This window comes from Variovorax sp. ISS6, from assembly GCF_056523145.1.
Map to the genome: position 1 here is coordinate 1,495,047 of NZ_JAWRZC010000001.1, position 112,187 is coordinate 1,607,233.

General features: G+C 70.7%; 99 protein-coding genes and 1 pseudogene (2 of these 100 cut by a window edge). 59 read left to right on the forward strand and 41 right to left on the reverse strand.

Annotated elements, in window-relative coordinates; genetic code table 11:
• Together AC1HIL_RS06985 and AC1HIL_RS06990 are read left to right on the forward strand one after the other, a co-directional pair.
• Positions 1-657, forward strand: the final stretch of a protein-coding gene (locus AC1HIL_RS06985) for an ABC transporter substrate-binding protein (protein WP_479671456.1). It extends 975 nt beyond the left edge of the window; 657 of the gene's 1,632 nt are visible here — the last part of the coding sequence; the start codon falls outside the window, past its left edge; its stop codon occupies positions 655-657.
• Positions 658-696: 39 nt separating this feature from the next.
• On the forward strand, positions 697-1,443 hold the full coding sequence (locus tag AC1HIL_RS06990) for a 5'-methylthioadenosine/adenosylhomocysteine nucleosidase (RefSeq protein ID WP_479672471.1): 747 nt from the start codon (positions 697-699) through the stop codon (positions 1,441-1,443).
• Here AC1HIL_RS06990 and corA read toward each other — a convergent pair.
• Complete coding sequence (gene corA, locus AC1HIL_RS06995) at positions 1,436-2,422, reverse strand: magnesium/cobalt transporter CorA (protein ID WP_057593823.1); 987 nt, start codon at positions 2,420-2,422, stop codon at positions 1,436-1,438. The two genes, AC1HIL_RS06990 and corA, sit on opposite strands and share 8 nt — an antisense overlap.
• A 231-nt stretch (positions 2,423-2,653) precedes the next feature.
• Between corA and AC1HIL_RS07000 the strand changes: the two genes are divergently transcribed.
• The 4 genes from AC1HIL_RS07000 (at position 2,654) to hprK (ending at position 7,198) form a co-directional block, all read left to right on the forward strand.
• Positions 2,654-4,786 carry an ATP-dependent helicase gene (locus tag AC1HIL_RS07000; RefSeq protein ID WP_261217817.1) on the forward strand — a complete coding sequence of 711 codons (2,133 nt, stop codon included), beginning with the start codon at positions 2,654-2,656 and terminating at the stop codon, positions 4,784-4,786.
• 346 nt (positions 4,787-5,132) lie between these two features.
• Positions 5,133-5,462 (forward strand): ribosome hibernation-promoting factor, HPF/YfiA family, encoded by a 330-nt coding sequence (hpf, locus tag AC1HIL_RS07005; protein ID WP_057593826.1) that lies wholly within the window; start codon positions 5,133-5,135, stop codon positions 5,460-5,462.
• A 209-nt stretch (positions 5,463-5,671) separates the two neighbouring features.
• Positions 5,672-6,139, forward strand: a complete 468-nt coding sequence (locus tag AC1HIL_RS07010) for a PTS sugar transporter subunit IIA (protein WP_057593827.1) — start codon at positions 5,672-5,674, stop codon at positions 6,137-6,139.
• Between the two features lie 99 nt (positions 6,140-6,238).
• Complete coding sequence (gene hprK, locus AC1HIL_RS07015) at positions 6,239-7,198, forward strand: HPr(Ser) kinase/phosphatase (protein WP_057593828.1); 960 nt, start codon at positions 6,239-6,241, stop codon at positions 7,196-7,198.
• A 1-nt stretch (position 7,199) separates the two neighbouring features.
• On the opposite strand, the gene fur is transcribed toward hprK, so the two are convergent.
• Positions 7,200-7,619: a ferric iron uptake transcriptional regulator gene (gene fur / locus AC1HIL_RS07020; protein ID WP_057593829.1), complete on the reverse strand. Its 420-nt coding sequence runs from the start codon at positions 7,617-7,619 to the stop codon at positions 7,200-7,202.
• Positions 7,620-7,707: 88 nt separating this feature from the next.
• Between fur and AC1HIL_RS07025 the strand changes: the two genes are divergently transcribed.
• From AC1HIL_RS07025 to AC1HIL_RS07040, 4 genes are all read left to right on the forward strand, one after another.
• Positions 7,708-8,271 (forward strand): outer membrane protein assembly factor BamE, encoded by a 564-nt coding sequence (locus AC1HIL_RS07025; RefSeq protein WP_057593830.1) that lies wholly within the window; start codon positions 7,708-7,710, stop codon positions 8,269-8,271.
• Between the two features lie 124 nt (positions 8,272-8,395).
• Positions 8,396-9,214 carry a 4-hydroxy-tetrahydrodipicolinate reductase gene (dapB, locus tag AC1HIL_RS07030; protein WP_479672472.1) on the forward strand — a complete coding sequence of 273 codons (819 nt, stop codon included), beginning with the start codon at positions 8,396-8,398 and terminating at the stop codon, positions 9,212-9,214.
• 28 nt (positions 9,215-9,242) lie between these two features.
• A complete protein-coding gene (locus tag AC1HIL_RS07035) occupies positions 9,243-9,944 on the forward strand; it encodes a MotA/TolQ/ExbB proton channel family protein (RefSeq protein ID WP_479671457.1) in 702 nt (233 codons plus the stop codon).
• A gap of 11 nt (positions 9,945-9,955) precedes the next feature.
• Entirely contained in the window at positions 9,956-10,423 is a 468-nt protein-coding gene (locus tag AC1HIL_RS07040) for an ExbD/TolR family protein (RefSeq protein WP_479671458.1), read from the forward strand.
• Positions 10,424-10,441: 18 nt separating this feature from the next.
• Here AC1HIL_RS07040 and AC1HIL_RS07045 read toward each other — a convergent pair whose 3' ends face one another.
• The 6 genes and pseudogenes from AC1HIL_RS07045 to AC1HIL_RS07070 form a co-directional block, all read right to left on the reverse strand.
• The gene (locus tag AC1HIL_RS07045) at positions 10,442-12,925 is read right to left on the reverse strand and encodes a glycogen/starch/alpha-glucan phosphorylase (RefSeq protein WP_057593833.1); all 2,484 of its coding nucleotides are present in this window, start codon (positions 12,923-12,925) and stop codon (positions 10,442-10,444) included.
• Between the two features lie 46 nt (positions 12,926-12,971).
• Complete coding sequence (glgA, locus tag AC1HIL_RS07050; protein ID WP_479671459.1) at positions 12,972-14,471, reverse strand: glycogen synthase GlgA; 1,500 nt, start codon at positions 14,469-14,471, stop codon at positions 12,972-12,974.
• A gap of 8 nt (positions 14,472-14,479) precedes the next feature.
• Positions 14,480-15,808, reverse strand: a complete 1,329-nt coding sequence (gene glgC / locus AC1HIL_RS07055; RefSeq protein ID WP_057593834.1) for a glucose-1-phosphate adenylyltransferase — start codon at positions 15,806-15,808, stop codon at positions 14,480-14,482.
• A gap of 97 nt (positions 15,809-15,905) precedes the next feature.
• A complete protein-coding gene (glgX, locus tag AC1HIL_RS07060) occupies positions 15,906-18,032 on the reverse strand; it encodes a glycogen debranching protein GlgX (RefSeq protein WP_479671460.1) in 2,127 nt (708 codons plus the stop codon).
• A gap of 634 nt (positions 18,033-18,666) precedes the next feature.
• On the reverse strand, positions 18,667-20,838 hold the full coding sequence (glgB, locus tag AC1HIL_RS07065; RefSeq protein WP_422099760.1) for a 1,4-alpha-glucan branching protein GlgB: 2,172 nt from the start codon (positions 20,836-20,838) through the stop codon (positions 18,667-18,669).
• A 4-nt stretch (positions 20,839-20,842) separates the two neighbouring features.
• Positions 20,843-22,508 (reverse strand): annotated as a pseudogene (locus AC1HIL_RS07070) (alpha-amylase family glycosyl hydrolase).
• A 94-nt stretch (positions 22,509-22,602) separates the two neighbouring features.
• On the opposite strand from AC1HIL_RS07070, the gene AC1HIL_RS07075 reads away from it, so the two are divergent.
• The 7 genes from AC1HIL_RS07075 (at position 22,603) to AC1HIL_RS07105 (ending at position 33,295) form a co-directional block, all read left to right on the forward strand.
• Positions 22,603-24,111, forward strand: coding sequence for a SidA/IucD/PvdA family monooxygenase (locus AC1HIL_RS07075; protein ID WP_479671462.1), 1,509 nt, complete (start codon positions 22,603-22,605; stop codon positions 24,109-24,111).
• Between the two features lie 88 nt (positions 24,112-24,199).
• Positions 24,200-26,830, forward strand: coding sequence for a leucine--tRNA ligase (gene leuS / locus AC1HIL_RS07080; protein ID WP_479671463.1), 2,631 nt, complete (start codon positions 24,200-24,202; stop codon positions 26,828-26,830).
• An 11-nt stretch (positions 26,831-26,841) separates the two neighbouring features.
• Positions 26,842-27,360, forward strand: coding sequence for an LPS-assembly lipoprotein LptE (locus AC1HIL_RS07085; protein WP_057593840.1), 519 nt, complete (start codon positions 26,842-26,844; stop codon positions 27,358-27,360).
• Positions 27,361-27,375: 15 nt separating this feature from the next.
• Positions 27,376-28,452, forward strand: coding sequence for a DNA polymerase III subunit delta (gene holA / locus AC1HIL_RS07090; RefSeq protein WP_479671464.1), 1,077 nt, complete (start codon positions 27,376-27,378; stop codon positions 28,450-28,452).
• A 48-nt stretch (positions 28,453-28,500) separates the two neighbouring features.
• Positions 28,501-29,793: a glutamate-5-semialdehyde dehydrogenase gene (locus AC1HIL_RS07095; protein WP_413761651.1), complete on the forward strand. Its 1,293-nt coding sequence runs from the start codon at positions 28,501-28,503 to the stop codon at positions 29,791-29,793.
• 146 nt (positions 29,794-29,939) lie between these two features.
• Complete coding sequence (gene gshA / locus AC1HIL_RS07100) at positions 29,940-31,238, forward strand: glutamate--cysteine ligase (protein ID WP_057593842.1); 1,299 nt, start codon at positions 29,940-29,942, stop codon at positions 31,236-31,238.
• Positions 31,239-31,426: 188 nt separating this feature from the next.
• Positions 31,427-33,295, forward strand: a complete 1,869-nt coding sequence (locus AC1HIL_RS07105; protein ID WP_057593843.1) for a potassium transporter Kup — start codon at positions 31,427-31,429, stop codon at positions 33,293-33,295.
• Positions 33,296-33,368: 73 nt separating this feature from the next.
• On the opposite strand, the gene AC1HIL_RS07110 is transcribed toward AC1HIL_RS07105, so the two are convergent.
• A complete protein-coding gene (locus tag AC1HIL_RS07110) occupies positions 33,369-34,292 on the reverse strand; it encodes a polysaccharide deacetylase family protein (RefSeq protein ID WP_479671465.1) in 924 nt (307 codons plus the stop codon).
• 110 nt (positions 34,293-34,402) lie between these two features.
• Here AC1HIL_RS07110 and AC1HIL_RS07115 point away from each other — a divergent pair, with 110 nt between their 5' ends.
• The gene (locus AC1HIL_RS07115; protein WP_479671466.1) at positions 34,403-35,677 is read left to right on the forward strand and encodes a benzoate/H(+) symporter BenE family transporter; all 1,275 of its coding nucleotides are present in this window, start codon (positions 34,403-34,405) and stop codon (positions 35,675-35,677) included.
• Positions 35,677-36,633, forward strand: a complete 957-nt coding sequence (gene gshB, locus AC1HIL_RS07120; protein WP_261209465.1) for a glutathione synthase — start codon at positions 35,677-35,679, stop codon at positions 36,631-36,633. The genes AC1HIL_RS07115 and gshB overlap by 1 nt, the downstream gene beginning before the upstream one ends.
• A gap of 77 nt (positions 36,634-36,710) precedes the next feature.
• Here the strand turns inward: gshB and AC1HIL_RS07125 are convergent, their stop codons facing one another.
• The 4 genes from AC1HIL_RS07125 to AC1HIL_RS07140 all read right to left on the reverse strand — a co-directional run bounded on the left by AC1HIL_RS07125 (position 36,711) and on the right by AC1HIL_RS07140 (position 42,695).
• Positions 36,711-38,987 carry a TonB-dependent receptor gene (locus AC1HIL_RS07125; RefSeq protein WP_479671467.1) on the reverse strand — a complete coding sequence of 759 codons (2,277 nt, stop codon included), beginning with the start codon at positions 38,985-38,987 and terminating at the stop codon, positions 36,711-36,713.
• Between the two features lie 170 nt (positions 38,988-39,157).
• Positions 39,158-39,925: a class II glutamine amidotransferase gene (locus AC1HIL_RS07130; protein ID WP_057593847.1), complete on the reverse strand. Its 768-nt coding sequence runs from the start codon at positions 39,923-39,925 to the stop codon at positions 39,158-39,160.
• 53 nt (positions 39,926-39,978) lie between these two features.
• Positions 39,979-41,115, reverse strand: a complete 1,137-nt coding sequence (locus AC1HIL_RS07135) for an ABC transporter substrate-binding protein (RefSeq protein WP_422099766.1) — start codon at positions 41,113-41,115, stop codon at positions 39,979-39,981.
• 71 nt (positions 41,116-41,186) lie between these two features.
• On the reverse strand, positions 41,187-42,695 hold the full coding sequence (locus AC1HIL_RS07140; protein ID WP_479671468.1) for an MFS transporter: 1,509 nt from the start codon (positions 42,693-42,695) through the stop codon (positions 41,187-41,189).
• Between the two features lie 156 nt (positions 42,696-42,851).
• On the opposite strand from AC1HIL_RS07140, the gene AC1HIL_RS07145 reads away from it, so the two are divergent.
• Positions 42,852-44,222, forward strand: a complete 1,371-nt coding sequence (locus tag AC1HIL_RS07145) for a zinc-binding metallopeptidase family protein (protein WP_479671469.1) — start codon at positions 42,852-42,854, stop codon at positions 44,220-44,222.
• On the opposite strand, the gene AC1HIL_RS07150 is transcribed toward AC1HIL_RS07145, so the two are convergent.
• The 5 genes from AC1HIL_RS07150 to AC1HIL_RS07170 all read right to left on the reverse strand — a co-directional run bounded on the left by AC1HIL_RS07150 (position 44,210) and on the right by AC1HIL_RS07170 (position 47,458).
• On the reverse strand, positions 44,210-44,431 hold the full coding sequence (locus tag AC1HIL_RS07150) for a cysteine-rich CWC family protein (RefSeq protein WP_261209453.1): 222 nt from the start codon (positions 44,429-44,431) through the stop codon (positions 44,210-44,212). The two genes, AC1HIL_RS07145 and AC1HIL_RS07150, sit on opposite strands and share 13 nt — an antisense overlap.
• Positions 44,431-45,693: a 6-phosphofructokinase gene (locus tag AC1HIL_RS07155; protein WP_479671470.1), complete on the reverse strand. Its 1,263-nt coding sequence runs from the start codon at positions 45,691-45,693 to the stop codon at positions 44,431-44,433. The genes AC1HIL_RS07150 and AC1HIL_RS07155 overlap by 1 nt, the downstream gene beginning before the upstream one ends.
• A gap of 73 nt (positions 45,694-45,766) precedes the next feature.
• On the reverse strand, positions 45,767-46,114 hold the full coding sequence (locus tag AC1HIL_RS07160) for a nuclear transport factor 2 family protein (protein WP_479671471.1): 348 nt from the start codon (positions 46,112-46,114) through the stop codon (positions 45,767-45,769).
• A 49-nt stretch (positions 46,115-46,163) separates the two neighbouring features.
• Positions 46,164-46,988, reverse strand: coding sequence for an enoyl-CoA hydratase-related protein (locus AC1HIL_RS07165; protein WP_479671472.1), 825 nt, complete (start codon positions 46,986-46,988; stop codon positions 46,164-46,166).
• A 152-nt stretch (positions 46,989-47,140) separates the two neighbouring features.
• Positions 47,141-47,458 carry a DUF2917 domain-containing protein gene (locus tag AC1HIL_RS07170; protein ID WP_057595592.1) on the reverse strand — a complete coding sequence of 106 codons (318 nt, stop codon included), beginning with the start codon at positions 47,456-47,458 and terminating at the stop codon, positions 47,141-47,143.
• Positions 47,459-47,539: 81 nt separating this feature from the next.
• Between AC1HIL_RS07170 and AC1HIL_RS07175 the strand changes: the two genes are divergently transcribed.
• The gene (locus AC1HIL_RS07175; RefSeq protein WP_057595546.1) at positions 47,540-48,496 is read left to right on the forward strand and encodes a LysR substrate-binding domain-containing protein; all 957 of its coding nucleotides are present in this window, start codon (positions 47,540-47,542) and stop codon (positions 48,494-48,496) included.
• A gap of 21 nt (positions 48,497-48,517) precedes the next feature.
• On the opposite strand, the gene AC1HIL_RS07180 is transcribed toward AC1HIL_RS07175, so the two are convergent.
• Positions 48,518-49,027 (reverse strand): fasciclin domain-containing protein, encoded by a 510-nt coding sequence (locus tag AC1HIL_RS07180; RefSeq protein ID WP_479672473.1) that lies wholly within the window; start codon positions 49,025-49,027, stop codon positions 48,518-48,520.
• 507 nt (positions 49,028-49,534) lie between these two features.
• Here AC1HIL_RS07180 and AC1HIL_RS07185 point away from each other — a divergent pair.
• Together AC1HIL_RS07185 and AC1HIL_RS07190 are read left to right on the forward strand one after the other, a co-directional pair.
• Complete coding sequence (locus AC1HIL_RS07185; RefSeq protein WP_093350583.1) at positions 49,535-49,750, forward strand: hypothetical protein; 216 nt, start codon at positions 49,535-49,537, stop codon at positions 49,748-49,750.
• Between the two features lie 2 nt (positions 49,751-49,752).
• Positions 49,753-50,529: a hypothetical protein gene (locus AC1HIL_RS07190; RefSeq protein ID WP_422099771.1), complete on the forward strand. Its 777-nt coding sequence runs from the start codon at positions 49,753-49,755 to the stop codon at positions 50,527-50,529.
• A 3-nt stretch (positions 50,530-50,532) separates the two neighbouring features.
• Here the strand turns inward: AC1HIL_RS07190 and AC1HIL_RS07195 are convergent, their stop codons facing one another.
• Positions 50,533-51,771 carry an MFS transporter gene (locus tag AC1HIL_RS07195; RefSeq protein WP_479671473.1) on the reverse strand — a complete coding sequence of 413 codons (1,239 nt, stop codon included), beginning with the start codon at positions 51,769-51,771 and terminating at the stop codon, positions 50,533-50,535.
• 94 nt (positions 51,772-51,865) lie between these two features.
• Positions 51,866-54,040 (reverse strand): malate synthase G, encoded by a 2,175-nt coding sequence (locus tag AC1HIL_RS07200; RefSeq protein WP_479671474.1) that lies wholly within the window; start codon positions 54,038-54,040, stop codon positions 51,866-51,868.
• Positions 54,041-54,338: 298 nt separating this feature from the next.
• Here AC1HIL_RS07200 and hisC point away from each other — a divergent pair, with 298 nt between their 5' ends.
• Together hisC and AC1HIL_RS07210 are read left to right on the forward strand one after the other, a co-directional pair.
• Positions 54,339-55,328 (forward strand): histidinol-phosphate transaminase, encoded by a 990-nt coding sequence (gene hisC, locus AC1HIL_RS07205; protein WP_479671475.1) that lies wholly within the window; start codon positions 54,339-54,341, stop codon positions 55,326-55,328.
• 73 nt (positions 55,329-55,401) lie between these two features.
• Positions 55,402-56,370: a Bug family tripartite tricarboxylate transporter substrate binding protein gene (locus tag AC1HIL_RS07210; protein ID WP_479671476.1), complete on the forward strand. Its 969-nt coding sequence runs from the start codon at positions 55,402-55,404 to the stop codon at positions 56,368-56,370.
• Between the two features lie 9 nt (positions 56,371-56,379).
• Here AC1HIL_RS07210 and AC1HIL_RS07215 read toward each other — a convergent pair whose 3' ends face one another.
• Entirely contained in the window at positions 56,380-57,120 is a 741-nt protein-coding gene (locus tag AC1HIL_RS07215; RefSeq protein WP_422099774.1) for an IclR family transcriptional regulator, read from the reverse strand.
• A gap of 94 nt (positions 57,121-57,214) precedes the next feature.
• Here AC1HIL_RS07215 and AC1HIL_RS07220 point away from each other — a divergent pair, with 94 nt between their 5' ends.
• From AC1HIL_RS07220 to AC1HIL_RS07245, 6 genes are all read left to right on the forward strand, one after another.
• On the forward strand, positions 57,215-58,150 hold the full coding sequence (locus AC1HIL_RS07220; RefSeq protein ID WP_479671477.1) for a hydroxymethylglutaryl-CoA lyase: 936 nt from the start codon (positions 57,215-57,217) through the stop codon (positions 58,148-58,150).
• Positions 58,143-59,333, forward strand: coding sequence for a CaiB/BaiF CoA transferase family protein (locus tag AC1HIL_RS07225; RefSeq protein ID WP_413761637.1), 1,191 nt, complete (start codon positions 58,143-58,145; stop codon positions 59,331-59,333). The genes AC1HIL_RS07220 and AC1HIL_RS07225 overlap by 8 nt, the downstream gene beginning before the upstream one ends.
• Positions 59,334-59,337: 4 nt before the next feature.
• A complete protein-coding gene (locus AC1HIL_RS07230; protein WP_479671478.1) occupies positions 59,338-60,330 on the forward strand; it encodes a Bug family tripartite tricarboxylate transporter substrate binding protein in 993 nt (330 codons plus the stop codon).
• 64 nt (positions 60,331-60,394) lie between these two features.
• Positions 60,395-61,321, forward strand: a complete 927-nt coding sequence (locus AC1HIL_RS07235; protein WP_479671479.1) for a LysR family transcriptional regulator — start codon at positions 60,395-60,397, stop codon at positions 61,319-61,321.
• A gap of 70 nt (positions 61,322-61,391) precedes the next feature.
• The gene (locus AC1HIL_RS07240; protein ID WP_057595571.1) at positions 61,392-61,847 is read left to right on the forward strand and encodes a DUF2214 family protein; all 456 of its coding nucleotides are present in this window, start codon (positions 61,392-61,394) and stop codon (positions 61,845-61,847) included.
• 4 nt (positions 61,848-61,851) lie between these two features.
• Complete coding sequence (locus AC1HIL_RS07245; RefSeq protein WP_479671480.1) at positions 61,852-63,882, forward strand: spermidine synthase; 2,031 nt, start codon at positions 61,852-61,854, stop codon at positions 63,880-63,882.
• Positions 63,883-63,935: 53 nt separating this feature from the next.
• Here the strand turns inward: AC1HIL_RS07245 and AC1HIL_RS07250 are convergent, their stop codons facing one another.
• A complete protein-coding gene (locus tag AC1HIL_RS07250; protein ID WP_479671481.1) occupies positions 63,936-64,280 on the reverse strand; it encodes a hypothetical protein in 345 nt (114 codons plus the stop codon).
• Positions 64,281-64,411: 131 nt separating this feature from the next.
• Between AC1HIL_RS07250 and argS the strand changes: the two genes are divergently transcribed.
• The 7 genes from argS (at position 64,412) to AC1HIL_RS07285 (ending at position 72,636) form a co-directional block, all read left to right on the forward strand.
• Positions 64,412-66,097: an arginine--tRNA ligase gene (argS, locus tag AC1HIL_RS07255; protein WP_479671482.1), complete on the forward strand. Its 1,686-nt coding sequence runs from the start codon at positions 64,412-64,414 to the stop codon at positions 66,095-66,097.
• Between the two features lie 11 nt (positions 66,098-66,108).
• Positions 66,109-66,873 (forward strand): SPOR domain-containing protein, encoded by a 765-nt coding sequence (locus tag AC1HIL_RS07260; RefSeq protein ID WP_057595594.1) that lies wholly within the window; start codon positions 66,109-66,111, stop codon positions 66,871-66,873.
• Positions 66,874-67,061: 188 nt separating this feature from the next.
• Positions 67,062-67,709 (forward strand): thiol:disulfide interchange protein DsbA/DsbL, encoded by a 648-nt coding sequence (locus AC1HIL_RS07265; protein ID WP_057595578.1) that lies wholly within the window; start codon positions 67,062-67,064, stop codon positions 67,707-67,709.
• Positions 67,710-67,908: 199 nt separating this feature from the next.
• On the forward strand, positions 67,909-68,622 hold the full coding sequence (gene lptA, locus AC1HIL_RS07270) for a lipopolysaccharide transport periplasmic protein LptA (protein ID WP_057595580.1): 714 nt from the start codon (positions 67,909-67,911) through the stop codon (positions 68,620-68,622).
• Complete coding sequence (gene lptB, locus AC1HIL_RS07275) at positions 68,619-69,413, forward strand: LPS export ABC transporter ATP-binding protein (protein WP_057595581.1); 795 nt, start codon at positions 68,619-68,621, stop codon at positions 69,411-69,413. The genes lptA and lptB overlap by 4 nt, the downstream gene beginning before the upstream one ends.
• A 30-nt stretch (positions 69,414-69,443) precedes the next feature.
• A complete protein-coding gene (locus AC1HIL_RS07280) occupies positions 69,444-71,033 on the forward strand; it encodes an RNA polymerase factor sigma-54 (RefSeq protein WP_261209303.1) in 1,590 nt (529 codons plus the stop codon).
• 10 nt (positions 71,034-71,043) lie between these two features.
• Complete coding sequence (locus tag AC1HIL_RS07285) at positions 71,044-72,636, forward strand: phospholipase D family protein (RefSeq protein ID WP_479671483.1); 1,593 nt, start codon at positions 71,044-71,046, stop codon at positions 72,634-72,636.
• A 9-nt stretch (positions 72,637-72,645) separates the two neighbouring features.
• Here the strand turns inward: AC1HIL_RS07285 and AC1HIL_RS07290 are convergent, their stop codons facing one another.
• The 5 genes from AC1HIL_RS07290 to AC1HIL_RS07310 all read right to left on the reverse strand — a co-directional run bounded on the left by AC1HIL_RS07290 (position 72,646) and on the right by AC1HIL_RS07310 (position 77,064).
• Positions 72,646-73,290: a LysE family translocator gene (locus AC1HIL_RS07290; protein WP_413761630.1), complete on the reverse strand. Its 645-nt coding sequence runs from the start codon at positions 73,288-73,290 to the stop codon at positions 72,646-72,648.
• A 22-nt stretch (positions 73,291-73,312) separates the two neighbouring features.
• Positions 73,313-73,954, reverse strand: a complete 642-nt coding sequence (locus AC1HIL_RS07295; RefSeq protein WP_422099779.1) for a YceI family protein — start codon at positions 73,952-73,954, stop codon at positions 73,313-73,315.
• Positions 73,955-73,987: 33 nt separating this feature from the next.
• Positions 73,988-74,572, reverse strand: a complete 585-nt coding sequence (locus tag AC1HIL_RS07300) for a YceI family protein (protein WP_479671484.1) — start codon at positions 74,570-74,572, stop codon at positions 73,988-73,990.
• Entirely contained in the window at positions 74,569-75,180 is a 612-nt protein-coding gene (locus AC1HIL_RS07305) for a cytochrome b (RefSeq protein ID WP_057598366.1), read from the reverse strand. Before AC1HIL_RS07305 ends, AC1HIL_RS07300 begins: the two co-directional genes overlap by 4 nt.
• A 69-nt stretch (positions 75,181-75,249) precedes the next feature.
• The gene (locus AC1HIL_RS07310) at positions 75,250-77,064 is read right to left on the reverse strand and encodes an ATP-binding response regulator (protein ID WP_479671485.1); all 1,815 of its coding nucleotides are present in this window, start codon (positions 77,062-77,064) and stop codon (positions 75,250-75,252) included.
• Positions 77,065-77,144: 80 nt separating this feature from the next.
• On the opposite strand from AC1HIL_RS07310, the gene AC1HIL_RS07315 reads away from it, so the two are divergent.
• Positions 77,145-78,392 carry a THUMP domain-containing class I SAM-dependent RNA methyltransferase gene (locus AC1HIL_RS07315; protein WP_057595753.1) on the forward strand — a complete coding sequence of 416 codons (1,248 nt, stop codon included), beginning with the start codon at positions 77,145-77,147 and terminating at the stop codon, positions 78,390-78,392.
• Here AC1HIL_RS07315 and AC1HIL_RS07320 read toward each other — a convergent pair.
• On the reverse strand, positions 78,378-78,860 hold the full coding sequence (locus tag AC1HIL_RS07320; RefSeq protein ID WP_057595754.1) for a surface-adhesin E family protein: 483 nt from the start codon (positions 78,858-78,860) through the stop codon (positions 78,378-78,380). The two genes, AC1HIL_RS07315 and AC1HIL_RS07320, sit on opposite strands and share 15 nt — an antisense overlap.
• Before the next feature lie 83 nt (positions 78,861-78,943).
• Here AC1HIL_RS07320 and AC1HIL_RS07325 point away from each other — a divergent pair, with 83 nt between their 5' ends.
• From AC1HIL_RS07325 to AC1HIL_RS07395, 15 genes are all read left to right on the forward strand, one after another.
• Positions 78,944-79,408 carry a putative toxin-antitoxin system toxin component, PIN family gene (locus AC1HIL_RS07325; protein WP_479671486.1) on the forward strand — a complete coding sequence of 155 codons (465 nt, stop codon included), beginning with the start codon at positions 78,944-78,946 and terminating at the stop codon, positions 79,406-79,408.
• Between the two features lie 428 nt (positions 79,409-79,836).
• Positions 79,837-80,772, forward strand: a complete 936-nt coding sequence (locus tag AC1HIL_RS07330) for an AraC family transcriptional regulator (protein ID WP_057595780.1) — start codon at positions 79,837-79,839, stop codon at positions 80,770-80,772.
• Between the two features lie 177 nt (positions 80,773-80,949).
• Positions 80,950-81,255 carry a Flp family type IVb pilin gene (locus AC1HIL_RS07335; RefSeq protein ID WP_057595756.1) on the forward strand — a complete coding sequence of 102 codons (306 nt, stop codon included), beginning with the start codon at positions 80,950-80,952 and terminating at the stop codon, positions 81,253-81,255.
• Between the two features lie 40 nt (positions 81,256-81,295).
• The gene (locus tag AC1HIL_RS07340) at positions 81,296-83,179 is read left to right on the forward strand and encodes a Tad domain-containing protein (RefSeq protein ID WP_057595757.1); all 1,884 of its coding nucleotides are present in this window, start codon (positions 81,296-81,298) and stop codon (positions 83,177-83,179) included.
• Complete coding sequence (locus tag AC1HIL_RS07345) at positions 83,176-84,153, forward strand: hypothetical protein (protein ID WP_296735429.1); 978 nt, start codon at positions 83,176-83,178, stop codon at positions 84,151-84,153. Before AC1HIL_RS07340 ends, AC1HIL_RS07345 begins: the two co-directional genes overlap by 4 nt.
• 14 nt (positions 84,154-84,167) lie before the next feature.
• Positions 84,168-84,872: a hypothetical protein gene (locus AC1HIL_RS07350; RefSeq protein WP_479671487.1), complete on the forward strand. Its 705-nt coding sequence runs from the start codon at positions 84,168-84,170 to the stop codon at positions 84,870-84,872.
• Entirely contained in the window at positions 84,869-85,066 is a 198-nt protein-coding gene (locus AC1HIL_RS07355; RefSeq protein WP_057595760.1) for a hypothetical protein, read from the forward strand. Before AC1HIL_RS07350 ends, AC1HIL_RS07355 begins: the two co-directional genes overlap by 4 nt.
• 31 nt (positions 85,067-85,097) lie before the next feature.
• A complete protein-coding gene (gene cpaB / locus AC1HIL_RS07360; protein WP_057595761.1) occupies positions 85,098-86,066 on the forward strand; it encodes a Flp pilus assembly protein CpaB in 969 nt (322 codons plus the stop codon).
• Between the two features lie 73 nt (positions 86,067-86,139).
• Positions 86,140-87,837 (forward strand): type II and III secretion system protein family protein, encoded by a 1,698-nt coding sequence (locus tag AC1HIL_RS07365; protein ID WP_479671488.1) that lies wholly within the window; start codon positions 86,140-86,142, stop codon positions 87,835-87,837.
• A gap of 14 nt (positions 87,838-87,851) precedes the next feature.
• Positions 87,852-89,495 (forward strand): TadA family conjugal transfer-associated ATPase, encoded by a 1,644-nt coding sequence (locus AC1HIL_RS07370; protein WP_057595763.1) that lies wholly within the window; start codon positions 87,852-87,854, stop codon positions 89,493-89,495.
• Complete coding sequence (locus tag AC1HIL_RS07375) at positions 89,492-90,349, forward strand: type II secretion system F family protein (protein WP_479671489.1); 858 nt, start codon at positions 89,492-89,494, stop codon at positions 90,347-90,349. Before AC1HIL_RS07370 ends, AC1HIL_RS07375 begins: the two co-directional genes overlap by 4 nt.
• Positions 90,350-90,367: 18 nt before the next feature.
• Positions 90,368-91,255, forward strand: a complete 888-nt coding sequence (locus AC1HIL_RS07380; protein ID WP_057595765.1) for a type II secretion system F family protein — start codon at positions 90,368-90,370, stop codon at positions 91,253-91,255.
• Between the two features lie 9 nt (positions 91,256-91,264).
• Entirely contained in the window at positions 91,265-91,609 is a 345-nt protein-coding gene (locus tag AC1HIL_RS07385; protein ID WP_057595766.1) for a DUF192 domain-containing protein, read from the forward strand.
• 25 nt (positions 91,610-91,634) lie between these two features.
• On the forward strand, positions 91,635-92,843 hold the full coding sequence (locus AC1HIL_RS07390) for a TadE/TadG family type IV pilus assembly protein (RefSeq protein ID WP_261209242.1): 1,209 nt from the start codon (positions 91,635-91,637) through the stop codon (positions 92,841-92,843).
• The gene (locus AC1HIL_RS07395; protein WP_479671490.1) at positions 92,840-95,086 is read left to right on the forward strand and encodes a spermidine synthase; all 2,247 of its coding nucleotides are present in this window, start codon (positions 92,840-92,842) and stop codon (positions 95,084-95,086) included. The genes AC1HIL_RS07390 and AC1HIL_RS07395 overlap by 4 nt, the downstream gene beginning before the upstream one ends.
• Before the next feature lie 6 nt (positions 95,087-95,092).
• Here AC1HIL_RS07395 and AC1HIL_RS07400 read toward each other — a convergent pair whose 3' ends face one another.
• A complete protein-coding gene (locus tag AC1HIL_RS07400; RefSeq protein ID WP_296735401.1) occupies positions 95,093-96,001 on the reverse strand; it encodes a BUD32 family EKC/KEOPS complex subunit in 909 nt (302 codons plus the stop codon).
• The gene (locus AC1HIL_RS07405; protein WP_296735400.1) at positions 95,998-97,716 is read right to left on the reverse strand and encodes an FMN-binding glutamate synthase family protein; all 1,719 of its coding nucleotides are present in this window, start codon (positions 97,714-97,716) and stop codon (positions 95,998-96,000) included. Before AC1HIL_RS07405 ends, AC1HIL_RS07400 begins: the two co-directional genes overlap by 4 nt.
• Before the next feature lie 57 nt (positions 97,717-97,773).
• Between AC1HIL_RS07405 and AC1HIL_RS07410 the strand changes: the two genes are divergently transcribed.
• Together AC1HIL_RS07410 and AC1HIL_RS07415 are read left to right on the forward strand one after the other, a co-directional pair.
• Positions 97,774-98,571, forward strand: a complete 798-nt coding sequence (locus tag AC1HIL_RS07410; RefSeq protein ID WP_261209227.1) for a UPF0149 family protein — start codon at positions 97,774-97,776, stop codon at positions 98,569-98,571.
• A gap of 58 nt (positions 98,572-98,629) precedes the next feature.
• Positions 98,630-99,823, forward strand: coding sequence for an MFS transporter (locus AC1HIL_RS07415; RefSeq protein ID WP_479672474.1), 1,194 nt, complete (start codon positions 98,630-98,632; stop codon positions 99,821-99,823).
• Here AC1HIL_RS07415 and AC1HIL_RS07420 read toward each other — a convergent pair.
• From AC1HIL_RS07420 to AC1HIL_RS07430, 3 genes are read right to left on the reverse strand one after another with little or no spacing between them, the layout of a single operon-like run.
• Complete coding sequence (locus tag AC1HIL_RS07420; protein ID WP_057595774.1) at positions 99,813-100,133, reverse strand: GNAT family N-acetyltransferase; 321 nt, start codon at positions 100,131-100,133, stop codon at positions 99,813-99,815. The two genes, AC1HIL_RS07415 and AC1HIL_RS07420, sit on opposite strands and share 11 nt — an antisense overlap.
• A 23-nt stretch (positions 100,134-100,156) precedes the next feature.
• Positions 100,157-100,654 carry a nuclear transport factor 2 family protein gene (locus tag AC1HIL_RS07425; RefSeq protein ID WP_057595775.1) on the reverse strand — a complete coding sequence of 166 codons (498 nt, stop codon included), beginning with the start codon at positions 100,652-100,654 and terminating at the stop codon, positions 100,157-100,159.
• Between the two features lie 41 nt (positions 100,655-100,695).
• The gene (locus AC1HIL_RS07430) at positions 100,696-101,592 is read right to left on the reverse strand and encodes a LysR family transcriptional regulator (protein ID WP_057595776.1); all 897 of its coding nucleotides are present in this window, start codon (positions 101,590-101,592) and stop codon (positions 100,696-100,698) included.
• A gap of 78 nt (positions 101,593-101,670) precedes the next feature.
• Here AC1HIL_RS07430 and AC1HIL_RS07435 point away from each other — a divergent pair, with 78 nt between their 5' ends.
• Positions 101,671-102,855, forward strand: coding sequence for an Acg family FMN-binding oxidoreductase (locus tag AC1HIL_RS07435; protein WP_057595777.1), 1,185 nt, complete (start codon positions 101,671-101,673; stop codon positions 102,853-102,855).
• On the opposite strand, the gene AC1HIL_RS07440 is transcribed toward AC1HIL_RS07435, so the two are convergent.
• Positions 102,856-103,386, reverse strand: a complete 531-nt coding sequence (locus AC1HIL_RS07440; RefSeq protein ID WP_479671491.1) for a CinA family protein — start codon at positions 103,384-103,386, stop codon at positions 102,856-102,858.
• Positions 103,387-103,397: 11 nt separating this feature from the next.
• Positions 103,398-103,925, reverse strand: a complete 528-nt coding sequence (locus tag AC1HIL_RS07445) for a phosphatidylglycerophosphatase A family protein (RefSeq protein ID WP_057595781.1) — start codon at positions 103,923-103,925, stop codon at positions 103,398-103,400.
• A 211-nt stretch (positions 103,926-104,136) separates the two neighbouring features.
• Here AC1HIL_RS07445 and AC1HIL_RS07450 point away from each other — a divergent pair, with 211 nt between their 5' ends.
• A complete protein-coding gene (locus tag AC1HIL_RS07450) occupies positions 104,137-105,606 on the forward strand; it encodes an MFS transporter (protein ID WP_479671492.1) in 1,470 nt (489 codons plus the stop codon).
• Here AC1HIL_RS07450 and AC1HIL_RS07455 read toward each other — a convergent pair.
• Together AC1HIL_RS07455 and AC1HIL_RS07460 are read right to left on the reverse strand one after the other, a co-directional pair.
• Positions 105,603-107,309 carry an FAD-dependent oxidoreductase gene (locus AC1HIL_RS07455; protein WP_057593329.1) on the reverse strand — a complete coding sequence of 569 codons (1,707 nt, stop codon included), beginning with the start codon at positions 107,307-107,309 and terminating at the stop codon, positions 105,603-105,605. The genes AC1HIL_RS07450 and AC1HIL_RS07455 overlap by 4 nt on opposite strands.
• A gap of 11 nt (positions 107,310-107,320) precedes the next feature.
• Positions 107,321-108,334 carry a Bug family tripartite tricarboxylate transporter substrate binding protein gene (locus tag AC1HIL_RS07460; protein WP_479671493.1) on the reverse strand — a complete coding sequence of 338 codons (1,014 nt, stop codon included), beginning with the start codon at positions 108,332-108,334 and terminating at the stop codon, positions 107,321-107,323.
• Positions 108,335-108,435: 101 nt separating this feature from the next.
• On the opposite strand from AC1HIL_RS07460, the gene AC1HIL_RS07465 reads away from it, so the two are divergent.
• A complete protein-coding gene (locus tag AC1HIL_RS07465) occupies positions 108,436-109,332 on the forward strand; it encodes a LysR family transcriptional regulator (protein ID WP_057593327.1) in 897 nt (298 codons plus the stop codon).
• Positions 109,333-109,345: 13 nt separating this feature from the next.
• Here AC1HIL_RS07465 and thiL read toward each other — a convergent pair whose 3' ends face one another.
• The 3 genes in view from thiL to AC1HIL_RS07480 are tightly spaced (at most 38 nt apart) and all read right to left on the reverse strand, a layout consistent with a single transcriptional unit that may run on beyond the window.
• Positions 109,346-110,320 (reverse strand): thiamine-phosphate kinase, encoded by a 975-nt coding sequence (thiL, locus tag AC1HIL_RS07470; RefSeq protein WP_479671494.1) that lies wholly within the window; start codon positions 110,318-110,320, stop codon positions 109,346-109,348.
• A 38-nt stretch (positions 110,321-110,358) separates the two neighbouring features.
• Positions 110,359-111,579 (reverse strand): YbdK family carboxylate-amine ligase, encoded by a 1,221-nt coding sequence (locus tag AC1HIL_RS07475; protein WP_261209187.1) that lies wholly within the window; start codon positions 111,577-111,579, stop codon positions 110,359-110,361.
• Positions 111,576-112,187 carry the 3' portion of a cation:proton antiporter gene (locus AC1HIL_RS07480; protein WP_057593323.1) on the reverse strand. Its footprint extends 663 nt past the window's final position, so 612 of the gene's 1,275 nt are visible here — the last part of the coding sequence; the start codon falls outside the window, past its right edge — the gene reads right to left on this strand; the stop codon is at positions 111,576-111,578. The genes AC1HIL_RS07475 and AC1HIL_RS07480 overlap by 4 nt, the downstream gene beginning before the upstream one ends.

Genomic DNA, 112,187 nt, shown 5'->3' on the forward strand with positions numbered 1-112,187 from the left:
AAGGCGATCATCGACGGCGTCTACCTCTCGACCGGCGTGGCCGCGAAGAACCCGATCCCGCCGACCATGTGGTCCTACAACGATGCGGTGAAGGACGACCCCTACGATCCCGAGGCCGCGAAGAAGCTGCTGGCGCAGGCCGGCTTCCCCGACGGCTTCTCGACCGACCTGTGGGCCATGCCGGTGCAGCGGCCCTACAACCCGAACGCCAAGCGCATCGCCGAGCTGATGCAGGCCGACCTCGCCAAGATCAACGTCAAGGCCGAGATCAAGAGCTTCGAATGGGGCGAGTACCGCAAGCGGCTGCAGGCCGGCGAGCACCAGATGGGCATGCTGGGCTGGACCGGCGACAACGGCGATCCCGACAACTTCCTCTACACGCTGCTGGGCTGCGCCTCGGCCAAGTCGGCCAGCGGCAGCAACATCTCGAAGTTCTGCTACCAGCCCTACGAGGACCTCGTGGTCAAGGCCAAGAGCACGACCAAGCAGGCCGACCGCGACGCGCTCTACAAGAAGGCACAACTCATCTTCAAGGAGCAGGCGCCGTGGTTCACCATCGCGCACGCGGTGCAGCTCAAGCCGGTGCGCAAGGAAGTGATCGACTTCAAGCTCAGCCCCTTCGGCCGCCACACCTTCTACGGCGTGGACATCAAGTAAGCGGTGGCTGCGGCGGCACCCATCGCGATCGTCGCGGCGATGCACGAGGAGCTCAAGGCGCTGCTCGCGCTGATGCCCGACGAGCAGCGCGTGCGCGTCGCGGGCCGCGACTTCTGGGTCGGCCACCTGCGGGGCCAACCCGTGGTCGCGGCGCTGTCGCGCATCGGCAAGGTCGCCGCGGCGGTGACGGCCACGCTGCTGCTCGAGCGCTTCGGCGTGCGCGCCATCGTCTTCAGCGGTGTCGCGGGCGGGCTCGCGCCGGGTGTTCGGGTCGGCGACGTGGTGGTGGCGACCGAGCTGCTGCAGCACGACATGGACGCCTCGCCGCTCTTTCCGAAGCACGAGGTGCCCTTGATGGGGGTCTCGCGGTTCGAGGCCGATGCGGCGATCGGCGATGCGCTGGCGGCCGTGGCCGAGCAGATCCTGCGCGATCCCGTGGCCCTGGTGGGGCAGGGTGCCGTCGACGAGTTCGGCCTGCGTTCGCCGGCCGTGCATCGCGGCCTGCTGATCAGCGGCGACCGCTTCGTCTCGACAGCGGCCGAGAGCGAGGCGCTGCGCCGCGCGCTGCCCGATGCACTGGCCGTGGAGATGGAAGGCGCCGCGGTGGCGCAGGTCTGTCACGACTACGGCGTGCCCTTCGCCGCGATGCGCACGATCTCGGACCGTGCCGACGACGCGGCCCATGGCGACTTCGCGCGCTTCGTCGCCGAGGTCGCGAGCCGCTACAGCCTCGCGCTGGTCGGCGCGTGGCTCGCCGCCCAGCCTTCTACTGCGGTTGCTACTTGAGCCAGCCGCGCCGGCGGAAGTACCACATCGGCACCAGCGCGCTCGCGGCCATCAGCACGATGGCGTAGGGATAGCCCATGGCCCAGTCGAGCTCGGGCATGAACTTGAAGTTCATGCCGTAGATGCTCGCGATCAGGGTCGGCGGCAGCAGCGCGACGCTGGCCACCGAGAAGATCTTGATCGTCTTGTTCTGGTTGATGTTGATGAAACCGACGGTCGCATCCATCAGGAAGTTGATCTTGTCGAACAGGAAGGCCGTGTGGTTGTCGAGCGATTCGATGTCGCGCAGGATCTGCCGCGCTTCCTCGAACTGCTCGGCATTGAGCATCTTGCTGCGCATCATGAAGCTGACCGCGCGGCGCGTGTCCATCACGTTGCGGCGGATGCGCCCGTTCAGGTCTTCCTGGCGCGCGATGGCGCCCAGCACCTCGCCCGCTAGCTCGTCGCTGACGTTGCCCGAGAGCACCTTCTTGCTGGCGGCCTCGAGCTCGTCGTAGATGTTCTCGAGCGAGTCGGCCGAGTACTCGGCGTCGGCGTCGAAGAGCTTGAGCATCACTTCCTTCGCGTCCTCGATCAGCCCCGGGGCGCGGCGCGCGCGCATGCGCAGCAGGCGGAACACGGGCACGTCCTCGTCGTGGATCGAGAACAGCACGCCGCGGCTGCGCAGGTCGGTGTTGTGCTGGTTGAGGATGAAGGCGACGCGCACCGCGCGCGGGGCTTCGTCGTCGTCGATCAGGAAGTCGCTGCGGATGTGCAGTTCGCCGTTGTCCTCTTCATAGAAGCGCGCCGATTCCTCGATGTCCTCGTCCATCGCGTCCTCGGGGATCGAGAGGCCGTAGTACTGCTTGATCCAGCGCTTCTCCTCGAGCGTGGGCGATTCGAGGTCGACCCAGATCGGCTGGAAGCGGGAGAGCTCCTCGAGGGCCTCGATCTCTTCCTGGACGAGGCGGCCGTTGGCGAGCGTGAAGATATTGAGCATGGCTCACTCCCGAGAAATGGCTGGGGCGATGGGGCGGACGGGCGGGGGACGAGAAAGAGGGGCGCTTTCAAATCCCGGAGCCGGTCGGCCGGGCTCAGCCGGGAGTTGAAAGCTGCCGAGACGGGGCGGTTTCCATGATGCGGTCTCCAGTTGCAGCGAGGCGCGATTATGTCATCGGCGAATGAGCGCAGAGTTGGCTGGACTGGACGAACATCCAGTAGAGTGGCGGCCATGCCGAGCGCCGCGTCCCCCGTCTTTTCCCATCCGCCGGCGACCCAGGCCGAGCGCCTCGCGGCCGCCCTTGCGAGCCTCAACGACGAACAGCGCGCGGCGGTCGAGCACGGGGTGGAGGCGCTGGCCGGTGGCGCTCCGGACGCGGCCGATGCGGGCCCGCTGCTCGTGATCGCCGGCGCCGGCTCGGGCAAGACCAGCACGCTGGCGCACCGGGTGGCGCACCTGATCGCGCGCGGGGTCGATCCGCAACGGCTGCTTCTCTTGACCTTCTCGCGCCGCGCCGCGCAGGAAATGGCGCAGCGCGCCGGCCAGGTGCTCGCGCGCGTGCTGGGGCTGCAGGCCCACACCGCGCCCGCGCTGCCCTGGGCCGGCACCTTCCACGGCATCGGCGCGCGGCTGCTGCGCGAGTACGCCGCGCAGATCGGGCTGGACGACAACTTCACCATCCACGACCGCGGCGACGCCGAGGACCTGATGGGGCTGGCGCGGCACGAGCTCGGCTTCTCCTCGAGCGCGCGCCGCTTTCCGCACAAGGGCACCTGCCTGTCGATCTATTCGCGCTGCGTGAACACGCGCGCGCCGCTCGAGTCGGTGCTCAGGCAGTCCTTTCCGTGGTGCGCCGAATGGGGCGTCGAGCTGCAGCAGCTGTTCGGCGCCTACGTCGAGGCCAAGCAGCAGCAGAACGTGCTCGACTACGATGACCTGCTGCTCTACTGGGCCGGCATGATGGAGGAGCCCACGCTGGCGCGGCACCTGGGCGAGCGCTTCGACCACGTGCTGGTCGACGAGTACCAGGACACCAACCTGCTGCAGGCCGCGATCCTGCTCGCGCTCAAGCCCGACGGGCGGGGCGTGACGGTGGTGGGCGACGACGCGCAGTCGATCTATTCGTTCCGCGGCGCGACGGTGCGCAACATCCTCGACTTCCCCTCGCAGTTCTCGCGGCCGGCGCGCGTGGTCACGCTGGAGCGCAACTACCGCTCCACCCAGCCGATCCTCGACGTGTCGAATGCGTGCATCGCTCATGCGGCCGAGCGCCATGCCAAGACGCTGTGGACCGACAAGCCCTCGGCCGGGCGGCCGCAGATCGTGCGCGTGCCCGACGAGGCCCAGCAGGCCTGCTGGGTGGCCGACCAGGTGCTCGCGCACCGCGAGGGCGGGCTCGCGCTCAAGTCGCAGGCGGTGCTGTTCCGCACCTCGAGCCACAGCGCGCCGCTCGAGCTCGAACTGGCGCGCCGCAACATCCCGTTCGTGAAGTACGGCGGGCTCAAGTTCCTCGAGGCCTCGCACGTGAAGGACCTGCTCGCGGTGCTGCGCTTCGCGCAGAACCCGCGCGGCCGCATGGCGGGCTTTCGCGTCACGCAACTGATCCCGGGCATCGGGCCGGCCACCAGCGCGAAGCTGCTCGACGCGATGGACCAGGCGGCCGACCCGGCCATCGCCCTGCGCGACTTCGTGCCGCCGAGCGCCGCGCGCGCCGAATGGGCCGCCTTCGCCGAGGCCTATGCCGCGCTGCGCGCGCCGTCGCTGGCCTGGCCGGCCGACGTGGGCATCGCGATGGAGTGGTACCTGCCGCACCTCGAGCGGCTCTACGACGACACCGCGGGCACGCGCCGCGGCGACGTCGAGCAGCTGGTGCACATGGCCTCGGGCTACGCCTCGCGCGAACGCTTCCTCACCGAGCTCACGCTCGATCCGCCCGAAGCCACCAGCGACCGGCCCGGGCCGCCGCTGCTCGACGAGGACTACCTGATCCTCTCGACCATCCATTCGGCCAAGGGGCAGGAGTGGAATTCGGTCCACGTGCTCAACGTGGTCGACGGCTGCATGCCGGCCGACGTGGCGCAGAGCGCGCAGGAGCTCGAGGAGGAACGGCGCCTGCTCTACGTGGCCATGACCCGCGCCCGCGACCACCTGCACCTGCTGGTGCCGCAGCGCTTCTACATCCCGCAGCAGGCCGCGCGCGGCGACCGGCATCTGTATGCCAACCGCAGCCGCTTCATTCCCGATGCCGACCTCGCGCGCTTCGAAGCCCGGACCTGGCCGCCCCCGCCGCCTCGCGCGCCCGCGGTGCCGCCGCCGGCCGCGGTGATCGACCTGCGCAACCGGATGCGCGCCGCCTGGCGCTGAAGGGCGCCCGGCCCTTTCCCCAGCAGGGACATGCGCGGGTGGCCGCGAAAGATGGGCGCGGCAGCAATGGTTCGCAACGCGGCCCGCAGCATGCGGGGCCGCTGGGGCCTGCTATGGAAGAAATAGCTGAGCATGCGGCGCGGTCCGCCAGCCCGTCATCCGGGCATCCCCCGGTATTGCAATACCGTGACAGCTTGGGCATAGTGAATCGACCTTCTCCTCTCCCGCACCGCTCCTTCTTTCCCCTCTCCCCCTTTCTTCTCCCAGCCCCACAACCGTTTTCGCCGGCCGCGCTGCATCCGCAGCGATGGTCATTTCCCCAACCGTCAATTCCAGGAGGTCATTCATGAATTTGACGATCAGCGGTCATCACCTCGACGTCACCCCTGCCTTGCGCACCTACGTCACGAGCAAGCTGGACCGGGTTATCCGACATTTCGACCAGGTGGTCGATGTGAAGGTGATCCTCACGGTGGAAAAGCAGAAGGAAAAGGAACGCCGGCAACGGGCCGAGTGCAACATCCACGTCAAGGGCAATGACATGTTCGCGGAGTCGAGCCACGCTGATCTCTATGCCGCGGTCGATGAACTGGTCGACAAGCTCGACCGCCAGGTGGTGCGCCACAAGGACCGCCTGCAGGACCATCACCACAGCGCGCCCAAGCGCCTGATGTAGGACGAAGCGGGTTCCCGGCTGTCGCGCTGGAGACTCTCGAAGCCGCCTCCGGGCGGCTTTTTCATGGGCTTTTCCGACTGCCCATCAAGGGTTTGAAGGGCCTCTGTCGAGGGAAGCGAGGCCTGCGGGCAACATGTAACCAGAAAGTAGATAAGCGGAGTGGGGGTTTTTACCAAGCAGGTGCATAATCGCCCCCGCTCTGACCCACCATGAATCGTCTCGCGTCCATCCTGCCGCCCGCTCAAGTGCTCGTGAGCGTTGACGCCACCAGCAAGAAGCGTGCTTTCGAGGAAGCCGGCTTGCTGTTCGAAAGCCTTCACGGGCTGGGCCGCGCCCTGATCACCGACAGCCTGTTCGCGCGCGAGCGCCTCGGCTCCACCGGCCTCGGTCATGGCGTCGCCATTCCGCATGGTCGCATCAAGGGCCTCAAGGCCCCGATGGCCGCGGTGTTCCAGCTCGCGAACCCGATCGGCTTCGACGCCCCCGACGAGCAGCCGGTCGGCCTGCTGATCTTCCTGCTGGTGCCCGAAGCCGCCACGCAGAAGCACCTCGAAATCCTCTCCGAGATCGCCGAGCTGCTGAGCGACGCCGGCCTGCGCGAGCAGATCAAGTCGAGCACCGACGCGGCCGCGCTGCACGGCCTGATCGCCGGCTGGCACTCCACGCAAGTCGCCTGAGCCCATGGCTCGGGGCGTGGCTGCTGCTAAGCTGCGCTGCCTTTCCTCCCGTTCCCCTCACCTCCGAAGAAGCGGTGCCGCGCGCCGCGCCCTGAACGCATGAAGCCGACCGTCATCAGCGCCGATGCCATGTTCGAGGAGTTCCGCGGCTCGCTGCGCTGGGAATGGCTCGCGGGACTCGGCGCGTCCGAGCGCCAGTTCGATCCCGAAGTCATCAGCCGCGCCCAGTCGGCCGCCGACCTGGTCGGCTACCTCAACTACATTCACCCGTACCGCGTGCAGATCCTCGGCGCGCGCGAGGTCGCCTACCTGACGCGCGGCAGCCCCGAGGACACCGCGCGGCGCATCGCCCGCATCGTCACGCTCGAGCCGCCGATGCTGGTGCTGGCCGACGGGCAGGCCGCGCCCGACGAGCTGCTGTCGATCTGCGAGCGCGCCCAGTTGCCGCTGTTCGCCACGCGCGAATCCTCGGCCTTCGTGATCGACCTGCTGCGCGCCTACCTGTCCAAGCACTTCGCCGAGCGCACCTCGATGCACGGCGTGTTCATGGACATCCTGGGCATGGGCGTGATGATCACGGGCGAGTCGGGCCTCGGGAAGAGCGAGCTCGGCCTCGAGCTGATCTCGCGCGGCAACGGCCTCGTGGCCGACGACGCGGTCGATCTCTACCGCATCAACCAGAACACCATCGAGGGCCGCTGCCCCGACCTGCTGCTCAATCTGCTCGAGGTGCGCGGCATCGGCCTGCTCGACATCCGCGCGATCTTCGGCGAGACGGCGGTGCGGCGGAAGATGCGGCTCAAGCTCATCGTGCACCTGGTGCGGCGCGACAGCTTCGAGCGCGACTACGAGCGCATGCCCTCGACGCCGCTCACGCAGGACGTGCTGGGCATCCCGGTGCGCAAGGTCATCATCCAGGTGGTGGCGGGCCGCAACATCGCCGTGTTGGTCGAGGCCGCGGTGCGCAATTCGATCCTGCAGCTGCGCGGCATCGACACCTATGCCGATTTCGTGGCGCGCCACCACAAGGCGATGGAAAGCGCGCGCGACGCGGACTAGCTCAGCGCTTCTTCACGCAGTCGCCGCACAGACCGTAGAGCGACATGGCGTGGTCCTGCAGGATCCAGCCCTTGTCCTTGGCCACCAGCTGCTGGCGGCGCTCGATCTCGGCGTCGTAGAACTCCTCGACCTTGCCGCAGGCGGTGCAGATCAGGTGGTCGTGGTGCGTGCCTTCGTTGAGTTCGTAGACGGCCTTGCCGCTCTCGAAGTGGCTGCGCTCGAGGATGCCGGCCTGCTCGAACTGGGTGAGCACCCGGTAGACGGTGGCCAGGCCGATGTCGGAGTGCTCGTTGAGCAGCACGCGGAACACGTCCTCGGCGGTCATGTGGCGTTGGCCGCCGGTCTGGAAGATTTCCAGGATCTTCAGCCGCGGCAGGGTGGCCTTGAGGCCGGTATTCTTGAGTTCGTCGATATTGGCCATGATGGTTCCTGCGCCCTGGGCAGCCAAAGGCCCCGGAAGGGGCCAGCCGCTACAATGGCCGATCATATCGCTACCCCCTTTTCCCCCAATGCCTGCCATTTTCCAACGCCGTCCCTGGCTGCTGGCTGCGGCCGTTGCCGTCACCCTGGGCCTCGGTGCCTGCAGCGGTATCAGCGAGCGCTCGCGTGGCGCGCTGGCGGCCGTCACTCCCTACAAGGTCGAGGTGGTCCAGGGCAATTTCGTATCCAAGGAACAGGTCGCCGCGCTCAAGACCGGCATGTCGCGCCAGCAGGTGCGCGAGATCCTTGGCACCTCGCTGCTGACCGACATCTTCCATTCGAACCGCTGGGACTACGTCTTCACGATCCGGCGCCAGGGCGTGGAGCCGCAGGAACGCCGCTTCACCGTCTTCTTCAACGGCGAGCAGCTCGAGCGCTGGGAAGGCGGCGACATGCCGAGCGAGGAAGAATTCGTCGCCACGCTCGACACCCGCAAGAAGACCGGCAAGGTGCCGCCGCTCGAGGCCACGGAAGAAGAACTCAAGAAGTTCGACCCCAAGGGCGACCGGAAAGCCACCGACACCGAGAGCAAGGCGCCCGCCACGCTGCCCCCGCTGCCGGCCGCCTACCCGCCGCTCGAGGCCGCGCGCTAAAAGCGGCGCCCGGCCGGCGCGCCGAACCTGGCTTGGCGGGGCGGCGCGGTTCCCTCATCCACCGTCCCCACCGTCCCTCGACGGCAAGCAAGCCCGAATCCGCGTGACCGACTCCAACACCACCATCTCTTCCACGCCGGCCGCGCGCCGGGTTGCCGTTGCCGGCGCGTCGGGCCGCATGGGCCGCATGCTGATCGAGGCGGTCCGTAACGCCCCCGACTGCCGCCTGGCCGGCGCGCTCGACGTGGCCGCCAGCCCCGCCATCGGCAGCGACGCGGGCGCCTTCCTCGGCTTCGCCAGCGGCGTGGCCATCCATGCCGACCTGCGCGCGGGCCTGCAGGACGCCCAGGTGCTGATCGACTTCACGCGCCCCGAGGGCACGATGGCCCACCTGGCCGTCTGCCGCGAGCTCGGCGTGCAGGCCGTGATCGGCACCACCGGCTTCAGCGACGCGCAGAAGGCCGAGATCGCCGAGATCGCGAAGGACATCGCGATCGTCATGGCGCCCAACATGAGCGTGGGCGTCAACGTCACCTTCAAGCTGCTCGAGATGGCGGCCAAGGCGCTGTCCACCGGCTACGACATCGAGATCGTCGAAGCCCACCACCGCCACAAGATCGACGCCCCCTCGGGCACCGCGCTCAAGATGGGCGAGGTCATCGCCGACGCGCTGGGCCGCGACCTCAAGGAATGCGCGGTCTACGGCCGCGAAGGCGTGACCGGCGAGCGCGACCCGTCGACCATTGGCTTTGCCACCGTGCGCGGCGGCGACATCGTCGGCGACCACACGGTGCTGTTCGCCGGCACCGGCGAGCGCATCGAGATCGCCCACAAGTCCTCGAGCCGCGCCAATTACGCGCAGGGCAGCCTGCGCGCGGTGCGCTTCCTGGCCGACCAGCGCGCCGGCCTGTTCGACATGTTCGACGTGCTCAGCCTGCGCTGAGACGGCTCCCCCTTCGCCATCCCCGACGATGAGCGTCCTCGAACTGCTGACCCACGGCGACGGCGTCAGCCGCTCGGTGGCTGCGCTGCTGCTCGCGATGTCGGTCTCGAGCTGGGTCGTGATCCTCTGGAAGGGCTGGCTGCTGCGCGGCGGCACGCGCGACGTGCTGCGCAGCATCGCGGCCTTCTGGCAATCGACCAGCCTCACCGAGGCGGAACAGCGGTTGCAGGCCTTCGACCGCTCGGCGCTGGTGCTGCCCACGGTCGCGGCGCTGCGCCAGGCCGCGGCCTCCCGGACGCAAGACGCCGCCACCCTCGGCGCCGCGGGCGACCGCAACCAGCGCCTCACGCGCGTGCTGCGCGAGGCGCTGCACGGCGCGCTGCGGCGGCTGCAGGCCGGGCAGATCCTGCTCGCCACGGTCGGCGCCACGGCGCCCTTCGTCGGCCTGCTCGGCACGGTCTGGGGCATCTACGGCGCGCTCGTGGGCATCGCGGGCCAGGCCGGCGGCTTCACCATCGACAAGGTGGCCGGCCCGGTCGGCGAAGCGCTGGTGATGACCGCCTTCGGCCTCGCGGTGGCGATCCCGGCCGTGCTGGCCTACAACGTCTTCGGCCGTGTCATCGCCCGCGTCGAGGCCGAGCTCGAAGGCTTCGCCCACGACCTGCTCGGCAACTTCGGCGAAGCGCCTGCGCCGGCCCCGCCGCCGCCTGCCCGGCCGATGCCGGTCTGAAGGATTCCGCCGTGGCCTTCGGACGCACCTCGCTCGGCAGCAGCTCCGCCGGCGGTGGCCGTGCCACCGGTGCCGGCGGCCAGCGGCCGCTGTCCGACATCAACGTCACGCCGCTGGTCGACGTGATGCTGGTGCTGCTGGTGATCTTCATCATCACGGCGCCGCTGATGGCCAGCTCGATCAAGCTCGACCTGCCGCAGACCGATGCCGGCCAGCCCAACGACACGCCGAAGTTCGTGAGCCTGTCGGTCGACGCCTCGGGCAAGGTCTTCCTCAACGACCAGCCCGTGACCGACGAGGAGCTCGCGACCCGCCTCGAGAAGGCCGCCGCCGACAGTAAGGACACCGAGGTCCAGCTGCGCGCCGACCAGACCGTGCCCTACGGCCGCGTGGTGGCCCTGATGGGCATCGCCAACAAGGCGGGCCTGAGCCGCATCGGCTTCGTCACCGAGGCGCCGCCGCCGACGACGCCGCGCTGATGCCGCCCGGCGCCGGGCTCAGCCCAGCACCACCGGCTTGGTCTGCCAGATGTCGTGCGCGTACTCGGCGATCGTGCGGTCCGACGAGAAGGCGCCCATGCCCGCCACGTTGAGGATCGCCATGCGCGTCCAGGCATCGGCATCGCGGTAGAGCGCATCGACCTCGGCCTGCTTCGCGACATAGCTCGCGTAGTCGGCCAGCAGCAGGTAGTGGTCGCCCCAGTTCACGAGCGCGTCGTAGATGCCCTGGTAGCGCGCCGGTTCGGCCGGCGAGAAGGCGCCGTCGCGGATCGCGTCGAGCACGCGCCGCAGCTCCTCGTTCCCGTCGTAGATGTCGCGCGGCTGGTAGCCGCGCGCGCGGATCTCGGCCACCTCGGGCGTGGTGTTGCCGAAGATGAAGATGTTCTCGGGCCCGACGTTCTCTCGCATCTCGACGTTGGCGCCGTCGAGCGTGCCGATGGTCAGCGCGCCGTTGAGCGCGAACTTCATGTTGCCGGTGCCCGAGGCCTCGGTGCCGGCGGTGGAGATCTGCTCCGACAGGTCGGCCGCCGGCATGATGATCTCGGCCAGGCTCACGCTGTAGTTCGGCAGGAACACCACCTTCAAGAGCTTGCCCACGCGCGCGTCGGCGTTGATGGTGGCGGCCACGTCGTTGATGAGCCGGATCACCTGCTTGGCCATCACGTAGGCCGAGGCCGCCTTGCCCGCGAACACCACCACGCGCGGCACCATGTCGACGCTGCCGCCCGCGGCCTGGGCGTCGAGGATGCGGTGGTAGCGCGCGATCACGTGCAGCACGTTGAGCAGCTGGCGCTTGTACTCGTGGATGCGCTTGACCTGCACGTCGAACATCGCGTCGGTGTCGACCACGATGTTCATGTGCTGCTCGATCCAGTTGGCCAGCCGCAGCTTGTTCTCGCGCTTGGCGTGGCGGAAGGCGCGCACGAAGGGCGGCTGCGTCGCCATCGGCCGCAGCGCCTCGAGCTGCGAGAGGTCGCGCCGCCAGCCCTTGCCCAGCCGCTGGTCGAGCAGCGCGGCCAGCGGCGGGTTGGCCTGCGCGAGCCAGCGCCTGGGCGTGACGCCGTTGGTCTTGTTGTTGAAGCGCTCGGGAAAGATCTTCGCGAAGTCCGCGAAGATCGACTGCTTCATCAGCTCCGAGTGCAGCCCCGACACGCCGTTGATCGAGTGGCTCGCGAGCACCGCCACGTAGGCCATGCGCACGCGGCGCTCGCCGGCCTCGTCGACCAGCGAGAGCCGGCGCATCAGCTCGACGTCGTTGCCGTGCGTCTGCGTCACGGTGGCGAGGAAGCGCGCGTTGATGTCGTAGATGATCTGCAGGTGGCGCGGCAGGATGCGCCCGAGCATCTCGACCGGCCAGGTCTCGAGCGCCTCGTGCATCAGCGTGTGGTTGGTGTAGCTGAACACCTTCTGCGTGTGGGCCCAGGCCGTGTCCCAGGGCAGGCCGTGCTCGTCGAGCAGCAGGCGCATCAGCTCGGGCACCGCGAGCACCGGGTGGGTGTCGTTGAGGTGGATGCTGACCTTCTCCGAGAGCCGGTCGAAGCTGGTGTGGTTGCGCAGGTAGCGCCGCAGCAGGTCCTGCACGCTGGCGCTGCAGAAGAAGTACTCCTGGTGCAGCCGCAGCTCGCGGCCCGAGGGCGTGGAGTCGTCGGGGTAGAGCACGCGCGAGACGTTCTCCGAGTGGTTCTTGCTCTCCACCGCCGCCATGTAGTTGCCGCGGTTGAAGGCCGAGAGGTCGATCTCCTCGGTGGCGCGCGCCGACCACAGGCGCAGCGTGTTGGTGGCCTGCGTGCCGTAGCCCGGGATGATGGTGTCGTAGGCCACGGCGCGCACGTCGTGGGTGTCGACCCAGTCGGCCGCGCCGTAGGGCGCGTTGGTGCCCTCGCGCTTCTGCACGCGGCCGCCGAAGCGCACGCGGTAGTTGACCTCGGGCCGCTTGAATTCCCAGGGATTGCCGCGCGTGAGCCAGTAGTCGGGCGTCTCCACCTGCTGGCCGTCGACGATGCGCTGGCGGAACATGCCGTACTCGTAGCGGATGCCGTAGCCCATGCCCGGCACGCCGAGCGTGGCCATCGAGTCGAGGAAGCAGGCCGCGAGCCGGCCCAGGCCGCCGTTGCCGAGTGCCGCGTCGGGCTCGCGCTCGGACAGCGCCTCCATGTCGACGCCGAAGTCGGCCAGCGCGTCGCGCACGGTGGCGTGCAGGTCGACCGCGAGCAGCGCGTTGGTGAAGGTGCGCCCGATCAGGAACTCCATCGACAGGTAGTACACGCGCTTGAGGTCCTGCGCATAGTTGGCGCGCGTGGTGGCCATCCAGCGCTCCACCAGCTGGTCGCGCACCGCGAGCGCGGTGGCGTAGAGCCAGTCGTCCTGGCTCGCGGCCACGGGGTCCTTGCCGACCGCGTAGATCAGCTTGTTGGCCACGGCGCGCTTGAAGGCCGCGACATCGCGGTCGGGATGGTCGTAGGCGAAGTCTTCGATCGTCATGGTGGGTGTGTCTTGTGTGCGGGTTGAACGGATGCCTGCGCCTTCTTCAGTGGGGCAGGGGCGTCGGTGCCTGGGCCGCGGCCAGCGCCTGCCGGTACACGGCCACGTACTGCGCGGCCGCGGTGGCCCAGTCGGCGGGGCGCCGCATCGCATGGCCGCGCACGCGCCGCCAGTCGGGTGCGCGCTGGTAGAGCGCGAAGGCGCGGCGTACCGCGCGATCGTAGTCCGCCGAGTCGAAACGGTCGAACACGAAGCCGGTGGCCTCGCCGCTGGCCATGTCCTCGAGCGTGCTGTCGACCACCGTGTCGGCCAGCCCGCCGACGCGGCGCACCAGCGGCAGGCTGCCGTACTTGAGGCCGTACATCTGCGTCAGGCCGCAGGGTTCGAACAGCGAGGGCACGAGGGTCACGTCGCCCGCGCCGAAGAGCTGGTGCGCGAGCGTCTCGTTGTAGCCGATGGTGACGCTGACCGCGTCGGGCGCGGCGGCCGCGCGCTGGCGGAAGGCGTCTTCGAGCCAGGCCTCGCCGCTGCCCAGCAGCGCGAGCTGGCCGCCCTGGGCGAGCAGCGCGTCGAGGCCCTGCAGCACCAGGCGCAGGCCCTTCTGTTCGGTGAGCCGGCTCACGAGGATGAACAGCGGCGCGTCGGGCCGCTCGGCCAGCCCGAGCTGGTGCTGCAGCACGGACTTGCAGCGCGCCTTGCCCGCCATGTGGCGGCCCTCGGGCGCCTGGTAGCCCTGCAACAGCGCCGGGTCGGCGGCCGGGTTCCAGACCTGGTCGTCGACCGCGTTGAGGATGCCGTCGAGCACGCCGCCGCGCTGGCGCAGCAGGCCGTCGAGGCCGCAGCCCTGGTCGGGCGTCTGGATCTCGCGCGCGTAGGTCGGGCTCACGGTGGTGAGCCGGTCGGCATAGGCGAGCCCGCCCTTCATGAAGGAGAGCTGGCCGTGGTATTCGAGCCCGTTCATCTGGAAGGCCGGCGCGGGCAGGCCGAGCTCGGGGAAGTGCCAGGGCGCGAACAGGCCCTGGTAGGCGAGGTTGTGGACCGTGAAGACGCTGCCCACGCGCGGCCCGTCGACGCCGCGCGCGAAGGCCATGTAGGCCGGCGCGAGCCCCGCGTGCCAATCGTGCGCATGGACCACCTCGGGCAGCCAGGCCGGATCGAGCCCCTGCGCGAGCCGGGCCGCGGCCCAGCCCAGCAGCGCGAAGCGCCGGTGGTTGTCGCCGTAGGGTTGCCGGTTGGCGTCCTCGTAGGGATTGCCGGGCCGGTCGAACAGCGCGGGTGCGTCGACCACGTAGGCCGGGATCGGCGGCGCGCCGTCGATCTCGATGCGCCCCTGCAGCAGCCCGAAGCGTTCGCCCCAGGGCGCCGAAAAGGCCGCGACCGGCGCGAGCCCGCGCATGCCCGCCACGATGGCCGGGAAGCCCGGCAGCAGCACGCGCGCGTCCTGGCCCGCGGCCATCAGCGCGAGCGGCAGCGCGCCGGCGACGTCGGCCAGGCCGCCGGTCTTGAGCAGGGGGAAGAGTTCGGCGCTGACCTGGAGGACTCTCATCGGCGGCATCAGGCGGCGGGCGCCGCGGAGCGCTCCGCCAGCCGCTTGAGCATTTCGCGCGTGACCAGCACCACGCCCGTTTCGGTGCGCTCGAAGCGCGCGGCATCGGCCTCGGCGTCCTCCCCGATCACCATCTCGTCGGGGATCACGCAGGCGCGGTCGATCACCACGCGGCTGAGCCGGCAGCCGCGCCCGACCTCCACGTCGGGCAGCAGCACCGCCTCGTGGATGGTGCAGAACGAATGGATGCGCACGCCCGAGAACAGCACCGAGCTGCTGACCTGCGAGCCCGAGACGATGCAGCCGCCCGAGACGATGGTGTTGACCGTCATGCCATGGCGGCCGTCGTGGTCGAGCACGAACTTCGCCGGAGGCAGCTGCCGCTGGTAGGTCCAGATCGGCCAGTCGGTGTCATAGATGTCCAGCTCCGGGGTGATCGACGCGAGGTCGAGGTTGGCGGCCCAGAATGCATCAATCGTGCCCACGTCGCGCCAGTAGGCCTTGGCATCCGGCCCGCGCGCGGCGCGCGTGACGCAGGACATGCCGAAGGGATGCGCGAGCGCCCGGCCCTCGGCCACCGCGCGCGGGATGATGTCCTTGCCGAAGTCGTGGCTGGAGTTCGGGTCGCGGCTGTCTTCCTCGAGCAGCTTGTAGAGGTAGGCCGAATCGAACACGTAGATGCCCATGCTGGCCAGCGCCACGTCGGGATGGCCCGGCATCGCGGGCGGGTCGGCCGGCTTCTCGAGGAAGCTGGTGATGCGGCGGCTGTCGTCGATCGCCATCACGCCGAAGGCCGTGGCCTCCATGCGCGGTACCTCGATGCAGCCCACGGTGCAGCCGGCGCCGCTCTCGGCATGGTCCTTGACCATGATCGAGTAGTCCATCTTGTAGATGTGGTCGCCCGCGAGCACCACCACGTAGTCGTGCGGCGTGGAGCGGGTCTGGATGATGTCGAGGTTCTGGTAGACCGCGTCGGCCGTGCCGCGGTACCAGTGCTCGTCGCCCATGCGCTGCTGCGCGGGCAGCACGTCGACCATCTCGTTGAGTTCGGCGCGCAGGAAGCTCCAGCCGCGCTGCAGGTGGCGCATCAGCGAATGCGACTTGTACTGCGTGACCACCGCCATGCGGCGGATGCCCGAGTTGAGGCAGTTGGAGAGCGCGAAATCGATGATGCGGAACTTGCCGCCGAAATACACGGCCGGCTTGGCGCGCCGGTCGGTCAGCTGCTTGAGCCGGGAGCCGCGTCCGCCGGCCAGCACCAGCGCGATGGTGCGGCGCACGAGCTGGTGCGATTGCAGTGGCGCGCCGGGGGCGGCCGCGGGGGTCTTGGGGTCCATCCTGTGTCTCCGTTCGTTCGTGTGTCGTCAGAGTTTCTGTACGTGCCTGTGCCCGCTCGGGCCCTTGCACACTAGCACCGCCGCGCGGCGCGGGCTCCTACGTTGTTGCAATCCAGAGGCTCGAGGGCGGTATCTCGACCTCGGTGGCGTTCACCACCGAGGGCTCGGGGCCCGGGTCGATGGCGGGGTCGCTCGCGAGGACGCAGCGCCAGGCGCCGGGCGGCAGGCGGAACGGCTGCGCCCGCGCGCCCGCGTTCACGAGCAGCAGCCAGGCCGGCGCTGCCTTCGGTGTGGCTGGGGGGGTGGTCGATGTCGGTGTCTCCTTGGCGGTGCCTGCCTCCAGGCTGCCGAACAGGATTGCAAGGGCCGTGCCGCCTTCCCAGTCCGGCGACTGCATCGGCGTGCCATCGGGCCGCAGCCAGCGGATGCCGGCCGTGCCCGGCGCGGGATCGGCCGGCCACCAGCGCGTGCTGCGCAGCACCGGTGCCGCGCGCCGCAGCGCGGCCAGCCGCGCCACGAAGGCGCTCAGCCGAGCCGGCTCGCCGGCCGGATCGGTGCTGCCGACCCAGTGCAGCCAGGTGGTCTCGTTGTCCTGGCAGTAGGCGTTGTTGTTGCCGTGTTGCGTGTGGCCGATCTCGTCGCCGGCCAGCAGCATCGGCGTGCCCTGCGACAGCATCAGCGCGGCCAGCAGCGCGCGCGAGAGCCGCAGTCGTTCGGCCCGCACCGCAGGGTCGTCGCTCGGGCCTTCCACGCCGCAGTTGCGGCTCAGGTTGTGGCCATGGCCGTCGCGGTTGTTCTCGCCGTTGGCCTCGTTGTGGCGCGTGTCGTAGCTCAGCAGGTCGCGCAGCGTGAAGCCGTCGTGCGCGGTCACGAAGTTCACGCTCGCGGCGGGTGAGCGCCCGTTGTGCGCGAACTGCGCGCTCGAGGCCGCGAAGCGGTGCGCGAAGTCGCCGAGGCCCGCGCGTCCCTCGCGGTCCTGGCGCAGCCAGAAGCCGCGTTGCGTGTCGCGGAAGCGGTCGTTCCATTCGAGCCAGCCCGGCGGGAATTCGCCGAGCCGGTAGCCGCCCGGCCCGATGTCCCAGGGCTCGGCGATCAGCAGCGTGCGCGACAGCAGCGGGTCCTGCGCGATGGCCGCGAAGAAGGGTGCGCGCGGATCGAAGCCCGTGGCCGTGGCGCGGCCCAGCACCGGCGCGAGGTCGAAGCGGAAGCCATCGACCCCCATCTCGCCGGCCCAGAAGCGCAGGCTGTCCATCACGAGCTGCAGCACGCGCGGCTCGCCGAGGTTCAGGCAGTTGCCCGTGCCGGTCCAGTTCTCGTAGAGGGCGCGGTCGTCGGCGCGCAGGTGGTAGTAGAGGGCGTTGTCGATGCCGCGCAGCGACAGCGTGGGGCCGAGCTCGTCGCTCTCGGCGCTGTGGTTGTAGACCACGTCGATCACCAGCTCCATGCCGCGCGCATGCACCGCGTCGGCCAGCGCGCGGAATTCGCCGGCCGGCGTGGTGCCGGGGCGGCCGCTCCAGTAGCGTGCCTCGGGCGCGAACCAGCCGATGGTGTTGTAGCCCCAGTGGTTCGTGAGGCCCATCGCGAGCAGCCGTTCCTCGTCGGCGCGGTGCTGCACCGGCATCAGGCTCAGCGTGGTGACGCCCAGGCGCTGCAGGTGGTCGAGCACGGCCGGCTCGGCGAGGGCGGCGTAGCTGCCGCGCAGGGGGGCGGGGACGGCGGGGTGCAGCTTCGTGTGGCTGCGGACGTGGAGCTCGCAGATGACGCGGTCGGTGGCGGGGATGCGGGCGTGGCCTGGGGCTCGAGTGGTCGATGGGGACACCACGCGGGCCTTGAGGGCGATGCTGGCGTTGTCCCGTGTGTCGCGCTGCGTCGGGTCTGTTGCGGCGTGGCCGTGGAAGAGGTCGCTGCCGTCGTAGCTTCCGACGATCTCGCGGGCGTAGGGGTCGAGCAGCAGCTTCGAGGGGTTGAAGCGGTGGCCCTCGCTCGGGGACCAGGGGCCGTGGACGCGGTAGGCGTAGACGAGGCCGGGGCGGGCGCTGGGGAGTTGGCCGTGCCAGATGCCGTCTGTGAACTCGGGGAGCTTGAGTCGCTGCTGTTCGTGGGCGCCTGTGGGGTCGAAGAGGCAGAGTTCTACCTTTTCTGCGTGGGGGGCTGCCAGGGCGAAGTTGACGCCTGTCTGGGTTGCTGTGGCGCCCAGGGGGAAAGGTTGGCCTGGGTTCAGCACGATGGGTGAGGCTTTCTCTTGCTGAGGCTGTAGGCCGGGACTCGCCCCGGCGGGCGAGTCACTTTCTTTTGCTTCGCCAAAAGAAAGTAACCAAAGAAAAGGCGACCCCGCTGTCTGCGACCCCTCCGCTTCGCTACGGGGCAACCTGCGGTGCTCGCGTTTCGCGGGGTCTCGCAGAACTCGCTTCGCTCAAACAGCTGCGAGCCCTTATCCGCGAAACGCTGCGCTCCTCGGCGCAGCCAGAGGGGGTGGGTCGGGCCTTTGCTTCGCTCGGCCGAGCAAGCCCTTCGGGCCTTCGCGTTGCTCGGCCTTGACGCAAGATCAACAACGTCCGCGCTCGCGCACCCCACACAAGGACGCGCCATGGCGCGTTGACCCTGATCCCCTCTGGCTGTGCCGAGGAGCGCAGGAGAAAGCGGGATCAGGGCCGCAGCTGTCTGAGCGCAACGAAGTGGAGCGAGTTCTGCGGACCCCCGCTTTCTCCGAGCACCGCAGGTTGCCCGCAGCGAAGCGGAGGGACACAGACAGCGGGGTCGCCTTTCTTTGCTTACTTTCTTTGGCGAGACAAAGAAAGTAAGTCGCCCGCCGGGGCGAGACCCGGCCAACTGTCCGTCGCAAGGCAAACAACTCAAATTCAAACCAACACCCACATCAACGTAGCCAAGGGCGGCAAGTCAACAACCACCGAGTCGACTTTCCCATGCCAAGCCAAAGCCTCACTGGCAACCACCCCATTCCCCACCCCACTCCCCCCATAAACAACCCCATCGGTATTGATGATCTCCCGATAGGACCCCGAACAAGGCACCCCCACCCGATACCCATGCCGAACCACAGGCGTGAAGTTGCAGACGGCCAAAACGAACGCCCCATCCCGCCCCCGACGAACAAAGGCAAACACCGACTGCGCCGTATCGTCATGCACCAGCCACTCGAACCCCGCCCCTTCATGGTCGAGCTCGTGCAACGCCGGATAGTGCCGATACACGTTGTTGAGATCCCGCACCAGCCGCCGCACCCCTTGATGCGATGCGTGCTCGAGCAGATGCCAATCAAGGCTGCGATCCGCATTCCACTCCGCCACCTGCGCGAACTCGCAGCCCATGAACAGCAGCTTCTTCCCCGGATAGGCCCAGAGATAGCCGTACAGGTTGCGCAGCCCCGCGAACTTCTGCCATTCGTCGCCCGGCATGCGCGCGATCATCGAGCCCTTGCCGTGCACCACCTCGTCGTGCGAGAACGGCAGCACGAAGTTCTCGCTGTGCGCGTACATCAGCCCGAAGGTGATCTCGCGGTGGTGGTGCGGCCGATACACCGGGTCCTTGCCCGCGTAGGCCAGGGTGTCGTTCATCCAGCCCATGTTCCACTTGTAGTGGAAGCCCAGCCCGCCGTCCTCGGGCGGGCGCGTCACGCCGGGAAAACTGGTCGACTCCTCGGCGATCGTCACCGCGCCGGGGCGCTCGGTGCCCACCACGCGATTCATGCGGCGCAGGAACTCGATCGCCTCGAGGTTCTCGCGCCCGCCCTGCGCATTGGGCACCCATTCGCCGGGCCCGCGGCTGTAGTCGCGGTAGAGCATCGAGGCCACGGCGTCCACGCGCAGGCCGTCGATGCCGTAGCGCTCGAGCCAGTACAGCGCGTTGCCCACGAGGTAGTTGCGCACCTCGGTGCGCGACCAGTTGAAGATCAGCGTGTTCCAGTCGTTGTGGAAGCCCTCGCGCGGATCGGCGTACTCGTACAGCGCCGTGCCGTCGAAGCGGCCCAGGCCGTGCGCGTCGGTCGGGAAGTGCGCGGGCACCCAGTCGAGGATCACGCCGAGCCCGGCTGCATGCGCCGCGGCCACGAAGAAGCGGAAGTCGCTCGGGGTGCCGAAGCGCGAGGTCGGCGCATAGAGGCCGATCGGCTGGTAGCCCCAGGAGCCGTCGAACGGATGCTCGGTGATGGGCAGCAGCTCGATGTGGGTGAAGCCCATGTCGCGCACGTAGGGCACCAGGGTGTCGGCGAGCTCGATGTAGTCCAGCCATTCGTGGCCGTTCTTGCGCCGCCACGAGCCCAGGTGCACCTCGTAGATGCTGATCGGCGCATCGCGCCCGTTGGCCTTGGCACGGCCCGCGGGCATGGTGGCGACCGGCGGCAGCGGGCGCACCACGCAGGCGGTGTCGGGCCGCAGCCGCGACGAGAAGGCGAAGGGGTCGGCCTTGCGCAGCAGCTCGCCCTGCGCCGACAGGATCTCGAACTCGTAGGCATCGCCCACCGCCACGTGCGGCGCGAAGACCTCCCACACGCCGCACTCGCGGCGCAGCCGCATCATGTGGCGCCGGCCGTCCCAGTTGTTGAAGTCGCCGACCACCGACACGCGGCGCGCATTCGGCGCCCAGACCGCGAAGGCCACGCCCTTGACGCCGTCCATCTCGCGCAGGTGCGCGCCCAGGCGCTCCCAGGGGCGCAGGTGCGTGCCCTCGGCCAGCAGCCAGATGTCGGTGTCGCCGAGCACGAAGGGAAAGCGGTAGGGGTCGTCGATGCGCGAGACGTGCGAACCCCAGTCGACCTGGAACGCATAGCCCATGCGCGCCTGGGCCGCGGGCACCAGGCCCGCGAAGAGGTCGGAGCCCTCGTGCCGCTCGAGCGTGGCCAACGGCCAGCCAGAGCGCGCATGCAGCACCGTGACGCCCTGCGCGCCGGGCAGCAGCGCGCGCACCACCAGGCCGCGCGCGGTCTCATGCGGGCCGAGCACGCCGAAGGGGTCGCCGTGCTCGGCGCGCATCAGCGCATGGACTTCGGCTTCGGGCAGTTGCGTCGGGGCCATGGGGTCAGTCGGTGATCGGTTCGCCGAAGAAGGCGCCGAAGGGCGCCAGCGTGAGCGCGCGACCGTCGGCGCCGCCGAGCGTCGCGGTCGACGCCAGTGGCGCGTCGGCCACGGCGCGCAGGGTTTCGCGCAGCATGATCGACACCGGCGCCGCGCCGAGGTTGAACACGGCCTGCAGTGAATTCGCGCCCTCGCGGCGCTCGAACCACAGCACCGGCTCGGGCGCGTCGAAGAAGGCGATGGCTGCCGTGTGCAGCAGCGGCTGCGCGCGGCGCCAGCGCAGCATCGCGCGGCTGAAGGCCAGCATCGACCGCGCATCGCCTTCCTGGCGGTCGACCGCCAGCGGCAGCTGCGCGGGCGACATCGGCAGCCAGGGCGTGCCGGTGGTGAAGCCGCCCTGCGCGTCGTCGCCGCGCCAGGGCATCGGCGTGCGGCAGCCGTCGCGGCCCTTGAACTCGGGCCAGAAGGCGCGGCCGTAGGGGTCCTGCAGCAGCTCGAACGGCACCTCGGCCTCGGGCAGGCCCAGTTCCTCGCCCTGGTAGATGCCGGCGCTGCCGCGCAGCGACAGCAGCAGCGCGAGCCACAGGCGGCTGCGCCGGACAGTCGGGCGCCGCGCCGTCGCTCCAGCGCGTGGCCACGCGCGGCACGTCGTGGTTCGACACCGCCCAGCAGCCCCAGCCGCCGGTGGCCGCGAGCGCATGGTCGAGCGCCTCGACCTGCTGGCGCAGGTGCTTCGCCGTGTGGTCGGCGGTCAGCAGGCTGAAGCTGTAGGCCAGGTGCAGGCGCCGGCCGCGCGCGGTGTACTGCGCCATCACGGGCGGCGCGTTCTCGTCGCCGACCTCGCCGAGCGCGACCGCGCCGTGGCGCTCGAGCAGGGCGCGCAGCCGCTCGAGGAACAGCAGGTTCTCGGGTTGGCTCTTGTCGTACAGATGCTGCTGCATCGCGTAGGGGTTGTCTGCGCGCACCGTGCTGACCTCGCCCACCGACTGCGCCGAGGCCGGCGGGTTGCTGCGCAGCAGGGCGTCGTGGAACTGGTGGTTGCAGGCGTCGAAGCGGAAGCCGTCGACGCCGCGCTCGCACCAGAAGCCGACCTCGCCGAGCAGCGCGTCCTGCACCGCGGGGCAATGGAAGTTGAGGTCGGGTTGCTCGGCCAGGAAGCTGTGCAGGTAGTACTGGCGGCGGCGCGAATCCCATTGCCAGGCCGGCCCGCCGAAGACCGAGAGCCAGTTGTTGGGCGGCGTGCCGTCGGGCTTGGGGTCGGCCCATACGTACCAGTCGGCCTTGGGGTTGTCGCGGCTCGCGCGGCTCTCGGCGAACCAGGCGTGCTGGTCGGAGGTGTGCGAGAGCACCTGGTCGATGATGAGCTTCAGGCCCAGTTCGTGCGCCCGCGCGAGCATGGCGTCGAAGTCGGCCAGGGTGCCGAACATCGGGTCGACCGCGCGGTAGTCGGCCACGTCGTAGCCGAAGTCCTTCATCGGCGAGCGGAAGAAGGGCGAGACCCAGATCGCATCGACCCCGAGCGAGGCCACGTGCGGCAGCCGCGCCGTGATGCCGGGCAGGTCGCCGATGCCATCGCCGTTGCTGTCCATGAAACTGCGCGGATAGATCTGGTAGATCACCGCGCCGCGCCACCAGTCATCGCTCTTGCTGCCGTTGCTGCTGCTGCCCATGCTGTCCCTTGGTCTGAAATCATTGTGGCATGCGAAATCCGGGCCAGCGGTACGCTCGTGCGCGCCCCGCGACTCTCTACACTGCACGCGCTCCATGACAGAGACGATTCCCCACGCCAACGCGGGTTCCCCGCCCCCCGCCTCCGATGCCGAAGGGCTGCCCGCGCTCGAGCGCCGGCTCGCGCGCGACCTCGACATCCTGGGCTGGCGCGCCCGCGCCTGGATGCCGGCCTGCGAACACGAGGGCGAGGCGGTGCTCGACGTGGCCATCGTCGGCGGCGGGCAGGCCGGGCTGGCCGCGGCGGCCGCGCTCGCGAACCACGGCATCCACGCCGTGGTGTTCGACCGCGCGCCCGAAGGTCTCGAGGGGCCCTGGGCCACCACCGCGCGCATGGAGACGCTGCGCTCGCCGAAGGAGCTCACCGGCCCGGCGCTGGGGCTCGCGGCGCTGAGCTTCCGCGCCTGGTTCGAGGCCCAGCACGGCGGCGCCGCCTGGGCCGCGCTCGACAAGATCCCGCGGCTGCAATGGATGGACTACCTGCGCTGGTACCGGCGCGCGATGGCGCTCGAGGTGCGCAACGACAGCGCGGTCACGGCGATCGTGCCCGAGGCCGGCGGCGCGCTGGTGCGGCTGGACCTGCGCACGCCCGCCGGCGCGCGGCGCGTGTTCGCGCGCCGCGTGGTGCTGGCCACCGGGCGCGACGGCCTCGGCGGCCCGGCGGTGCCGGATTTCGTGGCCGGGCTGCCGCGCGAGCGCTGGGCGCATTCGTCCGACGCCATGGACTACGGCCGGCTGGCCGGGCTGCGCGTGGGCGTGATCGGCGCGGGCTCCTCGGCCATGGACAGCGCCGCCACCGCGCTGGAGGCCGGCGCGCGCAGCGTCGAGCTGCTGATCCGCCGCCCCGACCTGCCGCGCGTCAACAAGGGCAAGGGCGCCGGCGTGCCGGGCCTGACCCAGGGGCACTACGACCTGCCCGACGAGAACAAGTGGCGCGTGCGCCACTACATCAACCGGCTCAACGTGCCGCCGCCGCACGGCAGCACCCTGCGCGTGTCGCGCTTCGCCAACGCCTTCTTCAACTTCGGCTGCCCGGTCGAGGCGGTGGCGCTGGCCGGCGACGGCGCGATCCGCGTGGCGACGCCGCGCGCGGATTTCGAGTTCGACTTCCTGATCGTCTCGACCGGCTTCAAGGTCGACTGGGCGGCGCGCCCCGAGTTCGCCGCCATCGCGCCCCATGTGCGGACCTGGAAGGAACGCTTCGTGCCCGCGCCCGGCGACGAGGACCAGGAGCTGGCCGATTCGCCCGACCTCGGCCCGGCGTTCGAGTTCGAGGAGCGGGTGGCGGGCGCCTGCCCGGGCCTCGCGCGCATCCACTGCTTCTGCTATCCGGCCGCGCTCTCGCACGGCACGGTCTCGGGCGACATCCCGGCCATCAGCGACGGCGCCAAGCGGCTGGCCGCGGGCATCGCGGGGCTGTTCTACCGCGAGGATTTCGAGCGGCATTTCGCCAACATCGAGGCCTACGCCGAGCCCGAGCTGTACGGCGACGAATGGACCCCCGCGCCGCCGCCCGACCGGCGGCCGGCACCCAAAGCCCGCTGAATGGCCCGGCCCGGCGGGAGCCGGGCGGCCGGGGCGCGATAATCCGCCTTCCCGGCCGCCCCGCGCCGGGCTCCTGCCGAACCCCGTCATGAACCCCAGCTACAAACCCAGCGACGTCGAGTCCGCTGCCCAGGCGCAATGGAGCGCCGCCGATGCCTACCGCGTGACCGAGGACGCGAGCCGCAAGAAGTACTACGCCTGCTCGATGCTGCCGTATCCCAGCGGCAAGCTGCACATGGGCCACGTGCGCAACTACACGATCAACGACATGCTCACGCGCTACCTGCGCATGAGCGGCTACAACGTGCTGATGCCCATGGGCTGGGACGCCTTCGGCCTGCCGGCCGAGAACGCGGCGCTGAAGAACGGCGTGCCGCCGGCCAAGTGGACCTACGAGAACATCGCCTACATGAAGGGGCAGCTCCAGGCCATGGGCCTGGCGATCGACTGGAGCCGCGAGATCGCCACCTGCGATCCGAGCTACTACAAGTGGAACCAGTGGCTGTTCCTCAAGATGCTCGAGAAGGGCATCGCCTACCGCAAGACCCAGGTCGTGAACTGGGACCCGGTCGACCAGACCGTGCTGGCCAACGAGCAGGTGATCGACGGCAAGGGCTGGCGCACCGGCGCCACGGTCGAGCGCCGCGAGATCCCGGGCTACTACCTGAAGATCAGCGACTACGCCGAGGAACTGCTCGAGCACACCCAGCACAAGCTGCCGGGCTGGCCCGAGCGCGTCAAGCTGATGCAGGAGAACTGGATCGGCAAGAGCGAGGGCGTGCGCTTCGCCTTCACCCATGACATCAAGGGCGCCGACGGCCAGCCGATCCAGGACGGCCGCATGTACGTGTTCACCACGCGCGCCGACACCATCATGGGCGTGACCTTCTGCGCCGTCGCGCCCGAGCATCCGCTGGCCGCGCATGCCGCCACGCTCGATCCCAAGGTCGCGGCCTTCATCGAGGAGTGCAAGAGCGGCGGCACCACCGAGGCCGAGCTCGCCACCCAGGAGAAGAAGGGCGTGCCCACCGGCCTCACGGTGACGCACCCGATCACCGAGGAGCAGGTGCCGGTGTGGGTCGGCAACTACGTGCTGATCGGCTACGGCGACGGCGCCGTGATGGGCGTGCCCGCGCACGACGAGCGCGACTTCGCCTTCGCCAACAAGTACGGCATCGAGATCATCCAGGTGGTGCTGGTCGACGACGAGCCGCACTTCGACTATCACAAGTGGCAGGACTGGTACGGCGACAAGCAGCGCGGCGTGACCATCAACTCCGACAACTTCAGCGGCATGTCCTACAAGGAGGCCGTGGCCGCCGTGGCGCATGCGCTGGGCCAGAAGGGCCTGGGCGAGCTGCAGACCACCTGGCGCCTGCGCGACTGGGGCGTGAGCCGCCAGCGCTACTGGGGCACGCCGATCCCGATCATCCATTGCGAGGAGCACGGCGCGGTGCCGGTGCCCGAGAAGGACCTGCCGGTGGTGCTGCCCACCGACTGCGTGCCCGACGGTTCCGGCAATCCGCTGAACAAGCACGAGGGCTTCCACGCCGGCGTGGTGTGCCCGGTGTGCGGCAAGGCCGCGCGGCGCGAGACCGACACGATGGACACCTTCGTCGACTCGTCGTGGTACTTCATGCGCTACTGCGATCCGAAGAACGACCAGGCGATGGTGGCCGAGGGCGCCGACTACTGGATGCCGATGGACCAGTACATCGGCGGCATCGAGCACGCCATTCTTCACCTGCTGTACGCGCGCTTCTGGACCAAGGTGATGCGCGACCTCGGCCTGGTGAAGGCCGACGAGCCCTTCAGCAAGCTGCTGACCCAGGGCATGGTGCTCAACCAGATCTTCTACGCGCGCAACGAGAAGGGCGGCAAGGACTACTTCCCGCCCTCGGAAGTCACGCCCGAGCTCGACGCGCAGGGCCGCATCGTCGGCGGCACCGCGGCCGACGGCACCAAGGTCGAGTACGGCGGCGTCGGCAAGATGGGCAAGAGCGAGCGCAACGGCGTCGACCCGCAGGACCTGATCGAGAAGTACGGCGCCGACACCGCGCGCCTGTACACCATGTTCACGGCACCGCCCGAAGCCACGCTCGAGTGGAACGACGCGGCCGTCGAGGGCAGCTTCCGCTTCCTGCGCCGCGTGTGGAACTTCGGCGCGGCGCAGTCCGCCGTCGCGGCCCCCGCGGGCGGCAAGCCGGCCTACGGCAAGCCGGCCCAGGCGCTGCGCCGCGAGGTGCACACCGTGCTGCGCCAGGTCGACTACGACTACCAGCGCATGCAATACAACACCGTGGTGTCGGGCGCGATGAAGCTGCTCAACGCGCTCGAGGGCTTCAAGCCCGACGGCAGCGCGGGCGACGCGGCCGCGCTGCACGAAGGCTTCGGCATCCTGCTGCGCTGCCTCTATCCCGCCACGCCGCACATCGCCCAGCAGCTGTGGACCGAGCTCGGCTACGACCAGGCGCTCGGCGCCCTGCTCGACGCGCCCTGGCCCACGGTCGACGTCGATGCGCTGGCGCAGGACGAGATCGAGCTGATGCTGCAGGTCAACGGCAAGCTGCGCGGCAAGCTGCTGGTGCCGGCCGGCGCCTCGAAGGAAGAGATCGAGAAGCTCGCGCTGGCCTGCGAGGACTTCACCACCTTCGCGCCGGGCGCGAGCGCCAAGCGCGTGATCGTGGTGCCGGGCCGCCTGGTCAACGTGGTCATTTGAACAAGCCAAGCATGAACATCCGCACTGTCTCGCTGCCGCGCCGCGGCTTCCTCCTGGGCCTGGCCGCCGGCGGCGCCTCGCTGGGCCTGGCCGGTTGCGGCTTCGAGCTGCGCAAGCCGCCGGTCTTCGCCTTCAAGTCGATCGCGGTCTCGGGCAATTCGGCGCTGGTCAACCAGATCCGCCGCAACCTGCGCGCGGCCGGCACGGTGACCCTGCTGCCGGGCGACGACAAGACCGCGGAGGCGGTGCTCGAGATCCTCGGCGAGGACCGCGAGCGGCTGGTGGTGTCGACCAACTCGGTCGGCCTGCTGCGCGAGATCCAGCTCGTGCTCAAGGTGCGCTTCCGCCTGCACGCGCAGGGCGGCAAGGACCTGCTGGCGGCCACCGAGCTCATGCAGACGCGCGACCTGACCTTCAACGAGACCAACGCGCTGGCCAAGGAAGGCGAGGCCGACCTGCTGTTCCGCGACATGCAGGTCGACATCGCGCAGCAGCTGGTGCGCCGCCTCGGGGCGGTGAAGACGCTGTGAGCGGCCGCTGACGCGATGCAGCTCGCCAGCGCCCAGCTCGCGGCCCACCTGCAGAAGGGGCTGAAGCCGCTCTACACGATCCACGGCGACGAGCCGCTGCTCGCGCAGGAGGCGGCCGACGCCATCCGCGCGGCGGCGCGTGCGCAGGGCCATACCGAGCGCAGCTCGTACACCGTGGCCGGCGCGCACTTCGACTGGAGCGCGGTGCTCGCGGCCGGCGGCTCGCTCTCGCTGTTCGCCGACAAGCAGATGGTCGAGATCCGCATTCCCTCGGGCAAGCCCGGCAAGGACGGCAGCGTCGCGCTGCAGCAGATCGCCGAGGGCGCGGCCTCGAACGAAGGCACGCTCACGCTGGTGATGCTGCCGCGGCTGGACAAGGCCACGCGCACCGGCGCCTGGTTCTCGGCGCTCGAGAACCACGGCGCCAGCATCCAGGTCGACCCGATCGAGCGCGCCGCGCTGCCGCAGTGGATCGCCCAGCGGCTCGCGCTGCAGGGCCAGCGCGTGAAGCCCGGCGACGAGGGCCAGCGCACGCTGCAGTTCTTCGCCGACCGCGTCGAGGGCAACCTGCTCGCGGCGCACCAGGAGATCCAGAAGCTCGCGCTGCTGCATCCGGAGGGCGAGCTCGGCTGGGAGGAGGTCGAGGGCGCGGTCAACAACGTCGCGCGCTACGACGTCTTCAAGCTGTCGGAGGCCGTGCTCGGCGGCAACCCGCAGCGCGTGGCGCGCATGCTCGACGGCCTGCAGGCCGAGGGCGACGCCGAGGTGCTGGTGCACTACACGCTGGCCGAGGACATCCGCGCGCTCAAGCGCGTGAAGGATGCGATGGCCGCGGGCCGGCCGCTGCCGATGGCGCTGCGCGAGAACCGCATCTGGGGCCCGCGCGAGCGCGCCTTCGAGCGCGTGCTGCCGCGGCTGGACGACCGCATGCTGGCGCGGCTGCTGCGCGCGGCGCACCTGGTCGACGGCATCGTCAAGGGCCTGAAGCAGCCCGACTGGCCGGCCGGCGGCTGGCAGGCGCTGCAGCGGCTGGCGCTGATGCTGTGCCGCGCCTGCGGCAACGGTGGCGCCGCGGCACCGCGCCGCGCCTGAATTCCCGGCGTCAGCCGCCCGCAGGGTTGGCGTGGGAAAATGCCGCCCATGAACGCGTTCAATGTCAGTGAACACATGCAGACCCTGGGTCTGCAGGCAAAAACGGCCGCCGCCCTCATGGCGCGTGCGGATGCAGCTACCAAAAACGTAGCGTTGAAGGCGCTGGCCCGGCGCCTGCGCGAAGCCGGCCCGGTGCTGGCCGCGGCCAACCAGAAGGACCTCGAGCGCGCCACGGCCGCGGGCCTGTCGGCCCCGATGGTCGACCGCCTGAAGCTCGGTCCCAAGGTGATCGAGACCGTCGCCCTCGGCTGCGAGCAGCTCGCGGGCATGGCCGACGTGATCGGCGAGATCATCGGCATGAAGCAGCAGCCCAGCGGCATCCGCGTCGGCCAGATGCGCGTGCCGATCGGCGTCTTCGGCATGATCTACGAGAGCCGCCCCAACGTGACCATCGAGGCCGCGAGCCTCGCGATCAAGTCGGGCAACGCCGCCATCCTGCGCGGCGGCTCGGAGGCCATCGAGTCGAACAAGGCGCTGGCGCTGCTGGTGTCCGGGGCACTGGCCGAGGCCGGCCTGCCGGTGGAGGCGGTGCAGCTGGTGCAGACCACCGACCGCGAGGCCGTGGGCCAGCTGATCGCGATGCCGCAGTTCGTCGACGTGATCATCCCGCGCGGCGGCAAGGGCCTGATCGAGCGCATCAGCCGCGACGCCAAGGTGCCGGTCATCAAGCACCTGGACGGCAACTGCCACGTCTACGTCGACGACACGGCCGAGTTCGGCATGGCGCTGCGCATCGTCGACAACGCCAAGACCCAGAAGTACAGCCCCTGCAATGCCGCCGAAGGCCTGCTGGTGGCGGCCTCGGTGGCCGAGGACTTCCTGCCGAAGATCGGCGCCATCTTCGCCGCCAAGGGCGTCGAGATGCGCTGCGATCCGGCCGCGGCCCAGATCCTGCGCGCCGATGGTGCTATCGATCCGGGAGCAAAGGTGGTCGATGCGGTGGAATCCGACTGGTCCGAGGAATACCTGGCCGCGGTGATCAGCATCAAGGTGGTGGCGGGCCTCGAGGAGGCCATCGCGCACATCAACCACTATTCGAGCCACCACACCGACGCGATCGTCACGCGCGACCACGTGAATGCCCAGCGTTTCCTGCGCGAGGTCGATTCGGCAAGCGTCATGGTCAATGCGAGCACACGCTTCGCCGACGGTTTCGAGTTCGGCCTCGGGGCCGAAATCGGCATCAGCACCGACAAGTTCCACGCCCGCGGACCGGTGGGCATCGAGGGGCTGACCTCGCTCAAGTACGTGGTGCTGGGGCAGGGCGAAGTCCGGACCTGAGGGGGCGCGACGGGCGCCTTGCGGTGCCCTTCGCACCGGCGGCGCGTGTGGATTCCACGTAGGCCATGGTGCTTGTCATCGGGGTTCGTGTCCCCAAATCCTAGAATCCCGCATACCGTTAAGTAGAAAACAAAGAAGGCCGCCGCATGGTTCCGCATCTCGTCACAGCCTTGACCGGCCCGATCAACGAACTGGAGCAGCGGGTGCTCGACTCGATGCCCGCCATCGAGCGCTGGTTCCGGCTCGAGTGGATGGAGCACACGCCGCCTTTCTACAGCGCGGTCGACATCCGCAACGCGGGCTTCAAGCTGGCGCCGGTCGACACCAACCTCTTTCCCGGCGGCTGGAACAACCTCACCAAGGAAATGCTGCCGCTGGCGGTGCAGGCCGCGCAGGCCGCGATCGAGAAGATCTGTCCCGAGGCGCGCAACCTGCTGGTGATCCCCGAGAACAACGCCAAGAACAGCAGCTTCTACCTGGCCAACGTGGCGCAGATGGTGCGGATCTTCCACATGGCCGGGCTCAACGTGCGCGTGGGCTCGATCGATCCGGCGATCAAGTCGCCCAAGAAGATCGAGCTGCCGCACGGCGACGTCGTCACGCTCGAGCCGGTGGTGCGCACCAAGCGCCGCCTGGGCCTGAAGAACTTCGACCCCTGCACCATCCTGCTGAACAACGCGCTCTCGGCGGGCACGCCCGGCATCCTCGAGGACCTGCACGAGCAGTACCTGCTGCCGCCGCTGCACGCGGGCTGGTCGGTGCGCCGCAAGAGCAACCACCTGCACAGCTACGAGGAGCTGTCCAAGCGCTTCGGCAAGCTGCTGGGCATCGATCCCTGGCTCATCAACCCGATCTATGCGCGCGCCGACGGCGTCGACCTCGCCGAGGGCCGCGGCCTCGACGTGCTGACCAGCCACGTCGACGCGGTGCTGACCAAGGTGCGCCGCAAGTACAAGGAATACGGCATCAACGAGAAGCCCTTCGTGGTGGTCAAGGGCCAGAGCGGCGCCGAGGGCCCGCGCGTGCTGACGGTGCGCGACGCCAAGGAGGTCGAGGGCCTCGTGGGCAAGGCGCGCGGCGCGGCCGCCCGGCCGGCCGGTGCCCGCGAACCGGGCGAGATCATCGTGCAGGAGGGCGTGCTGACCAACGAGCGCGTGCACAACGGCGTGGCCGAGCCCGTGGTCTACATGATGGATCGCTACGTGGTCGGCGGCTTCTACCGCGTGCATGCCGACAGCGCGCCCGACGAGAACCTCAAGCTGCCGGGCGCGAGCTTCGTGCCGCTGGCCTTCTCCGAGAGCGCGCACCTGCCGCAGCCCGGCGCCAAGCCCGGCGCCAGCGCGCCCAACCGCTTCTACATGTACGGCGTGGTCGGACGTCTCGCGATGGTCGCCGCCAGCTACGAGATGGAAGCCACCGACCCGGATGCCGAAGTCTACGAATGACCCCCACCGCCCGCCGTGTTTGCGGCCCGCGCGGGTGACGGCAGAATAGCGGCCCCACAGCAACGGAAATCGAAGGGCGGCGAGGGCGAGGATCGAGGCGCGGCGGAAGCACCGTCCGCCCGGGCACGCCCCCTGGCATACCTGATGCGTCGTCATCGCGAGCCGCCGGCCCTTTTCCCATCGACCTCGTGTCAGCCCCCAAATCCCTCTCCGCCGGCCTGATCGTCGGCGCCATCGGCGTCGTCTATGGCGACATCGGCACCAGCGTGCTGTACGCCGTCAAGGAAGTCTTCGGCCACGGCCACGTGCCTTTCACCGTCGAGAACGTCTACGGCATCCTTTCGATGTTCGTCTGGACGCTCACCACCATCGTCTCGCTCAAGTACGTGGTGCTCGTGCTGCGCGCCGACAACGAGGGCGAGGGCGGCCTGGTCGCGATGCTGGCGCTGGCCTCGCGCGCCGTGGCCGACAAGCCGCGGCTGCGCCACCTGCTGCTGGTGATCGGCATCTTCGGCACCTCGCTGTTCTACGGCGACGGGGTGATCACGCCGGCGATCTCGGTGCTCTCGGCGGTCGAGGGCCTGGAGGTGGTGTCGCCGCACTTCAAGCATTACGTGATCCCGATCACGCTGGTGGTGCTGTTCTGCCTGTTCGCGGTGCAGAAGCACGGCACCGCGGGCATCGGCCGCTTCTTCGGGCCGATCACGCTGGTGTGGTTCCTCTCGCTGGCGGTGCTCGGCGTGTGGCACATCGTCGACCATCCCGAGATCCTCAAGGCCCTGAGCCCGTTCTACGCGCTCAAGTTCATCTGGGACAACCCCGGCACCAGCTTCATCCTGCTGGGCGCCATCGTGCTGTGCGTGACCGGCGCCGAGGCGCTGTACGCCGACCTCGGCCACTTCGGCAAGGCACCGATCCGCATTGCCTGGTTCACCGTGGTGATGCCGGCGCTGATCCTCAACTACTTCGGCCAGGGCGCGCTGCTGCTGGCCAATCCCGAGGCCGTGAAGAACCCGTTCTTCATGATGGCGCCCGAGTGGGCGCTGATCCCGCTGGTGCTGCTGGCCACCGCCTCCACGGTGATCGCCTCGCAGGCCCTCATCACGGGCGCCTTCAGCGTCACGCGCCAGGTGATCCAGCTCGGCTACCTGCCGCGCCTGAACATCGAGCACACCAGCGTGCGCACGGCCGGCCAGATCTACATCCCGCTGGTCAACTGGGGCCTGTTCGTGGCGATCGTGCTGGCGGTGGTCATGTTCCGCTCCTCGAGCAGCCTGGCCGCGGCCTACGGCATCGCCGTGACCACCGACATGCTGATCACCACGGTGCTGACCTTCTTCGTGATCCGCTACGCCTGGAAGCTGCCGCTGGCGCTGTGCATCGCCTCGACCGCGGCCTTCTTCTTCATCGACTTCATGTTCTTCGCGTCGAACCTGCTCAAGCTGCCCGAGGGCGGCTGGTTCCCGCTGGTGATCGGCGGCGCGGTGTTCATGCTCATGATCACCTGGAAGGAAGGGCGCCGCCTCATGGGCGAGGTGCAGCGCTCCGATGCCATCGAGCTGAAGGCCTTCCTCGACTCGGTGTTCGAGAATCCACCGGTGCGCGTGGACGGCACCGCCGTGTTCCTCACGGCCGAGCCCGGCGTGGTGCCCAATGCGCTGCTGCACAACCTCAAGCACAACAAGGTGCTGCACGAGCAGAACCTGTTCGTCACCGTGCGCAACCACGAGGTGCCGTGGATCCCGATGGACAAGCGCATCGAGATCGAGCCGCTGGGCCGCCATTGCTGGCAGGTGATCGTGCACTACGGCTTCAAGAACGACATCGACCTGCCGCGCGCGCTCGACAACGCGCGCCTGCGCGGCTGCCAGCTCGAGCCGATGCTGACCAGCTACTTCCTTTCGCGCGACGTCGTGATCCCCACGCTGGGCAGCGGCATGGCGCCCTGGCGCGAGAAGCTGTTCGCGCAGATGCACCACAACGCGAGCGGCGCGGCGGCCTTCCTGGGGCTGCCGAACAACGCGGTGGTGGAGTTGGGGTCGAAGATAGAGATCTGAATTCGGACAGCCGAACGCAGAAGTCGCGACCTCTGCGCGCTTTGGGCGTTCTTCTGCGTTCGGCTGTCCGCTTTCAGTCGAAGTCCGCTGGCCGTTCCCGCGCGAGCTGCCCCATGTGCGCCGCGATCGCGCCGGGTGTTGTGAACCAGATCTCGCCGCGGTCGCGCGCGAGCGCCAGCTGCGTCAGCACGCCGCGCAGGTGGCGCAGCCGGTAGGGCTGGCCCACGATGTAGGGATGCAGCGCGAGGCCCATCACCAGCGGCTGGGCGCGCGACTGCACGCGCATCTCCTCGAAGTTGTCGAGCACCATCGCGCAGAAGTCCTTCGCGTCCATCAGCCGGCCCACGATCATCGGGATGTCGTTGAGCTCCTGCGGATAGGGCACCGACCAGATCGAGCCGCCGCCGCGCGTGCGCATGCGCACCGGCTGGTCGTCGTGGCACCAGTTGAGCGTGTAGCCGTAGCCGGTCTCGGCCAGCAGGTCGGGCGTGAGCGGGCTCTCGGAGATCCATGGCGACAGCCAGCCCGCGGGCGCCTGCCCGCTCTCGCGCGCCATGCGCTCGCGGCAGCGCACCAGCAGCGCGCGCTCGTGGTCTTCGCCGAGCGCGCCCTGGCGCTCGGCGTTGCTGTGGCCATGGCCGATCAGCTCGTCGCCGCGTGCCACCAGCGCCTGCACCAGTTCCGGGCAGTGGTCGTAAAGGGCGGTGTTGACCAGCGCGCCCGTGGGCAAGGCGAGCGCATCGAACAGCTCGAGGCAGCGCCAGGCGCCCACGCGGTTGCCGTATTCGCGCCAGCCGTGGTTGAGCACGTCGGGCTGCGGCGAGGCCGGGCCGAGGCAGGCGCCCAGCCCGTCGCCGAAGGCGAAGTGCTCGATGTTGAAGCCTAGGTAGACCGCGAGCCGCGCGCCGTTGGGCCAGCGGTAGTCGGGCCGGCGCGTGATCGGCCGGTAGTCGAAGCGGTCGTGCGAGGGCAGCAGTTCGGGCCAGCGTGTCGTCATGCGCGGATCGCCTGCAAGGTGCGTGCCCGATGGTCGACATATCGGTGGAAAATTGTTGACCATCCCGCCGCCGGGACGGCCCGGCGCGACCGGCCCGGCACAATCGCGCGATGCGTTTCTTCAAGGACCTGAGCCTTTCCGCCTTCACCGCCGGCTTCGTCGCCGTGCTCGTCGGTTTCACGAGTTCGGTGGCCATCGTGTTCCAGGCCGCGCAGGCCTTCGGCGCCACGCCCGAGATGGTGGCCTCGTGGATGTGGGCGCTGGGCATCGGCATGGGGCTGGCCTCGATGCTGCCCTCGCTGTGGTGGCGCAAGCCCGTGATGATCGCCTGGAGCACGCCCGGCGCCGCGGTGCTGGCGGTGGCCGGCGCGGGCCACGGCATGGGCGAGGCGGTCGGCGCCTTCGTCGTCTGCGCGCTGCTGATCGTGCTGGCCGGCGCCACCGGCTGGTTCGAGCGCGCGATGAACCGGATCCCGATGGCCATCGCCTCGGCGCTGCTGGCCGGCGTGCTCGCGCGCTTCGGCCTCGCGGCCTTCACCGCGGCGCAGACCGCGCTGCCCCTGGTGCTGCTGATGCTGGCCACCTACCTCGTGGGCAAGCGCTGGTTGCCGCGCTACGCGGTGCCGCTCACGCTGCTGGTGGCGATCGCCTTCGCGGCCGCGCGCGGCGAGCTCGCCTGGTCGGCGGTGCATTTCTCGCTGACCTGGCCGGTGTTCGTCATGCCGGTGTTCCACTGGCAGGCGATCGTGAGTCTGGCGCTGCCGCTGTTCGTCGTCACCATGGCCTCGCAGAACCTGCCGGGCGTGGCGGCGATCCGCGCCGCCGGCTACGGCGAGCTGCCGGTCAGCAAGCTCATCACGATCAGCGGCCTGACCACGCTGGTGCTCGCGCCCTTCGGCGCCTTCGCGCTGAACCTCAGCGCCATCACCGCCGCGATCTGCATGGGCCGCGAAGCCCACGAGGACCCGGCGCGGCGCTACACCGCGGCCGTGAGCTGCGGCGCGATCTACGTCGTGATCGGCCTGTTCGGCGCGGCCGTGACCGGGCTGCTCACGGCCTTCCCGAAGGAGCTGGTGGCGGCCATCGCGGGGCTCGCGCTGCTCGGCACCATCGGCGGCGGGCTGGCCGCGGCGGTGCGCGACGAGCCGCACCGCGAGGCCGCGCTGATCACCTTCCTGGTCACGCTCTCGGGCGTGACCATCGCCGGCATCGGCTCGGCCTTCTGGGGCGTGGTGGCGGGCGCGTTCGCGCTCGCGGTGCAGCGGCTGGGCAGGCGGCCGGGCCCGCCAAAAGCCCCGGCCGGCCAGGGCCTCGCCGCTTCCGGCAACATCGCGACCGACAGCAGCAACATGGCGGCCCCGCCGGGCGCCGGAAAGACCTCCTGATGAAAAACATCCTCTTCGTGGCCGACCCGCTCGATCACTTCAAGATCTACAAGGACACCACCTTCTCGATGATGCGCGAGGCCCAGCGCCGCGGCCACCGCATCGCGGCCTGCCTGCCGCAGGACCTGCAGTGGGTGTCGGGCGGCAAGGTCACGGCCACGGTGCGCCAGGTCACGCTGACCGGCGACCCGAAGGACTGGTACGCCGTCGACATCGTCGAGACCAAGGCGCTGGCCGATTTCGATGCCGTGCTGATGCGCAAGGACCCGCCCTTCGACGCCGAGTACATCTACGCCACCCACCTGCTCGAGCAGGCCGAGCGCGAGGGCGCGCGCGTGGTGAACAAGCCGCGCGCCCTGCGCGACCATCCCGAGAAGCTCGCGATCATGGAGTTTCCGCAGTTCACCGCGCCCACGCTGGTCACGCGCAGCGCGCAGGCGGTGCGCGACTTCCATGCGCAGCACGGCGACATCATCCTGAAGCCGCTCGACGGCATGGGCGGCATGGGCATCTTCCGCGTGAAGCAGGACGCGCTGAACCTCGGCTCGATCGTCGAGACGCTCAACAAGGACGGCGCCGAGACCATCATGGTGCAGCGCTTCGTGCCCGACGTGGTCGAGGGCGACAAGCGCATCCTGATCATCGCGGGCGAGCCCGCGCCCTTCGTGCTGGCGCGTATCCCGCAGGGCACCGAGGTGCGCGGCAACCTCGCGGCCGGCGGCAAGGGCGTGGCCCAGCCGCTCACGCCGCGCAACCGCGAGATCGCCGAGATCGTGGGCCGCGCGCTCGCGCCGCGCGGGCTGCTCTTGATCGGCCTCGACGTGATCGGCGACTCGGTGACCGAGATCAACGTGACCAGTCCGACCTGCTTCCAGGAGATCACGGAGCAGACCGGCTTCGACGTGCCGGCGATGTTCATCGATGCGCTGGAGGCGCATCTGGCGCAGGCGGCCTGAGGGCCATGAAAAAGGCGCCCGGGGCGGTCTTCGCCCCGGGCGCCTTTTCTTGATCCCGAGGAAGCCGGGATCGCCGATCAGAAGTCGACCGTGGCCGACAGGCTGAAGGTGCGCGGGTTGCTCAGCACCAGGTAGCCCGAGCCCGGGTAGCCGCCCACCGAGGCCCAGTAGCTGCGGTCGGCCACGTTCTCGATGCGCGCGCGCAGGGTCAGCAGCTTGCCGTTGCCGACTTCGGTGACGTAGCGCGCGCCCACGTCCAGGCGCGTCCAGCCGGGCACGCGCAGCGTGTTGATCGCATCCGCGTAGCTCGAGCCGCTGGTCACGACGCGGCCGTTGAGCGACAGGCCCTGCACGCCCGGCACGTCCCATTCGACGCCGATGCTGCCCTGCGCCTTCGGCACGCCGATCACGCGCTTGCCGTCGGTGGTGAGGCTGCCCGTTTCCTTCTGCTTGGCGTCGAGCCAGGTCACGCCGCCGAGCACGCGCAGGCCCTTGGTCGCCTCGCCGAAGACGTTGAGCTCGACACCGCGGTGGCGGTCCTCGCCGCCGGCCTGGAACGAGCCGTTGGCCACGAAGGCGCGCGGCTTGGCGGTGCTGAACAGCGCCAGGCTGCCGCCGATGCGGCCGGCGTCGTACTTGACGCCGATTTCCTTCTGCTTCGACACGTAGGGACGCAGCGACTGGCCGGCGTTGAGCACCGGCTGGCCGTTCGACTGCGCGGGAGCGCTCTCGCCGGGCGACAGGCCCTCGATGTAGTTCGCGTAGACCGACAGGTCCTCGCGCGCCTTGAACACGATGCCGGCCACCGGGCTGGTGCGGCTCTGGTCGTACGAGGTGACGGCGCCGCCGGCCGAGGTCAGCCGGCCGCCGCTCACGATCTGGTAGCTGATGTCGCTGGTCTCGATCGACTGGCGGCGCACGCCGAGCGTGACGAGCAGGCGGTCGTCCAGGAAGGACATCGTGTCGCCGATCGCCACGCTCTTGAGCGTGATGGTGCCGTTCAGGCGCGGGCTCGCGAGGTTGTTGCCCAGGTAGGTGAGCTGCGTGGGCAGGTAGCCGCGCGGGTAGTAGATGTTGCTGGCGAGCGTGCCGCCGGTGCCCAGGCCCAGGCCGTAGGCGTTCTTCTTTTCGAGGTCGAAGTAGGAGTAGCCCAGCACCCACTCGTGGCCCACGCTGCCGGTGCGCACCTTGCCGCGGACGCCGAGCTCGGCGGTCTTGACCTTGTCCTCGCGCGTGTTGTCGAAGCGGCTGGTGGTGAAGGCGCCGGTCAGGCCGTTGGACACCGTCGGGCCCGCGAGCGAGTTGTTCTCGTAGCTGCTGCGCGCGCCGGCCGCGGCCCAGGCCGTGATGTTCGGCGTGATGTCGTATTCGCCGCGCACCGAGCCGAAGGTGTCGCGCTCGTAGGAATAGGTCCAGGGCTGGGCGAAGTTGGTGTCGTTGTCGGGCGCCTTGGGCACCACGGTGACGGCGCTGCCGAGCGTGACGTTGGGGCGCGTGTTGCGCAGGCGGTGCTCCTGGTGGCCGATGTCGGCCGAGATGCGCGCGTCGCGGCTGCGCCAGTCGAGGCCGACCGCCAGCGCGTCGAGCTTGACGCTTTCGCCGTTCACCGCCGTGCCGCCGTCGCGGTGGACGGCATTCAGGCGCACGCCCACGCTGTCGTCGGGCCCGAAGCGGCGCGCGATGTCGGTCGCGGCATAGGACTGCGAGCCGCTCGCGGTGCCGAGCGTGAACTGCGTGAGCGGCTCGTTCGGCGCGCGCTTGGGCAACAGGTTGATGGTGCCGCCGATGCCGCCGCCCGTGGGCGCCGCGCCGTTGAGGAAGGCGCTCGCGCCGCGGAACACTTCCACGCGCTCGAACAGCTCGGAGGCGATGTACTGGCGCGGCAGCAGGCCGTACAGGCCGTTGTAGGCGATGTCGTCGGAATTGACGATGAAGCCGCGGATGAAATAGGACTCCTGGAAGTTGCCGAAGCCGCGCGCCACGCGCACCGAGGGGTCGTTCTGCAGCACGTCGGCCACGCTGCGGGCCTGCTGGTTCTGGATCAGCTCGTTGGTGTAGTTGTTGCTCGAGAACGGCGTTTCCATCATGTCCCGGGTGCCCAGGATGCCGGCGCGGCCGCCGCGCGCCACCTGGCCGCCGGCGTAGGGCTTGGCCAGGCCTTCGGCCGAGGCGTCGGCGCTCGCTTCGACGGTGATGGTGGCGAGCGCGGCGCCGGGAGCGCCCGGTGCGGCGGCCGGCTGGGCCGGGGCCGGCGCGGCAGTCTGCGCCGAGGCCGTCAGGGCATGGAGGACGAGCAGCGTCGCGGCGACGGTCGGGCGGAGGCTGGCGCGGAGAAGGGCGGGGGAGGCGGGCATGGACGGTTCGTATTCACGCAAATGAGAACCGTTATTGTTATCGCCCCGGGCCCTCCCACCGATACTTTCTTGCAATGTTGCGAAAATGTGTCAGAAAAAACGTTTCGTTTGCAGGGCCATCGGCCTGGCGTCAGCCAACCCGTTGCCGGCAGGCCACGGCGGCCGGTGCTTCAGTGCCCCGAGCGCTGCCCGTCCACGAACACATGCAGCTCGCCCGGCTCGAACGCCGTCCACTCCTCGTTGGTGGTCAGCGGCGCGGTCACCACCACCGCGACGCGGTCGTGGGGCGTGGTGTGCTGGGCGAAGTCGATCTCGAGGTCCTCGTCCGACAGCTGCGCGGTCACGAAGGGATGGCGCCGCTCCACGTACCAGAGGTTCGTGGAGGCATGGGCCCACAGCGCCTGGCCGTTCGAGAGCATGAAGTTGAAGGTGCCATGCCGCGCGAGCTGGGGCGCGAGTTCGCGCAAGGTGAGCGTGAGCTCCTCGACGCTGGGCACGCCCGCATGCGACTTCGCGAGCTCCTGCATCAGCCAGCAGAAGGCGTGCTCGCTGTCGGTGTTGCCCACCGGGTGGAAGTTGCCGTGCAGCCGCGGGCGGAAGTCCTTCAGGTCGCCGTTGTGCGCGAACACCCAGTAGCGGCCCCACAGCTCGCGCACGAAGGGATGGCAGTTCTGCAGGTTGACCTCGCCCTGGGTGGCCTTGCGGATGTGGGCGATGACGTTGCGGCTCTGGATCGGGTAGCGCCGGATCAGCTCGGCCACCGGCGACTCGCAGGCCGGCTGGTGGTCGACGAAATGGCGCAGGCCGCGGTCCTCGAAGAAGGCGATGCCCCAGCCGTCGGCGTGGTGGTCGGTGCGGCCACCGCGCTGCGCGAACCCCGTGAAGCTGAAGGTCACGTCGGTCGGCGTGTTGCAGTTCATCCCTAGCAATTGACACATGGGGCCATTAGACACCGCCCCCGCTTACCCGAGCGCCCGGGTTTGCTTCCGCGTCAGCGCAGGAAGCGGCCTTCCTTGGTCACGCGGACCATCTCGATGAAGCGCGAGCCGGTGTTGCTGGCGCCGGTGAAGTCGAGCTCCATGCCGGCGATGCGCAGCTTCATCGCCTTGAGCGCCGCATGCAGCCGCGCGCGCGTGAGGTCGCGGCCGGCGCGGCGCAGCGACTCGATCATCACCAGCGCGTTCACGTAGCCCTCGAAGCTCAGGTAGCCGATGTCGACCTTGGCGCGCTCGGCGAGCTGGCGGTAGTCGCGCGCCACCGGCTCGACCTCGCTCCAGGGATAGGGCACCACCTGCGAGATCGCCAGCCCGCTGGTCTTGTCGCCCACCAGCCTGGCCGTGACGTCGCCCGGCACGATCGACATGCCGTAGAACATCTGGCGCCCGCCGGCATCCCAGGCGCTCTTCATCACCTCGCCGCCGATGGCACCGCCCAGGTACATGATCACCGCCTGCGCCTTGCTGTCGGCCAGCGCCTTGCCCATGGCGGCGTTGGTCGAGCCGTCGCCCTTGACCGCCACGGCCGCCACCGGCTTGAGCTGGTGCGCCGCGAGCGCGGCCTCGACCAGCTTCGTGACCTCGGCGCCGCCCGGGTTGTCGAGGCAGGCCGAGGCGATGCGCGTCACGCCGATGGTCGTGAGGTGCTGCACCAGCGCCTGCGCCTCGCGCGCGAAGGTGGCGCGCACGAAGTAGCCCGAGCCCATGACCTTCTCGCGCGCCGAATCCGACACCGCATAGCCCGCGACCATCGGCGCGCCGCTCTGCGACAGCACCTTGGCCGCGGCCGCGGTGGTGGCCGAGCCGACGCAGCCGAAGAAGGCGAACGCGCGGTGCTCGCCGAGCAGCTTCTCGTAGTTGGCCACCGCCTTCTCGGGCGAGAGTTCGTCGTCGAGCGACACCAGCCGGATCTTGCGGCCCGAGACGCCGCCCTGCGCGTTGACGGCGTCGAAGGCCAGCCCCGCGCCGGCCATCACCACCTTGATCGGCGCGCCCAGCGGGCCGCTGAGGATGCCGGTGTGGCCGAGCACCACCTCGGTGTCCGTGACCCCGTTCTCGGCCGCGCGGGCCACGGAAAAAAGGCCAAGGCTGGCCGCGGCCGCCGAGGCGGCCATGAAGTTCCGACGATGCATGGGAGAAAACCGTCCAATCGATACAACTGATAACAATTGAAATCGATGGGCGGCCGTTTGCCCGCAGGGGTTTACCCCGGCTTGCGGGGCGCGTCGCCGGGATTCGCGCGGATGCGAAGCTGCCAGGCCGCGCAGATCGCGAGCGCGCACAGGCCGGCCAGCATCGCGAACACCTCGTCGAAGGCCGCCAGCCGCGCCGGGCTGGTCTGCGGGTTGGCGAGCGAATCGCCGTGCGCCGCCAGCCGCCACTCGAGCACGATCGCGCACAGGCTCACGCCGGCCGCGCCGCCGAGCATGCGCACGAAGTTGATCGCGCTCGCGCCCTGCGGGATCAGCGGCTTGGCCAGCGGCCGCATCGAGCCCAGGTTCAGCGAGGGCAGGATGAAGCCCAGCCCGATGCGCCCGACGATCGCGAACGCCACCAGCAGCCACAGCGCGCTGTCGGCGCGCAGCAGCATCATCAGCGCGAACGAGGCCGCCAGCAGCGCCAGCCCGATGCTCACCAGCGCCCAGGTCGGCTGCCGGTCGGCCAGCCGGCCCACGCCCGCGATGGTGGCCGCCAGCACGAAGCCCGCCGGCAGCAGGATCGTGCCCACGTGCGAGGCCGACAGGTGCAGCCCGACCTGCATGTAGACCGGCAGCAGGTAGGTGGAGCCGAACAGCGCGGTGCCGTAGATGAAGGCGACCACGCTGCCCATCGCGAACTGGCGGTAGCCGAACAGCGCGAGGTTCATCAGCGGCGTGCCGCCCGCGGCCGCCAGCCGCCGCTGCCACCAGACGAAGACGCCGAACGAGAGCAGCGCGGCGCCCAGCAGCGCGGCCGCCTCGAGCGGCGAATCGCCGCGCAGCGCCACCAGCCCGTTGAGCAGGCACAGCGTGCCCACGGTGCCGAGCGCGAGGCCGCGCACGTCGAGCCCGCCGCTGCGCGCCGCGACCGCGCCGCCGGGCGCGGTGGTCGGCACGAACCTGTAGGCCAGCCACAGCGAGGCGAGGCAGAACGGCACCACCATATAGAAGATCGAGCGCCAGCCGAACAGGTCGACCAGCACGCCGCCGATGCTCGGGCCGATGGCCGGCGCCAGCACCACGCCCATGCCGAAGATGCCGCTCGCGCGGCCCTGCTCGTGGGGCTCGAAGGCGCGCAGGATGATGATCGCGGGGATCGGCTGCACCACGCCCGCGGCCAGGCCCTCGGCCACGCGCGCCAGCAGCACCAGCGAAAAATCGTTGGCCATGCCGCCCGCGATGCCGCCGGCCAGCAGCAGCAGCATCGTGCCCACATAGGTGCGCCGGTAGCCGTAGCGCCCCAGCAGCCAGGGCGTGGTGAGCATCGAGACCGTCATCGCCACCATGAAGCCCGAGCTCACCCACTGGGCGCGCTCCTGGCCCAGCGAGAAGTGGTGGCTCATGCCGGGGATCGCCACGTTGACGATGGTCGAGGACATGATCGAGGCCATCGTGCCCACCATCACCGACAGCAGCAGGTACCAGCGGTAGCGTTCGCCATAGCGCGCGCGCAGCGGGCCCATGGCGGGGGGCGGGGCCGGCGGGGCGGCTTCGGGCGTCTCTTGGTGGGTCATCGGCGGTGGGGAACGTCGGGCGTGAAGGTCGGCGATGCCGGGCCCGTCGTCCTACAAGCATATCGGGCTTTGCGCGGCGGCCCGCGCAAGGGCCGGCTCCACAATGCCCGGGCTGTCCCGCATCCGACCCGCCGCCGATACAACGCAAAGACGACCATGGACCTCTCTCCGCCCGCGACGAACGACGACATCCCATCCGAGCCCGCCGAGGGCGCGACCACCCTGGCCGCCGAGCTCGCCGCGCCCACCGTCACGCGCGCCTACCGCTGCCAGTGCGGGCGGCCCGTGTTCCTGCGCAACAGCGAATGCCTGGCCTGCCACACGCCGCTGGGCTACGTGGAGGACAGCCTCGGCGTGGTGCCGCTCGCGCCCGCCGCGGCCGAGGACGCGAACGGCAACGCCGTCGCCGAGCCCGACAGCTTCACCATCTTCGGCGACCCGCAGGGCCCGACCTACCGGCGCTGCGCCAACCTGATGACGCCCGCGGCCTGCAACTGGATGGTGCCGGTGGCACGTCCCGGCCAGACGCTCGCGCCCGACACGCACGGTCTCGCGCCCGGCTACTGCCTGGCCTGCAGCGTCACGCGCACCATTCCCGATCTCTCGGTGGCCGGCAACGACGAACTCTGGCGCAAGCTCGAGCAGGCCAAGCGGCGCCTGATCTCGCAGCTGCTCGCGCTGCGGCTGCCCGTGGTGAGCCGCCATGCCGACCCGGTGCACGGCCTGGCCTTCGACTTCCTGAGCAACGTGCCGGGCGGCCCGCACGTGATGACCGGGCACGACACCGGCATCATCACCCTCAATGCCGAGGAGGCCGAGGACGCGGTGCGCGAGCGCATCCGCACCGAGATGCGCGAGCCCTACCGCACGCTGGTGGGCCACTTCCGCCACGAGATCGGCCACTACTACTGGGACCTGCTGGTGCTGCCCTCGGCCTGGCTCGAGGACTTCCGCACGCTGTTCGGCGACGAGCGCGCCGACTACGGCGCCGCGCTGCAGCGGCACTACGACCAGGGTCCGCCGCCCGACTGGGCACAGCGCCTCGTGAGCAGCTACGCCAGCATGCATCCGTGGGAGGACTGGGCCGAGACCTGGGCCCACTACCTGCACATGGCCGACTCGGCCGACACCGCAATGAGCTTCGGCGTCGATGCCACCAACGTCGAGCTCACGAGCGACCTCTTCACGCCCGAGGACCTGTGGCGGCCCGAGCATCCCGAGGCCGCGAAATTCCTCGACTTCATCAACAGCTGGGTGCGGCTGACCAACGTGCTCAACGAGCTGTCGCGCAGCATGGGCCAGCCCGACTTCTATCCCTTCGTGCTGCCGCGCACCGCCGTCGGCAAGCTGCAGTTCATCCACTGCGTGGTGACCGAGCTGCGCGGCGATGGCGGGCCCTCGCTGGTGACGGCGCAGGACGTGGAGGCGGCGGCCGAGGCCGTGGCGCAAGCGCAGGAGCAGGGACAGGGACAGGGACAGGAGCAGGCGGCCGAGGTCGAGGCCCAGCCCGCGGTTCAGTCGCCCTGAGCGCCCGCCGCGCAGCGCGCGCAGAGGCAGGCCTGGCCGCGCAGCGCCTCGGGCAGGCGCTCGAGCGGCGCCCGCGAGAAATCCACCGCCATGCACCAGCACGGCGGCTGCGGCTGGCCGGTCTCGCGCTCGATCTCCATCGCGCAGCGGTTCGCCTCGCCGCACAGCGGGCAGCGCGTGGCGTCGAGCGCCTGCACCATGTTCGCCATCACGCGAGTTCGAACGGCGGCAGCTTCTTCGGCACCGCCACGTTGCCGAGCGTGGCGTAGACCGGCAGGCCGCCGCGGTAGGCCGGGTAGTCCTCGCCCTCGATCAGCGGCAGCAGGTAGCGCCTGCATTTCTCGGTGATGCCGTAGCCGTCGTCGGAGATGAAGTCGCGCGGCATCGGCTTCTCGACATTGGCCACCGAGGCCAGCGGCGCGCTGCCGATGGCGTAGGCATAGGGCACATCGCTGGTGCGCTCGATCGTCGGCATCACCGCGTTGTGGCCTTCCAGCGCGAGCTCGACCGCGCGCTGCCCGAGCTCGTAGGCCTGGCGCACGTCGGTGGCCGAGGCGATGTGGCGCGCCGCGCGCTGCAGGTAGTCGGCCACGGCCCAGTGGAACTTGTGGCCCAGCGCGTCCTTCACCATCTGCGCCACCACGGGCGCCGCGCCGCCGAGCTGCGCATGGCCGAAGGCATCGCGCGTGCCCTGCTCGGCGAGGAAGCTGCCGTCGGGATGGTGGCAGCCCTCGGACACCACCACCGAGCAGTAGCCGTGCTGCTTCACCAGCGCATCGACGCGCGCGAGGAAGCGCTCCTTGTCGAATTCGATCTCGGGGAACAGCACCACCACCGGAATGCCCTGGCCGGCCACGAGGCCGCCGGCCGCCGCGATCCAGCCCGCGTGCCGGCCCATGACCTCGAGCACGAACACCTTGGTCGAGGTGGCGGCCATCGAGCGCACGTCGAAGGAGGCCTCGAGCGTGGACACGGCCACGTACTTCGCGACCGAGCCGAAGCCCGGGCAGCAGTCGGTCAGCGGCAGGTCGTTGTCGATGGTCTTGGGCACGTGGATGGCCTGCAGCGCATAGCCCATCGACTGCGAGAGCTGGCTCACCTTGAAGCAGGTGTCGGCCGAATCGCCGCCGCCGTTGTAGAAGAAGTAGCCGATGCCGTGCGCCTTGAAGACCTCGATCAGCCGCTCGTACTCGCGCCGGTTCTTCTCGAGCGACTTGAGCTTGTAGCGGCAGGAGCCGAAGGCGCCCGCGGGCGTGCTGCGCAGCGCGGCGATGGCCTCGGCCGGCTCGGCGCCGGTGTCGATCAGGTCCTCGGTCAGCGCGCCGATGATGCCGTTGCGCCCGGCATAGACCCGGCCGATGCGTTCGGGATGCCGGCGCGCCGTCTCGATCACGCCGCAGGCCGAGGCATTGATGACCGAGGTGACGCCGCCCGACTGGGCGTAGAAGGCGTTGGTGGGATTCGTGGGCATGCGGGGGCTCCTTCGCGCGGGGAAGGCCATTCTGGCCCAGTGCGCGGCCGCGCTCAAACGGGCCCGGGGCCCGTCACGCCGCGGATTCGGCCGGATGGAACCAGACGTTGCGGATGCGCCCGCCGATCACCTCGTAGACCGCCACGATCTCGACGGCAGTCGCCGCCAGGCCCGTGATGCGTTCGTGGTCGATCACCTTGTTGCCGACCACCATGCGCTGCACCACCTCGGCGTGCAGCTCGGGCAGCACGAAGCGGTGATCGCGGTAGTAGGTCCGCAGCGCCTCGCGGCCGACCAGCACGGGCTCGGGCGCGGGCGGGCGGAAGGTGCGCACGTCCTCGGCGTATTCGGCGACGAAGGCGTCGAGGTCCCTGGCGTTGTAGGCGAGCAGTTGCCGTTGCACGGCGTCTTCGGGTTTCATCGGCGCGATCCTCCGCTGAGTCGCGCCCGGAGACGGGCGCCCGCGCAGTCTAGCGGCCGGGAAACTCGGGCGCGCGCTTCTGCAGGAACGCGCTCACGCCTTCGCGGAAAGTCGGCCGCCCGATCAGCTCGCGCTGCCGCTCGCTCTCGTAGTGCAGCTGCTCGGGCAGCGTGTGGCGCTCGGCCGCGGCGAAGGCCGCGCGTGCCTCGGTCACCGCGTGCGCGGGCAGGCGCGCGAGGCGCTGCGCGGTCTCGCGCGCTTCCGCCATCAGGTTCTCGTCGTCCACGCAGCCCCAGATCAGGCCCCACTGCACCGCGCGCCCGGCGCCGAGCCGCTCGTCGAGCAGCGCCATGCCCATCGCGCGCGCCCGGCCCGCGCGGTGCGGAATGGCCCAGGTGCAGCCCAGGTCGGGCACGATGCCGAGCTTGGGCAGGAAAGGCAGGTAGAAGTAGGCGCTGCGCGCGGCGAGCGTGATGTCGGCCGCGAGCGCGAGGCCCACGCCGGCACCGGCGGCCGCGCCGTTGACGGCGGCCACGACCGGAATCGGCATCGACTGCAGCGTCTCGATCAGCGGGTTGCTCAGCGACTGCATCCATTCGGCGGTCTGGTCGCCGAGCGTCTTGCCGTCCTGCGGCGGCCGCATCGCGCTGAGGTCGGCGCCCACGCAGAAGGCCTTGCCCGCGCCCGTGAGTATCAGGGCGCGCACGGCGCGGTCGTCGCGGATGCGCTCGAGGTGGGCGCGCAGTTCCTGCTGCAGCTCGAGCGCCAGCGGGTTGAGCTTGGCCGGCAGGTTGAGCGTGAGCGTGGCGATGCCCTCGTCGAGCGCGTAGAGCACGAAGGGTTGCGCGCCCGGGTCCTGTGATGGTTGCGTCATCGGAATCTCTCCACGTGTTCGTCGGCTCGGATGTTCGGGGGAATGGATGACCGTGCACGGCCCCCAAAGAAAAAGCCGCCCGTCGACGGGGCGGCTCTGGATGGCGTGCTCCGGTTCCCTGGCATCGATGGTTCGATGCCGGGGAGCCAGGGTCAAGCCGGGGACAACCCGTGGGGCAGCAGTCGCCAAGGCGACCGCCGGCGCGCGGGCACCGGCAGCGGGATCGCTGCAGGCTGCGCATCCGACACCGTGATGCGCGCGGGCTCGAGCGCCGACACCAGCATGCGGCGGTGCTCGGTGCCCTCGAAGCGCTCGCCGGGCTCGAGCACGATGTCGCGCGGATCGCGGTCCAGGGTGACCCAGACCGAGCCGCTGCGGCACTCGATGCCCACGCCGGCGCCATCGGCCACGGCGAAGACCGCGCGCGCCGGCAGGCTGAGCTGGAAGCAGGAAGGGAAGGGGGTGCTCATGGCAAGCTCCATTGCATTCGTCATGCGAATGAATATATTGAGCGCCCGGTCCTTTACAAACGGTCTTTTGGAACTCATTGCATGCGTATCGAGAATGCAAAGCCGGCCTCGGCGGCCCTGCCCCAGAGCGCGGTCGATCTGCCGCCGCTGGAACTCCTGCGCAGCTTCGAGGCCGCCGCGCGCCGGCTGAGCTTCACGCTGGCCGCGACCGAGCTGCACCTCACGCAGTCGGCCGTGAGCCGGCAGATCCAGCAGCTCGAGGCCAGCCTGGGCGTGCTGCTGTTCGAGCGCCGCCACCGCGCGCTGGTGCTCACCGAGGCCGGCGGCGTGATGCAGCGCGCGGTCACCGACAGCATGGAGCGGCTGCGCGACGCCACCGCGCGCGTGCGCGCCGGCTCGGCGCCGCGCCAGGTCGCGATCACCACCACGCCGGGCTTCGCCTCGCTGTGGCTGATCCCGCGCCTCGCGCGCTTCACCGGCAGCCATCCGCAGGTCGACGTGCGCGTGTCGGCCACGCTCGAGGTGCTCGACCTCGAGCGCAGCCGCGTCGACGTGGCGGTGCGGCTGATGCCGGTCTCGCGCGGCAAGGGGCCGGCGCTGTTCGAGGAGAGCGTGGTGCCGCTGTGCTCGCCCGCGCTCGCCAAGTCGCTGCGCAAGCCGGCCGATCTCGCGAACCTGACCCTGCTCACGGTCGAGTACCCCGACCACAGCGAGGCGCCCACCATCGACTGGGAGCCCTGGCTCAAGGTGATGGGCCTGCACGACCTGCGCATGAAGAGCACGCTGCGCTTCACGCAGTACGCCGACGCGGTGGGCGCGGCGGTGGCGGGGCAGGGCGTGGTGATCGGGCGCCTGCCGCTGCTGCGCGAGCTGATGCGCGAGGGCCGGCTGGTGGCGCCGCTGGGCGAGGGCGCGGCCTCGCAGCGCGGCTACTTCGTCGAGACCTCGCGGCGCGCCGCGGGCAACCGCGATGCGCTCGAGTTCGCGCAGTGGCTGCGCGAGGAAGCCGAAGAGGCCGAAGCAGCGCAGCGCGCCTGAGCACGCCGCGCCGGCGGGCGATCAGCCCGGCAGCAGCACCTTGTTCACGACGTGGATCACGCCGTTCGACTGGTAGACGTCGGCGATCGTCACCATCGCGGTGCCGCCCTTCGCATCGGTCACGAGCACGTTGCTGCCGCTCATCATCGCGGTCAGCGTGCTGCCGCTCGCGGTCTTCAGCACGGCCTTGCCGCCGCCGGCCTTGATCGCGTTCATCAGCGCGGCGCTGTCCATGCGGCCGGGCACCACGTGGTAGGTCAGCACCGTCGTCAGCGTGCCCTTGTTCTCGGGCTTGAGCAGCGTGTCGACCGTGCCGGGCGGCAGCGCGGCGAAGGCCGCGTTGGTGGGCGCGAACACGGTGAACGGGCCGGGGCTCTTGAGCGTGTCGACCAGGCCCGCGGCCTTCACCGCGGCGACCAGCGTCGTGTGGTCCTTCGAATTCACGGCGTTGTCGACGATGTCCTTCGTCGGATACATCGGCGCGCCGCCGACCATGGGCGTGTTCATGTTGCTGCTGCCGCCCATGCCCATGCCGCCGCCCGCGCAAGCGCCGAGCAGGACCGAGACGCCGAGTGCGATGACGAGTTTCTTCATGAAGGTCTCCTTGAGGGATGCGCCATGCGCGCATCGCCGTGTGTCTGTGGAACCGCCAACAGCGCGGAGGCGCGATGCGCTTGAGACCAATACGGGGCGCATGCGCGGCTGGATTCGCGCGGCGGTTTTTTTCTTCGATGACGGTGAATCGGACACGTCGCCTTCACGCCACAGCGTTGCACAACGGTCTTGCGCGCCGTGCGCGGCCTCGCCAGAATCCGGCCTTCATTTTTCAGCGACAGTTTTTTCTTTCACGCGCGCACGGCGACGATCGACCTCCCGGGCGCACCACCACTTCAATGAACCGTCCTCTGAACTCCTGACCGCACACCGACCGCCCCGGCCGGATGTGCATCCACGCATCCCGCCGCGGCCGTATCGACAAGGGCCCCGCGCGCAAACATTCGCCGGGGCCTTTTTGTTTTTGATCCGGAGTGTGTGCACATGAGTGCTCAGCGAAAGGCCCGCGACGACGAGAAGCGTCTGGGCCGGTTCTATTTCTCGGTGCCGGGCGAAGCCCCGCGCAATCCCGTCGTGGCCGCGATGGCACGCCGCGCATCCAGCCAGGGCGCGGGCCGCCACCTGCGCACGCATCGCGCCGAGCGGCGCGCGCAGAAGGTCGCGCTGCAGAAGGCGGCGCGCGGACTGAAGGAGGACTGACCATGCGCGAAGACATGGACAAGGTGATCGTCGAACGCCCGCGCGGCGGCTGGCGCGTGCAGGGCGACGGCCGCCCGTGGCGCAACAGCCGCGAGCGCGGCTCGCACCTGGGCATGCGGCGCGGCTACCAGCACCCCAAGTGGCTCAGCGAGAACCTGCAGCCGCTCAAGCGCTGGCTGCACAAGCAGGTGCATCGGCCCTGGGACAAGGTGTGGAGCGAGCTCTGCGAAGGCATCGACCGGCGCAACACGGTGCAGGCCCACATCTTCGTGCACATCGACCAGTTCGTCGAACGCCAGGCCGAGCTGCGCGCGGGCGAGGTGTGGGTGCCGGGCCGCGTGTGGCAACGGTCGCTGGTGCCGCTGCGCGAGTCGGCGTCGGTGGAGCTGTTCGTGCATCCCGCCACGGGCATCCTGCTGCCCAACCGCCACCTGCAGCGCGCGAAGCGGCAGCGCAAGGCGGAATGGGCCGAGCGCTACGGCGGCCACGAGACGGTGCGGCCCTATGCGGCCTATCACGTCATCGATGCCGTCACGCAGTGGCACCGCGTCGATGGCGCCTGGTGGGAGGTGCGGCTCGCGCGCGTGCCCGAGGCGCGCCGCGGCGAGGCCGAGCCGCGGCACTACGACGTGCTGCGCCGCTGCTTCGTCACGCGCAAGGGCTGCGAGGCGCCGGCCTTCGGCAGCGCCGATGCGCGGGCGATGTACGGCCGGCCGCACGTGTACGCGCAAGACATGCGCCGGCTCGGCCGCGTGGAAGTGCGTTCGCGGCTCGGCTGAGCCTCAGCGGCCGGCGGCGATCGCGCCCGTGCGTTCGTGCGCGCGCGGCAGCAGCAGGAAGGCCGTGGTGCCCGCGGCCAGCATCAGCGCGATGGTGAGGAACACCGCGCGGAATGGCTCGACGCCGTTCGTGGCCGCCCACGAGGCGGCCACGCCGGTGGTCCACTGCATCAGCGAGACGCCGAGGAACATCGCCATGTTGAGCAGCGACAGCGCGCGCCCGGTCATCGCGGCCGGATAGGCGGCGCGCGTGTACGAGTACTGCAGCACCGAGTAGCCCGAGAGCAGGCCATAGAGGATCGGCAGGCCGATGTCGACCGCGAGCGACTGCGTGAACGCCATCACGCCGAACATGATCGCGGCCGCCGAGGCGCAGCCCATGAGCCAGCGCCCGCGCCGCGCGCCGCCGGGATCGAGGCGGCCGAACAGGGCCGGGCTGATCATCCCCGCGACGGTCATCACCAGCGCGACGTTGCCGCTGCTCACGAGCGAGAGCCCGTGGCGGTCGTGCAGCACCGGGCCGAGCCACAGGCCGCGCAGGGTGATGAAGGCCGCGTACGAAACGCAGGCGAAGCACAGCAGGCCCAGCGTGTGCGGCATCGCGAACAGCGGCAGCAGTTCGCGCACCGCCTGGCCCAGCGTCTGGCGCTGCGTGGCCTGCGCATGCGGCGGCTCGTGCACGCGCCAGAACACGAAGCCCCACGACAGCACCGCGAAGCCCGCGAGGCAGGCATAGCCCGCGCGCCAGCTCGCGGCCTCGATCAAGAGCGCCAGCGGCGTGCCGGTGAACAGGATGCCCAGGCCCGCGAGGCTCATGACCAAGCCCGACATGGCGGTGAAGCGCGCGGCCTCGAAGTGGCGCGCGATGAACACGGTGCAGGCCAGGAAGGCCGGCGCGCAGCCGACGCCGATCATCGCCTGGCCGAGCAGCAGCCCGTGGAAGCTCGGCGCCAGCGCGCACAGCACCGCGCCCGCGATCGCGAGCGGAAAGGCCGTGAGCACCGTGCGGCGCACGCCGTACATGTCGATAGCCACGCCCATCGCGAGCTGCGTGGCGCCGAACATGAAGTGGAAGGTGCCGGCCCACAGGCCGAGCGCCTGCGCCGTGAGGCCGAAGTGCTGCGAGAGCGGCGTGGCCATCATCGCGCCGACGGTGCGGAAGGCCTGGCTCAGCGCGAAGGCCGAGGCCAGCACGATCAGCATCGAGGTGGCCGAGCGTGCGCGGGCCGGGGAGAACGTCATGGGACAGCAGGAAACGGAGAGCGGCACGCATCCTAACCAGCCATGAAAAACGGCGCCCGAAGGCGCCGCGGTTCGCGAGTCGTTCGCTCGGCGATCAGGCTTCGCCCTTGACCTTCAGGCGCCAGGCGTGCAGCAGCGGCTCGGTGTAGCCGCTGGGCTGCTCGATGCCCTTGAACACCAGGTCCTGCGCGGCCTTGTAGGCGGCCGAGGTGTCGAAGTGGCCGGCCATCGGCTGGTACAGCGGATCGCCGGCGTTCTGCCCGTCGACCACCTTGGCCATGCGCTGGAAGGTCTCGTCGACCTGCGCCTTGGTGACCACGCCGTGCAGCAGCCAGTTGGCGATGTGCTGGCTCGAGATGCGCAGCGTGGCGCGGTCTTCCATCAGGCCCACGTCGTGGATGTCGGGCACCTTCGAGCAGCCCACGCCCTGGTCGATCCAGCGCACCACGTAGCCGAGGATGCCCTGCACGTTGTTGTCGATCTCCTGCTGCTTCTCGGCCTCGGTCCACCTGGCTTCGGCGGCGATCGGCACCTGCAGCAGCGCGTTCAGGATGTTGTCGCGCTCGGCATCGGCGTCGATCTTCTCGAGCTCCTGCTGCACCGCGGTCACGCTGACCTGGTGGTAGTGCAGCGCATGCAGCGTGGCGGCGGTGGGCGAGGGCACCCAGGCGGTGTTGGCGCCGGCCTTCGGGTGGCCGATCTTCTGCTCGAGCATGGCGGCCATCAGGTCGGGCATGGCCCACATGCCCTTGCCGATCTGCGCCTTGCCGCGCAGGCCGCACGACAGGCCGACCAGCACGTTGTTCTTCTCGTAGGCGCCGATCCAGGCGCTGGCCTTCATGTCGCCCTTGCGGATCATCGGGCCGCCCTGCATGGCGGTGTGCATCTCGTCGCCGGTGCGGTCGAGGAAGCCGGTGTTGATGAAGGCCACGCGCGCGGCGGCCTCGGCGATGCAGGCCTTGAGGTTCACGCTGGTGCGGCGCTCCTCGTCCATGATGCCGAGCTTCACGGTGTTGGCCGGCAGGCCCAGCAGCTGCTCGACGCGGCCGAACAGCTCGCTCGCGAAGGCCACTTCGGCCGGGCCGTGCATCTTGGGCTTGACGATGTAGATGCTGCCGGTGCGCGAGTTGCCCTTGCGCTTGAGGTCGATCATCGCGATGGTGGTGGTCACCACGGCATCGAGGATGCCTTCGGGGATTTCCTTGCCGCCGTCGTACAGCACGGCCGGGTTGGTCATCAGGTGGCCCACGTTGCGCAGGAACATCAGCGAGCGGCCGTGCAGCTTGATCGGCTGGCCGTTGGCACCGGTGTATTCGCGGTCGGGGTTGAGGCCGCGCGTGAAGGTCTTGCCGCCCTTGGCGACTTCTTCCGTCAGCGTGCCCTGCACGATGCCGAGCCAGTTCGAGTAGGCGACCACCTTGTCGGCGGCATCGACCACGGCCACCGAGTCCTCGAGGTCGAGGATGGTCGACAGCGCGGCCTCGAGCACCAGGTCGCTGACGCCGGCGGCGTCGCTCTTGCCGATCGGCGTGGAGCGGTCGATGCGGATGTCGAGGTGGATGCCGTTGTGCTTGAGCAGCACCGACGACGGGGCCGAGGCATCGCCCTGGTAGCCGATGAACTGCGCGGGATCGGCCAGCGCGGTGCTGCTGCTCTGCAGCGCGACGACCAGCTGGCCGTCCTTCACGCTGTAGCCGGTGGCGTTCTTGTGCGAGCCGTTGACCAGCGGCGCGGCCTGGTCGAGCACGTTGCGCGCGAACTCGATGACCTTGGCGCCGCGCACGGGGTTGTAGCCCTTGCCCTTCTCGGCGCCGCCGGTCTCGGGAATGGCATCGGTGCCGTACAGCGCGTCGTACAGCGAGCCCCAGCGCGCGTTGGCGGCGTTGAGCGCATAGCGTGCGTTGAGGATCGGCACCACCAGCTGCGGGCCGGCCTGCTGCGCCAGTTCGGCGTCGACGTTGGCGGTGGTCGCCTTCGTGCCCTTGGGCTGCGGCAGCAGGTAGCCGATCTTCTCGAGGAAGGCGCGGTAGGCCGGCATGTCGGCGATCGGGCCGGGGTTCTTCTTGTGCCAGGCGTCGAGTTCGCTCTGCAGGCGGTCGCGTTCGGCGAGCAGCGCCACGTTCCTGGGCGCGAGGTCGGTGACGATGGCGTCGAAACCCTTCCAGAAGGTCTCGCTGGCCACGCCGCTGGCGGGCAGCACCTTCTCCTCGACGAAGCGGTGGAGTTCGGTCGCGACCTGGAGTCCGTGGGCGGTGGTGCGGGCGGTCATGTTTTCTCCTCGGGGACGAAATGCGATGCGGGGGATGTATTCGGGTTCGGGGCGCGCGCATGCGCGATCCATAAGCTCCACTTTATTGCATACCGTAGTGAAGAGTAATAGCTCAAAGCGGGATTAATCGATGACAAAAATGAATGTAATAGCAGCCGCTCACCGTCATTGCGTTCACCCGCGGCCTGCAATGCGTTCACCCGCCCGCGGCCGCGGGAAGGGTAGGCCCCGATGGCCGCGCCGGGCCGGCCGGATAAATTTAACTTCTTAAATAAATCCGCCTTTCCGCACCGACGACATGACCGCCCCGAAGATCCTCCTGGCCTCCAACGAAAACCCGCTCGGCATGCCCGAGTCGGCGCGCCGCGCGGCCGCCGACGCGCTCGCGGGCGCCGGCACCTACCCCGACAGCAACGGCAGCGCGCTCAAGCAGGCGCTGGCCGCGCGCCTGGACGTGCCGCCCGAATGGCTGGTGCTGGGCAGCGGCTCGAGCGAGATCCTCGAGCTGGCCGCGCAGGTCAGCCTGAAGCCGGGCGAGAGCGTGGTCTATTCGCAGTACGGCTTCGTGGTCTACGCCCAGGCCACGGCGCACGCCCATGCGCGCGCCGTCGTGGTGCCGGCGCGCGACTTCGGCCACGACCTCGACGCGATGCGCGCGGCGATCGGCGAGGACACGCAACTGGTCTTCGTCGCCAACCCCAACAACCCCACCGGCAGCTTCATCGGGGCCGCGCCGCTCGAGGCCTTCCTGCAGTCGGTGCCGGCGCACGTGACGGTGCTGCTCGACGAGGCCTACACCGAGTACCTCGCGCCCGCGCAGCGCTACGACAGCATCGGCTGGGTGCGGCGGCTGCCGAACCTGATCGTGGCGCGCACCTTCTCCAAGGCCTTCGGCCTCGCGGGCCTGCGCATCGGCTACGGCGTGGCGCAGCCCGCGCTGGCCGCGCGCATGAACGCGCAGCGCCCGCGCTTCAACGTCACCACGCCGGCGCTGGCCGCGGCCACGGCCGCGCTGGGCGACGCGGACTTCCTCGCGCGCAGCTACGAACTCAACACCGCCGGCCGCGCGCAGCTCGCCGCGGGCTTCGACGAACTCGGCCTCGCGCACCTGCCCTCGTCGGGCAACTTCCTGGCGGTGAAGGTGGGCGACAGCGCCGCGGTGCATGCGCGCCTGCTGGCCGCGGGCATCGAGGTCTCGCTGCTGGGCAACTACGGCCTGGGCGAATGGCTGCGCGTTTCGGTCGGCCTGCCCGAGCAGAACCGCGCGCTGCTGGCCGCCTTGCGCTGAAGAACGAAGAGATCCAGGGACGACGACACGACAACAACGCGACAGACCATCCACCCCCGAGGAGACAGACCCCATGAAACGCCGTCAGTTCGCAGCGCAGGCCGCTGCATTCGCCGCCGCCGTCGCCATCGCGCCGCGGTCCTTCGCGCAGGAGCGCACCCTGCGCATCCTGGTGGGCTTCCCGCCCGGCGGCTCGGCCGACGTGGTCGCGCGCCTGCTGGCCGACAAGATGCGCTTGACGCTCAACCAGAACGTCATCATCGACAACAAGCCCGGCGCCGCCGGCCGGCTCGCGCTCGGCGAGGTCAAGCGCGCGGCGCCCGACGGCAACACGCTGGTGTTCTCGCCGAGCGGCGCGCTGGTGATCCATCCGTGGCTCTACCCGAACCTCGGCTACGACCCGGTCAAGGACTTCACGCCGGTCGCGCTCGCGGGCACCTTCGACTTCGCGGTCACGGCCGGCCCCGGCGCGCCGGCCGGCGACCTGAAGGCGGTGCTGGCCTGGATGAAGGCCAACCCCACCAAGGCCAACTACGCCACCTCGGGCGCGGGCACGGTGCCGCACTTCGCGGGCCAGCTGCTGGCGCAGGCCTCGGGCGTGCCGATGACGCACGTGGCCTACCGCGGCGGCGCGCCGGCCGCGCAGGACCTGATCGGCGGCCAGGTGCCGCTGATGGTCGACACCGCCTCGGAGACCATCGAGCACCACCGCGCGGGCAAGGTGCGCATCCTCGCGATGACCGGCGCGCAGCGCAACCGTTCGCTGCCCGAGGTGCCCACGCTCAAGGAGGCCGGCATCGACGTCACGGCCAATGCCTTCTTCGGCCTCTACGGCCCGGCCGGCCTGCCGGCCGAGACGGTGCAGCGCCTCGACCGCGCCGTGGCCGAGGCGCTGCGCGCGCCCGACGTGCAGGAGCGCATCTACGCGCTGGGCCTGGTGCCCACGCACGCCGGCCCGGCCGAACTCGCGGCCACGCAGGCGGCGCACCTGAAGATGTGGGAGCTGCCGATCAAGAACTCGGGCTTCAAGGCCGAGGGCTGAGCGAGGCGCTCAGACCAGCCCGGTCAGTTCGCGCGCCGCCGCGCGCACCGCCTCGGCGTGGCGTGCGTCGTAGCGATGCGCCGGCATGGTCAAGGTGACCGCCGCGGCCAGTCGGCCGTCGCCATGGAACACCGGCGCCGAGATGCCCGCGAGCTCGGCGCTGCGGTCGCCCACCAGCGCGCAGAAGCCCTGCGCACGGATCTCCTCGTAGCGCCGGCGCTCGGTGGCGGCGCGCGGCAGCTCGGCCTCGGGCCCCCACGCGATCAGCACGCGCGCGCCCGCGCCGCGGTCGTTGGGCAGCAGGTCGCCGGCGCGCACGTGGTCGCGCACCACCTGCGGCGAATCGACGCGAAACTGGCACAGCCGCACCCAGCCCGTGCCCTGCGGCTGCCGCACGTGATAGGCCGCGCTCTCGCCGGTGGCCGCGACCAGCGCGCGCAGCACCGGCAGCACGATGCGGTCGAGCGACTGCGCGGCCGCGTAGAGCCCGTGCAGCCGCGCGATCTCGGAACCGAGCGCATAGCGGCCGTCGTCCTGGCGGCGGATCAGTCGTGCGTGCTCGAGCGAGGCCAAAAGGCGCAGCACCGTGCTCTTGTAGAGCTGCGTGCGCTCGGCGAACTGCGCGAGCGACAGCGCCTCGTCGCCGGGGCGGAAGGCACCGAGCAGGCTCAAGGCGCGGTCGACCGCGGCCGCGCCTCCGGGCGCGGCATCGCGGTCGGACATCGATTCGGTCTGGGCTTTGCGGGGCATGGGCAGGGTGCGTGGCTTGACAGCGATGCCGGGGCCGGCGTCTAATTCTGTTCTGCAAAATATAGTTCTGTCAGATAGAACTGTCAAATTTCCGATGACAACTCCCGATGTGCTCATCAGCGAGGTCGGTCCGCGCGACGGCCTCCAATCGGTCGCGGCCACCATGCCGACGGACTCCAAACTGCGCTGGATCGACGCGCTGCACGCCGCCGGCGTGCGCGAGATCGAGGTCGCTTCCTTCGTGCCCGCGAAGCTGCTGCCCCAGATGGCCGACGCGGCCGAGGTGGTGCGCCATGCGATCACCTTGCCCGGCCTCACCGTGATGGCGCTGGTGCCCAACCGCAAGGGCGCGCAGGCCGCGCTCGAGGCCGGCGTGCACAAGCTCACCATGCCGGTGTCGGCCAGCGTGGCGCATTCGCTGGCCAACGTGCGCAAGACGCCGACCGAGATGGTCGAGGAGGTGCGCGCCATCGCCGAGCTGCGGCGCGCGATCGCGCCGCAGGTGAAGCTCGAGGCCGGCATCTCCACCGCCTTCGGCTGCACCCTGCAGGGCCTGGTGCCCGAGGACGACGTGATCCGCCTCGCGGCCCAGTGCATCGAGGCCGGCGCCGACGAGTCGGGCCTGTCGGACACCGTGGGCTATGCCAATCCCGCGCAGGTGCGACGCCTGTTCAAGCGCCTGCGCGCCGAACTCGGCGCCCACGCCGGCGCGGCCCACATGCACAACACGCGCGGCCTCGGCATCGCCAACTGCCTCGCGGCCTGGGACGAGGGCGTGCGCACCTTCGACGCCTCGCTCGGCGGCCTCGGCGGCTGCCCCTATGCGCCCGGCGCCTCGGGCAACGCGGTCACCGAGGACCTGGTCTTCATGTTCGAGGCCATGGGCGTGCGCACCGGCATCGACATCGAGAAGCTCATCGCGGCGCGCGGGCCGCTCATGGCCGGCCTGCCCGGCGAACCGGTCTACGGCATGACGCCCGAGGCCGGCCTGCCCAAGGGCTTCGCCCAGGAGAACACCGCCCATGGCTGATACGAATCCGCTGCCCTACGCCGGCGTGCGCGTGGTCGAGTTCACCCACATGGTGATGGGCCCGACCTGCGGCCTGATCCTGGCCGACCTCGGCGCCGAGGTCATCAAGGTCGAGCCGGTCGAGGGCGACAACACGCGCCGCCTGCTCGGCTCGGGCGCGGGCTTCTTCCCGACCTTCAACCGCAACAAGAAGAGCATCGCGCTCGACCTCAAGCAGCCCGAGGGCATCGAGGCCGCGCTGCGGCTGATCGCCACGGCCGACATCGTGAGCGAGAACTTCAAGCCCGGCACGATGAAGAAGCTGGGCCTCGACTACGACACGCTCAAGACCCTGCACCCGGGCCTGATCTACGTGAGCCACAAGGGCTTCCTGCCCGGTCCCTACGACCACCGCACCGCGCTCGACGAAGTGGTGCAGATGATGGGCGGCCTGGCCTACATGACCGGCCGCTCGGGCGATCCGCTGCGCGCGGGCACCAGCGTCAACGACATCATGGGCGGCATGTTCGGCGCCATCGGCGCGATGGCCGCGCTGCGCCAGCGCGAGCTCACGGGCAAGGGCTGCGAGGTGCAGTCGGCGCTGTTCGAGAACAACGTGTTCCTGGTGGCGCAGCACATGATGCAGTTCGCCGCCACCGGCAAGCCGGCCGATCCGATGCCCAGCCGCATCTCGGCCTGGGCGGTGTACGACGTGTTCACGGTCAGGGACGGCGAGCAGATCTTCCTCGCGGCCGTCAGCGACAAGCAGTGGGCCGTGTTCTGCCAGGCCTTCGGCCTCGAGGAACTGGCGGCCGACCCGCGCCTGAAGACCAACAACGACCGCGTGCTGGCGCGCGAATGGATGATGCCGATCCTGCGCTCGCACCTCGCCGGGCGCAGCGCGGCCGAGCTCGCCGCGGTGTTCGAGCACAACGAGCTGCCGTTCGCGCCCATCACCAAGCCGCAGGCGCTGTTCGACGACCCGCACCTCAACGCCACCGGCGGCCTCGCGCCGGTGCGCATGAACGACGGCCACATGGCCAAGGTGCCGCTGGCACCGTTCACCCTCGACGGCCAGCGGCCCGGCATCCGCCTGCAGCCGCCGCGCCTGGGCGAGCACACCGTCGAACTGCTGCGCGAAGCCGGCTACGACGACGCAGCGATCGAGGCGCTCCGGCGCCGCCACATCACCACAGGAGACTGATCCCATGACATCCATCCCACGGCGCGGCCTGCTGGCCGGCGCCGCGACCGCGTTCGCCTGCGCCCTGGCGCTCAGCGCCTGGCCGGCCCATGCCGACACCGCCTGGCCCGACAAGCCGGTGCGCCTGGTCGTGCCCTACACGCCCGGCGGCGCCACCGACATCGTTTCGCGGCTGGTCGCGCAGAAGCTCGCCGAGGACACGAAGTGGAGCTTCATCGTCGACAACCGCGCGGGCGGCAACGGCAACATCGGCATCGACGTGGTCGCCAAGGCCAAGCCCGACGGCTACACCATCGGCATGGGCCAGACCGCGAACCTCGCGATCAACCCGACGCTGTTCCCGAAGATGCCCTACGACGCGCTGAAGGACGTGGTGCCGGTTTCGGTCGTCGCCGCGCAGCCCGTGGTGCTGGTGGTGCGCGCCGACTCGCCGTATCGCTCGCTGGCCGACTTCGTCGCCGCGGCCAAGGCCAAACCCGGCGAGATCAAGCAGGCGCTGGCCGGCACCGGCACCCTGGGCCACATGGCCGGCGAGGTGCTCGCCAAGCGCGTGGGCTTCAAGGTGCTGAACGTGCCCTACAAGGGCGCGGCGCCGGCCATCACCGACCTGCTCGGCGGCCAGACCGACTGCATGTTCGCGACGCCGCAGGGCGCGCTGTCGATGGTCAAGGCCGGCAAGCTGCGCGCGCTGGCCGTGACCTCGGCCAGGCGGCTGCCGGTGATGCCCGACATCCCCACCGTGGCCGAGACCTACAAGGGCTTCGAGGCGGTCGACTGGAAGGCGGTGGTGGTGCCAGCGGGCACGCCGAGCGAGATCGTGAAGAAGCTCAACGCCGCGATCGACAAGGCGCTGGCCAAGCCCGCGACCATCGCGCAGCTGCAGGCCGAGGGCAGCATGCCGGTGGGCGGCAGTCCCGAGCAAGCGGCGCAGTACGTGCGCGCCGAGCATGCGCGCTGGGGCGCGGCGGTGCGCGAGGCCGGGGTGCAGCCCGAATAGCCGGTTCCCGGGATGAGCCCGCGCGGCGCCGGGCTTCCCGCCGCCTCTATATAGTTCGGGCGCCATGGACCGCCTGAAGCAGCTCGAATCCTTCGTCTCGGTCGCCACGCGCGGCAGCCTCACCGCGGCCGCCAAGGCCGAGGGCGTGGCGCCCGCGATCATGGGGCGCCGGCTCGATGCGCTCGAGGAGCGCCTGGGCGTGAAGCTTTTGGTTCGCACCACGCGGCGCATCACGCTCACGCACGAGGGCAGCGCCTTCCTCGAGGACTGCCAGCGCCTGCTGGTGGAGTTCGCCAATGCCGAGGCCAGCGTGAGCGCGGGCGGCGTCAAGGCCAGCGGCCACCTGCGTGTGACCGCGCCCGCGGGCTTCGGCCGGCGCCACGTCGCGCCGCTGGTGCCGCGCTTCCATGCGCTGCATCCCGAGGTGACGATTTCGCTGAACCTCAGCGACCGCGTGGTCGACGTGGCCGGCGAGAGCTTCGATTGCGCCGTGCGCGTGGGCGACCTGCCCGATTCCTCGCTGGTCAGCGTGCGGCTGGCCGACAACCGGCGCCGCTGCGTGGCCACGCCCGAGTTCGTGCTGCGCCACGGCGCGCCGCGCCATCCGAACGAGCTGTCGCGCTTCGCCTGCCTCGCGCTCACCAGCGATGCCTCGCAGACGCGCGGCTGGGCCTTCCGCATTCCCGACGACGAGGGCGGCCACGAGCTGATCCACCTGCGGCCCAGCGGCCCGCTCGACTGCTCCGACGGCCAGGTGCTGCACGACTGGTGCCTGGCCGGCCACGGCATCGCCTGGCGCAGCACCTGGGAGGTCGAGGCCGAGATCGACGCCGGGCTGCTGGTGCCGCTGCTCGACGAGTTCGCGGCGCCGCCCAACGGCATCTACGCGGTGTTCGCGGGCGCCAAGCACCTGCCGCTGCGCGTGCGACTGTGGCTTGATTTCCTCAAAGACCAATACGGGCGGCCCGAATTCTGGGGTGGACGGACCTGAGCCGGGCGCGCGGCTGCACAATCTGTTTGCATTTGCAAACCCCACGCGCCCCGACGAAGAGAACGCCACGATGACCCTCGAAGCCATCCTCGCCTACCTGCATCTGCTGGCCATCCTCACGATGGTCGTCTTCATCGCCAGCGAGGCGGCGCTGTGCCGCGTCGAGTGGCTCAATGCCGCGGTGGTCGAGCGGCTCGCGCGCGTCGACATGGTCTACGGCATCGCCGCCGTGGCCGTGCTGCTGACCGGCATCGCGCGCACCCTCTGGGGCGTGAAGGGCACGGCCTGGTACTGGACCAACCCGCTGCTGCACCTGAAGCTGGGCCTGTTCATCGTGGTCGGCGTGCTGTCGATCTTCCCGACCCTGAACTACCTGCGCTGGCGCAAGGCGCTGCGCGCCGGCGGCACGCTGCCGTCGGAGGTCGAGGTGAAGAAGACGCGCAAGCTGGTGATGATCCAGGCCCACCTGATCGCCGTGATCCCGCTGGCGGCGGTGTTCTTCGCGCGCGGCTTCGGCAGCAAGTAGTCGCATGGCGAGCGCCGGCATCCAGCTCCTGTTTGCCGGCACGATCTTCGGCAGCGCCTTCCTTCTCTTCCTCGTCCAGCCGCTGATCGCCAAGCAGATCCTGCCGTGGTTCGGCGGCTCGGCCGCCGTGTGGTCGATCTGCATGGTGTTCTTCCAGGTCGCGCTGCTCGCGGGTTACGCCTATTCGGACTGGATCTCGCGCCACCTGCGCATGCGCGCGCAGGCGCTGCTGCATGTGGCGCTGCTGCTCGCGAGCCTGGCCTTCCTGCCGATCGTGGCCGGCGCGCAGTGGAAGCCGGCCGGCGCCGAGGATCCGGCCTGGCGCATCCTGGGCCTGCTGGTCGGCACCATCGGCCTGCCGTATTTCCTGCTCTCGACCACCGGCCCGCTGGTGCAGTCCTGGGTGTCGCGCACGCCCTGGGGGGCGCGCGTGTACCGGTACTTCTCGCTCTCGAACCTCGCATCGCTGCTCTCGCTGCTGAGCTACCCGGTGCTGATCGAGCCACGCAGCACGCTGATGCAGCAGGCCATCGGTTGGTCGTGGGGCTACGCGGGCTTCGTCGTGCTCTGCGCGGGCACCACGCTGTACATGGCGCGCCGCTGGAACCACGACCTGCCGGCCGCCGCCGTATCCACCGATGCGCCCGTCGCCGCGCCGCGCCGCATCGACCAGCTGCTGTGGCTCGCGCTGCCCGCGCTCGGCTCCTGGCTGCTCTTGGCCGTCACCAACCACATCACGCAGAACATCGCGGCCGTGCCCTTCCTCTGGGTGCTGCCGCTGTCGCTCTACCTGCTGACCTTCGTGCTGTGCTTCGAGAGCGATCGCTGGTACCGGCGCGGCCTGTTCGTGCCGCTCGCGGCCGCGATGCTGGCGCTGTGCGCCTACCAGCTGCAGGACGGCGCCGGACTCAAGATCCACACCGCGCTGACGATCCACGTGGCGGGCCTGTTCGTGCTGTGCATGTTCCTGCACGGCGAGACCGCGCGGCTGCGGCCCGGTCCCGCGCACCTCACGCGCTTCTACCTGATGCTGTCGCTGGGCGGCGCCATCGGCGGCGTGACGGTCGGGCTGGGCGCGCCCTACCTGCTGCCGGCCTACTACGAGCTCGGCATCGGGCTGGTGCTGGCCGCGCTGCTCGGTGCGCTGGTGCTGCGCGCGCGCTGGCTGCTGTGGGTGCCCGGCGTGGGGCTCGCGGCCTGCTGCGCCTGGCTGCTCTCGGAGCAGGTGCGCAGCGACCACGAGGGCCTGCGCACCCTGGGGCGCAATTTCTACGGCTCGATGCACACCTACGACGTGCGGCGCCAGGACCCGCCCGACTACGTGCGCCAGTTCGTCCACGGCTCGATCAAGCATGGCGAGCAGTTCCTCTCGCCCGAGCGCCGCCGCGAACCCACCACCTACTACGGCGCCACCTCGGGCATCGGCCGCGCCATCGAGGCGCTGCCGATCGGCGCGCGCCGCGTCGGGCTGATCGGCCTGGGCGCCGGCACGCTCGCGGCCTACGGGCGCACGGGCGACGTCTACCGCTTCTACGAGATCAATCCCGAGGTGTTCGGCATCGCGGACCGCGAATTCACCTTCCTGCGCGACAGCCGCGCGAAGGTCGAGCGCGTGCTCGGCGACGCGCGGCTGGCGCTGGAGCGCGAGAGCGCGCAGGGCTTCGACGTGCTCGCGGTCGATGCCTTCTCGGGCGACTCGGTGCCGGTGCACCTGCTGACCGCGCAGGCCATGCAGGTCTATCTGCGGCACCTGCGGCCCGACGGCGTGGTGGCCTTCCACGTCACCAACCACTTCCTCGCGCTCGCGCCCGTGGTGGCCCGCATCGCGCAGTCGCAGGGGCTGCACGCGGTGCTGGTCAGCGACGACGCGGAGGATTCGGCCTGGCTGCACGCCACCGACTGGGTGCTGGTGGCGCGCGATCCGCAGGCGCTGGCGCGGCCGCCGATCGCGGCGGCGGCCCAGCCGATCGCGGTCGACCCGGCCGCGCGGCCCTGGACCGACGACTACAACAACCTGCTGGGCGTGCTCAAGTAACAAAGCCCGCACGAGGCGGGCTTTGTTTACAAAGGTTGCGGAGAAAAGCGGTCTCAGCCCTTGGCGGCGTCCGCCTCGCACTTCTTCATGAAGCTGTTCTTGGCGGCGCCGGCGAGCGCCTTGCCGTTCTTGTCGACCGCCTTGGCGGCGCAGGCGGGGGCGGCGGCGGCCTTGGCTTCCTTCTCGCACTTCTTGATCGAGCTGGCCTTGGCGGCGCCGGCCAGGGCCTTGCCGTTCTTGTCGACGGCCTTGGCTTCGCAGCCGCCGGCGGCTGCGGCGGGGGCCGCCGCGGCGGGAGCGGCCGGGGTGGCGGCCTTGTCCTGGGCCTGGGCGGCGCCGAAGGAAAGGCAGGCGCCGAGCGCGATGGTGGAGGCGACCAGGGAAAGGAGCTTCTTCATGGTGTGTGTCCTTGCAAGTGGGTTGTGACAGTGGCTGCCCCGCCTCGGGGTTGACCATCGTAACGGCCAAGGTCGACGGTTGGATGACGATCGTCAACTGCGGCCGAGTTTGCCCCCGGTAAAATTCCACGATGCTATTGGTCAAACAGGAGCTGCTCGCGGCGCTCGCGAACACGCTCGAATCCCTCTCCCCCGGCGCCGGCCTCAAGGCCGCGTTCGAGTCCCCCAAGGTCGCGGCCCATGGCGACTTCGCCAGCAATGCCGCCATGCAGCTGGCGAAGCCGCTCGGCCGCAAGCCGCGCGAGCTCGCCGAGGAACTGAGCGCCGCGCTGCTCGCCACCCCCGCCTTCGCCCAGTGGGTGCAGGCGGTCGAGATCGCCGGCCCCGGCTTCCTCAACATCCGGCTGAAGACCGCCGCCAAGCAGCAGGTGGTGCGCGAGGTGCTCGACGCCGGCGCCGCCTTCGGCCAGCGCCCGGCCACCGGCGAGAAGGTGCTGGTCGAGTTCGTCTCGGCCAATCCCACCGGCCCGCTGCACGTGGGCCACGGCCGCCAGGCCGCGCTCGGCGACGCCATCTGCAACCTGCGCGCCTCGCAGGGCGAGACGGTCTGGCGCGAGTACTACTACAACGACGCCGGCGTGCAGATCCAGACCCTGGCCAACAGCACGCAGCTGCGCGCGCGCGGCTTCAAGCCCGGCGACGCCGAATGGCCGAGCGGCGAGAAGGCTCCGGCGTACAACGGCGACTACATCGCCGACATCGCCGCCGACTTCATCGCCAGGAAGACCGTGAAGTCGGAGGACCGCGAGGTCACGGCCAACGGCGACATCGAGGACCTGGACGCGATCCGCGAGTTCGCCGTCGCCTACCTGCGCCGCGAGCAGGACCTGGACCTGCAGGCCTTCCGCGTGCGCTTCGACCAGTACTACCTCGAGTCCAGCCTCTACACCAGCGGCCGCGTCGAGCGCGCGGTGGCGCAGCTGGTCGCCGCGGGCAAGACCTACGAGCAGGACGGCGCGCTGTGGCTCAAGTCGACCGACTACGGCGACGACAAGGACCGCGTGATGAAGAAGCAGGACGGCACGTACACCTACTTCGTGCCCGACGTCGCCTATCACATCGCCAAGTGGGAGCGCGGCTTCCACAAGGTCATCAACATCCAGGGCACCGACCACCACGGCACCATCGCGCGCGTGCGCGCCGGGCTGCAAGCGGCGGGCGAAGGCATCCCCGAGGGCTACCCCGACTACGTGCTGCACACCATGGTGCGCGTCACCAAGGGCGGCGAGGAGGTCAAGATCAGCAAGCGCGCCGGCAGCTACGTCACGCTGCGCGACCTGATCGAGTGGACCAGCACCGACGCCGTGCGCTTCTTCCTGCTGAGCCGCAAGCCGGACACCGAATACACCTTCGACGTCGACCTGGCCGTGGCGCAGAACAACGACAACCCGGTGTACTACGTGCAGTACGCGCATGCGCGCATCTGCTCGGTGCTCGCGGCCTGGGGCGGCGACGCGGCCGTGCTGCAGGGCGTCGACCTGTCGCCGCTCGAGAGCCCGGCGGCCCAGTCGCTGATGCTGCTCTTGGCCAAGTACCCCGAGATGCTGAGCGCCGCGGCCAAGGATTTCGCGCCGCACGACGTCACCTTCTACCTGCGCGAACTGGCGGCCACGTACCACAGCTACTACGACGCCGAGCGCATCCTGGTGGACGACGAGGCGGTGAAGCTGGCGCGCCTGGCGCTGGTCGCCGCGACCGCGCAGGTGCTGCACAATGGCCTCGCGATCCTCGGCGTCACCGCGCCGCGCAAGATGTGAACCCCCTCACCATGAAGAAGACAACCAGACAACGCGGCAACATCGTCATCGGCCTGATCATCGGCCTGGTGCTCGGCCTGGGCGTCGCGCTGGGTATCGCGGTCTACGTGACCAAGGTGCCGATCCCCTTCGTCACCAAGACGCAGCGCGGCGGTGCCGAGCAGGACGAGGCCGAGGCGCGCAAGAACCGCGACTGGGATCCGAACGCCCCGTTGGCCGGCAAGCCGCAGCAGCCCCGTCCCGCGGCCGCCGGCCCGGTCGGCGCGCCGCCTTCCGGCGACAACGCCAATCCCGCCACCGCCGCGGTCTCGCCCGGCACCCCGCCGCCCACGGCGCCGGTGCCGGTGGTGGTCGCGCCCAAGCCCGCGCGGCCCGCCCCGGTGCCGGCCGAGGCCAATGCGCTGCCGCCCTCGAACGATCCGCTCGGCGACCTGGCCCGGGCGCGCGCCGGCAGCGTCGGCGGCAGCACCACGGTGGCCGCCGCCCCGTCGTCGAGCAGCGGCAATGCCGCGGCCGCCACCGGCTCCGGCGGCGCCGATCCCTTCATGTACTTCGTGCAGGCTGGCGCCTTCCGCACCACCGAGGACGCCGAGGCGCAGCGCGCCAAGCTCTCGCTGATGGGCGTCGAGGCCCGCGTGACCGAGCGCGAGCAGGCCGGCCGCACCGTCTACCGCGTGCGCGCCGGTCCGTTCAACAAGAAGGACGACGCCGACCGCCTCAAGGAACGGATGGACGGCGCCGGCCTCGACTCGGCGCTGGTGCGCGTCCAGCGCTGAGCGCCGTCCGGGCCGGGGGAGGGCACCATCCTGTGGTGGCCTTTCCCGACAACGGTCATGGTTTTTCTTTAAGCTTCGCCGCGGTCCGCGCCGCCCCCGGTTTCCCGGAGCCCCGAGCACCGCGCGCGGGAACTCCGCTTCACCGGCCCGGCTCAGTCTGCCGTCTATCAACTGGAGAGCTCTTTCCCATGAAACGTCGTGATTTCTCGCTGGCCGCCGCCGCCGGTTCGCTCGGACTGCTGGCCCACCTGCCGGCGCAGGCCCAGGCCCGCGCGCCCAAGGCCGGCACCGAATACCTCGTGCTCGACAAGCGCGTGCCGGTCGATGCGCCGGCCGGCAAGATCGAGGTGATCGAGTTCTTCTCGTACAACTGCCCGCACTGCAACGACTTCGAGCCCGCGCTCGAGGCCTGGGCCAAGAGCAAGCCCGCCGACGTGGTGCTGCGCCGCGTGCCGGTGCCCTTCGTGGGCAACGACGTCGAAGCCAAGCAGCGCCTGTACTACGCGCTCGAGGCAATGGGCAAGGTCGACGAGTACCAGCCCAAGGTCTTCAGCGCGATCCACGCCCAGCGCCAGAACGTCAACGGCGACGCCAACATCGTGGCCTGGGCCGAGAAGAGCGGCCTCGACGCCGCGAAGTTCAAGGAGCTGTTCACCTCCTTCGGCGTGGCGAGCAAGGCCAAGCGCGCCTCGCAGCTGACCGACGCCTACAAGGTGGCCGGCGTGCCCGCGCTGGCCGTGGCCGGCCGCTGGTACGTGGACGGCGAGACCGCCGGCAACATGAACAAGGCGCTGGCGGTCACCAACTATCTGATCGGCGAAGCCCGCAAGGGTTGATTTCGATTTCGTGGCCGCCGGGAGGCCGGGCCCCATCGAGGGTTCCGGGGCGGCCGGGCCGTCATTCGGCCGGTCGGCAGAACGCGGGGCGATCCCGCGGGGTGCCGTGCCCGGGTTCGCCGCCCCGGGGCTTTTTCATCCGCGCGCATGGGTCTGGCGCGATGGGCCGCATACAATGCAGAGCAAGTTTCGTGCCTCTATGACATCGCACTCTCACCCCACCTCCTCCCTTCGCCGCACCGGCCGCCTCGTGCTGGCCGCGCTGCTGCTGGCCGGCTCCGCCGCCACGGCCCTGGCCGAAACGGCCGACCGGACCAAGCCGATGAACATCGAATCCGATTCGATGCGCTACGACGATCTCAAGCAGACCAGCGTCTTCACCGGCAACGTGGTGGTCACCAAGGGCACCATCATCATCCGCGGCGCGCGCATCGACGTGCGCCAGGACCCCGAGGGCTACCAGTACGGCGTGGTCACCGCGGCGCCCGGCAAGCTCGCCTATTACAAGCAGAAGCGCAACGGCAACGGCGACGAGTGGATCGAGGGCGAGTCCGAGGTCATCGAGTACGACAGCCGCGCCGACAACGTCAAGTTCATCCGCCGCGCCGTCATGCGCCGCCTGGTCGGCGCCACGCCCAACGACGAGAGCAGCGGCGCGCTGATCGTCTACGACCAGAGCAACGACACCTACACCGTCAACGGCTCGACCGTGCCGCCGAACGCCGGCGTGTCGGCACCGGGCGGCGGCGGCCGCGTCAAGGCCATCCTCACGCCGAAGTCGGCCGCGCCCGCGGCACCGGGCGCCTCGGCCCCGGCCACGCGCCGTCCCGCGGCCCCGGCGCCCACGCCGGCCCCGGGCGCCGGCCTGCGCCCGAGCACCACGCTCAGCGGCGAAGCGGAAGAGCGCAAGTGATCGAAGCCGCCGGAACCCAGGAAGCCAACGGCGTGCCGGGCAGCCGCCTCGTCGCGCGCGGCCTGCAGAAGAGCTATGGCAGCCGCAAGGTGGTCAAGGACGTCTCGCTCGACGTGCAGAAGGGCGAAGTCGTCGGGCTGCTCGGCCCCAACGGCGCCGGCAAGACCACCTCGTTCTACATGATCGTCGGGCTGGTGCGCGCCGACGCGGGCGAGATCTCCATCGACGGCGAGCCCATCGCCCACATGCCGATCCACCGCCGCGCGCGCATGGGCCTGAGCTACCTGCCGCAGGAAGCCTCGATCTTCCGCAAGCTCACGGTCGAGGAGAACGTGCGCGCGGTGCTCGAGCTGCAGCGCGAGCCCGACGCCAACGGCCGGCCGCAGGCGCTGTCGAAGCAGCGCATGGAAGAGCGCCTGTCGGAACTGCTGGCCGACCTGCGCGTCGACCACCTGCGCGATTCGCCCGCGCTCGCGCTGTCGGGCGGCGAGCGCCGCCGCGTCGAGATCGCGCGCGCGCTGGCCACCCAGCCGCGCTTCATCCTGCTCGACGAGCCCTTCGCCGGCATCGACCCGATCGCGGTGATCGAGATCCAGCGCATCATCAGCTTCCTGAAGGAGCGCGGGATCGGCGTGCTCATCACCGACCACAACGTGCGCGAGACGCTGGGCATCTGCGATCACGCCTTCATCATCAGCGACGGCCATGTGCTGGCACAGGGCACGCCCTCGGAGATCGTCGACAACGCCGAAGTGCGCCGGGTCTACCTGGGCGAGCACTTCCGCATGTGATGACCCTCGCGCCAGCCATTTCCTGAGGGCATGAAACAAGGCTTGTCGCTGCGCGTTTCGCAGCATCTCGCGCTGACGCCTCAGCTGCAGCAGTCGATCCGGCTGCTGCAGCTCTCCACGCTCGAACTGAGCCAGGAGGTCGAGCAGATGCTCGACGAGAACCCCTTCCTCGAGCGCACCGCCGAGGAAGCCGCGCGCGAGGAATTCGGCCTCGACGCCGCCGACACGCCCGCGCCGCGCGAGGACACCGAGCGCGAGGCCGAGAGCGACTACGCGGGCGCCGCGCCCTCGACCTCGACCACGTCCACCGAGACCGCCTCGTCGTCCGAGGCCGAGCCGGCCCTCGACTCGCCCGAGCGCGAGCCCGACTGGGAAGGCGACGGCACCGTCGACATGGCGCCCGACGACAGCGAATGGGGCAGCGACGCGCCCGCGCGCAACAACAGCAGCACCGGCGACGACGAGCGCGCCGATGCCACCGAGCTCGCGCGCAGCCAGGAGTCGCTGCAGTCCTTCCTGCACCGCCAGGCGCTGAGCCTGCGGCTCAACGAGAACGACAGCGCCGCGCTGCGCTTTTTGATCGAGTCGCTCAACGACGACGGCTACCTCGAGGATTCGCTGCCGGCACTGGCCTCGGGCCTCGCGGGCGACGACAACGACCAGTTCGACGAGCTGGTGCACCACTTCCAGGTCGCGCTCGGCCTGCTGCAGAGCCTGGAGCCCGCGGGCGTGGGCGCGCGCGATCTCGGCGAATGCCTCGCGATCCAGCTGCGCGCGCTGGCCGACGAAGACGAGACAGAGGAAGAGGAACTGGTGCGCAAGACCGCGCTCGCCATCTGCAAGCAGCCGATGGAGCTGCTCGCGCGGCGCGACTTCAAGCGCCTGGCCACGCTCACGCGCACCAACGAGGAACTGGTGCGCTCGGCGCTGCAGGTCATCGCGCGCCTGGAGCCCAAGCCGGGCCGCCGCTTCGTCGACGTCGAGCGCAACATCGTCATTCCCGACGTGATCGTCACCAAGACCGGCCGCGGCACCAACGTGAAGTTCCGCGTCATGCTCAACCCCGAGGTGATGCCGCGGCTGCGCGTGCACGACATCTATGCCGGCGCGCTCAAGTCGCACAAGGGCGAGGGCAGCCAGGCGCTGTCGCAGCGGCTGCAGGAGGCGCGCTGGTTCATCAAGAACATCCAGCAGCGCTTCGACACCATCCTGCGCGTGAGCAACGCCATCGTCGAGCGGCAGAAGAGCTACTTCGTGCACGGCGAGCTCGCGATGCGCCCGCTGGTGCTGCGCGAGATCGCCGACGAGCTCGGGCTGCACGAATCCACCATCTCGCGCGTGACCACCGCCAAGTACATGGCCACGCCCTTCGGCACGGTCGAGCTCAAGTACTTCTTCGGCTCGGCGCTGGGCACCGAGACCGGCGGCAATGCCTCGAGCACCGCGGTGCGCGCGCTGATCAAGCAGTTCGTCGGTTCGGAGAGCGTGAAGAAGCCGCTGTCGGACAGCCAGATCTCCGAGATGCTCAAGGAGCAGGGCATCGAGTGCGCGCGCCGCACCGTCGCCAAGTACCGCGAGGCGCTGCGCATCGCGCCCGCCAACCTGCGCAAGGCCCTGTAGAAAGCCGCCGATGGCCCGACGCCTGCTGTCTGGGCTCTGGATGTCCGCCCTCGCGGCCACGCTGCTGGCCGCCGGCTGCGCCTCGCTGCCCGACGAGGCACCGCGCACTCCCACCAAGGCCATCGCCGTGTCGAAGGACACCGCGCTCGGCCGCATCGCGCTGGCCGCGCAGCCCGACCCCGACCTCAGCGGCTTTCGCCTCATGCCGGGCGGCGACTTCGCCTTCGACACCCGCATCCAGCTCGCGCGCCGGGCCCAGCGCACGCTCGACGTCCAGTACTACCAGATCGAGAACGACGAGACCGGCCGCTACCTGCTGCGCACGCTGCGCGATGCCGCGCAGCGCGGCGTGCGGGTGCGCGTGCTGATGGACGACCTCTACACCGCGGGCGAGGACGAGCTGCTGCGCGGCTTCGCGGCCACGCCCAACGTCGAGCTGCGCCTGTTCAACCCCTTTCCGGCCGGCCGCGGCAGCCTGCTCGCGCGCTTCACAGCCTCGCTGTTCGACTTCAGCCGCGTTAACCGGCGCATGCACAACAAGCTGTTCATCGCCGACGGCGCGATGGCGGTGGCGGGCGGGCGCAACATCGGCAACCAGTACTTCCGGCGCACCGCGGGCGAGAACTTCATCGACCTCGACACCTTCGTGACGGGCGCGCTGATCCCGCGCCTGGGCAGCCTGTTCGACCAGTACTGGAACAGCCCCTACGTGCGGCCGGTCGAGTCGGTGGTGGCGAGCGCGCTGCCTGCCGACGAACTGCGGCGCCGCTTCGAGGCCGCCACCGGCCCCGACACCACGCCGCCGCCGCCGAAGCCCGCGCCCAACGACCTGCTGGGCTACGGCCCGATCGCCGAGGACCTCGATGCCGGCCGGCTCGGCCTGATCTGGACCACGGCCGAGGCCTATGCCGATTCGCCCGACCGCGTGATCGGCAAGACCGCCTCGTACGGCGGCGTGCCGCTGCTCGACGTGGACAGCGTGCGCTACAACGTGGTCGAGCAGATGCGCCGCGCGCGCAGCGAGGTGACCATCGTCTCGCCCTATCTGATCCCGGGCGCCGCGGGGCTCGAGGTGATGAACGAGATCCGCCGGCGCCAGGTGAAGATCAGCGTAGTGACCAACTCGCTCGCCGCCACCGACGAGCCGCTGGTGCACACCGCCTACCGCCGCTACCGGCCCGAGATGCTGCGCCTGGGCGCCGAGCTCTACGAACTCAGCACCAACCGCACCCGCCGCAGCGTGCGGTTGGGCCTGTTCGGCACCTCGGTCGGACGGTTGCATGCCAAGTCGGCGGTGATCGACCGGCGCATCCTGTTCGTCGGCTCGATGAATTTCGACCCGCGCTCCGAGGTCCACAACACCGAGATCGGCCTGTTCATCCGCAGCCCCGAGATGGCGCAGCAGGCGCTGAAGCTGCTCGAGGTGCTCAAGCAGCAGGGCGCCTACAGGCTGCGCTTCGCCGAAGGCAGCGACTCGCGCCTGGAGTGGGTCAGCGAGGAGGCGGGCAAGACCACGGTGCTGAGCGAGGAGCCCGACTCGGGCTTCTGGGATCGCACCATGCTCGAACTGCTGGCGCCGCTGACGCCCGAGAGCCTGCTCTAGGAATCGGCCTCAGGTCCCGCGCACCGCCGACCACACCAGCCGCAGCCCCAGCAGTCCCATCACGCCGCCGGCCGCGCGGTCGATCCAGGTCTTGTAGCGCAGGTAGGCCGAGCGCGGCGCCGCCGACGACAGCGCGAGCGCGACGATGGCGTACCAGCCGGTCTCGATGCAGAAGATCACGGCCGGCACCGCGAGCGCCAGCACCAGCGGCACCTCGCGCGGCAGGAAGGCCGCGAAGATGCTCGCGTAGACCACGGCCGTCTTCGGGTTGCTGACCTGCGTGGCCAGCCCGAGCAGGAAGGTGCGCTTGCCGCGGCCGCCCGAAGCGGCGGGCGTGCCCGCCTCCGGCGCCATCGCGAGCGGCTGCCGCGCGCCGCGCCAGATGCGGATGCCCAGGTAGACCAGGTAGGCGCCGCCGAAGCCCTTGATCGCGAGGTAGAGCGCCGGCACCGCGAGGAACGCGGCCTGCAGCCCCGCGAGCGCCGCGATCGCGAACACCAGCCCGCCCGCGCCCATGCCGAGCGCGGCCGCGAGGCCGTCGGCGCGCGAGGCCACGGCCGTGCGCGCCACCATCACGAAGCTCGGGCCCGGGCTCATCGCGCCCACGGTCATGGCGCCGGCGATGCCGAGCAGGGAAAGGGTGGTGTCGATCATCGGAAGTGCTCTCTTTCGGAATTCATTGCTGCACGTTGACCGCCTCGACCTGCACCAGCAGCTTCACCTTGTTCTCGAAGCCGAAGTTCAGCCCCCAGGTGATGCCCCAGTCGCTGCGCTCGACGGTGGTCTCGAAGTCGCCGCCGCAGACCTGGCGGTTGATCAGCGGGCTCAGGTAGCAGTTGAAGCGCACGGCCTTGAGGGTGACGGGCTTCGTCTGCCCCATCAGCGTGAGCGTGCCGGGCACCTCGGCCACCTTGTCGCCGCTGAAGGCGATGCGCTCGGCGACGAAGCGGCCGGTGGGGAATTCGGCGACGTTGAAGAAGTCCTTGCTCTGCACGTGCCGGTTCAGCAGGTCGACGCCGGTGTTGATCGAGCTGATGTCCATGGTGATGTCGACCTTGCCGCTGGTGCCGGCGGCATCGATCTGCACCGAGCCGTCCTTGGTGCTGAAGCGGCCGCGGTTGGTGGTGGTGCCGTAGTGGCCCATCTCGTACATCACGAAGGTGTGGGTCGGGTCAACCACGTAGCTGGCGCCCTTGACCGGGCCGCCCGCGGGCTTGGCCGCGACGGGCGGGGCGGTGTATTCCTGCGCGGCGGCAAGGCCGGACGCGGCGAGCGCTAGGCCCAGCAGGGCGGAGGGAAGCAGTGTCTTGTTCTTCATGGCGAATGCTGCATGCGGGAGAAATGTGAAGGGTCAGGGCGCGCCGAGGCCGTCGACGACCAGCTTGAAGCGCACCTGCACCTCGTTGGCGATCACCGAGGTGTCGGTCCATTCGCCGTCGCCGACCTTGTAGTCGATGCGCTGCAGCACGAAGCTGCCGCTGGCCACCGACTGGCCGTTGGCGGCTGGCGCGATCGTCACGGGCACGGTCAGCGGCCGGGCGATGCCCTTGAGCGTGAGCTTGCCGGCCATCTCGAAGCGGCCGTCGCCGAGCGCCCTGATGGCCGTGGTCTGGAAGCCGGCCTGCGGGAAATGCGCGGCATCGAACCATGGCGCCTTGGGCAGCTCGGCATCGGTCATCGGAATGCCGAAGGCCGCGCTCGCCGTGTCGATCTGCAGCGCCACGCTGCCGCCCTCGGGCTTCTTCGGATCGAAGGCGATGCGCGCGTCGAACTTCCTGAACGAACCCTCGACCGGCACGCCCATCTGCTTGCTCACGAACACGATCTGGCTTTTCTCGGGCACCAGCCGCGCGGGGGGCGGCTCGGCATGGGCCGCCGGAAGGAGGAGGGTGGCGAGCGCCAGCGCGCCGTGCCAGCGGTGAAGAAGGGAAGTCATGCGTCGGGTTTCCTGGAAGTCGACGACGGCCCGGGCCACATGCGCCGCAGCAGGCCGTCGCGCGCGATCCACTGGTGCTTGACGACGGCCGCCACGTGCAGCACCGAGACGGCGGCCAGCAGGTAGGCGCCGGCCCGGTGCAGCGGCTGCAGCCAGTGCTCGGCGAGCGCGCGGTCCACGGGCACGAAATCGGGCAGCGGCAGCACGCCGAACCACACCACCGGCACGCCGAGCGCCGAGCTCTGGGCCCAGCCCAGCAGCGGCACGGCGAAGAACAGCAGGTACATCAGGCGGTGGCTGGCCGTGCGGCCCGCGCGCTGCCAGCGCGGCATGGCGGCCCGCACGAAGCCGGGCAGGCCGGGCGGCGGATGGCCGAGGCGCCACAGCAGGCGCACGGCGGACAGCAGCAGGATCGCGATGCCGGTCCACTTGTGCCAGCTGTAGAAGCGCACGCGCTGCGGCGAGAACGGCAGCCCGGTCATGTACAGGCCCAGTGCGAGCGCGCCGAGGATCAGCAGCGCCAGCAGCCAGTGCAACCCGATCGCGACCGGCGTGTAGCGGGCGGCCTTCGGTTCGGCGAGGGTCGGGGCGGAGGGGGCGCTGGGCATCGGCGGGCGGGCCGGCATCGGGGATGGCGCGCAGCATAGCTCGGAACGCCGCGCCGGGTGGCGCGGGGCTCAGCGCTGCGCCCGCCGCAGCAGCGCATGCAGCTCGGCCGGCTGCACCGGCTTGCGCAGCGCGTGCCAGCCACGCTCGTTGGCCAGCCGCTGCGTGGCCTCGTCGATGTCGGCCGACACCAGCGAGATGGCCAGCCCGGGCTTGAGCTGCTGCAGCCGGGTGGCCAGCGCGATGCCGTCGAGCGCGCCCGGCAGCCGGATGTCGCACAGCGCGAGGTCGAGCGCCTGCAGGTCGGCCAGCGCCAGCGCCTCGGCGGCGCTGCCGTAGACGCGCGGCTGCGCGCCCCACTGGCGCAGCAGCGACTGCAGGCTGTCGGCGACCACGGCGTTGTCCTCGACCACCAGCACCGCGAGGCCGGGGCGCAGCGCGGGTGCGGCCTCGGGCGGCGGCTTGAGGGCGGCCGGCGCCGGCGGCGCCGAGTCGGCGGGCGCGGCCGCGAGCTCGAAGGCGAACACCGAGCCGCGCCCGGGCGCCGAGCGCAGTTCGACCTCGATGCCGAGCTGGGTCGCGAGCCGCCGCACGATCGCCAGCCCCAGGCCGTGGCCGCGCTGCAGGTTGCGCTCGACGTTGCCGATCTGCTCGAAGTCGCCGAACACGCGCTCGTGCGCCTCGGGCGCGATGCCGATACCGCTGTCGCGCACCTCGACGCGCCAGGCGGCCTCACCCTCGCGCCGGCGCGCGCGCACCGCCAGCAGCACGCGGCCCGCGGGCGTGAACTTGACGGCGTTGTCCACCAGGTTGGCGAGCACGCGGCGCAGCGAGACCGCGTCGCTCCAGGCCACCGCGTCGCTCGGGCAGCGCACCAGCACGCGGCGCTCGCCGGCCTGGCGCGCGAGTTCTTGCAGCAGCGGCGCCAGCGCGACCGCGGCCAAGCGCAGCGGGTCGGCCGCGGCCTCGATGCGGCCGATCTCCAGCAACTGGTTGGTGAGTCCTTCCAACGCCTGCTGGGCGCGTGCCAGCGAGCCCACCGTGTGCTGCACCGCCATCGTGTCGGCGCCCTCGCGCAGCTGCTGGCGCAGCACCTCGGCCTGCAGGCCGATGGCCATCACCGGCTGGCGCAGGTCGTGGTTGGCGGCCGAGAAGAAGCGCAGCCGCTCGGCCTGGGCCTGCTCGGAGGCGCGCAGGCCGGCCAGCGCCTGCTCGCGCAGGGTGCGCTCGTTGAGGCGCAGGCCGATGTTCTCCTCGAGCTGGCGCGAGCGCTCGGCCACCAGCTTCCACATCATGGCGGTGAGGCCGGCGCCGATGACGGCGACCGCGATCATCATCGGCGGCCCGAGCCAGATGCCCATCACGATGATCGGCGCCAGCAGCAGCGTGATCGCGAGCTGCGTGGCCGGCGTGTAGAACGAGACCGAGAAGGCGGCCGACAGCGTCATGCCCATCACGATCACGCCCAGCAGCAGCTGCAGCTCGATGCGCGAGGGGTCGAACAGCAGCACGCCGGCCGCGCCGTGCGCCAGCTCCCAGATGCCGGTGCGCAGCACGTGCACGCGCTGGGCGCGGCGCAGGCTCGCGGGCGTGAAGGGCTCGGGCAGGCGCTGCGGCAAGAAGGCGCGCATCACCGTCACCAGCGTGATCAGGCCCAGCCAGGCCAGCGACAGCGGCAGCGAGAACTGCCAGGCGAACAGTGCCGCGATGCCGCAGTTCAGCAGGTACTGCACCGCCAGGATCGGCCCGATAGGCTGCACCGAGATGCGCAGCACCTCGCACTGGATGGCGAAGCCGTCGTCCCGCGCCGCCCCGGGGGAAGAGGGGTTTCCGCCGGCGCTGGCGGGGTGGGCGGCGGGCGCCGCGGAGTCGTGCAGGGGCTTCATGGACCGGACCACTATAGGCAAGCAGGGCGACACAGCGACAATGGCAATCCCGTAGCCGGCCGTCGACCAAGCGAACTTCCGTGAATGATCTCTCCCTTTTCCTGCCTTGCGCCGCCGGCGTCGAGGAGTTTCTCGCGCAGGAGGTGCATGCGCTCACCGGCCGTGCCGGCGACGACCTGCTGATGCTGCGCGGCGGCGTGCGGGTGCGCGCCGACTGGCGCGAGGTGCTGCAACTCAACCTGCACTGCCGCCTCGCGCAGCGCGTGCTGGTCGAGCTGGCCCAGGGCCTGTACCGCAACGAGAACGACCTCTACGGGCTGGCCAGCGGCGTGGCCTGGGAGATCTGGTTCACGCCCAGGCAGACCTTCAAGATCGAGACCACGGCCCAGCACAGCCCGCTGCAGAGCCTGAACTTCGCCACCCTGCGCATCAAGGACGCGATCGCCGACCGCTTCCGCGCCAAGGCCGGCGGCGTGCGCCCCAGCATCGAGACCCAGTGGCCCGACTGCCGCGTGTTCGCGCACCTGACCACCGACACCTGCACCCTCTACATCGACACCTCGGGCGAGCCGCTGTTCAAGCGCGGCTGGCGCCAGGACAAGGGCGACGCGCCGCTGAAGGAAACCCTGGCCGCCGCCATGCTGGCCGCCAGTGGCTGGTGGAACCCCGAGACCGGCGAGGTCGACGACAAGCCGCTGTACGACCCCTGCTGCGGCAGCGGCACCATCGCCATCGAGGCGGCCCAGATCGCGCTCGGCATCCCGGCCGGCTGGCTGCGCCGCTTCGGCTTCGAGAAGCTGCTGCCGTTCCAGCCCCACGTGTGGGCCGCGGTGCGCGCCGCCTCCGAACCGCCGGCGGCCGAAGCGGGCGCCGCGCCGCGCATCTTCGGCTCCGACGTCTCGCACCGCATGGTCGATTTCGCGCAGCGCAATGCCGAGCGCGCGGGCGTCGACCACGCGGTCGAGTTCCGCGGCGGCGACGCGCTGCAGCGCATGCCGCCCGCCGCGGCCGGCCTGATCGTGCTGAACCCGCCCTACGGCGAGCGCATCGGCATCGGCGGCGTGGCGCGCAGCGGCGCGCGCGAGACCGCGCAGGTGGCGGCGCCGGCCGCGGGCGAGGGGGAGGGCGACGGCGGCGAATTCTTCCCGCAGCTCGCGAGCCACTGGAAGAAGAACTACCCGGGCTGGACCGCCTGGGTGCTCACGCCCGACCTCAAGCTGCCCAAGCGCATGCGCCTGAAGGAATCGCGCCGCGTGCCGATGTGGAACGGCCCGATCGAGTGCCGGCTGTTCCGCTTCGACATGGTGGCGGGCTCAGCGCGCGGGTAGCGAGGCGGCGTCGGCCGGCGCTGGCGCCGCGCCGTCGCCACCGGTGCGCGGCGGGCGCACGCTGCAGGCCGCGTTCACGGTGCGCACCGCGAGATCGGGCGGCGCGCCCGCGAAGGCCATCGGCCGCCGGTCCTGCGGCTCGAACACGCGCACCGCGATGGGTTCGCCCACGAAGTCGGGCCGGCCGTAGTAGGTGGCGCTCACATAGCGCGCGGCGCGCGCCTCGCAGTCGACCTGCACGCGGCTCGTGAACGAGCGGAACACGATGCCGTCGCGCGTGGTGCGCGGCGCGGCCAGGCTCAGGCGCACCGCCATCGTGCGCTGCGAGCCCTCGGCCTCCACGCTGGTGGGGTCGACCTGCACGTAGCTCTCGCCAGGCACGCCGGCCGAGCCGCGCAGGGTGAACCATTCGGCACGGGCGCCGGCGGCGGCGAGGAGCAGGAGGCACAGCAGCGAGAATCGCTTCATCGAAAGAAGATGCAACAGGGCGATGGCGGATGCGCGATTGTCCCTGCCCCCGTCCCGCCGCGGGCGCCATCGTGTGATTTGACATGTCCCTGCCTTCCCCCGGCGCGCACGCCGCCGATGCCGCTGCCTCTCCCGCCGATGTCGTCATCGACACCAACATCGCGCTCGACCTGCTGGTGTTCGACAACCCCGAGAGCGCGCCGCTCGCGGCCGCGCTCGCCGAGGGCCGGCTGCGCTGGCTCGCGACCGCGGCGATGCGCGTGGAGCTCGCGCGCGTGCTCGGCTATCCGCTGATCGTGCGCCGCCTCGCGCAGCGCGAGCGCGCGGCCGAGGCGGTGCTGGCCGAGTTCGACGCGCGCTGCGTGATGGTGGACGGCGTGCCGCCGCGCGCGAGCTGCGTGTGCAAGGACCCCGACGACCAGGTCTTCATCGACCTCGCGGTCGCGCGCGGCGCGCAGCTGCTGAGCAAGGACCGCGCGGTGCTCGTCATGCGCAAGCGGCTGGCCGCGCGCGGCGTGGTCGTGCGTTCGGACTGGGCCGCCGGGTAGGCCTTCGGCCTGCATGCGCGGGCGACGCCGGCCGACACGGCTTCGCGGCGCCGCGATGGGCATACAGGTGCCATCGCACGGCTCAATGTAGGCTCGCGTACGGCGGGGGATTCAGAGGGCCGATGGGAAAAGACGAGGAAAAAAGGTTGCATGCGCAAGCTGTCTAGACAGCCATGGCAGGGCACGCAGATGCACCACTGTGGCGTTTGCCATGAGCGCATAAACACCGCCGTCATCCGCATAGGGTCTGGCATTTGCTTGTGGCCCTCACTATCTTCCGCCCCGCGCAAGCGGCCCCACCCAGGGAATCGGCAGCCTCGCGGCTGACACGCAAAGAAGGTCCGCTCGACTTCGGAAGCCGGCGATTCGTCGCCGGCCGATCCGCGCCGCCACGTTCGGCCGGCGCCATGTCCAACACCAAGAAAGTCATGCCGAATCCAAGCCAAAGACCACCGCGCCAGCTGCTGCCCGAATTCGAAGTCGAGATGTCCCGTTCGCCCGCCCTGGGCTATGAATCCCCGCAGGAGCGCGGCCTGGTGCGCTGCCTCAAGCACGGCTACCCGACGCCGCTCGCGCGCTGGCACTGCCACGAGGAGTACGAGCTGCACCTGATCGTGGCGACCTCGGGCACCGCCTTCGTCGGCGACTGGATCGGCGACTTCGAGCCCGGCCACCTCGTGCTGTGCGGACCGAAGCTGCCGCACAACTGGATCTCGCGCGAGGTGCCGTCCGAGGGCGTGGCGGTGCGCGACCTCGTGATCCAGTTCCTGCACGACCCGATCGTCGAGGCCGCGCAGAAGATCCCCGAGCTGCTCGAGGCGGTGCGCGTGCTCGAGCGCGCGCGCCACGGCATCGAGTTCTTCGGCATGGCCGAGCAGGCGCAGACGCACTGGCGGCGCGTGAAGGCCGCGCGCGGCCTCAAGCGCTTCAGCCTGTTCTGCGACTTCCTCTCCGACCTCGCGCAGTGCGGCGACTACCGGCTGCTCTCGGGCATGCAGGGCGAAGGCGACAACCAGATCGATGCCATCAACGCGATCGTCACGCGCATCGAGAAGAACCCCGAGGCCGAGGCCAACGCGGCCGAGATCGCGGCCGAGCTCGGCATGAACTCGGGCCGCTTCAGCCGCATGTTCCGGCGTGCCACCGGCCACAGCTTCCTCGGCTACGTGAACCAGGTGCGCGTGAACAAGGCCTGCCTGCTGCTGATGCACAGCGATCGCTATGTCACCTCGATCTGCTACGAGGTCGGCTTCAACAACGTCTCGAACTTCAATCGCCATTTCCTCGAGATCAAGGGCGTGACGCCGACCGAGTTCCGGCGGCAGAGCCAGTTGCGGCTCGAGGGCGCGAGCATCGCGGACTGAGTGAAAGTGCCTCGCGGCGCGAGAGTGTTTACCAAAGAATTCTCTCGCGCGATGCAATGGCGATCGACAACGAATTCGTATCGACATTCACAAAAAGTCTATCGAGGCGGCGCCGCGCGGCTTCCTACGATCCGGCTGTCTTTTCAACAGCAGCCAACTCGCAGAGGAACCTACGCAATGCATAGCCAACGCCTGACACGCATCGGTGCCCGCCTCCTTTCGCAGATCAAGATCCGCGGCCAGGGCATGACCGAGTACCTCGTCATCCTGGGCCTGATCGCGATCGCGGCGATCGCGGTGTTCAGCTTCTTCGGCCAGACCATGCGCAACCAGGTCGCGGGCATGGCGCAGGAAGTGGGCGGCAAGACCGGCACGGCCGAAGTGACCAAGGCGCAGGCCGCGGCCGGCAAGGCCTCCACCAACGCCGACATCAACATGAACATGAGCACCTACACCAAGGGCGGCGCCGACGGCGCGAAGTAAGAGCGGCGCGCGGCATCCATCGCAACGGCGAGCCAGCGAGGTGAGCATTCCTCCATCGCGCAGCGCCCGGCGGCAGTCGGGCCAGGCGATCGTCTGGATCGTCGCGATGCTGCCCTTCATCTTCCTCGCCGTGCTGGTGGTCTACAACACGGCCGCCGCCACGCGCGAGAAGATGAAGCTGCAGGCCACGGCCGACGCCACCACCTACAGCGCGAGCGTGCTCACCGCGCGCACGCTCAACTACCTCTCCTACACCAACCGCGCGATGGCCGCCAACGAGGCCAGCATCGCCACGCTGGCGAGCGTGCAGACCTCGATGGCCGCCTTCATCACGAGCGCGGCCAACATCCAGGAGGGCCTGGTCATCGCCAAGGGCTTCCAGGGCCTGCGCAACCTCGAGCGCAGCCGGCTGCCGATCGTGGGACCGATCTTCGCGCTGCAGTGGCTGGTCAACGTCGGCCAGGCGCAGCGGCTGCAGCGCACCGCCGACCGCATCGCGGGCTTCGTCGAGCCGGCCTCGCGGCCGCTGCAGGTGGGCGTGGACGTGCTGCGCGTGCTCAACCAGGGCATCTCCGCGAGCCAGGCCGCGATGCTCGCGAGCACGGTGGCGCAGCTGCCGCAGCTCATCGTCGACGTGATGCGCAGCAACGATCCCGACGCCACCGTGCCGCCCGGCGAGACCGCGATCCTCGCGACCAAGTACGTGGTCGACCTCGGCACCTACCTCGACACCTACCACCAGTCCACGCGCGGCCCGTTCGACGAGGACGAGTTCAACGAGGTGCTGCGCTTCGCGCACGCGGCGCAGGCCACGCGCGACGACTGGACCAAGAACCGCCGCTTCCTGCCCGACTGGGCGAGCTGGATCGGCTCGGGCCTGGCCGGCGCGATGCACGGCATCGCCAACCAGTTCCCGGTCTCGCCGCCGGGCTTCGCCGAGATCGCGGGCGACGCGCTCGCCGGGCTGGTCGAATGGAAGGGCGGCACCGAGCTGGTGGCGGCGCAGAACCTGATCGGCGAGGAGCAGGGCCGCATCCGCTGGCAGTCGGCCGACTCGATCGAGATCAAGCTGCCGATCGGCCTGCTCTACACCGACATCATCGGCGGCGCGAGCGACATCGCGCGCGGACGCTTCGGCCTCGGTGCCGGCGCCGCCGCGGCCGGCGGCCCCAACTACATGAGCAGCTGGGAAGGCCAGCGCCTCACCCTGCGCAGCTATGCGCGCGAGGCCCGCACCTACGGCGGCCTGAACCGCGAGATCGGCGACCACGCCTACATGGAGCGCGGCTCGTTCCAGCGCGCGGCCGGCGACCGCGACGGCGCCATCCTGCCCGGCGCCTTCCCGGTGCTGGTGTTCAACGCCAAGCTGCACTACGGCCCGCGCACCTCGATCGGCACCAACCTCACGCAGGGCTGGAGCCTGCCGCGCTACGTCGACGTGCGCGAGCATCCGCCGATGCGCGCCAACGAGGCCGACAACTGGATCGCCGAGCAGGCGATCCGCGGCGCCAATCCGCTCAAGTGGGGCAAGAACACCGACAAGGGACCGGCCTTCACGCTGGTGGTGCAGAAGGGCGCCGAGCGCGTGCGCACCGGCCAGGTCGCCGGCTTCGGCGACGCGAGCGAGGAGGGCCGCACCGGCCTGCGCGACAACTTCGCGGGCAACCAGGTGAAGGCGGTGTCGACCGCGCAGGTCTACTTCCGCCGGCCGCAGGACCGCTGGGCGCGGCGCGACTTCTCGGCCACCGATCCGCCGACCGTCGGCGGCCACAACGTCGGCTTCGCGGGCGGCTACATCGAGCACCGCAGCCTGTTCAGCCCCTACTGGCACGTGCACAACATCGAGCCCTCGCTGTGGGCGCGCGCGGTCGCTACCGGCGGCGCGATCGTGAGCGCGGGCGCGCAGGAGGACAACGGGCAATGACCGCACGTCGCATGCATCCGCGCGCCGCGACGCAGCGCGGCCAGTCGATGACCGAGACGCTCCTGATCGCGAGCTTCGCCGCGCTCGCGCTCGCGGCCGTGCCGGCCATCGGCGAGTACGGGCTCAAGCGGCTGCAGACGGTGTCGGCCGCGCGGCTGGTGGCCTGGCAGCGCACCGTGTGGCTGCCCGACGAGCACGGCGTGAGCGCCGAGGAAGCCAAGGGCGCCTCGGGCGCGATCAAGAAGACCGATGCCGAGGTCACGCGCGACCTGCGGCGCCACATCTTCCGCGACCGCCGCGAAGCGGGCGCGAGCATCCATGCCACCGAGATCGCCGAGTTCGAGGCCGCGGTGCCCGCGGTCGATCCGCGCACCACGGTCGTCACCGCCTCGAGCACCGCGCAGTCGCTGCCCTCGCTGATGAATGCCTCCGACGTGCTGTGGGACAACGTGCGCGTGGCGCAGAACGCGCTGGGCAACAACCTCGTCACCGGCTCGCTCGGCAAGTTCACCTTCATCAGCAGCGGCTACCTGCGCAACGAGGTCAAGGTCACGCAGACCAACCCCGCCTTCGCGCTGGTGCCGCAGATCGAGCTCGGCGAGCAGGTCACGATGCTGACCGAGGCCTGGAATGCCGGCGGCACCAACCGCGAGGAGAAGAAGATCCAGGGCCTGGTGCCGCTGAAGCTGACCGACAGCGTGTTCTACCAGCAGCTGCGCGGCGGCCTGCACCAGACCGCCTACAGCATCAGCCAGGTCTACCCGGCCTTCGCCAACTCCAACCTCACCTTCGGCCTCACGCCCGGCGACGCGCTCGAGAAGACGCCGCTGGACCGCTTCGAGCGCTTCCCGGGCGAGACGCCGCCCGCGGGCGAGGCCGGCGGCGGCGCCGATGCCGACGGCGGCAGCCCGCGCGACAAGTTCCGCTACTACCGCGCGTTCCCGCCGACGCCGGTGGTCAACACGCTGCCCTGAGGCCGATGAAGCGAATGCACGCAACCATCCGACGCCTGGGCGCCTGCGCCTGGCTGGCGCTCGCGGGCTGGGCCGGCGCCGCCGCGCCGCAGCGCGACTGGCCGCAGGTGCCGGTGCCCGGGGATGCGCGCGCCTTCTGGGTCGCCGAGTACATCGAGCAGAACACGGTGCCGATGCAGATCCGCGGGCTGGAGTCGAAGGCCCCGATGAAGGAGGTCTCGCGCTACTACGAGAAGTGGCTGGCCGAGCGCCCCGGCTACGGCGTCACCACGCTGGGCGCGGTGCGCATCCTCGGCGCGCGCTTCGGCGACTACCAGGTCACGGTGCAGCTGCGCGACACGCCCGAGGGCACCATCGGCCGGCTGGTGTCGGCCGCGGTCTACGAGCCCGTGGGCGACGTGCAGGAGCGCAGCGCGCGCATCGGCCGCGGCTTCCCGCGGCCGGCCGGCTCGCAAGTGGTGTCGGACACGCTGTCGTGGGACCAGGGCCAGCGCAACCGCACCATCGTCGTGACCAACGGCGTGAGCGTGGAGACCAATGCGCTCTACCTGCGCGAGCAGCTGCTGCGCCTGGGCTGGACGCTGGTGCAGGACCGCACCATCGAGGGCGGCCAGCGCAGCGCCCTGGTGTTCCGCCGCACCAACGAGGAAATGGCCGTGACCATCGTCAAGCGCGACCAGGCCTATGTCGTCACCGCCAGCCAGACCTCGCCCGAATGAAGCGCCCGCGCCACGTTCCCCCGCACCGCCAGCGCGGCCAGACCATCCTCGAGTACGCCATCGTCGCCGGCATCCTCGCCACGATGCTGTTCGCCACCTTCCCGGGCGCCGACCGCTCGGTGGTGGGGCTGCTGATCAAGGCCTTCCGCGATGCCTGGGCCACCTACTCGTACACGCTGTCGTTCCCGCTCTAGCGCCTTCCCTTTCCTCTCTCTCCTCTCCCGCATGAAACCCGCCTCCGCCCGATTCACCAAGTTCAAGCACAGCGTGCGGCGGCTCTCGCCGCTGATCGGCGCGGTGGCCCTCGGCGTGCTCGCCGCCGGCCTGGGCTGGTACTACCTGCGCGCCAGCGAGCGCGAGATCGCGGCCAGCCTCGAGAAGGATGCCGACAGCCAGCGGCGCGACGTGGTGGTGGCGCGCCAGGCGCTGGCCGACGGCGTCAACGTGATGCCCAACATGGTGGCCAAGCGCTCGGTGCCCAACGAGTACGTGCACAACGATGCGCTCACGCCCGAGACCTTCCAGCAGTTCGTGGGCCGCACGCTGACCGTGCCGGTGGCGCCGGGCAAGCCGCTCTTGGCCTCCTTCTTCGCGCAGCCGCGCAAGGTGTTCGCGCAGGAGATCGAGCAGGGCGTGCGCGCCGTCACGATTCCCGTGGACGAGATCAGCTCCATCTCGGGCATGCTGCGCGCGGGCGACCGCATCGACTTCATGTACGTGGTCGACAAGGGCGCGGCCGCGGCCGGCGGCGAGCCCTCGGTGGTGGTGCCGCTGCTGCAGGACGTGGAGGTGCGCGCCACCGGCCAGATCACCTCCGAGCAGTTCGCGGCGCTGCGCCGCCGGCCCGACGTGGCGGCCGATGCCGATCCCTATGCGCAGCAACGCTACTCGACCGTCACGGTCGCGATCCAGCCGCAGGACGCGCAGAAGCTGATCCTCGCGCAGCGGCTCGGCAAGATCGTCGCGGCGCTGCGCAACCCCGAGGACCGCGCGACCATGCACACGGGCGTGGACGCGGTCGACCTCGACGCGGTGGTGGCCGGCTTCCGGCCGCAGCGCGGCGGCCCGGTGGTGGCCGCGCGCGGTCCGGCGCCGCGCCCGGGCGTGGAATACATCGTCGGCGGGGCCGGCAACCGCGGTGCGGCGCCCGCCCCGAGCCAGATGCTGCCGCAGGGCGAGCTGCCCGTGCGCTGACGCGAGCGCGTCCCCGCCATGCCGGCCGCGCGGAGGGCGCGGCTTCCGAATGTTGTTCCGAAAAGAAGTCCGAATGAATCTCAAGCGATGCACCCTGGCAGCGAGCGCGCTGTGTCTTGTCCTTCATGGCGCGGCCCGGGGCGCCGAGGGCACCATCACGGGCGGCGGCTCCTACGTGGGGCCCGCGCGCGGCATGGGCGGCGCGCCCGCGGCGCTCGCGGTGCCGATCCCCGCGCCGCCGCCGTCGCTGCCTTCCGCGGCACCGTTCGCCGCGCCATCCGCCGCGCCCGCCGCCGAGCGCTCGCCCGGCATCCGGCCGCCGGCGCCGCCGCCGGCCGTCGCGCCGGTGATCACGCCCGAGGAGCTGCAGCGCATCGCGCAGCGCGCCACCGTGCTGCAGGACCTGCCGCAGACGCTCACGCTCTACGTCGGCCAGATGGTGCTGGTGAAGATGCCCGGCGTGGCGCGCGTGGCGATCGGCAGCGGCAAGGTGATGGAGGCGCGCGTGCTCGATGGCGCCAACCTGCTGATCACCGCGCAGGACGCGGGCGACAGCACGCTGCACGTATGGGAGAAGGGCGGGCGCGTGCGCAAGCTCAAGGTGCGCGTCAACGTGGTCGACCTCGAGCGCATCGCCGAGGAGCTGCGCGAGATCACGCACGGCATCACCGGCGTGAACATCCGCCGCGTCGGCGAGCGCGTGATCCTCGACGGCAGCAACCTCGACCCGGCCGCGGTCGAGCGGCTCAACACCATCGCCCAGCTCTACGCGCCGGCCGCGGTGTCGCTGGCCACGGCCGACCGCATCCGCGTGGACCGCATGGTCGACATCCAGGTGCGCATCGTGGAGTTCACCAAGACCGCGCTCGACGACCTCGGCGTGCGCTGGCAGAGCTCGGGCGACGGCTTCAACTTCGGCCTGTTCTCGGACATCGCGGGCAACGGCCGCTACCGCATCCTGCCCGACAACTCCGGCTTCAACACCAGCACGCCCGAGGGCGCGGCCTTCCTCGCGCAGCGCCACCGCTCGCCGCACGCCTACTTCGGCCTCGCCACCAGCCTGACCTCGCAGATCAACCTGCTGGTGCAGCGCGGCAACGCCTACCTGCTGGCCTCGCCCAACCTCAGCACGCGCAGCGGCGGCGAGGCCAAGTTCCTGGCCGGCGGCGAGATCCCGCTGCCCGCGCTGAGCACCCAGGGCGCGGGCTCGGTGGAGTTCAAGCCCTACGGCGTGCGGCTCAACATCAAGCCGATCGCCGACGGCGAGGGCAACATCTCGGGCAGCATCCTGACCGAGGTCAGCAGCATCGACCGCAGCGTGGCGGTGCAGGGCATCCCGGGCCTGCTCATTCGCCGCACCGACACCGAGTTCAACGTCAAGGCCGGCGAGACCATCGTGCTGTCGGGCCTCCTGAGCCGCGAGTCCACGCGCTCCAGCGACGGCGTGCCGGGCCTGCGCAAGGCGCCGGTGATCGGCCGCGCCTTCCGCGCCGACACCGACAACGACAAGGAGCAGGAGGTGGTGGTGTTCATCACGCCGCGCGTGGTCGACCCCTCGTACAGCCAGCCGCGCATCGAGCGCGCGCGCCAGATCGAGGGCGACGTCTCGCGCAACTTCGAGACCCTGACCGAGGACCGCTCCGACCCCGAGCGCCGCCGTCCGCCGCCGCCGGCCGCCAGCATCGACGGCCTGGTGCCGCCCGCGCCGCCGCGCGAGAGCGAGGCGCCCGACAACCCGCTGGGCTCGCCCGCCAACCCGATCGCCCCCTGAGCGGGCCGCGCACCATGCACAAGGTCTTCGTCAATTCCCCGCAGCAGCCGGTGCGCGAGTTCCCGTTCGACGCGCCCGAGCTGCAGGTCGGCAAGGACGCCGCGAGCCGCATCGTGCTCAGCGGCTGGAACGTCGCGAAGCAGCATGCGCAGTTCGTGCTGCACGAGGACGAGGTGTTCGTGCAGGACCAGGGCAGCCTGTTCGGCACCTGGGTCGACGGCAACCGCGTCACGCGCTACGGCCCGTTCAAGGGCGGCGAGGAGATCATCATCGGCGGCCACACGCTGGTGGTGTCGCTCGACAGCGCGATCCGAGCGCCGCGCGCCGACGGCCACGAGGCCGAGGAGACGCGCTCGCGCGACGCCGTGCCCGCGCTGCAGGAGGACCCGCTGCTGCAGTGGCGCCGCACCCTGCACCGCACGCTGCTGCAGCAGCTGGACAACCGGCGCGTCGACACCGCGAACATGAAGGACGAGGAGCTGCGCTCCAACATCCGCGCGCTGATCGCCGAGATCATCCGCGACACGCGCGACCTGCCCGCCGAGCTCGACCGCGCGCTCCTGAGCCAGCAGCTGCTCGACGAGGCCATCGGCCTCGGGCCGCTGGAGGTGCTGCTCAAGGACGAGAGCGTGACCGAGGTGATGGTCAACCGCTTCGACGAGATCTGGATCGAGCGCGCCGGCCGCCTCGAGCGCACCAGCGTGGCCTTCACCAGCAACATCGCGGTGCTCGGCGCCATCGAGCGCATCGTCACGCCGCTCGGGCGGCGCATCGACGAGAGCTCGCCGATGGTCGACGCGCGGCTCAAGGACGGCTCGCGCGTGAACGCGATCATTCCGCCGCTGGCGCTGCGCGGGCCCAGCGTCACGATCCGGAAGTTCCCGAAGAACCGCATGGGCCACGAGGGCATGCAGCGCATCGGCTCGCTGACCGCGCCGATGGTGGAGTTCCTGCGCATCGCGGTGGAGGAGAAGCTCAACATCATCGTCTCGGGCGGCACCGGCACCGGCAAGACCACGCTGCTGAACATGATGTCGAACTTCATCCCGGGCAACGAGCGCATCGTCACCATCGAGGACGCGGCCGAGCTCTCGCTGGGGCAGCCGAACCTGGTGTCGCTCGAGTCGCGCCCGGCCAACATCGAGGGCAAGGGCCAGATCTCGATCCGCGACCTGGTGCGCAATGCGCTGCGCATGCGGCCCGACCGCATCGTGGTCGGCGAGTGCCGCGGCGGCGAGGCGCTCGACATGCTGCAGGCCATGAACACCGGCCACGACGGCTCGCTGACCACGCTGCACAGCAACTCGCCGCGCGACGCGGTCTCGCGCCTGGAGGTGCTGGTGACCATGGCCGGCATGAGCATCCCGGTGGCCGCGATCCGCGAGCAGATCGCCTCGGCGGTGGACCTGATCGTGCAGCTCACGCGCTTTCCCTGCGGCAGCCGCAAGGTCACGCAGATCACCGAGGTGGCGGGCTTCGCCGAGGGCGTGATCCAGTTCCAGGACGTCTATGCCTTCCGCAAGACCGGCGTGGACGAGAACTACCGCACCGTGGGCCACTTCGAGGCCGCGGGCACCGTGCCCGAGTTCTTCACGCGGCTGCAGGAGCACGGCGTGAAGCTCGACCTGGACTTCCTCTTCGGGGAGACGACGCGATGAAGACCCTGGTGCTGTTCGCCTCCGTGCTCTGCGGCATGGGCTTCTTCACGCTGTGCGGCTACCTGTTCCTGCGCGGCTCGCCCGAGCTCGCCTCGCGCCTCATGCAGCGGCTGCAGTCGAGCGGGCGGCGCACGCTCAACCTCTCGGAGTTCCAGGCCCAGCACGCGGTGGCCTTCGCCTCGGGCCACGTGCTGCTGGTGGCGCTGTGCGGCCTGCTGGGCTGGGCCGTCACCGGCAAGCTGATGGGCGGCGCGGTGGCGGCGGTGGTGCTGTACCTGCTGCCGGCGCGCTGGTTCGCCTGGCAGCGCAAGAAGCGGCGCAAGCAGATCGAGGCCGAGCTGCCCGACGCGCTGCTGTTCATCGCGAGCGCGCTGCGCGCGGGCAGCGCGCTGTCGGTGGCGCTGCAGGTGCTGGTGCGCGACCAGCAGGGGCCGCTGGGCCAGGAGTTCGGGCTGGTGCTCAAGGAGCAGCGCCTGGGCGTGAGCTTCGACGACGCGATCCAGAAGATGGCGCAGCGCCTGGGCATCCCCGACTTCGTGCTGGTGGTGGTGGCGCTGCGCGTGTCCAAGGAGGTCGGCGGCAACCTCTCGGAACCGCTGCAGGCGCTGGCCGAGACGCTGCGGCGCAAGGCGATCCTCGAGGGCCGCATCCAGGCGCTGACCGCGCAGGGCCGCATCCAGGGGCTGGTGATGACGCTGTTCCCGGTGTTCCTCGGCGGCGTGCTCTACATGATGCAGCCCACCATGGAGCTGCTGTTCACCACCACCATCGACTGGGTGGTGATGACCGTGGCGCTGGTGATGCTGCTGCTGGGCTACCTGATGATCCGCAAGATCGTCGCGATCGACATCTGAGCACCGCGAGGCCGCCCCATGCGTTCGCTGATCCTGCTCGCCATCGTCTTCCTGTGCGCCACCACGGGCGTGATCCTGCTGCTGTACGTGATCTCGCTGATCCGCAAGGCGCGGCCCTCCGAGCGCACGCACATGGACCCGCTGCCGCGGCTGCTGCGCATCGTGTGGCCCGCGGTCAACATCCTGCAGTTCCACATCTCCGAGATGGCGCCCACCGCGATGCTGGTGCGGCGCCGGCGCCAGCTGCAGCTCGCGGGGCTGGAGTTCGTGCTCAAGGCCGAGGAGTTCATCGCGGTGCAGGTGGTGGCGCTGCTGGTGGTGGGCGCGCTGGGCCTGTGGTGCGCGGGCCTGCTCGACGCGATGGCCGGCACCAAGGTCTGGGTCACGCTGGCCTCGTGCCTCGCGGGCTGGTACTACCCGGTGCTGTGGATGCGCGACCGGCGCAAGCGCCGCGAGAAGGAGATCCTGCGCACGCTGCCGGGCTACCTCGACATGATCACGCTGTGCTGCCAGGCCGGCCTGAGCCTCACCGGCGCGATCGCGCAGGCGGTGCAGAAGGGACCGGGCGGCGCGCTCGGGCAGGAGTTCGACCGCATGATGCGCGAGATGCGCACCGGCGCGAGCCGCATGGACGCGCTCAACGCCATGGCCGAGCGGCTCGACAACAAGCACATCAAGAGCCTGGTGTCGAACCTCACGCAGGCCGAGTCGCTGGGCGCGAGCCTGGCCGACACGCTGACCGCGATCTCCGAGCAGCGCCGCACCGAGCGCTTCCAGCAGGCCGAGAAGCTTGCGATGGAGGCACCGGTGAAGATGATCGGGCCGCTGGTGATCTTCATCTTCCCGGTGACCTTCATCATCATCTTCTTCCCGCTGGTGATGCAGTTCCTCGAGACCCAGCGCTGAAGGCCGGGCATGCGCATCGTCTCGCTCCGCACCACCGCCGCCCGCGCGCCCTTCGGCCCGGTGCGCGTGGCCGAGCGCGGCTGGGACCGCACGCGCGGGCTGCTCGGGCGTGCGCGCATCGAGGGCGGCGAGGGCCTGCTGATCACGCGCTGCAGCTCGGTGCACACCGTGGGCATGCGCTATGCGATCGACGTGGTGTTCCTCGACCGCGAGGGCCGCATCGCGCGCATCGTCGAGGGGCTGCGGCCGATGCGCATGGCGCTGTGCCTGGGCGCGGCCAGCGTGCTCGAGCTGGCCGAGGGGCAGGCCGCGCGGCTGTCGCTGCGGCCCGGGCTGCTGCTCGAAGGCTGGTAGGAACCACGACAAGGAGATGGAAGCCATGCGACACCGAACCCGTTCGCCGTATGCAACGCGCCGCCGCCCCGCGCGCGGCGTCTCGATGGTCGAGACCCTGATCGCGCTGCCGGTGCTGATCCTGTTCGTGACCAGCGTGGTCCAGTTCGGCCTGATCTACCGCGCCAAGCTCACGCTCGAGTACGCGGCGCACGAGGCCGCGCGCGCCGGTTCGCTGAACAACGGCATGCCGCTGCCCTTCATCTTCCGCATCGGCAACTCGACCATGCCGGGCGTGGGCACCGTCAACAGCGCCGCCCTCACCACGCTGACCAACGCGCTCACGCGCGGCAGCGTGTGGCAGGGCCTGGTGAAGGGGATGATGCCGCTGCAGGTGCGCGAGTCGAGCGTGGGCGGCATGCTCTCGGGCTGGGTGGCGACCAACAAGGACCTGATCGAGTCGGCCTGCATCGAGTACCTGAACCCGACGCAGACCACCTTCGTCGACTGGGCCTTCATCGAGAACTTCGGCGAGCACCGCTGGATCGTGCAGATACCGAACGACACCATGCGCTACCGCAAGCCGCTGCCCTACGACTACAAGGCCAAGGCCATGGGCACGGCGGCCGGCATCAACGATCCGACGCCGCCCGACGCCGAGCTGCGCGGCACCGCCTCGAACAAGACGCTGGGCGAGACCAGCGTGCTGCACCTGAAGGTGCACTACGGCTACCGGCTCGGCATCCCGGTGGCCAACCGCATCATCCTCAAGGCGCTGCAGGGCTACCAGTTCGTGGCCGAGGCCTGGTTCAAGCTGCTGTCGCCCGACGGCGCGACCGCGCCCGCGGGCGACTTCCGCTTCACCCAGCTCGAGGCCTACTACATCGCCAACGGCAAGATCCCGCTCACGGCCGAGGGCGTGGTGGGCATGGAGTCGCCGATCTACTGGCACCCGTTCTATGCCTTCGGCCCGCAGGCCGACCGCACGATCGGCATCCAGTGGGACCCGGCCTGGAGCCAGAACACCGGCACCAACGTGCTGGAGGCGCCCGGCGACGCGATCACCAACGTCAGCGCCTTCATCCGCAACAACAGCACCGAGTGGGCCACGCAGCTGGCCGCGCGCGGCCTCGACGCGCTGGCCGACAAGGTCGGCGACGGCAACGCCTTCTGCCCGGCGATCTGGGACGCCTCGGTCAAGGGCCAGCTCGACAACGTGCCGAGCCCGGACGGCAGCACGGGCGGCGGCGGATGAGCGTGCCGGTCTCGTCCGCGCGCGCGGCCGGCCTGTGCGCCGCCACCATCTTCGTGTCGGCCTTCCTGCTGTTCCTGGTGCAGCCGATGGTGGGGCGCCAGATCCTGCCGTGGTTCGGCGGCTCGGCCGCGGTCTGGACGCTGTGCCTGGTGTTCTTCCAGCTGCTGCTGCTGGCCGGCTACTTCTATGCCGAGCGGCTCGCGCGGCGGCCGCTGCGCACGCAGGCGGCGGTGCATGCGCTGCTGCTGCTCGCGGCCTGCGCCACGCTGCCGGTGATCCCGGGCGCGGCATGGCGCCCCGACGGGCAGGGCGATCCCTCGCTCGGCGTGCTCGCCGTGCTGGCCGCGACGGTGGGGCTGCCCTATCTCGCGGTGTGCACCACCGGCCCGCTGGTGCAGAGCTGGGTGGCGCGGCTGCATGCGCACGACGCGCAACGGCGCGCGCGCGTGTACCGGCTGTTCGCGCTGTCGAACCTGGCCGCGCTCGCGGCGCTGGTGGCCTATCCGTTCGCGATCGATCCGGTGTTCGCGCTGCGCACCCAGGCGCTGGCCTGGTCGGCCGGCTTCGTGCTGTTCGCGCTGCTGGCCCTGGGTTCGCTGTGGGCGGTGGCGCGCTGGCAGCGGTGCGCGGGCGAGGCGCCCGCGCCCGCCGCGCGTCCGGCCGCGCCGCCCGGCTGGCGCGACCAGCTGCTGTGGCTGCTGCTGTCGGCGCTCGGCACGGTGGCGCTGCTCGCGGTCTCGGCCTTCATCACGCAGGACATCGCCTCGGTGCCGCTGCTGTGGATCCTGCCGCTCGCGCTGTACCTGCTGTCGTTCGTGCTGTGCTTCGACAGCGAGCGCTGGTACCGGCGCGCCGTGTTCTGGCCCGCGGTGCTGCTGCTGGTGCCGGTGATGGGCTGGTATCCGACCACCGCGCAGCGCGCGCTGCCGATCGCCGCCGCGGTGGGGCTCTACGCGCTGGGCCTGTTCGCGGTCTGCATGTTCGCCCACGGCGAGCTCGCGCGCGCGAAGCCCGCGCCCGAGCGGCTCACGCGCTTCTACCTGATGGTGGCGGTCGGCGGCGCGCTCGGCGGCCTGTTCGCGGGCGTGGCCGCGCCGCACCTGTTCGACGGCTATTGGGAACTGCCGCTGTGCCTCGCGCTGCCGGGGCTCCTGATGCTGTGGCTCACGCGCGGCCAGCAGCGCGGCCCGTGGCCATGGTTCGCCTTCGGCGTGGTCGCGGGCTTCGCGGCCTGGCTGCGGCTGGCCTCGGTCGCGGTCTCCAGCGGCGTGTACCACGCCATGGTGGCGGCGCTGGCGCTCGTGGCCGTGGCCTACACCGCGCGGCGCGCGCGCTCCTGGTCGGCGGGCGCGGGCCTGATGGGCGCCTTCGCGGCAGCCGCGGTCGCCTGGTTCACGCTGTCGAACCTGCGCGAGACCGACGGGCGCACCGCGCTGCGGGCGCGCAACTTCTACGGCGCGCTGCGCGTCGAGCAGTTCGGTGCCACCGATTCGCCCACCGCCTCGCGGCGGCTGATGCACGGCGTGATCTCGCACGGCGAGCAGCGCCTGGGCGCGGTGGCGCGCAGGCTGCCGAGCACCTACTACGGGCCGGGCTCGGGCGCCGGGCTGGCGATCGCGGCGCGCGGCACGCAGCCGCAGCGGGTGGCGGTGATCGGCCTCGGCGTGGGCACGCTCGCGGCCTACGGCCGGCCCGGCGACACCTACCGCTTCTACGAGATCAACCCGCTCGTGATGGCGGTCGCGCGCTCGCACTTCAGCTACCTCGCCGATTCGCCTGCCACCATCGAGATCGCGCAGGGCGACGCGCGGCTGCTGCTGCAGCGGGAGCTCGAGGCGCGCGGGCCGCAGGGCTTCGACGTGATCGTGGTCGACGCCTTCTCGGGCGACTCGATCCCGATGCACCTGATGACGCGCGAGGCGCTCGCGCTCTATGCCAGGCACCTCGCGCCCGGCGGCGTCGTGGCCTTCCACATCAGCAACCGCCACCTGGCGCTGGCGCCGGTGGTGCGCCGGCTGGCCGACACGGCCGGGCTGCAGGCGCGGCGCGTGCACCACGTGCCCGATGCCGACAGTCCCGCGCTCGAGCACACCTCGGAGTACGTGCTGCTGTCGCGCGACGCGGGCTTCATCGAGGGCGCGGCGATGCGCGAGCACGGCGAGCCCGTCGAGGCGTCCGCGGCCGCGCCCTGGAGCGACGACCACGCCAACCTGCTGGCCGCGATGCGCTGGACGCCGCGCTGACGAGCCTCAGCGCGCCGGCGGCAGGTGCCAGCGCCCGAGCAGCCGCGCCACCGCGCGCACGCGCTGCGTGTCGCGGCCCCAGCGGCGGCTCGCGGGCAGCTTCTGCGCCCACTTCATGCGCCGCGCCGCGTTCGCGATGCGCTCGCGCACGTCGGCGTTCACCTCGGCCAGCGCCGCATGCCAGTGCTGGCCGGCGGCGTCGGGCGCGGCGGCCTCGAGCATCATGGCCGTGGAGTGCAGGTAGCTGAGCCAGTCGCGCGCCTGGCATTCGGCCAGCGTCATCACCTCCGAGGGGTCGTCCTCGAAATCGATGTAGCCGATCACGCCGTCGGGGCACTGCACCAGGTTGCGGTCGAAGGCCTGGCTCAGGTGCTGGCCGTGCGCATGCACGGTGGCGATCGCCGCCAGCCCCTCGCGCCAGACCGCGAGCAGCGCGGCCGGGCCGGCGGCCGCGGCCTGGTCGAGCCGCTCCTGCAGCACCACGGTGCCGCGCCCGCTGGCGCCCAGGTCGGAGATCAAGAGGCCGTCGGCCTGTTCGGCCAGCACCCGCGGCACGCGCAGGCCGGCCGCGGCCAGCTGGCGCAGCCGGCGCGCCTCGGTCGCGATGGCGGCCTCGCCGCCGGGATTGGGCACCGGCTTGATGATGTCCAGCCCCGCCATGCGCGCGACCGCGGCCATCACCCGGTAGCCCCACTTGCCGTGGCGCGGGCCGGCCTTCTTGAGCCACACGCGCTCGTCGCCGAAGCGGTGGCTGGCCACGTTCCTGGCCTGGCGCGGCAGGGTGGCGCGCAGGAAGGCCGCGTAGTCGCCCGGCGCGGGCGCGGAGGGGATCGCGTCCAGCGGGGCCGGGCCCGAGGCCGCGCCCTTGCGCATCGAAAGGCGCGCGCCGGCGCCGCCACGTCGCAGCGGATTCATGCGGCCAGCGCGAGCCCCTGGGGCGCCGTGGCGAGCGCCTCCTGCGTGCCCTGGACCCCCTGCGTCAGGGGCTGGAAGCTGTCGGCGCTGGCCAGCGGCCAGTAGGTGCGGAACACGTTGTGCTGCGCGTCGAGCGGGCCCAGCAGCGCGCCCGGCTGCACCTGCATCACCAGGTTGCTCAAGAGGCGCACCTCGGTGTCGGAGATGCGGCGCACGATGTGGTGGGCCGTGATCTGCTGCGGATGGTCGAGGCCGGCGGCCTGCACCAGTTCCTTGAGCGCATGCAGCGTGCTGTGGTGGAAGTTGCGCACCCGCTCGGCCTTGGTCGGCACCACCAGCGCCTGCTGGCGCACCGGATCCTGCGTGGTCACGCCGGTCGGGCAGTGGCCGGTGTGGCAACTCTGCGCCTGGATGCAGCCCAGGGCCATCATGAAGCCGCGCCCCGCGTTGCACCAGTCGGCGCCCAGCGCCATCATGCGCGCCAGGTCGAAGGCCGTGATGACCTTGCCGGCGCAGCCCAGCTTGATGCGGTGGCGCAGGTTCACGCCCAGCAGCGTGTTGTGCACCAGCAGCAGCCCTTCCTGCAGCGGCGCGCCCACGTGGTCGCTGAACTCGACCGGCGCCGCGCCGGTGCCGCCCTCGGCGCCGTCGACCACGATGAAGTCGGGCGTGATGCCGGTGGCCTGCATCGCCTTGACGATGCCGAACCATTCCCAGGGATGGCCGAGGCAGAACTTGAAGCCCGTGGGCTTGCCGCCCGAGAGCTCGCGCAGCCGGGCCACGAAATGCATCATCTCGGTCGGCGTGGAGAAGGCGCTGTGCGAGGACGGCGAGATGCAATCCACGCCGATCGGCACGCCGCGCGCGGCCGCGATCTCGGGCGTGACCTTGGGCGCCGGCAGCACGCCGCCGTGGCCGGGCTTGGCGCCCTGGCTCAGCTTGATCTCGATCATCTTCACCTGCGGGTCGCGCGCGTTGGCGACGAAGCGTTCCTCGCTGAAGGTGCCGTCCTCGTTGCGGCAGCCGAAGTAGCCCGAGCCGATCTCCCAGATCAGGTCGCCGCCGTGCACCCGGTGGTGCTGCGAGATCGAGCCCTCGCCGGTGTCGTGCGCGAAGCCGCCGCTCTTGGCGCCCTGGTTGAGCGCGAGGATGGCGTTGGCCGAGAGCGCGCCGAAGCTCATGGCCGAGATGTTGAACACGCTGGCGCTGTAGGGCTGCGTGCAGACCTGGGCCGGGTTGGCATCGGCCGGCTGCGGCGTGCCGCCGATCACGATGCGGAAGTCGTGGCCGGCCAGTTTCGTCGGCTGCATCGAGTGGTTGATCCACTCGTAGCCCGCGATGGTCACGTTGAGCTGGGTGCCGAAGGGCCGGTTGTCGGGCTCGCCCTTGGCGCGCTGGTAGACCAGCGAGCGCTGGGCGCGCGAGAAGGGCGCGGCCTCGGCATCGCTCTCGATGAAGTACTGGCGGATCTCGGGCCGGATGAATTCGAGCAGGAAACGCAGGTGCCCGATCACCGGGTAGTTGCGCAGGATCGCGTGGCGGGCCTGCCGCAGGTCGTGCACGCCGGTGCCCGCGAGCACCGCGAACACCACCAGCGCGATCCAGGCGAACCAGAGATGGGGGGAGGCCAGGACGAAGGCCAGGCTGGCCGCGAAACCGGCCACGCACAGGGCGAAGGCGGTGTAGCGGACCGGAAATGGAGTGATCGTGGGCATGGTTGTTGGGGGTCTGCCGAAGCCTGCTGCATCATAGAGGGCTGCTTCGAACTTGCCATGACGACCTCCCCACCCGACTCCGCCGGCACCAGCCCGGCCCCCGCCACCGACCTGCAACCCCTCGGTCCCGACGACTTCGACGCCCTCGACCGGGCGCTCGACGCGATGCGCGAGCACGACGAGGAAATCCCCCAATGGGAGTTCTGCGAGGGCTTCATGGCGGCGCTGATTTGTACCCGCCGCGTCATCGAGCCCTCGGAGTACTGGCCCGTGCTACTGGGCGATGGCTTCGTGCCGGCCCAGCAGATGGAATTCGTCTGGCACTGGAAGCGCCGCTGGCGCGAGATCGAGACCGGTCTCGATGCCGACGTCGAGACGCTCGAGGACGAGCGCAGCTGGCAGCCCGAGGTGCTCGACACCCGTGGCGCCATCGCCATGCTGCCGCCCGAGGAGCGCGCCGAGATGGACGGCGAGTCCCTGCCCTCGTTCGCCCAGGTCTGGGCGCTGGGCTTCATGTACGCGGTCGAGAACTGGCCCGAGGACTGGACCCCGCCGCGCGACAAGGAGGCGGCCCGGATGCTCGACGACGCGCTCGAGAACATCGTCGTGCTGACCGAGGACGACAAGGCCAAGCCTGTGCTCTCGATGTACGACGAGAACGGCCCGCCCAGCGTGAGCCAGCAGCGCCTGGACGACTTCGGCGCCGCCATCTGGGCCGTGTACGACCTGCGCCAGCTCTGGAAGAGCCTGGGCCCCAAGGTCGAGACCCTCCGCAAGGAAGCCACGCCCGGCCGCAACGACCCCTGCCCCTGCGGCAGCGGCAAGAAGTACAAGAAGTGCCACGGTGCCGGCTGAGGGCGCCAGTACCGCTTCACCACCGGCCGCGGCGCTGAACGCGCGCGCGGCCTGGGCCATGGTGCTCGCGCTGTGCGCGGGCGTGGCGCTGAGCCAGGCCTTCCGCACCGTCGGCGCCATCATGGCCAGCCCGCTGCAGGCCGAGTTCGGCCTGTCGCCCCAGGCGCTGGGCATCTTCTCGGGCGCCTTCCATTTCGCCTTCGGCGCGATGCAGCTGTTCATGGGCATCGGCATCGACCTGCACGGCGTGCGGCGCACCGTGCTGGTGGCCTTCCCGGTCGCGATCGCGGGCGCGCTGCTGTCGGCCCTGTCCGCGAACTACCTGGTGCTGGTGCTGGCCCAGGCGCTGATCGGCGTGGGCTGCGCGCCGGCCTTCCTGGTCTGCACCGTGTTCATCGCGCGCCACTTCCCGGCCGAGCGCTTCGCCACCGTCTCGGGGCTGGTGCTGGCGATCGGCGGCCTGGGCATGCTGGTCACGGGCACGCCGCTGGCCTGGCTGGTGCAGGCGCACTCCTGGCGCGCCGGCTTCGTGCTGCTGGCGCTGGCCGCGGCGCTGGCCTGGCTCGCGATCTGGCACTGGGTGCGTGAGCCCGCGGCGGCCGTGCCGGCGCGGCGCGAGTCGGTGCCCGAGGCGATCCGCCAGTTCGGCGCGCTGCTGATGCTGCGCCACACGTTGGGCATCGTGGTGCTGGGCGGCGTGACCTACGCCGCCTTCATCTCGCTGCGCGGGCTCTGGCTCGGGCCGCTGATGATCGAGCGACACGGCTTCTCGCTGGTGCAGAGCGGCAACGTCGCGCTCGCGGTGTCGGTGATCTCGCTGGTCGGCGCGCCGCTGTTCGGCCGGCTCGACAGCGCCGATCCCGCCGCGCGGCGCCGCCGCATCGTGCTCTGGGCGCTGGCCTACACGGGCCTGTTCGCGCTGATCGCCTTCGTGCACTCGGCCTGGCTCGACATCGCCGGCATGCTGCTGATCGGCCTGCTCTCGGGCTTCATCGTCTGGCAGTACGCCGACGTGCGCGGCGCCTACCCGGCGGCGCTCACGGGGCGCGCGATGGCGGTCTTCACCATGGCGATGTTCATGGGCGTGGCGCTGATGCAGTGGGGCACGGGCGTCGCCGCCTCGGTGGCGGTGGCGCACGGCGGCGATCCGCTCACGGCCGTGCTGGCCACCATCGCCGTGCTGCTGCTGGCGGGCATCGCGGCCTTCGCCTGGCTGCCGGCGCCTGACGGCGAGCGCGCTGCTAGATCTTGAACGCGCGCTGGATGTCCGGCCGCACCAGGTCGGCGTACTCGCGGTGCTTGCGGATGTAGCCCGCGATGAACTGGCACACCGGGATCACGTGCAGGCCGCGCGCGCGGGCTTCGTCGAGCACGTGCTTCGCGATCTTCGAGCCCAGGCCCTTGCCCTCGTGCGCGGGCATCACCTCGGTGTGGGTGAACATGATCGCGTCGGTCAGCAGGTTGTATTCGGCCAGCGCGGCGAGCTCGCCGCCGATGCGGGCCTCGTAGCGGTGCTCGGCCTCGTTGTTCGAGAGGATCGGGGCGTTGTCGTCGGTGCTCATGGTTGTCCTTGCAATGGTCGTGTTCAGGCGGGTCGGCTCGCGAGGTACCTGGCGAGGTTGGCGGCGGCGGTGGCGCGCACCTTCTTGCGCAGCATCGGCGACCAGCCCAGCAGCAGCCCCGGCGTGCCCAGCGCCTGGCGCGACCAGGTCCAGAACGGGAAGCTGTCGCGGTGGGTGGCGATCAGGCCCTCGGGCGTGAAGCCGAAGCGCGCGTCGATGCTGTTGTCGACCAGGCGGCCGGTGGCGCTGAAGCGGTAGTGGGCGTCCCAGTGGGCGCTGCCGCCGCGCTCGTCGGCGCGCACGTCGCGATGGCGCAGGCGCCAGACGTCGGCGCCCTTGGCCTTCGTGGCCTCGCACAGCATGCGCCACATGCCGCCGATCTCGCGCCGCCCGCGCAGCGAGAAGGCCTCGTCGTCGAACACCGCGTCGGGTGCGTAGCAGGCTTCCATGGTGGCGGCGTCGAGCTGGGCGAACGCGCCGTAGAAGCGCTCGATGGTCTGCGCGTTGGTGGTGGCTGTCATGGGGCCTCGGGCGCCGGGAGCGCGGTGGTGGGGGAAGAAGGTCAGAGCGCGGCCGGAAGGGCGCGCACCAGGAAATCATAGACCGCGCGGATGCGCCGGTCGGTGCGGACCTCGCGGTGCACCGCCAGCCACACCGGCAGCGCGGGCAGCTTGAGCGCGGGCAGCACGCGCACCACCTCGGGGTCGCTGCGCGCCAGCGATTCGGCCACGAAGCCGATGCCCATGCCGTGGCGCAGCGCCTCCCAGTAGACGCTGACGTCGTCGGTGCGGAAGCAGAAGTCCTCGCGCTGCAGCGGCGCGCCGAGCTCGGCCGAGCTGCGCAGGATGCTCTCGTCGCGGTCGTAGCCCAGCAGGTCGTGCCGCAGCAGGTCGGTCCAGTGGCGCGGCGTGCCGCGGCGGCGCAGGTAGTCGCGCTGCGCGAAGGCGCCGAGCGCGAAGCGGCCCACGCGCCGCGCCACCAGGCTCGCGGTCTCGGGCCGGGTCATGCGCAGCGCGATGTCGGCCTCGCGCCGCAGCAGGTTGCTGACCTCGTTGCTGGCCACCAGCTCGATCTGGATCTCGGGCAGCTCCAGCCGCATGCGCGCCAGGATCGCCGGCAGCAGGTGGCGCGCCGTCGCCTGGCTGGCCGACAGCCGCACCGTGCCCGCGGTGGCGGCGTTGGCGCCGGCCACGCTGCGCGACAGCGCGAGCGCGCCGTTCTCCATCACGCGCGCCGATTCGGCCAGCTGCGTGGCCATGGCCGTGGGCTGCAGCCCCTGGCCGGTGCGCTCGAACAGCACCACGCCGAGCTGCGATTCGAGCTCGGCGATGTGCCGCCCCAGCGTCGGCTGGCTCGCATTCAGCAGCCGCGAGGCGGCCAGCAGGCTGCCGCTGTCGAGCGCCGCGAGGAAGGAGCGGATCAGCCGCCAGTCGAAATCGAGGTCGGTGCCGCGCCGCATGGGGTATTCAATTCTGAATATCTGTTGTCAATGGTTGTCTAATTGTGATCTGAGTTTCGCCTTCCGATAATTCCCGGCATGGACGAGCGAAGAAACTTTGTCCGGCTGCTGGGAGGCGGTGTGGTGCTGGCCGCGGGCGCCGCGGCACTGGCCACCTGGTGGCTGCACGACGACATGCCGGCCGCGGCCCTCGAGATCTGGAACGGTCCGGGCGACGAGCCCGACGTGCGCCGGCGCGCGCTCGCCTATGCGGTGACCGCCCCCTCGGCCTACAACCGGCAGCCCTGGCGCGTGGACCTGCGCGAGCCCGATGCGATCGTCCTGTACTGCGACCGCGAGCGCCTGCTGCCCGAGACCGACCCCTTCGGGCGCCAGGCGGTGATCGGCCAGGGCGCTTTCCTCGAGCTGCTGGTGATGGCGCTGGCCCAGCAGGGCGTGGCGGCCAGCGTGCAGCTGTGGCCCCAGGGAGAGCTGCCTGCCGACCCGCGGCAGTGGGGCCACCTGCCGGTGGCGCGGCTGCGGCTGTCGAGCGGCGGCACGCCCGATCCGCTGTTTTCCCAGGTGCTGCGCCGGCGCACGCCGAAGCAGCGCTTCGACACCGCGCGGCCGGTCTCGGCCGAGCTGCTGCAGGGCGTGCTCGCGGCGGTGCCCAACGGCAGCGCGCTGCGCGCCGACGGCACGGTCGAGATGGGCCGCGTGCTGCCGCTGCGCCGGCTCTGCCTGGCCGCGGCGCGGGTGGAGATCGCCACGCCGAACACAGCGCGCGAGAACCTGCGGCTGCTGCGCGTGGGCCCCGAGGAGATCCTCGCGCACCGCGACGGCTTCTCGCTCAACGATCCCGCGCTGCGGCTGGCCGTGGCGCTGGGCCGCTTCGACCGCGAGGTGCCCGCGCGCGAGGGCAGCCGTGCCTTCGAGCGCACGCTGGCGCTCTACGCCGACCAGGCCGGCACGGCCATGGGCTTCGCCTGGATCAGCAGCGCGGGCAACAGCCGCACCGACCAGCTCAACGCCGGCCGCGCCTACCTGCGCCAGCAGCTGCGCGCCACCGACCTCGGGCTGGGCATGCACCCGATGAGCCAGCCGCTCGAGGAGTTCGCGGAAATGGCGGCGCACCACGCGGCGGCGCACGAGATGCTGCTGGGCCTGCCGCCGCCGCGCGACGCGCGCGGCCGCACGCTGCAGCTGCTGTGCCGGATCGGCTATCCGATGGCGCTGGTGCCGCCTGCGCCGCGCCGGCCGCTGGGCGAGTTCGCGCTGGCCTGATCAGGCCGCGCTCGGGGCTTCGAGCAGTTGCACCAGCGTGTGCAGCGCATGCCGCACCGTGGCCGCGCGCACCGTGGCGCGGTCGCCGTCGAAGCGGCGCCGCTCGGTGCGCACCTGGCCGTCGACCGACCAGCCGAACCACACGGTGCCGACCGGCTTGTCGGGCGTGCCGCCGGTGGGGCCCGCGATGCCGGTGACCGCCACCGCGACGCGCGCCGGCGCCGAATGCGCGATCGCGCCCAGCGCCATCGCGCGCGCCACCGGCTCGCTGACCGCGCCGTGCGCCTCGACCAGCGCGGCGTCCACGCCCAGCAGCTCGGTCTTGGCCGCGTTGGAGTAGGTCACGAAGCCGCGCTCGAACCAGGCGCTGGAGCCCGCGAGCTCGGTGCAGGCGGCGCCGATCAGGCCGCCGGTGCAGCTCTCGGCGGTGGCCAGCAGCCAGCCCTTCTTCAGCAGCAGGCCGGCCAGGGCCTCAACCAGCTCGGGCGTGTCGAGGTCCTGCGACGAAGGGGGCGGGAAGGAGGATTCCATGGGTCGGGGTCTCACCAGGCGCGCCAGAGCGCGATCACCAGCAGCGCGCAGAAGGCCGCCACCAGGTCGTCGAGCATGATGCCGAAGCCGGCGTGCCACCAGCGCACCGGCGCGGCATCGCGCGGCTTGAACAGGCCGTCGGCCCAGGCCACGGGGCCCGGCTTGGCGGCATCGAAGAAGCGGAACAGGGCGAAGGCGACGGTCTGCGCCCACAGGCCGGCCGGCGTCACCAGCCAGAGCACGATCCAGAACGCGACCACCTCGTCCCACACCACCGCGCCGGGGTCGGCCAGGTTCATGTCGCGCGCCGTCAGCGTGCAGGCCCACCAGCCCAGCGGCAGCGAGACCCCGATGATCCAGCCGATGGCGGCCGGCGACAGCCAGTGCTGCATCACCGAGAACGCGGCCCAGGCCCACAGCGTGCCGACGGTGCCGGGCGCGAAGCGCGACAGGCCGGAGCCCAGGCCCAGCCCGATGAAGTGCGCGGGATGCGAGAACAGGAAGCGCGCGCTCGGGCGGCGGATGGAGGGCGGGGGCATGGCGCCGGAAGTGGGCATCGGACGGGCGGGATCGGAGACGGGAACGGCGGCGTGCATCAGCCGGGAGTGTCGCGCATCTTGCCGCGGCGGGCGCCGCCTTCGTTTTTATTTATCAAAGCAATTGCTTGTTTAATTCAAGGCACGGGCCTAGTATCCGGGCACCTTCCAGATCCGGGCCCGGGCGCTGCGCCATCGGGCCGCCGCTTCCATCATGGCCTCTTCCTCCTCTCCCGCCCTCGACCGATCCCGCGCCGACCCTCCGGCCACCGCCGGATGGGGCGAACTCTTCAGCGGCCGCAACGGCTGGCGCGCGCTCGCGCTGACCGGCGGCGTCGCGCTGCATGCGGTCAACGTCCACATCGTGACCACCGTGCTGCCCTCGGTGGTGCGCGAGATCGGCGGGCTGGACTGGTACGCCTGGAGCACCACGCTGTTCGTGCTCGGCTCGATCCTCGGCGCGGCGCTGTCGGTGCGCCTGCTCGCGGTGCTGGGCCCGCGCGGCGCCTGCCTCGCGGCGCTGGCGGTGTTCAGCGCCGGCTCCATCGGCTGTGCGCTCGCGCCGGCCATGCCGTGGATGCTGGCCGGCCGCACGGTGCAGGGCCTGGGCGGCGGGCTGCTGGCGGCGCTGAGCTACGGCCTGATCCAGCTGGTGTTCGCGCCGCGGCTGTGGCCGCGCGCGGTGGCGCTGGTGTCGGGCATGTGGGGCGTGGCCACGCTGTGCGGGCCGGCGGTGGGCGGGCTGTTCGCGCAGGGCGGCCACTGGCGCTGGGCCTTCTGGACCCTGCTGCCGGTGGCGGCCGCGCAGGCGCTGCTGGTGACGCTGCAGCTGCGCCCCGCGGCCGGCGTGCGCCACGAGCGCCCCGCCAGCGCGCCGCGCATCGCGCTGCCGCAGATCGCGCTGCTGCTGGCCTCGGTGTTGGTGATCGCGGCCAGCGAGTTCGGCGCCTCGTTGCCGGCGCAGGCCGTGGGCGTCGCGCTGGGGCTGGCGCTCGGCATCGCCGCCACGCGCGTCGACCGCGCCTCGGCCGTGCGGCTGCTGCCCACGGGCGCCTATTCGATCGCCGCGCCGCTGGGCGCGATCTACGCCAGCGTGGCGCTGCTGCTGATCGGCACCACCACCGAGATCTTCGTGCCCTATTTCCTGCAGCTGCTGCACGGCCACACGCCGCTTGCGGCCGGCTACCTCACGGCCGCGATGGCCGGCGGCTGGAGCGTGGGCTCGCTGCTGTCGTCGGGGCGCAGCGGCGCGGGGGCCGACCGCATGCTGCGCGCCGGCCCGGTGGTCTGCACGCTGGGCCTGGCGACGCTGGCCGTGCTGCTGCCCGCGCCGGGGCATCTGCCGGCCGGGCTCGAGACGCTGGCCGTCGCGCTCGCGCTGGCGGCCGTGGGGCTCGGCGTGGGCATCGGCTGGCCGCACCTGCTGACGCGCGTGATGTCGCGCGCGCCGGCCGGCGAGGAGGGCCTGGCCTCGGCCTCGATCACCACGGTGCAGCTCTACGGCATGGCGGTCGGCGCCGCGGTGGCCGGGCTGGTGGCGAACGCGGCCGGGCTCACGCAGCCGGGCGGCGTCGAGGGCGCGCGCTCGGCGGCCGTGTGGCTGTTCGCGAGCTTCGCGATCGCGCCGGCGCTGGTGGTGCTGCTGGCGCGGCGCGTGGTGTCGGCCACGCGCGCTGATTCCTAGGCCAGCACCCCTTCCCAGGGCAGCGCGCGCTTGGTCGCGCGCTCGCGCTGCGGCTCGCCGCGCAGCCGCGCCACCAGCGCATAGACGTCGGCCGGGATGTAGGCGCCGCGCCAGGCCACGTGCTGGTCGGCGCGGCACAGCACCAGCCGGTGCGCGTAGGCCGGCGGCACCACGGCGGCGTCGATGTCGAGCACCGTGAGCGGCATGCGGTAGGTGTCGGCCGCGCGTTCCAGCGCGCGCACGTCGGCGCTGCGGTCGAAGCGCAGCAGCGTGTAGCCCGGGCCGAAGGCGTCGTACAGCGAGCGGCCGTCGGCCAGCCAGAAGTGCGGCGCGCGGCAGCCCGGCACGGTCGAGGCCGTGAAGGCGCCCATCGAATAGGCCGGCGGCACGTGTTCGCCGTCGGGCACGATGATCGGCGAGCCGGTGTAGAAGTAGCCGAAGTTCAGGCCCGCGCAGCAGAACTGCTGCACGTTGAGCTCGTAGGCCTCCTGCCCGATGTCGGCGCGCAGCGCGTCGCCCTCGGGGCCGGGCGCCTCGATGTTCGGGGGCACCGCGCGGCGCGCGCGGATCATCTTCTGCGCATGGTCCATCGCGAACTGCGAGACCTGCTCGGTGATCGGCAGCCGCTCGGCCTCGTAGGCGTCGAGGATGCCCTCGTCGGCCCAGCCCTGCACGCTGGCCGCGAGCAGCCACGAGAGGTTGAGCGCGTCGGCGATGCCGGCGTTCATGCCGTAGCCCGCGTAGGGCACCCACAGGTGGGCGGCGTCGCCCGCGAGGAACACGCGGCCGTTGCGGAAGCGGTCGGCCACCAGCCGGCGGCCGACCCAGTCCTCCTTGCTGAGGATCTCGTACTCGAAGTCGGGGCCGACGCCGAGGATCTCGCGCAGCGAGCGGTCGCGGTCCACCGAATCGAACTCGGGCTCCTCGGCATTGAGGTGGTTGTGGACCAGCCAGGTCTCGTGGCCGTCGATGGCGAACATGGTGCCGCAACGGCGCGGGTTCATCGCGTAGTAGGACCACGCGGGCTTGCCCGGGATCAGCGCGCGCAGGCCGGGCGCGCGGATGCAGGTCGACTGCACGCGCTGGATCACCGCCGTGCCCTCGAGCTTCGCCCCCATCTGCTTGCGCACCGCCGAGCTGCCGCCGTCGCACCCCACCATGTAGCGCCCGCGCAGGCTGCGCGTCACGCCGCTGTCGAGGTCGGTGGCGATCGCCGTCACGCCCTCGGCGTCCTGCACGAAGCCCGCCACCTGCGTGCGGTTGAGCAGGGTCACGCCCGGCAGCGCGGCCGTGTGGCGCAGCAGGATCGGCTCGAGGTAGATCTGGTTGATGCGGTGCGGCGGCTCGGGCGTGGGCCACCAGGCGTCGGGTCCCTCGGTCTCGGTGTAGCGATCGCGCCGGCAGGGAATGGGGATGCGCGCGAGCTCGGTGCCGGTCACGCTGGTGCGGAACACCACGTCGTTCGGGTGGTCGGCCGGCAGGCCCGCGTCGCGCAGCTTCTGCGCCACGCCCAGGCGGCGGAACTGCTCCATGGTGCGCGACGCCACATGGTTGCATTTCACGTTCGGCGGCTCGGCGAAGGCGCGCGTCTCGCACACGATCGTGCTGACGCCGCGCGAGGCCAGGTCCATCGCGAGCGAGAGGCCCACCGGGCCGGCGCCGACGATCAGCACGTCGGCCTGGAGATCGAGGTCGTTCTTCATGCGCACGGGGTCTATTCGAGCTTGATGTTGGCGGTGCGGATCACCTGCGCCCACTTGCGGGTCTCCGCGCGGATGTAGGCATCGAAGGCCTCGCTCGACCCCGGCGCGGGTTCCACGCCGAGGTTACGCATCGCGGCCTTGATCTGTTCGTCGCCGAGCGCCGCGTTGATCTCGGCGTTGAGCCGCGCGACCACCGGCGCCGGCGTGGCCGCCGGCGCCACCACGCCGAACCAGCCGGTCGAGTCGTAGCCGGGCAGGCCGGCCTCGGCCACCGTCGGCACCTCGGGCAGCATCGGCAGCCGCGCGGGACTGGTGACCGCGAAGGCGACCAGCTTGCCGGCCTTGATCTGCTGCAGCGCCGAGGGCAGGTCGACCACCGCGAGCGGGACCTGTCCCGCGAGCGCGTCGAGCGCGGCCGGGCCCGAGCCGCGGTAGGGCACCTCGACCAGCCTGACCTCGGCCATCTGCGCGAACAGCGCGGCCGACAGGTGCATCGCCGTGCCGTTGCCGCCATGGCCGATCGACAGCCCGCCGGGCTGCGACTTCGCGAGCGCGATCAGCTCGCGCTGGGTGCGCGCCGCGACCGAGGGATGGCCCACGATCACGAACGGGATCGCGGCCAGCATGCCCACGGGCTTGAAGTCCTTCAGCGGATCGAAGGGCATCTGCGCATAGAGGCTCGCGTTGGCCGCGAGCGCGCCCGCCGCGCCCACGCCCAGCGTGTAGCCGTCGCCCGGTGCCTTGGCCACCAGCGTGAGCCCGACGTTGCCGCCCGCGCCGGGCCGGTTGTCGACCACCACCGGCTGGCCCAGCTTCTCGTTGAGCCGCGGCACCAGCATGCGCACCACCGCGTCGGCGCTGCCGCCGGGCGGGAAGGTCACGACCACGCGGATCGGCTTGTCGGGAAAGGCGCCCGTCGCGGGCGCCTGCGCGAAAGCGGGTCCGCCGCACAGCGCGGCGGCCGCGGCCAGCAGCAATTGCCTGCGCGGCGGTTGCATCGCGCCGCGGGCGATCGTTGCGGTCATCGGTACTCCTTGAATGTGCATCCGTGTTCTGGCGCCCGATTGAACGATGGGCGCATTCATTCGTAAATCAAGAAATTCAGAACCAAATATCATGTTTCCTGATGAAAGCGAACTTCAGTCCTACGATCCGCCAGCTGCGCGCCTTCCTCGCCGTCTACCAGCTGCGGCAGCTCAGCGCCGCGGCGCAGCGGCTGTTCGTCACGCAGTCGGCCGTGAGCATGCTGCTGCGCCAGCTCGAGGACGGATTGGGCACGCGGCTGTTCGACCGCACCACGCGCTCGCTCAAGCCCACGGCCGCCGCGCAGGAGATGCTGCCGGCGGCCGAACGCATCCTGCGCGACGTCGATGCGCTCGCTTCCGGCTTTCGCGACCTCGCCACGCTCGAGCGCGGCCGCGTCTCGATCGCGATCACGCCGACCCTGGCCTCCTTCCTGCTGCCCGAGGCGATCGGAGAGTTCCAGCGGCAGCATCCCAAGGTGCGCGTGGTGGTCAGCGACTGCGCGCCCGACCAGTTCATCGCGCGCATCCTCGGCGAGCACGTGGACTTCGGCATCGGCACGCCCGAGCGGCCCGGCGCCGAGGTCGAGACGCAGCGCCTGCTGCGCGACCATCTCGCGCTGGTCTGCCGCGACGACCATCCGCTGGCGCAGGCGCGCGTGGTGCGCTGGACCGACCTCGGCCGCCATCCGGTGATCACGGTGCGGCCCGGCTATGGCGTGCGGCCGCTGATCGACGGCACCGCCAGCGATGCGGGCGTGGCGCTCGAGGTCGCGCACGAGGTGTCCTTTCTCTCGACCGCGCTGTGGATGACCGCCTGCGGCATGGGGCCGTCGATCATGCCCTCGGCCTTCGCGCGCGCGGCGGGCGATCCCTCGCTGGTCATCAAGCTGCTGAGCGCGCCGCGCGTCTCGCGCGACATCTCGGTGGTCACCAAGCGCGGCCACACGCTGTCGGAGGCGGCGCGCCAGTTCCTCGACGTGCTCAAGCGCACGCTGTGAGGAGGACTGGCGTTCAGGCGAAGTGATCGAAGGAGCCGAAGCGCTGCGCCACCGGCGTGCCCGCGGCATCGACGAAGCGCAGCCCGCTCTCGGCATCGATGCGCCCGATGCGCGTGACCGGCGTCGCGCTGTCGCGGCCGGCCTGTTCCACCGCCGCGCGCGCCGAGGCCGGCGCGGTGAACACCAGCTCGTAGTCGTCGCCGCCCGAGATCGCCATCGCGCGCAGCGTGTCGCGTTCCAGCCCCGCGGCGGCGGCCGAACCGTCGGCCACGGCCGCGATGCAGTGCATCGCGGCGTCCACGTCGAGCGTCGCGCCCACGCGGCTCGCGCGCAGGATGTGGCCGAGGTCGCCCGCGAGGCCGTCGCTCACGTCGGCCGCCGCGCTCGCGATGCCGCGCAGCGCCTGGCCCAGCGCCACGCGCGGCGCGGGCTGCTCCATGCGTGCGCGCGTGCGCTCGAACAGCGGGCCCGGCAGCGACAGCGTGCCGCGGAAGTTCTCGAGCGCCAGCCGCGCATCGCCGAGCGTGCCGCTGATCCACAGCTCGTCGCCCGCGCGCGCGCCCGAGCGCAGCAGCGCCGCGCCGGCCGGCACCTCGCCGAATACGGTGATGCAGAGGTTGAGCGGGCCGCGCGTGGTGTCGCCGCCCACCAGCTCGCAGCCGTGCTCGTCGGCCAGCGCGAACAGGCCGCGCGAGAAGCCCTCGAGCCAGCCTTCGTCCACGCCCGGCAGCGCCAGCGCGAGCGTGAAGGCCAGCGGCTTCGCGCCGCAGGCCGCCAGATCGCTGAGGTTGACCGCCAGCGCCTTGTGGCCGAGCCGCGCCGGATCGACGGTCGAGAGGAAGTGCCGGCCCTCGACCAGCATGTCCGAGGAGACCGCGAGCTGCATGCCCGGCGCGGGCGCGAGCAGCGCGCAGTCGTCGCCCACGCCCAGCGGGGAACGGAGGGCGGGGCGTTGGAAATAGCGTTGGATCAGGTCGAATTCACCCATGCGCCGAGCATAAATGCATGCGTTCGGCTGTCCGCCTCTTACGCCGCCCCGCGAAAGCGCAGCGACGCCTGCCGCACCACCTCCGCCAGCAGCCGCTCGCGCCCCTGCCGCTCGCGCAGCCAGCGCGCGTCGTTGCGGTTGGTCTCGACGCTGGTGCGCAGCTCGCCCAGCGCCTGGGTGGCGTTGAGCGCCTCGCTGTGCCATTCGAGCTGGGTCATGGTCATCAGGATGTGGTCGCGCAGCGGCATGTGCTGGCCGCTGGCGGGGTCGACGTAGACCGCGTCGAGGCCGAAGCGGCAGGCCTGGAAGCGGTTGTAGGTGTAGACCAGGTAGTCGTCCTCGCTGGGCTCGAAGGGCTGCTCCTGCAGGAACCAGGCGGCCAGCGACTGCACGTAGCCCGCGAGCGCGGCGGCGCGCGCCACGGTCAGCGGGGTGTCGAAGACGCGGATCTCGATGGTGCCGAACTCGGGCTTGGGCCGGATGTCCCAGTAGAAGTCCTTCATGCTGCGCACGACGCCGGTGCGTGTCATGCGCTCGAAGTAGGCCTCGAATTCCTTCCAGCTCGTGGTGAAGGGCGCGCGGCCCGACAGCGGGAAGGCGAACACCGAGTTCAGCCGCGCCGAGTCGAACTGCGTGTCCTGCCCCTGCACGAAGGGCGAGGAGGCCGACAGCGCGATGAAGTGCGGGATGTAGCGCGACATGCGGTGCAGCATCAGGAGCGCCGAGTCGGCATCGGGGCAGCCGATGTGCACGTGCTGGCCGAAGATGGTGAACTGCTTGCTCAGGTAGCCGTAGAGCTCCGACAGCTCGCGAAAGCGCGGCTTGTCGTAGATGCGCCGCTCGTGCCACTGCTGGAACGCATGCGTGCCGCCGCCCACCACCGCGATGTTGAGCTTGTCGGCGTTCTTGATCAGCGCATCGCGGATCGGCGTGAGCTGCGCGATCACGTCCTGCGCCGAATGGCAGATGCCGGTCGAGATCTCGATCATGCTCGAGGTCATCTCGGGCACCACGCTGCCGGGCAGCGGCGTCTGCGCCATGAGGCGCAGCATGTCTTCCGCATACGGCGCGAGGTCGTAGTCGTGCGTGTTCACGAGCTGCAGCTCGAGCTCGACGCCGAGCGACAGCGCCTCCGACTTGTTGAAGGGCTCGAGCTTGACGGCGCGGCTCGCGGGATCGGCCGGCAGCGGCGCCGAGCGCACGTCGTCGCTGTCGGGGTCGATCGCGGCGGTCGGGGTGGGGGTCGTGTTGCTGCTCATCGCTGCGTGTCCTCGGCGGTGCTGCTGAAGGCCTCGGGCGCCCAGGGCACCGAGCTCTCACCCACCGCGTGGATCGCGACGGTGGCAAGCACGGCGCCCAGCAGCTCCATCAGCAGGATCGAGGGCAGCGCGACCTGGGTGATCATGGTGCCGAGCAAGGGCGAGGCGGTGGCGAAATTGGAGGCGATCAGGAGCGCGATCGAGGACAGCGGCGACATCGCGCAGCCGACCCAGAAGGCCTGCTTCCAGCTCGCGCCGCTGCCGGGATTGGCGATCGCCACGCCGGCGATCTTGGCGACCATGCGCACGGCGATCAGCGCCAGCACCACGCTGGCCACGGGCAGCGTCCAGTCGGCCTGCGCCGCGACGATCGACACCAGCACGAACATCAGCATGGTGAGCAGCGAGGCCGCGGTGCCGAGCTGGCGCTGCCAGGCCCAGGGCTTGGGGTTCAGGGTCTTGAGCAGCACGCCGCCGATCAGCGCGGCCAGCGGCGCGGAGCCGCCGATGTGCGCGGTGACGGCGGCGCCGGCGGCGATCAGCGCGAGCAGCAGCAGCGAGGTGTTCTCGCTGGTCGGGCTCATCACGCGCAGCGCGGTGCGCAGCGC

Coding starts and splice junctions, on each gene's coding strand:
- AC1HIL_RS06990 (WP_479672471.1), top strand. CDS start 697: ATGCACGAGGAGCTCAAGGCGCTGCTCGCGCTGATGCCCGACGAGCAG.
- corA (WP_057593823.1), bottom strand. CDS start 2,422: ATGCTCAATATCTTCACGCTCGCCAACGGCCGCCTCGTCCAGGAAGAG.
- AC1HIL_RS07000 (WP_261217817.1), top strand. CDS start 2,654: ATGCCGAGCGCCGCGTCCCCCGTCTTTTCCCATCCGCCGGCGACCCAG.
- hpf (WP_057593826.1), top strand. CDS start 5,133: ATGAATTTGACGATCAGCGGTCATCACCTCGACGTCACCCCTGCCTTG.
- AC1HIL_RS07010 (WP_057593827.1), top strand. CDS start 5,672: ATGAATCGTCTCGCGTCCATCCTGCCGCCCGCTCAAGTGCTCGTGAGC.
- hprK (WP_057593828.1), top strand. CDS start 6,239: ATGAAGCCGACCGTCATCAGCGCCGATGCCATGTTCGAGGAGTTCCGC.
- fur (WP_057593829.1), bottom strand. CDS start 7,619: ATGGCCAATATCGACGAACTCAAGAATACCGGCCTCAAGGCCACCCTG.
- AC1HIL_RS07025 (WP_057593830.1), top strand. CDS start 7,708: ATGCCTGCCATTTTCCAACGCCGTCCCTGGCTGCTGGCTGCGGCCGTT.
- AC1HIL_RS07035 (WP_479671457.1), top strand. CDS start 9,243: ATGAGCGTCCTCGAACTGCTGACCCACGGCGACGGCGTCAGCCGCTCG.
- AC1HIL_RS07045 (WP_057593833.1), bottom strand. CDS start 12,925: ATGACGATCGAAGACTTCGCCTACGACCATCCCGACCGCGATGTCGCG.
- glgA (WP_479671459.1), bottom strand. CDS start 14,471: ATGAGAGTCCTCCAGGTCAGCGCCGAACTCTTCCCCCTGCTCAAGACC.
- glgC (WP_057593834.1), bottom strand. CDS start 15,808: ATGGACCCCAAGACCCCCGCGGCCGCCCCCGGCGCGCCACTGCAATCG.
- glgB (WP_422099760.1), bottom strand. CDS start 20,838: ATGGCCCCGACGCAACTGCCCGAAGCCGAAGTCCATGCGCTGATGCGC.
- AC1HIL_RS07075 (WP_479671462.1), top strand. CDS start 22,603: ATGACAGAGACGATTCCCCACGCCAACGCGGGTTCCCCGCCCCCCGCC.
- leuS (WP_479671463.1), top strand. CDS start 24,200: ATGAACCCCAGCTACAAACCCAGCGACGTCGAGTCCGCTGCCCAGGCG.
- AC1HIL_RS07085 (WP_057593840.1), top strand. CDS start 26,842: ATGAACATCCGCACTGTCTCGCTGCCGCGCCGCGGCTTCCTCCTGGGC.
- holA (WP_479671464.1), top strand. CDS start 27,376: ATGCAGCTCGCCAGCGCCCAGCTCGCGGCCCACCTGCAGAAGGGGCTG.
- AC1HIL_RS07095 (WP_413761651.1), top strand. CDS start 28,501: ATGAACGCGTTCAATGTCAGTGAACACATGCAGACCCTGGGTCTGCAG.
- gshA (WP_057593842.1), top strand. CDS start 29,940: ATGGTTCCGCATCTCGTCACAGCCTTGACCGGCCCGATCAACGAACTG.
- AC1HIL_RS07110 (WP_479671465.1), bottom strand. CDS start 34,292: ATGACGACACGCTGGCCCGAACTGCTGCCCTCGCACGACCGCTTCGAC.
- AC1HIL_RS07115 (WP_479671466.1), top strand. CDS start 34,403: ATGCGTTTCTTCAAGGACCTGAGCCTTTCCGCCTTCACCGCCGGCTTC.
- gshB (WP_261209465.1), top strand. CDS start 35,677: ATGAAAAACATCCTCTTCGTGGCCGACCCGCTCGATCACTTCAAGATC.
- AC1HIL_RS07125 (WP_479671467.1), bottom strand. CDS start 38,987: ATGCCCGCCTCCCCCGCCCTTCTCCGCGCCAGCCTCCGCCCGACCGTC.
- AC1HIL_RS07130 (WP_057593847.1), bottom strand. CDS start 39,925: ATGTGTCAATTGCTAGGGATGAACTGCAACACGCCGACCGACGTGACC.
- AC1HIL_RS07135 (WP_422099766.1), bottom strand. CDS start 41,115: ATGCATCGTCGGAACTTCATGGCCGCCTCGGCGGCCGCGGCCAGCCTT.
- AC1HIL_RS07140 (WP_479671468.1), bottom strand. CDS start 42,695: ATGACCCACCAAGAGACGCCCGAAGCCGCCCCGCCGGCCCCGCCCCCC.
- AC1HIL_RS07145 (WP_479671469.1), top strand. CDS start 42,852: ATGGACCTCTCTCCGCCCGCGACGAACGACGACATCCCATCCGAGCCC.
- AC1HIL_RS07150 (WP_261209453.1), bottom strand. CDS start 44,431: ATGGCGAACATGGTGCAGGCGCTCGACGCCACGCGCTGCCCGCTGTGC.
- AC1HIL_RS07155 (WP_479671470.1), bottom strand. CDS start 45,693: ATGCCCACGAATCCCACCAACGCCTTCTACGCCCAGTCGGGCGGCGTC.
- AC1HIL_RS07160 (WP_479671471.1), bottom strand. CDS start 46,114: ATGAAACCCGAAGACGCCGTGCAACGGCAACTGCTCGCCTACAACGCC.
- AC1HIL_RS07165 (WP_479671472.1), bottom strand. CDS start 46,988: ATGACGCAACCATCACAGGACCCGGGCGCGCAACCCTTCGTGCTCTAC.
- AC1HIL_RS07170 (WP_057595592.1), bottom strand. CDS start 47,458: ATGAGCACCCCCTTCCCTTCCTGCTTCCAGCTCAGCCTGCCGGCGCGC.
- AC1HIL_RS07175 (WP_057595546.1), top strand. CDS start 47,540: ATGCGTATCGAGAATGCAAAGCCGGCCTCGGCGGCCCTGCCCCAGAGC.
- AC1HIL_RS07180 (WP_479672473.1), bottom strand. CDS start 49,027: ATGGGCATGGGCGGCAGCAGCAACATGAACACGCCCATGGTCGGCGGC.
- AC1HIL_RS07185 (WP_093350583.1), top strand. CDS start 49,535: ATGAGTGCTCAGCGAAAGGCCCGCGACGACGAGAAGCGTCTGGGCCGG.
- AC1HIL_RS07190 (WP_422099771.1), top strand. CDS start 49,753: ATGCGCGAAGACATGGACAAGGTGATCGTCGAACGCCCGCGCGGCGGC.
- AC1HIL_RS07195 (WP_479671473.1), bottom strand. CDS start 51,771: ATGACGTTCTCCCCGGCCCGCGCACGCTCGGCCACCTCGATGCTGATC.
- AC1HIL_RS07200 (WP_479671474.1), bottom strand. CDS start 54,040: ATGACCGCCCGCACCACCGCCCACGGACTCCAGGTCGCGACCGAACTC.
- hisC (WP_479671475.1), top strand. CDS start 54,339: ATGACCGCCCCGAAGATCCTCCTGGCCTCCAACGAAAACCCGCTCGGC.
- AC1HIL_RS07210 (WP_479671476.1), top strand. CDS start 55,402: ATGAAACGCCGTCAGTTCGCAGCGCAGGCCGCTGCATTCGCCGCCGCC.
- AC1HIL_RS07215 (WP_422099774.1), bottom strand. CDS start 57,120: ATGCCCCGCAAAGCCCAGACCGAATCGATGTCCGACCGCGATGCCGCG.
- AC1HIL_RS07220 (WP_479671477.1), top strand. CDS start 57,215: ATGACAACTCCCGATGTGCTCATCAGCGAGGTCGGTCCGCGCGACGGC.
- AC1HIL_RS07225 (WP_413761637.1), top strand. CDS start 58,143: ATGGCTGATACGAATCCGCTGCCCTACGCCGGCGTGCGCGTGGTCGAG.
- AC1HIL_RS07230 (WP_479671478.1), top strand. CDS start 59,338: ATGACATCCATCCCACGGCGCGGCCTGCTGGCCGGCGCCGCGACCGCG.
- AC1HIL_RS07235 (WP_479671479.1), top strand. CDS start 60,395: ATGGACCGCCTGAAGCAGCTCGAATCCTTCGTCTCGGTCGCCACGCGC.
- AC1HIL_RS07240 (WP_057595571.1), top strand. CDS start 61,392: ATGACCCTCGAAGCCATCCTCGCCTACCTGCATCTGCTGGCCATCCTC.
- AC1HIL_RS07245 (WP_479671480.1), top strand. CDS start 61,852: ATGGCGAGCGCCGGCATCCAGCTCCTGTTTGCCGGCACGATCTTCGGC.
- AC1HIL_RS07250 (WP_479671481.1), bottom strand. CDS start 64,280: ATGAAGAAGCTCCTTTCCCTGGTCGCCTCCACCATCGCGCTCGGCGCC.
- argS (WP_479671482.1), top strand. CDS start 64,412: ATGCTATTGGTCAAACAGGAGCTGCTCGCGGCGCTCGCGAACACGCTC.
- AC1HIL_RS07260 (WP_057595594.1), top strand. CDS start 66,109: ATGAAGAAGACAACCAGACAACGCGGCAACATCGTCATCGGCCTGATC.
- AC1HIL_RS07265 (WP_057595578.1), top strand. CDS start 67,062: ATGAAACGTCGTGATTTCTCGCTGGCCGCCGCCGCCGGTTCGCTCGGA.
- lptA (WP_057595580.1), top strand. CDS start 67,909: ATGACATCGCACTCTCACCCCACCTCCTCCCTTCGCCGCACCGGCCGC.
- AC1HIL_RS07280 (WP_261209303.1), top strand. CDS start 69,444: ATGAAACAAGGCTTGTCGCTGCGCGTTTCGCAGCATCTCGCGCTGACG.
- AC1HIL_RS07285 (WP_479671483.1), top strand. CDS start 71,044: ATGGCCCGACGCCTGCTGTCTGGGCTCTGGATGTCCGCCCTCGCGGCC.
- AC1HIL_RS07290 (WP_413761630.1), bottom strand. CDS start 73,290: ATGATCGACACCACCCTTTCCCTGCTCGGCATCGCCGGCGCCATGACC.
- AC1HIL_RS07295 (WP_422099779.1), bottom strand. CDS start 73,954: ATGAAGAACAAGACACTGCTTCCCTCCGCCCTGCTGGGCCTAGCGCTC.
- AC1HIL_RS07300 (WP_479671484.1), bottom strand. CDS start 74,572: ATGACTTCCCTTCTTCACCGCTGGCACGGCGCGCTGGCGCTCGCCACC.
- AC1HIL_RS07305 (WP_057598366.1), bottom strand. CDS start 75,180: ATGCCCAGCGCCCCCTCCGCCCCGACCCTCGCCGAACCGAAGGCCGCC.
- AC1HIL_RS07310 (WP_479671485.1), bottom strand. CDS start 77,064: ATGAAGCCCCTGCACGACTCCGCGGCGCCCGCCGCCCACCCCGCCAGC.
- AC1HIL_RS07320 (WP_057595754.1), bottom strand. CDS start 78,860: ATGAAGCGATTCTCGCTGCTGTGCCTCCTGCTCCTCGCCGCCGCCGGC.
- AC1HIL_RS07325 (WP_479671486.1), top strand. CDS start 78,944: ATGTCCCTGCCTTCCCCCGGCGCGCACGCCGCCGATGCCGCTGCCTCT.
- AC1HIL_RS07330 (WP_057595780.1), top strand. CDS start 79,837: ATGCCGAATCCAAGCCAAAGACCACCGCGCCAGCTGCTGCCCGAATTC.
- AC1HIL_RS07335 (WP_057595756.1), top strand. CDS start 80,950: ATGCATAGCCAACGCCTGACACGCATCGGTGCCCGCCTCCTTTCGCAG.
- AC1HIL_RS07345 (WP_296735429.1), top strand. CDS start 83,176: ATGACCGCACGTCGCATGCATCCGCGCGCCGCGACGCAGCGCGGCCAG.
- AC1HIL_RS07350 (WP_479671487.1), top strand. CDS start 84,168: ATGCACGCAACCATCCGACGCCTGGGCGCCTGCGCCTGGCTGGCGCTC.
- AC1HIL_RS07355 (WP_057595760.1), top strand. CDS start 84,869: ATGAAGCGCCCGCGCCACGTTCCCCCGCACCGCCAGCGCGGCCAGACC.
- cpaB (WP_057595761.1), top strand. CDS start 85,098: ATGAAACCCGCCTCCGCCCGATTCACCAAGTTCAAGCACAGCGTGCGG.
- AC1HIL_RS07365 (WP_479671488.1), top strand. CDS start 86,140: ATGAATCTCAAGCGATGCACCCTGGCAGCGAGCGCGCTGTGTCTTGTC.
- AC1HIL_RS07370 (WP_057595763.1), top strand. CDS start 87,852: ATGCACAAGGTCTTCGTCAATTCCCCGCAGCAGCCGGTGCGCGAGTTC.
- AC1HIL_RS07375 (WP_479671489.1), top strand. CDS start 89,492: ATGAAGACCCTGGTGCTGTTCGCCTCCGTGCTCTGCGGCATGGGCTTC.
- AC1HIL_RS07380 (WP_057595765.1), top strand. CDS start 90,368: ATGCGTTCGCTGATCCTGCTCGCCATCGTCTTCCTGTGCGCCACCACG.
- AC1HIL_RS07385 (WP_057595766.1), top strand. CDS start 91,265: ATGCGCATCGTCTCGCTCCGCACCACCGCCGCCCGCGCGCCCTTCGGC.
- AC1HIL_RS07390 (WP_261209242.1), top strand. CDS start 91,635: ATGCGACACCGAACCCGTTCGCCGTATGCAACGCGCCGCCGCCCCGCG.
- AC1HIL_RS07395 (WP_479671490.1), top strand. CDS start 92,840: ATGAGCGTGCCGGTCTCGTCCGCGCGCGCGGCCGGCCTGTGCGCCGCC.
- AC1HIL_RS07400 (WP_296735401.1), bottom strand. CDS start 96,001: ATGAATCCGCTGCGACGTGGCGGCGCCGGCGCGCGCCTTTCGATGCGC.
- AC1HIL_RS07405 (WP_296735400.1), bottom strand. CDS start 97,716: ATGCCCACGATCACTCCATTTCCGGTCCGCTACACCGCCTTCGCCCTG.
- AC1HIL_RS07410 (WP_261209227.1), top strand. CDS start 97,774: ATGACGACCTCCCCACCCGACTCCGCCGGCACCAGCCCGGCCCCCGCC.
- AC1HIL_RS07415 (WP_479672474.1), top strand. CDS start 98,630: ATGGTGCTCGCGCTGTGCGCGGGCGTGGCGCTGAGCCAGGCCTTCCGC.
- AC1HIL_RS07420 (WP_057595774.1), bottom strand. CDS start 100,133: ATGAGCACCGACGACAACGCCCCGATCCTCTCGAACAACGAGGCCGAG.
- AC1HIL_RS07425 (WP_057595775.1), bottom strand. CDS start 100,654: ATGACAGCCACCACCAACGCGCAGACCATCGAGCGCTTCTACGGCGCG.
- AC1HIL_RS07430 (WP_057595776.1), bottom strand. CDS start 101,592: ATGCGGCGCGGCACCGACCTCGATTTCGACTGGCGGCTGATCCGCTCC.
- AC1HIL_RS07435 (WP_057595777.1), top strand. CDS start 101,671: ATGGACGAGCGAAGAAACTTTGTCCGGCTGCTGGGAGGCGGTGTGGTG.
- AC1HIL_RS07440 (WP_479671491.1), bottom strand. CDS start 103,386: ATGGAATCCTCCTTCCCGCCCCCTTCGTCGCAGGACCTCGACACGCCC.
- AC1HIL_RS07445 (WP_057595781.1), bottom strand. CDS start 103,925: ATGCCCCCGCCCTCCATCCGCCGCCCGAGCGCGCGCTTCCTGTTCTCG.
- AC1HIL_RS07450 (WP_479671492.1), top strand. CDS start 104,137: ATGGCCTCTTCCTCCTCTCCCGCCCTCGACCGATCCCGCGCCGACCCT.
- AC1HIL_RS07455 (WP_057593329.1), bottom strand. CDS start 107,309: ATGAAGAACGACCTCGATCTCCAGGCCGACGTGCTGATCGTCGGCGCC.
- AC1HIL_RS07460 (WP_479671493.1), bottom strand. CDS start 108,334: ATGACCGCAACGATCGCCCGCGGCGCGATGCAACCGCCGCGCAGGCAA.
- AC1HIL_RS07465 (WP_057593327.1), top strand. CDS start 108,436: ATGAAAGCGAACTTCAGTCCTACGATCCGCCAGCTGCGCGCCTTCCTC.
- thiL (WP_479671494.1), bottom strand. CDS start 110,320: ATGGGTGAATTCGACCTGATCCAACGCTATTTCCAACGCCCCGCCCTC.
- AC1HIL_RS07475 (WP_261209187.1), bottom strand. CDS start 111,579: ATGAGCAGCAACACGACCCCCACCCCGACCGCCGCGATCGACCCCGAC.